Raw genomic sequence first — 115044 nt, 5'->3', positions numbered from 1 at the left:
GGGCGGGCTGGGCGGTCTGGCGGCTGCCCGACGCCGTGGCCCACGCACGCCGTTTCACCGCGCGCACGCTGCGCTCGTGGCGCGTGGCGGAGCAGGACGCGGTCCTGCTGGTGGTCTCCGAACTGGTCACCAACGCCCTGGTGCACACCCAGGGCCAGGTGCACCTCGACCTCACCCTCGCCGGGGACCGCCTGCGGGTCGCGGTGAGCGACGCGTATCCGCGTACGCCCGTCAAGCCGTCGAGCGTCAACTGGGAGGCGACCGGCGGCCGGGGCATCCTGCTGGTCGAGGCGGTGTCGGCGTCCTGGGGTTCGGTGCCGCTCAGCGGCGGCAAGCAGGTGTGGGGCGAGATCGCCCTGCGACCGCGCGAGCCCGGTCGTACGGAGCCCGACCTGCGCCCGGTGGACGGGTGAGGGAGGTTTTCGGAATGAGGACACATCCGCGCAGTGCCGGCGTCGTGGTGGCCGCGTTGTCGCTGGCCGTCGCCCTTGCGGCCTGTGGAGAGGCCGGCCAGTCCGAAGGCCCGGCCCCGGCGGAGGACGGCCTGAAGATCGGCGTGCTGATGCCGGACAGCACCACCGCCCGCTGGGAGACGTTCGACGGGCCCTTGATCCAGAAGAAGATCGAGGAGCTGTGCGGCGACTGCACGGTGGAGCGCGCCAATGCCCAGGGAGAGGTGGGCGCCCAGCAGCAGCAGGTCGACTCCATGATCACCAGGGGGATCAGGGTCCTGGTCCTGAGCCCCGTCGACGCCAAGTCGCTCCGCGCCTCGGTCAAGAAGGCGGACGATGCGAACATTCCGGTCGTCGCTTACGATCGGCTCGTCGAGGGACCGATTTCGGCCTATGTGTCCTTCGACGGCGTGGAGATCGGCAGGCTCCAGGGCGAGGCACTCCTCAAGGCCCTGCGCGACAGGGCGGAGGGCTACCGGATCGTCATGATGAACGGCGATGCGACCGACCCCAATGCGGCCTCCTTCAAGAAGGGTGCGCTGTCCGTCCTCCAGGACCTAGTGACGATCGGCAAGATGTACGACACCGCCGGATGGAAGCCGGACGTCGCCAACACCAACATGTCCGGCGCGATCGCCGCCCTCGGTGCCCTCAACATCGACGGCGTCTACTCCGCCAATGACGGCCTGGCCTCCGGCATCATCTCCGCCCTCAAGGCCAACAACATCAGCCCGCTGCCTCCCGTCACCGGCCAGGATGCCGAACTCGCGGGCGTGCAGCGGATCGTCAGCGGTGACCAGTACATGAGCGTGTACAAGCCCTTCAAGCCCGAGGCGGACGCCGCGGCCGAGATGGCCGTCACCTTGGCCCGTGGCGAGCAGCTCCAGACCGAGGACAGGGTCAGTAGCCCCACCACCAAGGAGGTCCCCGCCGTCCTGCTCACCCCGATCTCCCTGACCGTCGAGAACATCAGGGACACCGTCATCAAGGACGGCATGTACACAATCGACCAGGTCTGTACCCAGAAGTTCAGGTCCGCTTGCGAGAGGGCAGGACTCATTCCGTAAGGCCGGTCTCCACCGGGGCCGGTCCCGAAGAAGGAGATGGTTGCCGTGCCAGCTCCACCTCTGTTGGCCTTGCGCGGCATCTCCAAGCGTTTCGGCGCCGTCCAAGCGCTGACGGACGTCGATCTGGAGATCCACGCCGGTGAGGTCGTCGCCCTGATGGGTGACAACGGTGCAGGCAAGTCCACCCTCGTGAAGGTGATCGCCGGAGTCAGCCCCGCCGACCATGGCGTCATCGAATGGCAGGGCCGGTTTGTCCAGGTCAAGCGCCCCCACGACGCTCAGAGCCTGGGGATCGCAACCGTGTATCAGGATCTCGCGCTGTGCGAGAACCTCGACGTCGTTGGCAATCTCTACCTCGGCCGTGAGATCCGCAAGGTCGGCATCCTCGACGAGGTGGAAATGGAACGCTGCACACGCGACCTGCTGAAGACCCTGTCCATCCGCATCCCGGATGTGCGCGTCCCCGTCGCCTCCCTGTCCGGAGGCCAGCGGCAGACCGTCGCGATCTCCCGCTCGCTCATCGGCGAACCCAAGGTCCTCCTCCTCGACGAGCCCACCGCCTCCCTGGGGGTCCAGCAGACCAGCCGGGTGCTCGACTTCGTCGAGCGGCTCCGCGACCGTGGGCTCGGGGTGCTCCTCATCAGCCACAACATGGGCGACATCAAGGCCGTCGCGGACCGGGTCGCGGTGCTCCGCCTCGGCCGCAACAACGGCTTCTTCGATGTGAACACCACGTCCCAGGAACAGATCATCTCCTCCATCACCGGTGCCACGGACAACGCCGTGACCCGCCGCACCCCGGGTGCGGGGGAGGCGGAGCTGTGAGGAGGAGATGGACATCCGGAAAGCCTGATTCCACCCAGGCGAACGGTGGCCCCAAAGACCACGTGCACGCCGCCAACGCGCGGCAGCTCGTACGGGGCCAGGGCTTCAAGGGCTACCTCGCCGAGTTCCAGCGCAGGCTGAGCAGCGGCGAACTCGGCTCGATCCCGGTCGTGCTCGGCCTCGGCATCATCTGGATCATCTTCCAGATCCTCAACGAGAACTTCCTCTCCCCGCGCAACCTGTCCAACCTCAGCGTGGACATCGTCGGCACGGGCCTCATCGCGGCCGGCATCGTCTTCGTGCTGCTGATCGGCGAGATCGACCTGTCGGTCGGCTCGGTCAGCGGCCTCGCGGCGGTGATGTTCGCCGTTCTGAACGTGCAGCACGGCGTGCCGGAATGGCTCGCCGTGATCGTCGCGGTGCTCGCCGGCGCGGCGGCCGGAGGCATCCACGGGTTCTTCTTCGCCAGGATCGGAGTGCCCGCGTTCGTCGTCACCCTCGCGGGACTGCTCGGCTGGAACGGCCTCATGCTCTACATCCTGGGCACGAGCGGCACCGTCAACCTCGACGACGAGGGCCTGGTCGCCACGCTGACCAGCCACTACTTCAGCGACGTCGCTGCCGCGTACGGTCTGGCGGCACTCGCCGCAGCCGCGTTCTTCCTCGCCTCCTACCACGACAGGCGGCGCCGCATGGCCGCCGGAACGCCGTTCCGGCCGCTCCACGAGATTGCGGTGCGCACCGGCGTGCTCGCGGTGATCGCGTTCGCGATCGCCTATGTGCTCAACCGGTTCCAGGGCCTGCCGCTCGCCCTTCTGATCTTCCTCGTCGTCGTCGCCGGCCTGGACCTCCTCCTTCGCCGCACGCCGTACGGACGGAAGGTCTACGCGCTCGGCGGCGGTGTCGAGGCGGCCCGCCGCGCCGGCATCAGCGTGGTGTGGGTGCGGATCTCGGTCTTCGCGGCGTCCGGAACCATGGCCGCGGTCGGCGGCCTGTTCCTGGCCTCGCGGATCACCTCGGTGAGCCAGACCTCGGGCTCCGGCATCCTGCTGCTGAACGCCATCGCCGCGGCCGTCATCGGCGGCGCGAGCCTGTTCGGCGGCCGCGGCAGGACCTGGTCCGCGTCGCTCGGCATGCTGGTCATCCAGTCGATCGCCTCGGGCATGGCGCTCCTGGGCATCCAGGCAGCCGTCCAGTTCATGATCACCGGAGGGGTGCTGCTCGCCGCCGTGGTCATCGACTCGCTCTCGCGCCGCTCGCAGGAGGCCCACGGCCGGGCCTGACCCGCGTCCCCATGGCCGGTGCCCGACGTGCGCCACCGGAACACCGGGCCATGAGTCGATTGCGGTGAGGCCGGTCCCGCTCTACTCAGGCAGGCCCCACGAAGGAGCGGGCCCGTTGGCCGGGACGTCACGCGGACGCAGGGTCGGGCGGGTTCCCTTTCTGCTGATCACCGCGGTCTGGCCGCGGCGCAGCGGGATGCTGATCGTGCCCTCGCCCTGGTACGGGATCGGCTTGCCGGACTCGTTCCTGACCTCGATCTCGCCCTCGATGCCATGCCGCAGCTTGAGCGGTTCGCCCGCCTCGCTGCTGACCCTGATCCAGTCGGTCCGGCCGGAGCTGCGCGAGGCGTCCACGAGGAACGCACCCTGGGTGCGCAGCCGGAAGACCGAGGCGTCCTCCCAGGTGCGGGAGACGGCGGGGAAGACCTTGACCACCCCGCCGTGGCTCTGAGTCAGCATGTCCAGCAGCGACTGGGCAGCGCTGATGGGGCTCTCCAGGGCGAAGCCCCCGCCCTCGCGGTACATGGTGTTGGGGGTCATGGCGCAGTCGTCGACGACGTTGCCGTCGACGTAGAACCGCAGGTAGTGCAGCGCCTCCTCGGGCTTGCCGAAGAGCGTCTCCATGGACGAGGCGGCGGCGTAGCTGTAGCCGTGCCACCGCACCTGCATGCTCGTCCAGTGGTCGAACGTTCGCCGGTCGAGCTTCTCCTGCAGCGGATACAGCCACAGCAGATGCGAGAAGTGGCGGTGCGACTCGGCGAGCGGCACCCCTGCGCCGATCATGACGCCCTGCTCGTTCTCGTGGTACGGCACCAGCCGGGCGAGGATGTCCCGCCACTGGCGGGCCGACGGGTCGTCGAGCCGTAGCCGCTGCGCGGACTGCAGGAGCGTGGCGCAGCCCCAGCGGAGCAGCGACAGATCGTAGGTGCAGTCGGCGGCGTTGGCGTACTCGGGAGAGCGGGTCACCGGCAGATGCAGTTTGCCGTCGGTCCCTTCGGTGAGGTGGCGGGCGTAGTAGTTGACCGCCTTGGTGAGGACCGGGTGGATCACCTCGCGCAGCGCCTCGTCGTCCATGTGGTGCCGGTAGCTCACCCATGCGTTGTGCAGGGCCCAAGTGAGGTTGCCCGTATGGTCGTTCGGGCTGACGCCGGGGACGCCGACGTATCGGGGGCCTGAGCGCAGCTGCCAGTCGCCCGGGTGGCACAGGGCGTAGGTCTTGCCGTCGCGGAGCTCCGGCCGGATGTTGCTCTCGAGATGGGTGTGGTACTTCCGGAACGTCGGAGTGATGGCGTCCAGCTCCGGGTGGTTGGAGCCGTTGGCCACCGGATAGGTGACCTGGACGTTGGTGTTCCACCAGATGTTGGTCCAGCCGTTGCCCGACTCGGGGAACCAGGGTCCGAAGACCGGGGTCACCGGGGAGTTCCCCCGGGTCGCGCAGGCCAGCTTGTACAGCTGGATCCAGTAGAAGCGCTGGAGCTTCTTGTCAGGTACGGAGACCAGGCTGCGCCGGTAGAAGGCGTGCCACCACGCCCGGTGCAGGGCGATGTCCTGCTCCGGTGATCCGTCGAGTGCCGCGTTGACGGCGCGTATCGCCGCTTCGCGGCCGGTCGAGTCGGGGTAGCCGTAGACGATGGTGGCGGCCAGCAGCCGCTTGGAGCCGGAGTGCACCTCGCGCCACGCGGTCGTGTATCCGCCGCCGGCGTGCAGGGGCTGCTCGACGAAGCCGGGCCCCACGGTCGGATCCGGGTTTCCGGTGTAGTCCGGCGGGCGCCGGATCGTCCTGGTCGTGTACGAGGGGAGCGGCGTGAAGCCCCAGGCTGCCGACCGCTCCCCGGCGGTCGGCTCCAGCGAGACCAGCAGGACGCTGCGGTGGTTCAGGATCAGGGCATGGAAGGCGACACTTCCCTGCGAGGTGGTGACCGTGCCGGACAGCTCCGCGTTGTCGAGGTCGAGCTTCCAGTCGACCCCGGTGATGGAGCCGGCGAAGGTCAGGGTCAGATAGCCGACGCCCAGCCGGGAGTAGCCGATGGCGGCTTCCCACTGCCCGCGCTGGTCCTGCACCAGCGAGTGGTTGATCATGATCCGCAGGACGTTGCCCTCGCCGGACTTGTTGTAGATATGGGCGGCGAGGAAGCCGTTGCCGAAGAAGGGGGCCGTCTGCCAGCTGCTCGGCAGGCGCCGCCACACCATCGCCGCGTCCCGCAGGACGTCGCCGTGCACATCCCGGTGCTGTGCGGGAGCCGCCCAGGCGGCGGGGCAGCCCGCAGTGATCAGGGCGGCGCCCGCGGTGGACGCGACGAAGGCCCGTCGGGATATGGGGTTCATGGCTCGGCCTTTCTGTTCGCTTCTCCGCCCGCGCGGCGCAGAGGTGCGGGCCTCGTGGTTGTCTGCGACCCGGCGGCCGCGCGTGCGTCGCTTACGTCGGCCTCTCCATCGACAGGGCGAACAAGTGAAGTTGGGGCCCGGTGGCGACCGGGAGGGTGAGGGTGTGCAGCTCCTTGGCGGGATCGAGCGCGGCGGCGGTCTCGAACAGCGCGACCTTGGCGGTATTGGGGCCGGACGCCCCGTGCCGGTGGGTGGAGCGCAGCATTTCGGTGACACCGGGGCCCGGCTGGCGGGCCCAGTCGGGAAGCGTGAACGGCACCTCCGCCGTGGAGCCGTCGGCGTACCCGGCGACCAGCTTCGCGCTGAGGTCACCGCCGCTGGCCGCCCCGATGAGCCGGACCTTCGCGTACGTACCGAGGGGCACGCTGATCGTCTGGCCTCGCCCGGTCACGTTGTTCTTCGCCCCGTCGCCGTACGCGGGGAAGGTGAAGAACAGGCCCTCGTAGTTCAGCCGGCCCGCGGGCGGCATCTCCTCGGCCGGGTAGGTGTGGCCGGAGCCGTCGAAGTCGCCGTCGGCCATGGCGGCTTCGGTGGAGATGCCGTCGTTGTCGACGTGTGCCGACAGATCGACAGGGATGGTCTCGCCCGGCGGCGGGAGTGCCTGCAGCCCCCACGGGTCACCGGGAACGCCGATCTCCACCGGGGCGATCACGAGATGCTTGGTGCCGCGCCCGCGGATCAGCGCCTCCTCGTCCTCCTCGAGGTCGAGTTCGATGACGCCGTCGCCCGCATCGCGCCAGTCGGCACCGGAGACCTCGATCGGGCCTGCGATGCCGTGCCGTACTCGGCAGGGCTCGCCCGCCAGGCTCTTGACCCGTACCCACCGGGTCGCGCCCTCCTCCCGTACCGCGCTGACAAGGAAGGCGCCCTCGGTACGGAAGTTGTGGACGACTGTATCGGCCCAGGACCCGGGGACCGCCGGGAAGATCCGGATCAGTCCGCCCCAGCTCTGGACGAGCATGTCGTGCAGCGACTGCGCCGCGGACAGCGGCGTCTCGATGACCGGGCCGCCGCCCTCCTTGTACATGGTGTTGGGCTTGATGAAGCCCTGGTTCATCAGCTCGTTGAGGTAGTGCAGGCTGTCGTCGCCCTTGCCCATCGTGGCCGCGATCGAGGCCGCCCCGGTGAAGCTGTAGCCCTGCAGGGCACCGGTGAAGCCGATCCAGTGCTTGAGTGACGTCGAGATCAGCTCACGCTTGTCCGGCTGCTCCCAGGTGATCTCGTACAACGGGTAGATCTGCAGCAGGTGGGAGTAGTGCCGGTGGGACTTGGCGAACGGAACCCCGGCGCCGATCATGTAGCCGTTTCCGTCGACGGCGTAGTCGGCGAGCTTCTCCAACACCTCCCGCCAGCGCGGCTGAAGCGGGTCCTGGATGCCGAGCCGCTCGGCGGAGGCGAGCAGGGTCGTGCAGCCCCAGCGGATCAGCGCGAGGTCGTACGTGCAGTCGGGCGCCCCGCCGTACTCGGGGGAGAAGGTCCGCGGCAGATGCAGCCTGCCGTCGTCGCCCGCGGTGAGGAAGTGCAGGTAGTAGTTGACCGAGCGGCGCAGCAGCGGAAAGAGCACCTCGCGCAGCACGTCGTCGTCCATGGTGTGGCGGTAGGACAGCCAGACGTTGTGCAGCGCCCAGGTGAGGTTGCCGATCTCGGGCTCCCTCTGGCCGGGGATGCCGAGTTGGGCGCCCCGGGCGAAGATGTCGGTGCTGCGGGAGACGCCGGCCGAGTCGTGTCGGTACTGCTCGGGCACGTGGTCGATGAGGACTTGACGGTTCTCGTCCACGGTGCGGGTGAGGGCGTCGAGCTCCAGGTGGTTGGAGCCGTTGATCATCCAGTACTCGAGCTGGACGTTGAGGTTCCACCAGGCGTTGGGCCAGCCGGTCGGCTGCAGCCAGGGACCGGTGGTCGCCATGACCGGCGCGCTCTCCCGGGTCGCGGAGGCGATCTTGTAGAGCTGGATCCAGTAGAAGCTCTGCAGCCGGTAGTCGGGTACGGAGACGAAGCTCTTGGGGTAGTAGCTGTGCCACCAGCGGCGGTGCGCGGCGCGCAACAGGCTCGGCGGGCGGCTGCGCGCGCTGCTGAGGGTCTGCAGGGCCTGGCCCTCCGCCGTCTCGTCGGGGTGCGAGTGGGCGACGGTGACGTAGAGATGACGGCCGTCGTCACGGGCGACCTCGGTGTGGGCGGTGACGTACTGGCCGCCCACCAGCAGCGGCTGGACGACGAGTTGGGTGTCGCCGTCCGTCTTGACGGTGGGGTCGGGGTTCGGGACGTAGGTGGGGTCGGGGTTGGTGACCTGCCGCGGGCTGACCGACTTCTCGGGCGTGAACGTCCAGGCCGCCTCTCGCTCTCCCTTGCTGGGATCCAGCCGGACCACCATCACCGGGCGCTCGCTGTGCACGTACGCACTGAACTCGATGGTCCCGAGCGTGGTGGTGATCTTCCCGGTGAGCTCGGCGTCCCAGAGGCTCAGCCGCCAGTCGACGCCGGTGATGGTGCCCTTGGGGGTCAGCGTCAGATAGCCGATGGGCAGTCGGCAGAGGCCGTACTTGGCGTCGAGGTTCACCCGGTGGTCCTGCACCTCGCTGTGCTGGACGTCGAAGCGGACCTCGTTGCGGAACTGCGGCATGGAGATCGTGGAGGCGAGGAAGCCGTTGCCGATGAACGGGCCCTCGTACCAACGGCGGGGGAAGCGCTGCCACACCAGGTCGTGGTCCCCTCAGGAACCGTGACCATTGGCGGGGGGTCTTCATAGTGTCGCGGATGGGCGGCACATCCGACTGTTCGGGGGCGAAGACCGCAGTGGGGGCCGAGGCCGCGGCGGGGGCGGCGGGAGCCAAGGCGGCAGCGGTACTGCCGAGGGCCAGACATCCGAGGAATCTGCGCCGGGACGGGGACGGTTCGGACATGCCGACTCCTGTGGGCAGACGACTCATGCGGCCGATTGGTAGGATTGGTGGTGCCGGTTGGCGGCGTCAAGGCGCGGTACGCGATATTCTTCGATGGAGAGCTCCGATCTATTGGTCTGAGCTGTGACTGTTTGGTTGAGCTCCTGGGAAAGCGCCCGTTGGCATCGGCTGCCGATCGTCATCGGGCCTTACGCGCACCCGGATCCGCGCGTACCCGCACGCGGCCGTTCGCCGGAGTCTCGTCGCACGTCGGCAGAGTTTCGCTTTCCCAGCGCACAACGCTCGCCCCGCCCAGGCGGTCTGACGGTGTGTCGGTTGCTCGGGGTGAACGACCGGTTCGCCGTACGGGTATCAGGGAGCGATCACCGTCAGGCGAACCGGTCGAGCGCGTCGAGCACCCTGTCGCGCGTCGCATCGCTGCCCAGATGCCCCGCGTCACCCACGACGACCAGCTGCGCGCCGGGCCAGCCGCGGGCGAGTTCCCAGGCGGTGTCGAGCGGGCTGCTCAGGTCGAGGCGGCCGTGGACCAGGACGCCGGGGATCCCGGCCAGGCGGCCGGCGTCGCGCAGCAGTGCGCCCTCCTCCAGCCATGCGCCGTGCGAGAAGTAGTGCGAGGCGATCCGGACGAGTGCCAGGCGGGCGGCCGGGGGCCGGCCGCCGTAGGGGCTGGGCGTGCCGTTCGGCTCCAGGGAGACCACCGTGTCCTCCCAGGCGCACCAGTCCGCGGCGGCCTTCGCCCGCACCTGCGGGTCGGGGTGTTCCATCAGGCGCGCATAGGCGCCGACGATGTCGCCGTCGCGGCCGACCCCGGGGACTCCGGCGCGGAACCGCTCCCACTGCTCGGGGAAGAACCGACCCACGCCCCGGTAGAGCCAGTCGATCTCCGAGCGCCGGGTCGTGGTGACACCGGAGATGACGATCTCCGACACCCGGTGCGGATGCCGCTCGGCGTAGGCCAGGATCAGCGTGGAGCCCCACGAACCGCCGTACAGCAGCCACCGCTCGACACCGAGGTGCTCGCGCAACTGCTCCATGTCGGCGATCAGCTGCTCTGTGGTGTTGTGCTGCAGGTCGGTCGCGGGGTCGGCGGCGTGTGGAGTGCTCCGGCCGCAGCCGCGCTGGTCGAAGAGGACGACCCGGTACCGCTCCGGGTCGAAGTACCGGCGGACGCGGGCCGTGCAGCCGGACCCCGGCCCGCCGTGGACGACGAGAGCGGGCTTGCCGTCCGGGTTGCCGCAGGTCTCCCAGTACACGTGGTTGCCGTCGCCCACATTGAGTTTCCCCGTGTCGTACGGCGCTATCGGCGGATGGAGCTCAGCCACGCTCCGGCCTCCTCGTCTACGGCGACAACGGCCCTGTGACCTTACGGGACATGACCTCGTGCGACCCGGCGCGCGCGGGCCGGATGCCGCGTCACCGGCGGCGGCGAACGGCCACCCATGACGCGATGAAGTACAGCGGCAGGGCGATGCCCAACAGCTGCGCGCAACCGGTGAATGCGCTCGTCAGAAACCGGCCGCCCAGACGCGCCACACCGTGGTAATAGCCGATCACCACGGCCATCAGCAGGACGTACCCGCCGACCGCGGTGCCGACCACCCGGCGGATCAGGGTGGGCCACCCCCGTCTCGCGGTGGCCGGGGTGAGCCCTCCCACCCGTTGGCCGCGCAGCTGCCGCCTCGCCCGCTCAAGCTCGGCTCTGGTCGGCTGTCGGCGGAGGATGCGCAGCCCGAGGGCGAGATAGCCCATGATCAGCAGATAGCCCGCCGACATGATGGCGATGTTCAGTGAGACGGGGAGCACGGTCGGGGGCCTCCGGCGCGTCGGCGAGCCGTCAGGACGGGTCCCGGAGCAGGAAGTGCCACCCGCGGACGAACGTGTGCCAGCCCCACCACAACCACAGGGCGAAGAGCGCCCACCGCCCCACCGGATAGCGCATGACGGCGTCCACGGCATCGCTGAGGGTGGGGAAGACATCACCGGATCGGACGAGGCCGATGCCCTCCCAGGCGAAGAGGGCGCCGAACAGAACCGCCCAGACGACGTAACCGATCACTGAATGCTCCGCCACCGCGACCTCCCACACTCGTGCACCGTGCACGCCGCCCCGCCGTAGGGCAGCCAGCTCGATCATCCGTCACAAGGGGCGGGAAAGGGTGGATGCGACAATCCGGTCCGGCCGTCTGTACGTATCCGGTGCGGCCATGGCGCCCGTCGTGCGCGCCGCGCCGTGGCGTACGCGCGGGGACGGTGCCGAGTCACGGGTCCAGGCGCTGCAGCAGGCCCCAGGTGAACTCGGCGACATGGCGGTCGCGTTCACCGGTCGCATCCGGGGCGGTGAAGGCCAGCCGCCAGCGCGTGGGAGCCGTGCCCTCCATCGGCGTGGCCGGTGCGAAGGCCCGTGCCACCTCGTCGACCGTGCAGCACCAGGGGCGCAGGTCGTCGAGCGTACGGAGCTCTGGACCCGCCGCGCCCGGAGCGCGCACCAGCCATGCGTTCCAGACCTGACCACCCGCGCCGGTGAGCACTTCGAACAACAGGTCGGGCCAGAGCGGAACCGGCCAGCGCAGGGCCTCGCAGTCCAGGTCGCCGACGCGGCGGCGCACGACGTCCTCGGGCGGGCCCAGTACCGACCGGTAGAGCCCGGGGCCCCCGCGCGCCCGGGGAGACCGGGCCCTTGCCTGCCAACGGCGGTTGGCCTCGCGCATCTCGGCCCGTTCCACGCCCAGTTCACGCAGGGCGTCCTCGACCAGACCGGGCTGGTGGTCGGCCATCCGCCGCAGCAGGACCAGTTGGAACTGGAGCGGGCCGGGCAGTCCGGGCTGGTCGGGCTCGCTGCCTGGCGTAGCGGTCATGGCGGACATCCTCCCGCAGCAGGACGTCCGGACGGCGGTCACCCCGCAGGGTGGCGGCCGAGCCGATCCACTGAGGCGAGATCCACAGCGCCGGAGGGCACGTGTGACGTCCCGGGCCGCTACGCCCGGTCGGCGACCGCGACCAGCCGCTCGTGTTCCTCGTCCGTGACGGGCTCGCCCGAGGAGGGGAGCAGCTGCGGGATGCCGTCGACGATCGGATAACGGCGCCGCATCCGGGGGTTGTAGAGGACGTCCTCCGCCTCGAGCAAGGTCAGCGGACCCTTGTCGAGTGGACACGCGAGGATCTTGAGCAGCGGATCGTCAGACTTCATGGGGGCTGTCCTTCCGGGGGTGCATACGGCCGGGCGGGTTCTCGGGCCGGATGGAGAGGGTCGGGCTGGAGACGAGCTGCGGGAGGCCGGGTGCCGGGACATCCGGTGCCGGGGTGTGCGTGGGACCGGCCTCTGCGGCCGGTGCGTCGGCCGGGGCCTCGGCCGGTGCGTCGTGCCGCGGCAGCACTAGCAGGACGGACACGGCCAGCGCGGTGCCGCCCAGCCGCAACACCAGCCGCAGCGGATCGTCCGGCAGCGGTTCGCCGAACGCGAAACTGCCGCTCGCCACCGTAAAGACGCACGTCACCGTGGTGCAGACGGGCAGGATGAGCGACGCACGACAGCGCTGCAGCGCGGTCTGCGACAGCACCAGGCCGGTGGCCCCGGTGAAGATGAGGAGGTACGGGTACGGGGAGGCGAACAACGCGACCGCCACCCCGCCGATGTCCTCAGTGGTGAGCAGCCCCGAGACCCCCTTGATGGCGAGCGAGCTCACCCCGTACAGCAGGCCGACCGCCACCCCGTACTCGATGCCCGTGGTCGGCAACCGGTGCCGGCGCCGGGACCGGCGCTCGGCCGCCCCGTACAGCCACAGGCCGGCCGCGAGCGACGGCAGGCACAGCACGAGCAGGGTGCCGACGGGCGCGCCACGGCCGATCGCCTCGTCGCTTCCCCTCAGGGAGCCCACCACCATGAGCAGCGCGAGCGTGATGACGGCGACGCCGCGCCGCTCCTTGCCGGTGGGCTGCTCGCCGAGGACGAGCGAGGACAGCAGGAGCAGCAGGACCAGCCCCGAGACGAAGATGCCCTGGGCGGCGGCGATGGGCAGTGTGCGGTAGACCGCCAACTGGGCCGCGAAGCCCAGCGCGAGGGCCAGGGCGCCGCCCATCCACAGCGGGCTGCCGATGAGCAGCCGTACCACCCGGGCGGGCCGGCCGGCCCTGAGCGGCGGGAGTCCCGCCAGAGCGCGCTTCTCCAGCACGAAGCCCGTGGAGTAGAGGACATTGGCCAGCAGTGCCGAGGCCACCCCCCACCACATCACGCGTTACACCCGCCTTGCGTGCAGCAGCAGGATCGAGGCGAGGGAGGGAAGGTGGCAGGCGGCCCGGTCCAGGGGGCGCAGGGCGCGCGGCACGCCGTGGAAGGGGGCGCCCGCGACAGACACGACGTCGAAGCCCGAGGCGGCGACGAACTCCCTGAGCGCCCGGGCCGTGTACAGCCGCAGATGACCGACGACCTCGCTGCCGGGGCGGCCGTGGATCCGGCGGAGGCTCACCTCCGAGAAGACGGGCTGCACTCCGGCGAGGATCAGCCCGCGGTTGTACCAGGCGGCCAGGTTGGGGGTGGAGAGCATGAGATGGCCGCGGGGACGCAGCACGCGGTGCAGCTCATCGAGGGCGGCGTCCGGGTCGACGAGGTGCTCGATCACCTCGCTGAACAGTACGGCGTCGGCGGTCGCGGTGCCGAACGGCAGCCCGCCGTCGGTGAGTTCACCGCGGACGACGTACGGGATGCGCGGCGCCGCCCGGCGCAGCGCGTCCTGCGACCAGTCGACGCCGACGATCCGGTGGCCGGCCAGGACGCGGGCCGCCGCGGCGGCGGCCGATCCGTCGCCGCACCCGATGTCCAGGACGGTGGCCGGTGCCTCGTCCGGCCGTGCGGGCCCGAGGGCGCGGGCGAGCATGTGCGCTTGGCGAATGCTGCGCTCCTCGCCGGAGGCGACGGGGACGGCCGGGTCCTCGTAGAAGTCGCGGAGTCCGGGCACGGGGGCCCTCCCGCCGGGTGGGGCGGACTCCCCTCGCTGGACCCCGCCTTGGCCGACGTCGTCCTGCGCCGAGGCCACCGGCGATCCGGCCGTCGCAGGGCCCCGGCACGGGGCGGGGCCGGGATCGAGCGCCCGAGCCTGCGGGCGGGAGTCGGTTGATCCGGAGGCGGATGCAGCGGTTGAGCCGGGTCGGAGATCGGTCACGACGGGCCTCCGGGTGTTTCGGCCGGCGAGCCGGAACGGTCGCCCGTGATGTCCGAGCCGCGCGGCGCGGTGGTCGAGTCCTCCGGGGCGGCCGGGCCGTTCGCCGTGCCGGACGCGAGCCCGGCGGGGGGCCCTGCCGCGGTGTCGGGCGGCGCGTCCGGCGCAGCCGTCGCCGCGAGCGACTGCTCGAAGAGCCGGGCGAGAGCCGCCGCCGCGGCGTCGTTCAGCAGGGCGCGCGACCAGCGCAGGGCGAGATGCAGGCGGCCGGCGGTACTGGCGGTGGTCACCGTCAGGCCGCGGGGCATCCGGGCGGGAGCGGAGAACCAGACGGCGCGGGCGCGTCCCGCGTCGCCGAAGTCCAGCGGATACGGGACACGTCCGATGTTGCTGAGCAGCGTCGTCGACGTCCACGGCGCGATGGCCCGCCGCAGACCGCGGGCCGTCGCCGCCCGCAGCCCGACCGGCAGCACGGGCGCCGTGAGCAGTGCGGCGCCCCACCCCAGCGGTGGGCCCTGCGTACCCTTCAGGGCGCGAGTGCGCTCGGCGGTCCGGCGCAGCAGCCGCGCGACGGCCTCCGGATCCGGCCGGGCGGCCGTGAGCAACTCCTCGTCGGTGCGGTCCTCCGGTGAGACGAGGACTTCGACCAGCCGCGTGCCGTTGCCGATCGGCATCTCCACGCCGCGCGGCCGGTCGTCCATCGGCATGGTGATCCGCACTGGGCCGGCCGCCCGGTCGTGAAGGCGGTTCCAGCGGGCCACCGTCAGGCAGGTGGCGACCAGGAGTTGGTCGTTGACGGTGTACGGGGCCGCGCCGTCGGGGCCGCGGGGTGGGCGGCGTGGCACCGGAAGGTCGACGATGACCATGCCGTTTCCCGTGGCCCGGGCCTTGGCGTCGGGGGCGATGCGCGCCGGTCTGGTCCACGGGAGGTCGCCGGTGCGCGGCCGCCCCCCGCCGGCCGCGGGCCCGCCCGCCCCGGCGGTTCCCGACGGCCGTATGGGCGGGGCCGCGGGAGAGTTGTCGGCACCTCCGTAGAGTTCGGCGACGGTGGCGAGGACGCGCAGGCACGCCGGGCCGTCAAGGGCGGTGTGGTTGATGGTGAGCATCAGGACGCAGCCGTCGCGGTCGTCGGCGCCCGGCCTGATCACTTCGAGCCTGACGGGCGGTGAGCTCGACAGCGGCGGGCAGTCGGAGAGCGCACGGGCGCGGGCCCGGACGAGGGCGTCGGGTCCGGGCGGAGGGAAGCTCACCGGGTCCACATCGGGCTCGGCGGTGAGCTCCCACTCGTACCGCCGCCGGTACCAGCGGCCCGGCGCCTCACGCATCACGATCCGCGGATGCCGGCGCAGCGCTTCGGCGAACGCCGCCCGAAGCCGCTCGGGTTCGGGCAGGCCGGGCAGGTGCACTTCGATGTGCACGGTCTCCGGCTCCTCGTCCTGCAGGCAGTGCCGCGAGATCTCGTCCACCGTGGCGAACGGAATCCGCTGCACCGGCTGCCCTGCGGGCCGGTCGTGCCGACGGGCGGGATGCAGGGCGGTCATCGGCCGTCCTTCCGGGACCGGGGTGCGTCGGAGGAGGCGTCCCCGGGGCGGGGCTCTCCGGGCTCCCGCCCGGCGGGCCAGGTGGTGCCGGGCAGGCGCCGGGGGAGCGGAGCTCGTTCCTCCGGGCCGACAGAACTCGCAGAGCCGGAACGCAGGTTGCGGGACCGAAGGCCGCCCGCCCCGAGGCGTGGGCGGTACGGCTGGGCTGGCAGCGGAGGGACGCCTGCCGTACGGGCCGTGACGACCGGGCCCACCGGGGGGTGCGGGGGCCCGGCCTCCGGTTGCATTCCGGCCCGTGCCCGGTTCCCGGGCCCTTCGAGACCGGCGGTGGTCGCTCGGGCGATTCCGGGGCCGCGCGACTGAGCCGGCGGCGTGCCCGGCGCGGTCGTCGGCCCGTCCGACAGGCGCGGCGGCGCGGCGCCACCGGGGCCACCGGGACCCAAGCGGAGCGTGTCCGAAGAGCCGGGACGGTACCTGGCGTCCTGCGGGTCACCGGGTACGGACGGCAGCGGGGCCGTCGTGCCGGGGAGGGACCCCCACCCAGCAGCAGCTGGGGGAGAATCTTCGGCGGACCGGGAGCCACTCGGCTGCTCCGGGCCGTCCGGCTCGTGGGAGTCCTCCGCCCGGGCCGGGCGGTCCGCCGTCACCAGTGCCGCGGCCAGGCCCACGATCGCCAGCACCTGCGCAGGAGTGCTGAACGCGCCCTCGTCGACGGCGACCGGTTCACCCGCCCCCGTCGCCGCGGCGACGGCTGCGCCCGCCATGGCCGTCAGGGCGATCGGGACCAGCAGACCGGGCCGCAGCCGGGCGACCACTGCCAATGCGGGGACGACCAGCGCCAGCGGGCCCGCGACGAGCGCGACGACGACGGTCAGGGCGACCGTGCCGAGCACCCACCCAGGGGCAGGCGGGGTCCACGCCGGGGGTTCGACCCGCGCCGAAGTCTGCGGGGGAGCCTGCGGACCGCCGGAGTCTTCGGCGGACGCTCGCCTGTCTCCGCCGGAGGCGGACCTGCGGCGGATGAAGGCCAGAGCGACGAGCACCGCCACGCCGATCGCACCACCGATCAGGCTGCCCTCGTAGAGCGCGGCAGGCTCGTACTCCAGCCGCACCGTGCCGGCCTCGCCCGCCGGGATCAGCCAGGCCTGCTGCCAGCCGTCGAGCCGCAGCGGGGTGAGCTCCCTGCCGTTCAGGGTCGCCTTCCAGCCGTCGTTGGCGTTCTCGTACGTCTGGAGGTACGAGGCCTCGCCCGCGCCGACCGACACCGTGCGGCGGTCGCCGCGCCAGTCCACGGCCTTCGCGAACCGCGTGCCCGACGAGACCGGGGCCGGTTCTCCGCGGGACAGCGTGACGTCCGTGAGGGCGAGCGGGCCCGCGTCCCCGGCCTCCACGACGTGGCGGCCCGGATCCAACCCGAGGGTGCCGTCCTTCGCCTCACCCGCGCACAGCCGCACGTCGACCGGCCGACGCTCCGTCAGGTCGCGGACGAAACCGGAGACCTCCGTGGTGTGCAGCGTGCCGTCGACCGCGAGCGCCGGTCCCGCACCGCACGGCACGGTGAACTTGTCGTCCGGAGCGGGCCTGGGCACCCGCAGGTCGTCGAGCGCGGGCACGTAGACCTCGCTCAGCCCCACCGGCAGCTGCAACTGGCTGTCCGCGACGGGGTTGTGGACCGTCATGGGCGCGGCCCGGCTGATGGCGATGTCGAGCCGGTCGGTCGTGATCGGGTCGAATCGGGCCAGACCGTTCTTGTCCACGCCGACCGTCGCGGCCCCGTCCGGGGAGCTGATCAGCACTTCCTCCGGGCGGGTGGACACCCCGCCCGCCGGTGCGAAGACGATCTCGTCGATCTTCTTCTTGCCCGGCCAGCGCAGATGAACGACGGGCCGGGCACCGGCGATCCACGCCGTCGTCAGATCGCCGTCCACGAGATTGCGCGGGCTCAGCGAGATCCCGGTGCGGCTCGTGGAGTCGGCTGTGGCGGTGATCCGCTTGCGTTTGCCCGGAGCCACCTGGTCCAGCAGCTGGTCCAGTGCGTCCCCGGGGACGGCCAGAGCCCGCGCCGTCACCCGGTAGTCGGCCTCGGCCGGCGTGGTGAACCGCCGGTGCAGCCCCACCTCCGCGGACGCCGGGGACAGACCGCCGGGGTCGCTGCCGCGGTGCAGCGAGTACACGGCGGCCGGGGCATCGGCCCCCTCCGCGTCCCGCGGCAGCGTCAGCAGCCGCGTGACCTGGACATCCGGTATCGACACCTCCGAGAATCCGGCACCGGACAGGCCCGGCCCCGCCTCCTGCGCGTCGAGGATCCGGATCCGCAGCCAACTCGCCCGGCCTTCGGGCGCCTTGACCGACTGCGGCGCGCCGTTGGGCTGGAGCGGGCTCTCGGCCCGCCCCCGGTCGGTCTCCACCCGGACCACGGTGGGCGCGGCCCGCATCCCGTCGGCGGGCAGCGGCGTGACCCGGATCGAGGACGGCACGTCGACCCGCTCGGAGAAGCCGATACGCAGCCACTGGCCGGCCGGCTTCCCCGGGCTGCCCTCGGCCCACGCGGTGTCCGGATTGCCGTCGAAGGCGTTCGCCGGCTCGTACTGCGGAAGGTGGAAGAGCCAGTTGCCGCTGCTGGAGGCGGTCACCGACCTCGCCCCGCGCAGGACGGCCGTCGTCTGGTGGCCGAGGCGCGTGCCCTCCGGAAGGAGCTGTTTCGGCGGCTTGCCCGGGTCCTCGACGCTGTCCGGATGGTTCCGTTCGGACGGCGTGTAGGTGTACGAGGTGTTGGAGTTGACCAGACCGAAGCGGGTGTCGGCACGGCGCAGTCCGTCCGCCACCGCCTGGATCGGCGGGGTGCCGACGCCGGGGTGGTTGTCCCCGGAGAGCACGGCCGGCCGGTCCCGCAGCGACGGATCGGCGGACAGCTGGAGCAGCGCCTCGGGCCCGCCGCTGACGACGGCCGTACCCGCCACGGGCCGCAGCGCCAGCTGCTTCGGCCGCTCGGGGGCACCGGCGCCGTCCGGCTCGTAGATCTCCACCGCCCGCTGGCGCGGGAAGAGACCCTGCACCTGGATCGGGGTGTCGTCGGGGATGCGGCCGCCGGTCAGCAGCGGCCCGAACGCGGCCACCTTCCGGTAACCCGACGCCTGGAGCGTCCGCTTGACCGTCTGCGGCGGCACGTAGCCGATCTGGTCGGGGTCGAGGTCGTTGCGGACGACCACGGTGTGCAGCCCGGCGCGCGCCAGGAACTCGCGCAGGCCCGGGACTTCGCCGCCCGACATCAGCGCCTGCTCGACCGCATCCATGGCGCGGCGCGAACCCGGAGTGCCGAAGGGCACGTAGTCGCGCTGTGCCCAGCGCGACTCGGCGAGCACGTCCAGCGGCTGGTCGATCGGCGAACCCCAGGTGTAGATCCCGTGCGCGGTGGCGGGGACGACGAGCGCGCGGTTGTCCGGGGCGTACTTCTCCAGCCAGTCCGCCGCGCTGCTCCAGTGCCCGGGCAGTTTCTCGAACGCCCCCGGCTGGAGGATGCTGCCGTTGACGTACGGCCAGGCCAGGCCCGGGAGGACGAGCACGGCGGCGATCGCCGGGGCGAACCTCCCCCACCCGGTCCGGATGCGCAGTGCCACCGACGAGGCTGCGGGCCGGCCGGCGACGCCCAGCAGATGGGCCAGGCCGAAGGCGAGCGCGAGGGCGAGCCCGGGCTGGAACTTGTAGATGTTCCGGAACGGCTTCAGCCAGCCGTCCAGCCAGCCCTGCACCGTCCCGTGGAAGGGACCGCCGAGGGAACCGCCATACCCGACCAGGGTGATGAGGGCCACCGCAAGCACCGTCAGCAACAGCCAGCGCCGCTCGGGCAGATCGCGGCGGGCCAGCCCGCCGAGGCCCAGCGCCGCGGCGAAGCCGGAGCAGAGCACGGTGACGACGGCGGTCGCCACGGTCCAGCCGGCCGGCAACCACGCCTCGCCGAAGTTGAGGTACGCGACCCAGTTGCCCGCCCCGCGCAGCAGCTCGGTGGCGGACATCGTGCCGGTCGTGGTCTTCGCCTGCTCGACGTACGGCATGAAGTTCTCGCCGTAGGTGCCGAGCAGCAGCAGCGGCACCACCCACCAGGCGGTGGCGAGGACGACCCCGGGAATCCACCAGGCGAGCAGCGCCCGTTTGCGCCGCCCCTGTGTTCCCCCGCCGGGACGGCTGAGCAGGTAGAGCCCGACGGGCAGCAGCGAGGCGAGCGTCGACGCCGCGTTCACGCCGCCCATGAAGGGGATCAGCAGTGCGGACCGGGTGGCCGCGACGCGCGCGCTGGTCCCGGCGGACGTCAGCGGCAGCACCACCCAGGGCAGCAGCGCACCGGGCAGCACGGCCGCCGAGGTGGAGCCGATGACCACGGTGAACGTCGGCCACAGCGCGTATCCGAGCGCGGCGAGGAGCCGGGTCGCGGGAGTGCCCACCCGTAGCCGCTCGGCCAGCCGCAGCGCGCCCCAGAAGGCGGTGGTGATGATGATCGACAGCCACAGCCGCTCGGCGATCCACACCGGCACATGGGCCAGGTCCATGAGCGCGTAGTACGGCAGGATGGGGAAGGCGTAGCCGATGTACTGGTCGAAGATCCCGCCGAAGCCCGCCCGGTCGTGCCAGAGTTCGCCCAGGTCGCCGAGGAACTTCAGCGGATCCAGCGCCACGCCCAGCTTCGTCTCGAAGGTCATCTTCCCGGGCGACACGGCGAGGAAGGCCACCAGGACGGCCGCCCAGAACCCCAGCAGCCAGCGGCGCCCCCACGGCCGGTCGGGAGCGGGGGGCGGCGCCGGTATGGGGGCGGGCGTGCGCGGAGGCGCCTGGACGACAGTGCTCATGGAGACCTCCGGAGGATGAGGAGGAGATTCCAGGTGGCGATCTCCCGAAGCCCGGGCACCCGGGTGACGGCATGTGCGAGGAACGGCCAGTACCGCGAGCGCGCCGCGACCACGCTCACGTCGTCGCGGCCGCGCACATGCCGGAGGGTGGGGCCGATGTGGATGGGGAAGAGGTTCTCGCCGAGGGTGTGCTTGGCGTCGCGTCCGGTGCGCCGCCGGTAGCGGGCCCGGGCCCGGTCGGCGCCCAGATAGTGCCAGGGCGCGGTCTCGTGGCCGCCCCACGGAGAGAGCCAGTTGGTGAAGGACACGTAGATCAGCCCGCCGGGGCGGGTCACGCGCACCATCTCGCTGAGAAAGGTCTGCGGATCGGCCACGTGTTCCAGCACATTGGAGGAGAAGCAGACGTCCGCCACCCCGTCGGCGAGCGGGAGCAGATAGCCGTCGGCGACCACGGCGCCCTCGGGGAGCTGTCCGCGCGCGGCGAGTTCGGCCGCGTCCGGTTCGAAGAGGTAGCTGTGCGCGCCGCGGCGGCGGAACTCTTCGGTGAAGTGTCCGCTGCCGCCGCCGATGTCGACGACCACCCGGTCGTGCAGGGTCAGGTACCGCTCGAGCTGCTCGGCCGCGTCGCGCGCGAGCAGGCCGTAGCAGTGCTCCGGGTCGGTCTGCTCGCGCAGAAAGGCCCGGAAGAGTGCGACGGACCGCGCGATCGACGGGTCCTTGAGCGGTGCCTGGGCGAGGTTCCGCACGATCGGTCACCTCCCGGACTGCGTTGCTCCCGTACCCGCGGCCGCCACGGCTTCGGTGGCCGCACCGCCCCGGTCCGGGGTCGGGCTGCCGGCGGCGCCGCCGCCCGCCAGATACGCCTCGGTGACAACAGCCCGGAACCGGTGGACCGTACTGCTCCACCGGAAGCGCTCCGCCCGGCCCAGTGCCGCCCGGCCGAGCGTCTCCCGCCGCTCCGCGCTGAGCGCGAGCGTGCACCAGGCGGCGGCGAACGAGCTCTCGCCGCGCGCCAGTACGCCGGTGACGCCGTCCACCACCGAGTCCCGCAGGCCCGGGATGTCGAAGCCGACGGCGGGTGTGGCGCGGGCGGCGGCCTCGGTGACGACCAGGCCCCAGCCCTCGACGAGCGACGGGTGCAGCAGGACCCACGCCTCGCACAGCAGCCGGTGCTTGTCGGCCTCGGAGACCCGGCCGGTGAAGACGACATCGGGTCCGGCCATCGCTTCGAGCCGGTGCCGCTCGGGACCGTCGCCGACGACGATCAGCCGTCCGCCGGTGACCGGGCGGACCCGCTCCCACAGCCGCAGCAGCAGGTCGATCCGCTTGTACTCGACCAGCCGTCCCATGGCCAGGAACAGCGGCTCGGGAGCCTTCGGCAGCAGCGGTCCCGGCTCCTCGACGCCGTTGTGGACGACTCTGATCCGGTCGCCGTCGACGCCGATGGCGCGCAGTGCGGACGCGGTGGAGCCGGACACGGCGACCACCAGGTTGTTGCGGTGGGCGCCGGCCAGGGCCCAGTGCTCCAGCCTGCGGCCCAGGCGGGCCGCCGGGCCCGGGAAGCGCATCCGCCACAAGTCCGTGTGGACGTGGTTGACCAGGCACAGCGTGGGGCCGCGGTGCCACAACGGGGCGAGGTAGGGCATGCCGTTGCAGACCTCGACGAGCAGGTCGCAGTCGCCGATCTGGCGGGCGAACGCCCGCTTGGCGCGCAGGAAGTGGCTCGCGTCGCCGCCGGCGGACACGACGCGGTAGTCGCGGTTCGCGGCGGGTCCGCCGCACACCAGCGTCACCTGGTGGCCATCGGTGGTGAGGCCCCCGGCGAGCCGGTCCACCAGCAGTTCGGATCCTCCGGCGTCGGGATTGCCGACATCACGGCGGGCGAGGAAGACGATCCGCCGGGGGAGCGGGGGCACGGGCGGGGACGAGTCGTACGACGCGGTGGGGGACGGAGCGGGTGCCTGGGCGATGACGGGTGTGGGGGGTGCGGCCAGGGTGGACCGCGTCAGCGGTGGAGGCACGTGCTGGGGCATGCGAGCTCCAACTCGTCTCAGGGTGCGGAACCTACGGGTGGGGGGTGCGCCGTCCGAGAGCAGGGCGTGCTGGGGGGATCACGAACGGCGGCTGGTTGCGCAGCGGATGGACAGTTTTCGCCGATCCGTTCGGTTCGGGCTACTCACAGGTGTGACAATTTCGGCCCTGCCAGGAACTGATGAACCATCACTTTGTGGAGTGTTCCCTGGGAAACGAGGTCCCTTCGGTCACCGGCGCACTCCGCGACCGGCGGCCGATGATGATCCCTGCGGCTCGCCCAGCTGCGTCACGCAGGACGGCGCCGGCCACGCACCAGCAGTACCGTCCCCACCACGGTGAGCACGGCCCCGGCCGCCGCCCCGATCACCGGTGCCGTCCGGCCCACCAGCTCCAGCCGGCCGCTGTCCTCCGACGCCAGTGCCACCTGCGCGCGCTGTGTGGCATCCGTGAACTCCAGCCGGTCGCTGCGGAGCAGAGTCACCGCATCGCGCTTCCCGCCCGGCGCGCGCAGCGTCTTCCGCGGTGCGATGCTCGCGTAGATGATCCGGCCGGTGCGCTGGTCGGCGACCAGTTCGATGCCGGCGTTGGCGTACCACTCCTCGGCGAGCACCTGCCCCCGCTTCGGCAGGCCGACGAGCAGGCCGGGCACCTGCCGGGTGCCGGTCTTCGTGGATTTCACGGTCCCGGTGAAGCGATGGCCCTGGTAGCCCTGGATCTTCTTCGTGCCCGTGAAGCGGAGCTGGACCGTGGCTCCCAACGTGTTGTCCCACCAGCGGTAGCTTCGCTTGCGGACATCGAAGGGGAACTTGAGGTAGGCCTCGCCGTCGAACGTGGGCGTCTCGTCGCAGCAGTGAACGGGACGGTTCGTCCGGCGATCGGTCACCCAGCGCTCCGTGGTCCACTGCAGCGACCTGCGGGGATCCTTCAACCGCAGCGTCTTCGGGGTGTCGACCGTCGTGGACACATCCCACACCGCCGCACCGCTCCGCTTGCTGTCCGCGACGTCGCCCAGCACCCGGCGAGTCACGGTGATCTGGCCGTCCTTGACCTCGAGCGCATCGGTGTCGAAGTAACTGCCCCGCCCGGTGAAGACGGTGGTCACATTCACATCGATGGGCGTGCGCTTGGCCCGCGGCTCGACGTACCAGGCCAGCAACGGGGCGAGGACCAGCAGAAAGACGCCGAGCCCCAGCAGGATCAGCGACAGGGCCGACGGGGGCGCACCCGTCCGCGGCGACGCTCCGGGGTCCCCGGTGCCGACGGGCGTGCCCCCGGGGACGCCAGGGGGAGCCACGGCAGAGTGCTGGTCGGACGACGGGTGGGGAGAACGGCGCATTACGCACTCCTGGTGGGCGCGGGGTGTCGGGGTCGTGCGCGTTCGTTCGACTACCGGCGAGTTATCGCGCTATGGGCCGGGAACCGTAAGCCGCTCTTGACTGGGTGTCAATGATGCTCCCACACTGGGCGACCACCGGTAACCGGGGCCGGTGCGCTTGGGTGCTGCGTCAAATCCGGGGGCCGACCACCCCCGTCCGGAGGCCGACCACCTCCGCAGTCGACCGGCAGAGAGGTACGCCGCCCATGCACAGACTCATCGCCGCCGCATTGACCTGCGTGGCCGCCGCCGCACTTGCCGGCGCGGCCGCCGTCGGGATCGTGGCTGCCCTGAACGTCACTCCGCAGCAGCCCAATGTGCCGCTGGTCTCCTTCCCCGAGGGGACCACGGGCCCGCTTCCCGAGGCGACGGCGGGCTCGCCGCGGCCGGGGCCCTGAGCCGTGGTGGCGCGCTCGGCCTGGCGGGACGTACCGCGGCTGCAGGTGCGGAGGTTCGCCTCGCTCGCCATGGACGAGGTGCCCGAACTGGCCGAGGACATCCTGCGGGAGATCCTCCGCGAGTACCCCGGGCTCCCGCTGGTCCTCGACGAGTCCGGCGAGCCGATGGCCCTCGTCGGCATCCGGCGGGCGCTGAAGCACTTCGTCGAGAATCTGACCAACGACGCCGGGGGCCGTCGGGTCCCCCCGGAGGTCTTCCAGGACTTCGGGCGCGCCGCGGTCCTCCAGGGCCGCAGCCTCGACTCCCTCCAGGCCGTCTACCGGCTCGGCGTCCGGCTGGCCTGGCGCCGGCTCGCGGAGATCGGCCAGAAAGTGCAGATCCCGCCGCCCGCGATGTACGAACTGGTCGAGTCCGGCTTCGAGTATCTCGACGGCCTCGTGGCCCAGTCCGTGCGCGGCCACGCCGAAGCCTTCGCCCGCCAGGCGGGCGAGCGGCTGCGCCTCCAGCGCCGACTGATGGAGCTGCTGTTCACCGAGCACCGGTCGGATCCCGGTGAGGCCCTGGCCGAGCGCGCCGCCAGGATCGGCTGGCAACTGCCCTCGCGGGTCGCGGTGGCGGTGCTGCTGCGCCCTGCCCGTGAGGCGGTCGCCCCCGCCGTCGGCCCGGACGTCCTGCTGGACATGGAGAGTGAGCAGCCGCGCATGGTGGTGCCGGAGCCGGACGCGGCCGGCCGGGCCGAACTGCTGCGGCGCGCGACCGCGGGCTGGTCGGGAGCGATCGGCCCGCCGGTGCCGCTGACCGAGGCGGCGAAGTCCCTGCGCTGGGCGGGAACGGCGGTACGGCTGATGGATCGCGGTCTGCTGCCCTCGGGGCATGTGCTGCAGTGCACCGAGCACACCGAGGCGCTCGTCCTGCTGCCGCCGGAGGAGCTGGTCGATGACCTGACGCGGCGCAGGCTCGCACCGCTCGAGAAGTGCGGCCCGGCGCACGGACGGCGGCTCGCGGAGACGCTGCTGGCCTGGCTGGAGACGCGGGGCGGTGCACCGGAGGTGGCGGCCAGGCTGGCGGTGCATCCGCAGACCGTCCGCTACCGGCTACGGCAGATCAGGGAGTTGTGGGGCGACGACATGGACGATCCGGACCGCCGCTTCGAACTGGAGCTGGTGCTGCGGGCGCGGCGACTGCGCGGCGAGCTGGCGGCCCCGGGGACGTAGCGCTCCCGGTACGGCCGGGGGCCCGCACGGCGGGTGCGGGTGACGGCTGGGCGACTGGGCTGTGGCCTGCGGCGATGTCCGGCCGGTGGCCCTGTGTGCATCTGCCCGCATCTGTCCGTCAGGCGCGCGCTGCCGACACCGAATCCTCACAGGATGCCGCTCCAATCGTTACCCCAGGCCTCGTAGCCTGCGGACGCAATGAACTACTGCTCATTCTGCCGACGGCACCTCAACGGCGCCCTGTCCTGCCCCGGGTGCGGTGCGTTCTTCGAGGAACTCGCGCCGCTCCCTGAGGCTGCCGCGGCCGAGGGGCACCGCGAGCCGGGCGGCATCGGCCCGGTTCCCGTCGCAAGGCGAGGAGCCGGGCATCGCGCCGGCCACGGGCACCATGCCGCGCGCAGGCGTTCGGCCCGCGGCCGGCGGGGCCGGCCCAGACGCCGCGGCCGCGTCATCGGAGTCGCCGCGGTGCTCGGCGTCACGCTGGTCGCGCTGACCCTGGCCGAGGTCGCCACCGACGGGTCCCTCACCACGCCCTTCGCGGAGGACGAGTCCTCGGCCGCCATCACGAACAAGCCGCGCGGCGAAGAGAGCCCGGGCGCTTCGGACGGTCCGGAGGCGTCCGAGACCGGGGAGCCGAGTGACGAGGCGTCCGAGAACCGCAAGAGCAAGAAGGACAAGGCCAGCGGGTCGCCGAGCAGCGAGCCTTCGAAGCGGAGAACCACCGCACCCGCCTCGGGTACGGTCTCCCAGCCACCTCCGCAGCCCACCGGCGAGCCCGAGCCCCGTCCGTCCTCGTCGAAGCCGCCACCGCCACCGCCGCCGCCACCGCCGCCGGACCCGGAACCCACCTGCACCCGCCTCCTGTGGTGGTGCACCTGAGGTCCGCGCCGGTACAGCGCATCCGCATCGCCCGGCCTGGCGCCGCGTGGCCTACTCCTCCGCCGTGCCCTCGCCGAGCATCCGACGCAGCAGATCGCGCAGCGTCGTCCGCTCCTGGTCCGACAGACCGGCGAGCGGCTCCCGGGCGAAGTGCAGGGAGTCGCGCAGCCGGGCGGCGGTCGCCCGGCCCGCGTCGGTCGGTGCGGCGAGCTTGACCCGGCGGTCGGCCGGATCCGGACGCCGCTCGACCAGGCCGCGGGCCTCCAGCCGGTCGATGATGCCGGTGACGTTCGACGGCTCGCACTTGAGCTTCTGGGCGATCCTGCGCATCGGCGTCGGTTCGAGTGCGAGCAGTCCCAGCACCCGGGCCTGCGCACCGGTGAGGCTGTGCTGGGCCGCTGCCCCCTCGTACTCCTCGTGGTAGCGCGCCACGACAGCGCCGATCAGCTCGACGACCTCGAGTGTCAGGGGATCAGAACGGGTGACCATGGCACCCAGGCTACCGATTTGCTTGACAACATGAAACATCCAGGCGCATTATTGTTTCAGATTCTGAAACATTGCCGCGCTGAAACAAGCTGCGGCGGAAGGAGGCGTCCGCTCCATGTCCGAGCTGCCGAAGACCGGCCGTGAATGGCACCTGGTCGCCCGCCCGCACGGTTGGCCGAAGCCGGAGGACTTCGCCCTGCGAGAGGCCGAGATCGCCGAGCCGGGCCCCGGCCGGATCCTGGTCCGCAACACCCACATGTCGGTGGACCCGTACATGCGCGGCCGGATGAACGACGTGAAATCGTACGTACCGCCCTTCCGGCTGGACCGGCCGATGGACGGCGGCGCGGTCGGCCGGGTCATCGCCTCGAACGCCGAGGGCATCGCGGTCGGCGACCACGTCCTGCACGGCCTCGGCTGGCGCGAGTACGCGGTCCTCGACGCCAAGCACGCGACCGCGGTCGACCCGGAGCTGGCCCCGCTCAGCGCATACCTAGGGGTGCTCGGCATGCCCGGTCTCACCGCGTACGCCGGCCTGCTGGAGGTCGCCTCCTTCAAGGAGGGGGACGCGGTCTTCGTCTCTGGTGCCGCGGGAGCGGTCGGCAGCCAGGTCGGCCAGATCGCCAGGCTCAAGGGTGCCTCGCGGGTCATCGGCAGCGCGGGCTCGGACGAGAAGGTCAAGCTCCTGGTCGAGGAGTACGGCTTCGACGCCGCCTTCAACTACAAGGACGGCCCGGTGGCGGAGCAGCTGAAGAAGGCCGCTCCGGACGGCATCGACGTCTACTTCGACAACGTCGGCGGCGAGCATCTCGAGGCGGCGATCAGCTCCCTCAACGTGCACGGCCGCGCCACCCTCTGCGGCATGATCGCGCAGTACAACGAGACCGAGCCGACCCCCGCCCCGCGCAATCTCGTCGCCGTCATCGGCAAGCGGCTGCGCCTGCAGGGCATGCTCGTCGGCGACCATGCGTCCCTCCAGCCGCAGTTCGTCCAGGAGGTCTCCGGCTGGATCCGGTCCGGTGAGCTGAAGTACGGCGAGACCGTCGTCGAGGGCATCGAGAACGCCGCCGAGGCCTTCCTCGGCATGCTGCGCGGCGAGAACACCGGCAAGATGATCGTCGCCTTCGGCGGCTGAGGGATCCCCTGCCACACCCACCCTGCTCGCGCCCACTGACGTCCCCCACCCCGGCAGGCCCGGCCCGGGGGACCGTTAGGCTCACCTCTTGACCGTCGCGATCGTGGGCGCGAGTCGCGACGACGCACCACTGTGTGCACATCAGGAGGATTCCCTATATGTCCATCCAGACCATAGACGTCCTGTACACCGCGGTCGCCACCGCCGAGAACGGCCGCGACGGCCGGGTCGCCTCGGACGACGGCAAGCTCGATGTGGTCGTCAACCCGCCGAAGGAGCTGGGCGGCAACGGCGCGGGAACCAACCCCGAGCAGCTCTTCGCCGCCGGCTACGGCGCCTGCTTCCAGGGCGCCCTCGGCGTGGTCGCCCGCCGCCAGAACGCCGACGTCTCCGGCTCCCGGGTGACCGCGCGGGTCGGCCTCGGCAAGACGGAGGCCGGCGGCTTCGGCATCCAGGTCGCGCTCGAGGTCTCGATTCCGGGCGTGGACCGCGCCACCGCCGAGCAGCTCGTCGAGGCGGCCCACGAGGTGTGCCCGTACTCCAACGCGACCCGCGGCAACATCGACGTCGCCCTGAGCGTCGTCTGAGTCCCGGCGCCGTCGGAGCCGGACGTCGCCGGAGCCCGGCGCCGTCGGAGCCGGACGTCGCCGGAGCCCGGCGCCGTCCGGGCCTCAGCGCGGAGGCGTACGCAGATGGACCGAGGGCCGCACCCGACGCTCACCGGGGTGCGGCCCTCGGCTCGGCCCCAGGACGCTCAGCAGCGCCAGCGTCGTCAGCACCACCGTCCCCGCCGACTCGACACCGATCGTCGTCGTCACCCAGGGGGCGTCGACGGTCTCCCGCCAACCGAAGATGCCGGATGTGAGGGCGAGCAGCAGTGCGCCCAGGGTCCCGGCCGTGAACAGGGCACCGAGTGCGGCGGTGACTCCGAGAGAGCGGCCGGGGGCGATCAGCAGCACGAGGGCCAGCAGCCCGCCCACGACCCCGTTCAGCAGGAACAGCTCGCCGATCGTGTCGAGGTTCCGGTAGCCGTCGTTCCACAGGTGCAGATGAATCGCCGCCATCGCCGCGGTCAGGCCGGAGCCGGCGAGACGCAGGATCAGGATCGTGAGCATGGCCTTCCTCACGCTCAGTAGCCGTCAGGGCCGGTTGGCCCGTCGTTCCCTGAGCTGCCGCCGCCCACGGTGATCTCCGTCTCCATGCCCAGGTCGGCGTGCCCGTCGACCGGGCAGTAGACCTTGTACGTGCCGTCCTTCAGCGTCACGTCGAGGTTCGCGGACTCTCCCGGCTGGAGGTTGCGGGTCTTCTGCTCGCCGCCGGGGCCTTCGATCTCCAGGGCGTGCTCGTGGCTGCCGCTGTTCTTCGCGACGAAGGTGTGGTCGCCCGCCGTGAAGGACTGGGTGGACAGATCGAGGCGGAAGTCCGTCATGTCGACGGTCACCGTGGTCGCCCCGGTGTCCTCTTGCCGGGGCGGGGCGGCCCCGTCCCCGTCTCCGTTCCCGTTCCCGCCGCCTCCGCAGGCCGCGAGTACGCCCGCCAGCACCCCGGCGGCGATCCCCAGCCCTGCGCTTCTCCTGGCGGCCACTGTGCTGCCGGCCATGACTGCCCTCCGTGAGAGATCCGGTCCTGCTGTGGATACGAGCGAGCCGTGCGAGGGGATTGCCGACGCAGAAGAATGGGACGTGTGCACGGTCACCGGGCAATCTCTTCGGTGGGCCCGGCCGTACCCAGGGACATGAGGATGGGCCTTCCCCTGGGACGGGCGGCCGACGAGACCCTGCTGGCCGGCCTCACGACGGGCGACCCCGAGATCGCGGTCGCGTTCGTCCGCCGGTTTCAGCGCACGGTCTACGGTGTCGCCATCGCCGTCGTGGGCGACCCCCAGCTCGCCGAGGACATCGCCCAGCAGACCTTCGAGCGCGCCTGGCGACACGCGCAGATGTACGACCCCCGCCGCGGTTCGGTGAAGACCTGGCTGGCGGCCATCGCGCACCATCTCGCCATCGATGCGGTGCGGGCGCGCAGACCCACCCCCGTCGCTCCGGAGGACCTCGAAGCCCTGCTCGACATCGTGACCGAGACGCCGGAGCAGCGGGCACTCGCCGACGAGTCCGCCGCCCGGATCCGTACGGCCCTGTCGGCGTTGCCCCGTGACCAGGCGCGCGCCCTGGCGATGGCCGGGCTCTACGGCATGACCGCCCAGCAGGTCGCGGATGCCGAACGGATTCCGCTGGGCACGGCCAAGACCCGGATCAGGACGGCCATGGGGAAGCTGCGCACCGCCCTGGAGACGGACCTGCCGGACCTGCCGAATCGAGCCGACCATGACTGAGCAGCCCGACCGCGGATCCGACCGCGACCGCGAGCCCGACCGCCCTCGCGGGAACGGCCCGGCCTGCGCGGAGTTGAGGGACATGGGCGCCGAACTGGCCCTGGGAGTCCTTCCCGCGCGGGAGCGGGCCCGCGCGATCGCCCACCTGGATCGGTGCCCGGCGTGCCGGGAGCACATCGGCGGGCTCGCGCGGGTCGGCGACGGACTGCTCGGCCTCCTGCCCGGCAGCGAACCGCCCGTCGGCTTCGAGAAGCGGGTCATGAACCGGTTGAACCTGTCCGCGCCGCAGGACCGGCAGACGGGGCGCAGGGGCCGAGGACGGCTGAGGCCGCGGCTCGTGGCGGCGGCCGCGGCCCTGGCGATCGCCGGTGGCTTCGGAGGCTGGGCGGTGGGCAACGCCCTGGACGAGCCGGTACCGACCACCACCGCCTCGCGAACCGCCCTGTCCGCGGCTGACTTCGTGGCCGGAGACCACCGGGTCGGGCAGATCTTCGCCCACCCGGGCTCGCCGGGCTGGGTCTATATGTCGGTCGACCTGTACACGGGTGGCGAGAAGATCTCCTGCCTGCTGGAGCGCACGGATGGCAGCACGGTCACCGTCGGCTCTTTCACGTTGCGGGACGGCTACGGCTACTGGGGTGCCCCGGCCGACGTGGACCCGGGAACCCTCTCCGCAGCCCGCCTCGTCGCCGCTGACGGCTCCGTCCTTGCCACCGCCCGCTTCGACGCGGACCGCCGCTGACACCAGCCCCCGTCTGCCCGCGATCGCCCGGACAGGCCTAGGCTGTCCTCCATGCGTGATCTCGGGGCGGGCTTCGGCTACTTGGTCAAGGGTCAGCGCTGGGTGGCCCGGCGCGGTCGCTGGTGGGCCTTCGGCCTGCTGCCCGGGCTCCTCACCCTCGTCCTCTACGGCGCGGCCCTCGTCGGCCTCGGCTTCGGAGCGGACGATCTGGTGGCCTGGGCCACTGCGTTCGCCGACGACTGGTCCTCCCCATGGCTCGGCCTGTTCCGCGGTTTCCTGACCGTCCTGCTGTTCGCCCTCGGCCTGCTGCTCGCCGTGATCACCTTCACCGCGGTCACGCTGCTGGTCGGCCAGCCCTTCTACGAGTCGCTCTCCGAGCAGGTCGACATCGCGGAGGGCGGCAGCGCGCCCGAGTCCGGCCTGCCGCTCTGGCGCGAGCTGCTGATCTCCGCACGCGAGAGCCTGTCCGTACTCGCCCGAGTCGCTCTGTACGGCGTGCTGCTGTTCGCGCTCGGTTTCCTTCCCGTGGTCGGCCAGACCGTGATCCCGGTGATCGGCTGCTGCATCTCCGGGTTCTTCCTGGCCGAGGAGCTCACGGCGGTTGCCCTGCAGCGCCGCCGAGTCTGGCTGAAGCAGCGGCTCGGACTCCTCCGCGGCCGCCGGATGCTCGCCCTCGGCTTCGGTGTGCCGCTGGTGCTGTTCTTCCTGGTGCCGCTCGCGGCGGTCTTCCTGATGCCGGGCGCGGTGGCCGGCGCGACCCTGATGGCGCGGGACCTGGTGGGGGAGGCCGGGGACGGCGGCGGAGCGGACGGCGTTCCGGACGCCCTGACCAAGGCCGGCTGACCGGGCCTGCGCGGTGCCTCCCCCAGCTACCGCTGGGAGGTGCCCCCAGGGGGACCCCACCCCGGCTGCCCGGCGCGTTGCGCGGCGCACCGGCACCGGCTCTCGGCGATGCTGGTACCACGATGCGGATGATCCACCTCATCGCGGCCATCGCGATCCTCGCTGCCGTACAGGTGTGGGGCGACCGGCTCGGGGACACGTGGTACGTGCCGCTCTGTGCCGCGACGGCCGCCGTCCTCCTGCTGATTGCCCGCTGGGACGGCCTGTCCCGGGCCGATCTGGGGCTCGGCGCCGCCTCGGCCCGCCGGGGTCTGCGCTGGGGGCTGGTCCTGGCCGGAGCCGTCCTGGCGGTCTATCTGGTGGGCCTGGCCCTGCCGTTCACCCGGGAGGCGTTCCTGGACGAGCGTGCGGCCGGACTGACCGCGGGGGAGCTGACGTTCCGCGTCCTGGTGCGGGTGCCGCTGGGCACGGTGCTGCTCGAGGAGGTCGCGTTCCGTGGCGTGCTGTGGGCCATGGTCGAGCGACGGCGGGGCTCGACCTGGGCCACCGCCGTCTCCTCGGTTCTCTTCGGGCTCTGGCACGTACAGCCGGCGCGCGGGCTCACGCGGGCGAACGCGGCCGCCGAGGCGATCTTCGGCACCGGCCCTACCGGAGTCGCCGTGTCCGTGGCGGCGGCGGTCGTCGGCACCGCCCTCGTCGGGGTCCTCTTCTGCGAACTGCGCCGCCGCTCCGGCAGCCTGATCCCGCCCGTCGCACTGCACTGCGCCCTCAACAGCGCGGGCTATGCGCTCGCTTGGGCGGTGGCCCACGGGTGAGGACCGGCCGCGCTGCCGGGGCGGCCGTGCGCTGCCGGTGTCAGTCCAGGGTTCCCGCCGTGACCTTCACGACCTCCCGCACCTGCGCCGTGATGGCCAGGCGGTTGCGGACGAACTCCGGATCCGTGATCGTCCCGGTGGCCGGGTTGGTGTTGCCCGCGCCGAACTGGAGGACCGGGGTGTGGAGATGGCCGCCGGGGACGTCGAGCCGCATCGCGTCGCGGAGCAGCGTCGCCCGGTACGCGATCTCGTTGGAGAGGTAGCTTCCGCCGCCGCCCGCGCGGGCCGTGGAGCCGGGGGTCGGACCGTCCGGGCGGGTCACCGGCTCCGAGGAGCCTGCCGGGATCTCGGTCACGGTCGTGTTGTCGTAGACCGGGAAGTCACCGGTCTCGGCCGCCACGATGTCCTTGTACGGCAGGCTGGTCACCGTCCACTGCGGCTGCGGTTCGACGGTCGGCACACCGGGCGGGATCGGCACGGTCTCCTTCCGCGACACGTTCACGTTGTCCGGAGAACCGCCGCGCCAGGCCCCGTTGAAGCGCTCCACGTCGAACCGCCCGACCCGGCCCTGGCTGACGGTGGTGAACATGTCGACCCGCCGAGGTCCGGGCCGGAAGTGCGGCAGCAGAGTCCGCTCGACCGTCCCCTCGGTGAAGTCCCCCCAGCGGACGGGGAAGACGGCCGTCTCGATCCGGGCCGGACCGGAGGACGTACGGATGGTGGTGCCGTCGAGGGCGAGTGCCGCCGCCCCCGAGGGGTTGCTGCGCCGGATGTCCGCGTCCAGCTGGAACGGGTCGAAGCCGGTGACCACGATCCGTGTGATGTGCCGGTCCGCGGGCAGCTCGATGGAGTCCTGACCGCGCGAGCTGCGCTCCAGGCGGGCGATGAGCGCGGCGCGCCGGTCCTCGGACAGCGGGAACGACGGGGTCCACTCCCGCAGCGCCTTGCTCATGCCGAGCCGGGCCCAGTACAGCGGCCGGTCGTCGTCCCGGCTCAGATCGCCGCCCTCCGGGCCCCGCCCCTGCGCGCGGTCGACGGCGCGGTCCCAGAGCCGTTCCCCGGAGCGGGACACCAGCCGCGCGGCCTGTTCGTAGCTCCGCACGCCCTGCAGCGCATGGGCGAACTCAGGTGCCACCGCGTCGAATCCGCTGCGCCGCAGGACTTCCTGCGGGACCGGATGGGCCAGCCGCAGCTCCTCCACGGTGTACTCCGGGACGTGGAGCGCCGCGGCGGCGGGAGATGCGGCCACGACCGGGGGAGTGCACAGGAGCACAGCGGCTCCGAGTACGCCGAACCGGGAGCGTATCCGTCTCATGCGGAATCCTTTCATCGGGTGGCAGGCCGATCCCATCAGACCAACGCGTGCGACGGCTACCGGCCGGCAGGTGGGCTGCTGGTGAAAACCGTGCGAAGGCCGGTCTGTTGCGGACCGACCGTTGCCTTCAGGGCCGATCCGCCGACGGCTGTCCGCGCAACAGGGAGAGGAAGGCGCGGAAGGCGGCGGGCATGTCCACCGCCCCCGGGTCCAGCAGCCACTGGAACTGCAGGCCGTCCATCACCGCGATCAGCAGCGGAGCCACCTGCTCCGGTGTGAGGCCGTTCCCGGAGCCGTCGCCCGGGGTGGTGGGGGTGCCCCCGGGAAGCCGCTCGCCGAACTCGCCGCGCAGGGAGGCGGCGGCGGTCTCGCGCACCAGCTCGTAGCGGTGCCGGAAGAACTCCTGGGCTCGGTGATCCTCGGTCACGCTCTCCCCGAGCAGCGCCGAGAAGGTCTGCACGACGCCCGGCCGCATCGCGTTGTAATCGATCAGCGCCGCATACAGATCCAGCGGCCAGGCGCCCTCCTGGCCACGCCGCGTGGCACCGCCGGTGTCCCACTCGTCGCGTGCCTCGAGCACCGCGACGAGCAGCGCTTCCTTGGTGGGGAAGTAGTGCAACAGCCCCTGCTGGGTGAGCCCGGCGCGCTCGGCGACCGCACTGAGCGACGCACCTCGATAGCCGCGTTCGGCGATGACGGCCAGGGCCGCTCGCAGAATCGCCTCACGCCGCTCCTCGCTCCGGGCCGCACGCCCGCCGCTTCGCCGCCCGGCCCGCCGTTCCTCCGCCACGCGCCGACTCTAGGCCCTACCCGGCCGATCATGCCGGGCTCGCGACGCCTGGCACCGCACGTTGCCGCGTTGTCGTCGGTCGCCGATGGCCCCCAGCTACCGCTGGGAGGTGCCCCCACCGCGTGGACTCCCTCCTCCGCCTTGCGATGCTCCCCCAGCTATCGCTGGGAGGTGCCCCCTGCACCAGACGCCGCTCGCTGATCCGGCCTGACCGACCGGGCAGGACCTAGGCCCTCCCCCCGCGTCGTTTCGCGCATGAGCGTCAACTTGCTTGGAAAGATAACCGAATGATGACAACGCCTACCGGTCGCACGGTCTTCCGTCAGGATGCCGGCATCCGCACCGACCGGCCGCCACCCCCAGGGAGCCGTACATGGACACTCAGGACGCCCAGGACGAGCAGGACGCCGTACGCGAGGCGGCAGTCGAGCGGGCGCTCGACGCGCTCGACCTCGACGCCAAGACCCGCCTCCTCGCCGGACAGGACACCTGGTCGCTGCCCGCCCTGCCGGACATCGGGCTGCGATCACTGGTCATGTCCGACGGCCCGATCGGCGTACGGGGAGTCCGCTGGTCCGCCGCCGACCCATCCGTCGCGCTGCCCAGCTCCACCGCACTCGCCGCGACCTGGGACCCCTCGCTCGTGCGCCGCGCCGGTCGGCTGCTCGCCCAGGAGGCCCGCCGCAAGGGGGTCCACGTCCTCCTCGCCCCCACCGTCAACCTCCACCGCTCGCCGCTCGGCGGGCGCCACTTCGAGTGCTACTCGGAGGACCCGTATCTCACCGGCGAGATCGGCACCGGGTATGTGCGCGGCGTCCAGGAGGGCGGGGTCGGCGCCACGGTCAAGCACTTCGTCGCCAACGACGCCGAGACCGAACGCTTCACCGTGAACAACGTGGTGGGCCCCCGCCCGCTGCGCGAGCTCTACCTCTTCCCCTTCGAGGCCATCGTCCGGACCGCCCGCCCCTGGGCCGTCCTGTCCGCCTACAACGCGGTGAACGGCACGACCATGACCGAGCACCGCCGGCTCCAGAAGGACGTGCTGCGCGGCGAGTGGGGCTTCGACGGGGTCGTCGTCTCCGACTGGATGGCCGCCCGGTCCACCGCCGGAACCATCCTCGCCGGGCTGGACATCGCCATGCCCGGCCCCAGGACCGTTTACGGCCCCGCCCTGGCCGCCGCCGTCCGCGCGGGCGAGGTGCCGGAGTCGGCCATCGACGCCGCCGTACGGAACGTCCTCCGCCTCGCCGCTCGCGTCGGCATCCTCGACGGCGTCCCCGCCCTCGTGGCCCAGGAAGACCTTCCCGCCTCCGTGGACGGTGACGCGCTCGCCCGTGAGATCGCCCGCCGCAGCTTCGTCCTCGTCCGCAACGAGCCCGGGGCCGACGGTGGCCGGGCACTGCCGGTCGACCCGGCCGAGGTCCGCACCATCGCCCTCCTCGGCGCCGCCGCCCGCGACGCCCGGATCCTCGGAGGCGGCTCCGCCGAGGTCTTCCCCGCCCATGTCGTCTCGCCGCTCGACGGTCTGCGAGCGGCGCTCCCCGAGGGCGTGCGGCTCACGTACGCCGTCGGCGCCGACCCGAGCGATGAACTGGCCGTGGCCGGCCGGGGGTTCTCGGTGCACGCCGTCTGCCGGGACGTGGCCGGCCGCGAGCTCGGCGGCGAACCGCTGCCGAACGGCCAGGTGATGTGGCTGGGCGACCTTCCGGAAGGCGTCTCCTACGACGCGCTCCACACCGTCGAGATCAATGGCACCTTCACCCCGAGCGAGAGCGGAGCCCACTCCTTCGGCACCAAGGGAGTCGGCGCCTTCGTCCTCACCGTCGACGGGCAGGTCCTCTTCGACGGCGTGCAGATCCCCGACGCGGACGACCCCTTCGAGGCCTTCTTCGGCTCGCCGGTCCGGCGCGGCGAGGTCGAGCTGACGGCGGGCGAGCCGGTCGAGGTCCGCCTCGTCCACACCGTGACAAAGTTGGCCGACGCCCCGGTGGACGCGGTCAGTTGTGCCCTGGTCCACGGCACGCCGTTGAGGGACCCGGAGGAACTGCTGGAGGAGGCGGTCGCCGTCGCGGCCGCGGCCGACACCGCGGTCGTGGTGGTCGCGACGACCGAGCGCGTGGAGAGCGAGGGCTTCGACCGTACGGACCTGAGGCTCCCCGGGCGCCAGGACGAGCTCGTACGCCGGGTGGCCGCCGTCAATCCGCGCACGGTCGTCGTCGTCAACTCGGGCTCCCCCGTGGAGCTTCCCTGGCGCGAGGACGTGGCGGCGGTGCTGCTCGGCTGGTTCCCCGGTCAGGAGGCCGGCGCGGCTCTGGCGGACGTCCTGCTCGGCACGGAGGAGCCCGGGGGCCGGCTGCCCACCACCTGGCCGGCCCGCCTCGAGGACGCCCCCGTGACCCAGGTCGTCCCGACCGATGGCGAACTCGGCTACGACGAGGGTCTGTTCATCGGCTACTCCGCCTGGGAGAAGGCGGGGGCCGCTCCCGCGTACTCCTTCGGCCACGGCCTCGGCTACACCACCTGGGAGTACAAGAGCATCGCACTCTCCCGCTCGGCGACTACGGCGACAGCTCCGGACACGGCCACGGTCATGGTGCGCGTCCGCAACACCGGTCCCCGTCCCGGCCGTGAGGTCGTCCAGATTTATCTGGCCCCTTCGGCCCCCGACCCCGACCGTCCCGCCCGTCGGCTGGCGGGCTTCGCCTCCGTCGACGCCGGCCAGGGCGAGACGGTGACCGTGGAGATCGCGCTGCCGCGCCGCGCCTTCGAGATCTGGGACGAAGCGGCGGACACCTGGCGCCTCGCCCCCGGCACGTACGCGGTCGAGGCGGGGCGCTCGGTCGGCGACCTCAGGTTGAGGGCCACCCTCGAGGTGAAGGGATGAACCCCGGCCTCCGGCCGGGGGCCTGAGAGGGCGGCTGGACCACTGGCGCCGGGGGCGGCTAGACCACCGGCCCCCGGGCCGTGATCATGCGGTACGCCAGCTCCGCCAGCCGCTCCTGGCCGTTCCTGCTGGGGTGGAACCAGTCCCACTTGCTCAGCTGCTCGCCGGTGAAGCGGTAGCCGAACACCGCCTCGTCGTACCGGCACAGCGGGTCCTTGCCGCAGACCTCCTTCAGCGCGGTGTTGTAGGCCACCACCCGGTCGTAAACCTGCTGCCGCCGGTCCGCCGACGCCTGGTCCCGGGCATCCGGTTCGCTGAGCATCGAGGCACAGATCCCCGTCTCCCACACCTGTTTGACGAGCGGGTTCTGTCGGCCCTGGGACCACAGCCGCTTGAGATCCGGGATGCTCGCCACGTACACCTGAGCCTTGGGCAGGCTGTGCCGCAGGCGCCGCATCGCAGTCTCGAAGTCGGTGCGGAAGGCGTCCACCGGAGTCATCAGGGCGGTGCTGCCGCGGCACGCGTCGTTCGCGCCCACCAGCACGGTCACCAGCTCCGGCCGGTGCCCGACGGCCGCGGCGACCTGGCCGGGGAGGTCGGCCATCCTCGCCCCGGATCGCGCGTGGTTCCAGCTGTTTCCCGCCGGGCTCTTCAGCAGCCGCTGCGCGAGGCTGCGCACCCGGGGGTCGGTGCCGGTGGCCCACGACACCTCGGGACACTCAGCGAGGACCCGGCAGGCGTCGAAGCCACGGGTGATGGAGTCGCCGAGGGCCGCGATCGAGCGCGGGCTGGTGTCCCACTCCGCAACGGGCGAGGGGTGCGGGCGCTGCACGGCCGACCGGCGGGGAGAGGGCTCGTCGCCACCGCCGTGCCCGTCGCCGCAGCCGGTGACACCGACGAGCCCGGTGACGACGGCAGCGGCCGTGAGCGCGGCGACCGCCGCGCCGGCTGAGGGCACTCCCCCAGCTACCGCTGGGGGTACCCGCACCCGGACGAAGTCTGGGGGAGCGTCTCGAGCCGCGGATCGGACCCGGCCGACGCGGCGCCGGTGTCCGGACCGGTGGAGATCCCACATCCTGCCTTCCCTCCCACGGGTGGGCCGTTTTCCTCCCGCTTTCTCCCCAGGGGGACGTATTGGGCCGCTCGGGCGTTCCCCGATCGGAGGTCACACGGCGTCCCCGAGGGTGAAAGGTTCGGTGATATCTGCTCGGGACCGACGGTACGTCACCCTCGCGCCTCTGCCGCACGGTAGTTTTTCCCCGTGGCAGTCGGGCCGTTGGGCCGTGGGGGATCAGCGACCTGACGGCCTGTCGACCCAGAGGAGCAAGTGCGTTCCCGGTAACCGCAAATTACAACACGTCACATACCGTCCCTTTTGCCAAGAATTGCCCCCGATGGTGTTTACTGCAGGTGACCTCGGGAGCTGGTGCTGAAGTGATCAGAGGGGCAGAATGTGCAAGTGCTGTCCCGGACGCGACCGGCACGGGCACGAGGCCGCTGGGGAAGGCGAACCTCGTCCCGAACTGGAGGTCCTGGTGACGACACGTGGAGTTCTGTACGTGCACTCCGCACCGCGTGCGCTGTGCCCGCACGTCGAATGGGCCGTTGCGGGCGTGCTCGGCGTGCGCGTCAACCTCGACTGGATCAGGCAGCCCGCCTCACCGGGGACGTGGCGCGCCGAGTTCTCCTGGCAGGGCGAACCGGGTACCGCCTCCAAGCTGGCGTCCGCTCTGCGCGGTTGGAACCTGATCCGCTTCGAGGTCACCGCCGAGCCCTGCCCCACCGCCGAGGGTGAGCGCTACAGCTCCACCCCCGACCTGGGCATCTTCCATGCCGTCACCGGCATCCACGGCGACATCCTGATTCCCGAGGACCGGCTCCGCGCCGCGCTCGTCCGGGCCGGCGGCGGCGAGACCAACCTCGAGGCGGAGATCGCCAAGCTGCTCGGCAAGCCGTGGGACGACGAGCTGGAGCCGTTCCGGTACGCCGGCGAGGGCGCCCCAGTCCGCTGGCTGCATCAAGTCGTCTGACTGTGCCGACACGAAGGGCCCCACCCGGTGATCGGGTGGGGCCCTTCCTGCGTACGGGCTGCGGTGCTTCAAACGACCAACAGCGCAACCATTAATTGAGCAACCCCCATGGCGAGCAACCAGCTCCGCGAAAGCGGCGCCGGTTTAGGCGCAAGAAACAGTCCTGAAAGCCAGGACGACGTTGTGGCCGCCGAAGCCGAAAGAGTCGTTGAGCGCCGTGATCCTGCCCTCGGGGAGCGCCCGGGCCTCGCCGCGCACAACGTCCGCGTCCGCCTCGGGGTCGAGGTTCTCGACGTTGATCGTCGGCGGCGCGATGCGGTGGTACAGCGCGAGGACACAGGCCACGGTCTCGATCCCGCCCGCGCCACCCAGCAGGTGACCGGTCATCGACTTCGTCGCCGACAGCGCCATGTGGTCCACATCGTCGCCGAAGACCTTGCGCAGCGCCTTGATCTCGGCCACGTCGCCCAGCGGGGTGGAGGTGGCGTGCGCGTTGATGTGCGCGATCTCGGCCGGCTTGAGGTCCGTGCTGGCCAGCAGGTTCTGCAGCGCGTGCGCGATGCCGTTGCCGGACGGCTCGGGCTGCGTGATGTGGTGGCTGTCGGCGGAGATGCCCTGCCCGAGGGCCTCGGCGTAGACCCGTGCGCCGCGCGCCGCGGCATGCTCGGCCGACTCCAGTACGACCACCCCGGCACCCTCGCCGAGCACGAAGCCGTCACGGCTCGCGTCGTACGGCCGCGAGGCGCCCTGCGGGTCGTCGTTGTTCTTCGACATCGCCATCATGTTGCCGAACGCGACGATCGGCAGCGGGTGGACGGCCGCCTCGGTGCCGCCCGCGACGACTACGTCGGCACGGCCGGTGCGGATCATCTCGATCGCGTAGCCGATGGCCTCGGCGCCCGATGCGCAGGCGCTGACCGGGGTGTGCACCCCGGCGCGGGCGCCCACCTCGAGTCCCACGTTGGCCGCGGGGCTGTTCGGCATCAGCATCGGCACCGTGTGCGGGGAGACCCGGCGAACGCCCTTCTCCTTCAGCACGTCGTACTGGTCCAGCAGCGTCGTCACGCCGCCGATGCCGGAGGCGATGACGGCACCGAGCCGGTCCGGGTCGACCGAACCGCCCTCGCCCGCCTTGGCCGTGAAGCCCGCGTCGGCCCACGCCTCGCGGGCCGCGATCAGCGCGAACTGCGCCGAGCGGTCCAGCTTGCGGGCCTGCGGCCGAGGGATGACCTCCCCGGGCTCGACCGCGATCTGCGCGGCGATGCGCACGGGGAGCTCCGCGGCCCACTCCTGTTCGAGCAGGCTGACGCCGGAACGCCCGGCGAGCAGGCCCTCCCAGGTCGATGCGGTGTCGCCACCCAGCGGTGTGGTTGCGCCGATACCGGTGACGACCACGGTGCGATTGGTCGCATTCACAGGAATTCTTTCTCCACGAGTCGAGGGGTCCGAATCGACGGCGCCACCGCGGGGTGGCGACAGACGCTCGGCTGGATCAGCCCTGGTGCTTGAGGATGTAGTCGGTCGCGTCGCCGACGGTCTTGAGGTTCTTGACGTCGTCGTCCGGGATCTTCACGTCGAAGCGCTCCTCGGCGGCGACGACGACCTCGACCATGGACAGCGAGTCGACGTCCAGGTCGTCGGTGAAGGACTTGTCCAGCTGGACGTCCTCGACCGGGATCCCGGCGATCTCGTTCACGATGTCGGCGAGACCGGCGACGATCTCTTCCTGAGTGGCGGCCATCTGTGGCGCTCCTTCTGTGTGTTTCGCGGAAAATGCGTGGTGGGTCTTGGGTCTTGCCTAGGGGAGGGTAACGACCGTGGCGGCGTAGACGAGACCCGCCCCGAAGCCGATGACGAGCGCGGTGTCCCCGCTCTTCGCCTGCCCGGTCGCCAGAAGCCGCTCCAGCGCGAGCGGAATCGAGGCGGCCGAGGTGTTGCCGGTGGTTTCGATGTCACGGGCGACCGTGACGTGCTCCGGCAGCTTGAGGGTCTTCACCATCGAGTCGATGATCCGCAAATTGGCCTGGTGCGGGATGAAGACGTCCAGGTCGTCCGCGGTGATCCCGGCCGCGTCCAGCGCCTGCTGGGCGACCTTCGCCATCTCGAACACCGCCCAGCGGAAGACCGTCTGGCCCTCCTGCGTGATGGCGGGGAAGCGGACGTCCGTCCGGTCGCGGTACGCGTCCCAGGCTACGGTCTGCTTGATGGTCTCGGACTTGTCGCCTTCCGAGCCCCACACGGTCGGGCCCATCGCGGGCTCGGTGCCGGGGCCGACGACGACTGCTCCCGCGCCGTCTCCGAAGAGGAAGGCCGTCGCCCGGTCCTCCAGGTCGGTGAGGTCGGAGAGCCGCTCGACGCCGATGACGAGCACGTACTCCGCGCTCCCATCGGTGATCATGCCCTTGGCCAGGGTCAGCCCGTAGGTGAAGCCCGCGCAGCCGGCGGAGATGTCGAACGCGGCCGGTTTGTTCGCGCCGATCCGGTGCGCGATATCGGTCGCCACGGCCGGTGTCTGCTTGAAGTGCGAGACGGTCGAGACGATCACGCCGCCGATCTGCTCGGCGGTGATCCCGGCGTCCGCGATGGCCTTGCCCGCCGCTTCGAGCGACATCTCGGCGACCGTCTCGTCCGGCCCCGCCCAGTGCCGGGTCGAGATGCCGGAACGGGAGCGGATCCACTCGTCGGACGAGTCGATGTGCTTGAGGATCTCCTCGTTGGGCACCACGCGGGTCGGGCGGTACCCGCCGACGCCCAGGATGCGAGCGTGCGGGGAACCCTTGCTGGGCTTGATCTTCGCGGTCATGCTCTCAGGGCTCCTATTCGGCCGAAGACTCGGCGGCGGGCGTGGAGGGCACAGCGTGCTCGGCGATGAGCGTACGGGCCGCGTCGAGGTCGTCCGGCGTCTTGAGGGCGAGGTTCTGCACGCCGGGGAGGGCCCGCTTGGCCAGACCGGCCAGCGTGCCCGCGGGGGACACCTCGATGATCGCAGTGACGCCGAGCTCCTTGAAGGTGTCCATGCACAGGTCCCAGCGGACCGGGTTGGACACCTGATTGACCAGCCGGCGGACGATCTCCCGGCCGTCGGCGACGACCTGACCGTCATGGTTGGAGACGTAGCGGGTGCTCGGGTTCTCGACCGACAGCCCGGTGACGGCGCTCTCCAGCGTCGCTACCGCCGGGGCCATGTGATGCGTATGGAACGCGCCGGCCACCTTCAGCGGGATGACCCGGGCCTTCTCCGGCTTGTTCCCGGCGAGCGCGGCGAGCTGCTCGGCGGTGCCTGCCGCGACGATTTGGCCGGCCCCGTTGATGTTCGCGGCCGTCAGGCCGAGGCGCTCCAGGTGCGCGACGACGGAGTCGGGGTCGCCGCCGAGGACCGCGGCCATGCCCGTCTCGGTGACGGCTGCGGCCTCGGCCATCGCCAGGCCGCGTCGCCGTACCACGGCCATCGCGGACTCCGGGTCCAGCACTCCGGTGACCGCTGCCGCGGTGATCTCCCCCACGCTGTGGCCGGCGGCGGCGCCGACGAGACCGGCGACATCAGCCGGGGTCGCGAAGAGCTGCTGGGCCGAGACCAGTCCCGCGGCCACCAGCAGCGGCTGGGCCACGGCGGTGTCGCGGATCTCGTCCGCGTCGGCCTTGGTTCCGTAGTGGACCAGGTCGAGGCCCGTGACGTCAGACCACTCCGCGAGGCGTTCGGTGACGCCGGGGAGGTCCAGCCAAGGAGTCAGGAAGCCAGGGGTCTGGGCACCCTGGCCGGGAGCGACGAGTACGAGCACTCTCACACTCTCTCTTGTGGGCGGTCCCCGCCGCCGGTGGGGACAGGGACCAAGAACCGTCAGGGGAATTGTTGGTGTCCGACAAACGATTACAGCTGCTTCTCGGCATCGGCCAGGCGCCCCAGAATCAGAGCGATACGGAGTGTGAACGCCGACCGTACATCTGAAGGCGACCATCCGGTGACATCTGTCACACGTCGGAGCCGGTAGCGCACGGTATTCGGGTGCACGAACAACATCCGGGCCGCCCCTTCCAGGCTGCTCGCCTGCTCCAGATAGACGCTCAAGGTCTCCAGGAGCGCCGAGCCGGCCTCCTCCAGTGGTCTGTAGATCTCCTCCACCAGCTGCTCGCGAGCAGAGGTGTCCGACGCCATCGCGCGCTCCGGCAGCAGATCGTCCGCCAGGACCGGCCGCGGGGCGTCCGGCCAGGCCGAGCAGGCCCGCAGGCCCGCCGCGGCGGCGTGCGCGGAGCGGGTCGCGGAGAGCAGGTCGCCGACCACGGGCCCGGCGACCACCGGTCCGGCGGCGAACGGCCCGATCAGCGCCTTCGCCACCCGGATCGGATCGTCGCTGCCGCCCGCGATCACGACCAGCCGGTCGCCCAGCACCCCGGTGAGGACCTGGAGTTTGGCGTGCCGCGAGGCGCGCCGGATCGCCTCGACCGTCAACTCGCTGTCCCCGTCCGGGGCCGTGCCGAGGACGACGACCACGTGCTCGGGGGAGTTCCAGCCGAGGGCGGCGGCGCGGGACAGGGCGCCCTCGTCCGCCTCGCCCGAGAGCACGGCGTTGACGACCAGGGACTCCAGGCGTGCGTCCCAGGCTCCCCGGGCCTCGGCGGCCTGCGCATAGACCTGGGCCGTGGCGAAGGCGATCTCCCGGGCGTACACCAGCAGGGCCTCGCGGAGCGCGGACTCGTCGCCGGGGGCCGCCACCTCGTCGATGGCGGACTCCATGACCTCGATCGTGGTACGGACCATCTCGACGGTCTGGCGCAGGGTGATGGCCCGGGTCAGCTCGCGCGGTGCGGTGCCGAACACATCCGTACTGATGGCCTGGGGCGTCTCGGGATGCCGGAACCACTCGGTGAACGCCGCGATACCGGCCTGGGCGACGAGGCCGATCCAGGAGCGGTTCTCCGGCGGCATGGCGCGGTACCACGGCAGCGTCTCGTCCATGCGGGCGATCGCGTTGGCGGCGAGGCGGCCGGAGGATTTCTCCAGTCGGCGCAGGGTCGCGGCGTGCGGGTGGGCGTCAGCGGATCCGGAATCAGGCACGCAACAAGACTGCCTCATGCCGTGACCGCTGCGCGTCGCCCCCCGGTCCTGGCGGGATACCGTGACGGAATGATTGAGGTACGGCGGAGCTCCGAGCGCTTCCGGGGAGGGGACGCGGAGGCCGGGATCGAGTCCTGGCACGCCTTCTCCTTCGGACACTTCTACGACCCGGACCAGCTGCGGTTCGGGTCGGTGCTCGCGTGCAACGAGGAGCGGTTGGCGCCCGGCGCGGGGTTCGACGAGCATCCGCACAGCCATACCGAGATCGTGACCTGGGTGATCGAGGGCGAGCTCACTCACCGCGATTCGGCGGGGCGCTCCTCGGTGGTACGCCCCGGCGACGTGCAGCGGATGAGCGCGGGCAGCGGTGTGCGGCACGTGGAGCGCAACGACGGGGACGGGCTGTTGCGCTTCGTGCAGACCTGGCTGGAGCCGCGCCGGCCGGGCGGGGAACCAGAGTACGAACTGGTGCGTGGCATCGCCGACGGCACGCCCTATGCGGTCGAGCGGGCCGGTGCCGTGCTGTACGTGCGGCGGCTCTCGGAGGGGGAGCGCAGCGCCGTGCCCGACGCGACCCGGGTCTACGCCCACCTGGTGCGCGGCGCTGTGACCATCGGAGGCGAGGAACTGGTCGCCGGGGACTCGGCGCGGATCACCGGCGGCGAGGGCCTCGAGGTGGTGGCCGACTCGGCCGCGGAGCTGCTGCTCTGGGATCTGCCGGACTGACCAGGTTCGACCGGGTTTGGCCGGGTTGGCGGGTTTGGCCGTGTTGGCCGGGCTCTCAGGCGGCGCCCAGCTCGGCGAGGACCGCGTCGGTGAAGGGTGGCCAGGCCTCGACCGCCCACGGTCCGAAGGCACGGTCGGTGAGCGCGACGCAGGCCGCTCCCGCGTCCGGGTCGACCCACAGGAACGTGCCCGACTGGCCGAAGTGCCCGTAGGTGCGCGGTGCGGACGAAGGCCCGGTCCAGTGAGGGGACTTGGCGTCCCGGATCTCGAAGCCGAGGCCCCAGTCGTTGGGCTTCTGATGGCCGTAGCCGGGCAGCACGCCCGACAGTCCGGGGTGGACGACGGCCGTCGCCTCGGCGACGGTCCGCGGGTGCAGCAGCCGCGGTGCCTGGAGCTCCGCGGCGAAGCGGGCGAGGTCGGCGGCGGTGGAGACACCGTCCTTGGCGGGCGAGCCGGGCAGGTCGGTGGCGGTCATGCCCAGCGGCTCGAGGACGGCTTGGCGGAGGTACTCGGCGAAGGGGATGTCGGTGGCCTTGGCGATGTGGTCGCCGAGAACCTCGAAGCCCGCGTTCGAGTAGAGCCTGCGGGTGCCGGGCTCGGCCATCGTGCGGTGCTCGTCGAAGGCGAGGCCTGAGGTGTGTGCGAGCAGGTGCCGCACCGTGGATCCCTCCGGCCCGGCGGGCTCGTCGAGCTCCACGGCACCTTCCTCGTACGCGACGAGTACGGCGTAGGCGGCGAGCGGCTTGGTGACCGAGGCGAGCGGGAAGCGGTGGTCCTGCGGGCCGTGCGTCCCGGCGACGGTGCCGTCGGCCCGTATGACGGCGGCCGCCGCGGTCGGGACCGGCCAGTTCTCGATCATGCTCAGGCTGTGCATGCAGCCGAGCCTAAACGTCCTGGAAGGTCAGCCGCATGGCCGGGTCCCGGGTGCGCACGAAGCCGAGGGCGGCGTAGAGGGGCTCGCCCTCGGCGGATGCCCGAAGGTCGATCGTGACGACACCGCGCTCCCGGTACCACCCCAGCAGGGCCTCCATGCAGGCGCGGGAGAAGCCCCGACGACGCATGTCGGGGTCGGTGGCGACGTTGAAGACATAGCCCGTCGCACCGGACGGGTTGCCCGGCCCGCCGAGCCGGTACTCGATCGTCCCGACCACGCAGGACGCCAGCCCGGTGCCGTCCGGCCGGTCCACGACGAAGGCGGTGAGCGTGGAGCGGGAGTCTGCCAGACGCTCGCGCAGTGTCGTCCTCGCGGCGTGCTGCCACTCGGTGGAAGCCGTGCCGTCGCCGCTCATCGAGGCGTGCATGACTTCGCGTAGCCGGACCAGTTCGTGGGCATCGTCGGGGGCGGCACGGCGAACGTCGATCACTCGGCGGAGCGTAGTTGCCCGGCAGGGCGGCCGACCAACCCATTTCCCTTGCAGGCACGTTGGCCCGGCACGGTGCGGTGGGTGGCCAGAAATCGTCGGCGGATCCGCTTGCTTGGAGTGCGCTCCAACTCTTTAGCGTTGAGCCGTCGTGAGGGGGTGGTCGGCCCGTGTCAGGGGGTGGTCGGCCCTCGTCCGACCTGCGAAGGAGGGTGACGACATGACCGTGATGGAGAGCGCGCCCGGTCGGGTGCCTCCCCCGGCTAACGCTGGGGGTGCCCCCAGTGCCGGGGCGACATCCCCGCACCCGCGGCCGACCGGACAGGACCGCTACACGATCAGCGAGGTCGTGGCCGTCACCGGGCTCACTGCGCACACCCTGCGCTGGTACGAGCGGATCGGGCTGATGCCGCATGTCGACCGGTCCCACACCGGCCAGCGTCGGTACAGCAGCCGCGATCTCGACTGGCTCGCCTTCGTCGGCAAGCTCCGGCTGACCGGAATGCCGGTCGCGGACATGGTCCGCTACGCCGAGCTGGTTCGCGAGGGGGAGCACACCTTTGCCGAGCGGCAGGAGCTGCTGCGGACGACACGCGAAGACGTGCGGCGGAGGATCGCGGAGCTGCACGAGACCCTCGCAGTTCTCGACTACAAGATCGACTTCTATGCGGACGCCCGCCGGGCGTCGGAGAGGGCTTGACGCGATGACCAACGTGAAGATCGAGCGAGTGGCTCTGGGAAAGGGAGGACCCGAGGTCGGTGTGCAGGGGCTCGGCTGCATGGGCATGAGCTTCGCGTACGGGCCGACGGACGAGACCGAGGCGCGGGCGACGCTGGAGCGATCACTGGAGCTGGGCGTCACCCTGTACGACACCGCGGACATGTACGGGCTGGGGGAGAACGAGAGGTTCATCGCGCCCTTTGTGCAGGCACACCGCGAAGAGATCGTCCTGGCCACGAAGTTCGCCGTCGTCCTGGATCCGGAGGACCCCACCTACCGGGGCATCCGGAACGACCGGCCGTATCTCCGCCAGTGCGTCGAGGGCAGTCTGCGGCGACTGGGTGTGGACGAGATCGACCTCTACTACCTGCACCGGCGGGACCCGGAGGTGCCGATCGAGGAGACAGTCGGCGCGATGGCCGAGTTGGTGCGGGAGGGCAAGGTCAAGCACCTGGGTCTCAGCGAGGTCACCGGCAACGAGCTGCGGGCCGCGCATGCGGTGCATCCGATTGCCGCACTCCAGTCGGAGTGGTCGATTTTCAGCCGTGACGTAGAGCGGACCGCGGTGCCGGCGGCGGCCGAGTTGGGGGTGGCCTTCGTGCCGTACTCGCCGCTGGGGCGAGGCTTCCTCACCGGCTCGTTCGTGTCCGCCGAGACCGAGCTGTCGGCGGATGACTTCCGCAGGACGATACCCCGCTTCACCGGCGACAACGCGGCGGCCAACGCAGCCCTCCTGGAACCTGTGCGCACCATCGCCGAGGCGCGGGGAGCCACTCTTGGGCACGTCGCTCTGGCCTGGGTGCAGCAGCGGGCCCAGGTGCACGGACTCCCGGTCGTGCCGATCCCGGGCACGCGCAGGCGCACGCGGGTCGAGGAGAACAGCGCGGCGACCAGGCTCGTACTGGACAAGGCGGAGCTGGCACTGCTGGAGCCCATCGCGGACAAGGTCGCCGGAGGACGCTACGCCGACATGACCCACACGTCGGCGGGGCGCGAGTAGCCGATCGGTTCCGACTCCAACAGGGGGAGTCGGCCCGTGGGTACGGGCCCGCGTCGTCGTCGGGTCCGTACCCACGGGCCGACCGCTCGCCGTTCCGGTTGCCGCCGCACGGCGGGCGGTGGCGCCGAGTGGGCCCGGTCGCCAAGCCGCGTGCTCAGCGCGGAGTCGCGGCCTTCATCGCGGAGCGGCCCGTCGGCGAGGCTAGAGCTCGGCCAGTAGCTCGGCCTTCTTCGAGCTGAACTCGTCGTCCGTCAGGAGCCCCGCCTCGTGCAGCGCACCGAGATGCCGGATGCGTTCGGCGATGTCCGCCGGGTGGGCGCGGGTCTTGCCGGTCAGCGCCGCGGGATCACGGGCCGTCGGCGGCCCGCCCTCCCGGGGCTCGGCGGCCCGGACCGCCTCCAGCACCGCCGCTGCGAACGGCAGCGACTCGTGCACCAGGCCGTAGCCGAGCCCGAAGACGACCGCCGCGGGATCCTGCTCCGCGTCGCCCGGCCGATCTGCGCGCCCAGCGTGTGCCGCACCCCCCGACGCGTCTGTCTCGTCGCGCCGAACCAGCCGCAGATGGCCGTTGAAGACCTCCGGCGAGCGCCATTCGACCCCCGCGAGTTCGCCGACCGGGAACTTCTGGTCGCCCGCCTTCCACTTGGCGGACGACGCGCCCGTCCAGAACCACCGGAAGGCGACCAACTCGCCGTCGAAGGAGGCCTTTCCGTCGTACGCCTTGAAGTTCAGTGGAGGTGCGGGCGCCGCCACGAGGTAGCGGTCGGACGGCTGGTTCGCGGATGCGGCGAGCGCCGCCCGCATCTCGTCCGCGTAGTACTCGGCCAGGACATCCCGCTCGGCCGGCAGGACCAGCCGGTACGGATCGCTGACCTCCTTCAGCTGCCCGTCCGCGGCGTCCATCAGCGGATCGGCGCCGGGCCGGGGCACGGCCCGCAGCACGACGGTCCCCCGTCTGCCCGGGGCGAGCTCCACCGCTGTCAGCGCCTCGTACGGGATGCGCCGCTCGCCGAGCACCTGCAGCAACTTCGGCGTGCGAATCCCCCGTTCGAAGCGGATGAGTACGGAGTCCGTGTCGAACTCCCAGACGGTGTGAAAACCGGCCAGCACATCACCCATGCGGCTCATCGTAGGCGGCAGCCGCCCTTCCGTCCTCCATCTGGACGCTACGCGCGTCAAACGTCGGCGCGCCCGCCGGTCACGGGCCGGCAGCCCGCACCGTGCCCCGGTGCGCAGACCACCGAGTCGAGTGCGCCCACTCCGATCTCGGCGAAGCTCTCCAGACTCTCGGTCCCGGGCTCGAAGTACCCGGTGTGGCCGACGGCACCGGCGGCGGAGAGCACGCGGGCACCGAAGCCGTCGGAGACCGGGTCGGCGCCGTGACCCAGCTCCCCGAACTCCAGGTACGGCACGTCCTGGATCCAGTCGTCGGCGTCCCGGGTGGCCCAGACCCGGGCCTTGGTACCGAGTCCGGCCGTGTTCTCCACGCGCATGCCGGGACTGCCGGATACGGCGATGTCGGTGACCCTTGACGACAGCCGGCGCGCGGCGACGCCGCACACCACGGAGCCGTAGCTGTGGCAGAAGAGGGAGACGCGCGGGGCGCCCGGCAGCGCGTCGACGAAGGAGCGCAGCCGTGCGGCCCCGTCCTCGGCGAGTCGTCCGGTGGCGGCGTCCATGCCCAGCCCCGCCGGAGCGGTGTAGTCGGCCCAGGCGACGACCGCCGTACGGGCATCGGGCCGGGCCGCGCGCTCGGCGTCGTACAGGGAGCGCGCCATGCCCGCCGGCGCGCTGTACACGCGGTCGGGGTCGGTGCGCTCGAAGTTCACCAGGTTGGTGTCCACGCCGGGGACGACCACCGACACCCGGCTCGCCCGCGTGAGGTCGCCGACGACCTCGGCGGCACGGCCGGTTCCGGTGGGGTCGAAGGCGAGGATCTGCCGTTTGCCGGTCAGCAGGGACTCGAGGCGTTCCACGAGGCGGCCGGCCTGCTGGCGGCCCAGTTCGGTGAGGCGCTCGTCGTTCATGCGCTGCTGCGCCGCACGGTGGGCGTCCTGGAGGGCGATCCGGTTCGCTCGGTAGCGCAGCTCGAGCGGTGCGCCGCCCAGGTTGCCGACAACCAGCGGATACCGCTCGGCGAGGCGGGTCCGCTGAGCCGGGCTGAGCGAGCGGAAGAAGCCCGCGAGTACGGCGGGGGAGGCGTCCGGGTCGGGAAGGTCGCGTCTGCCGAGAGAGCCGTGCTGCCAGGCCAGAAGCGCCGCCTCGCGCGGACCGGGGGTGAGCGAGTGGTCCCGGATCGCGGTCCAGCCGGTGGTCGCCAGCAGGACGAAGACGACGGCCAGAGCGAGCACCGCGCGCCAGACCGGGGAGTCGCCGAGCCATGATGTGGGGGAAGAGCCGAGCTCAGGGAAGGAAGACACTGCGAGACAGCCTAGGAGAAGCGTAGGGGAGCCTGTGCGGGGCGTGACACAACTCACGTTTCACGCCGGTGCAATTGCCACCAGATCGGACGGGCGTGCGCCGGGGGCGCGCGGAGAGCGCACGCTCCGTCGCCGCGCGGGGCCTCAGGTCCCCCTGCCGTGCCAGTCCTCGGCGAGCGCCGGACCGAGGTGATCGAGATACGTCTCGGTGCTGGTGCGCAGCGCCTCCACGCTGATGTCCTCACCGGCTCCCCAGACCCGTCCCGTCACCCTCATCACGCCGCTGAACGCCGCCACCAGCACGCGCGGCCGGGGGTCGGTATCCACGTCCAGCCCCTCGCGGCGGGCGATCTCGCGGGCGATCCGCTCCTCGAGCTCGGTCGAGCGGCGCAGGTGGACCGCGAGCAGGGCGGGAGTCGACTCGATCACCTGGTACATGCGCATGTGCAGTTCGGGCGGTACGGCCTCCTCGATGGCCTGCCCGATGGTGTCCCACGCGAAGAGCACTGCGTGGCGCAGCGCGGTCATCGGCGCCTCGTCGGCCGGGCGTTCGCAGAAAGCGGCGTAGAAGTGGGACTCCACGGTCTCCTGGACCGCGAAGGCGACCTCCTCCTTGCCCGCGAAATAGCGGAAGAAGGTGCGCTGGGAGACATCGACGGCGTCCGTGATCTCATCCACGGTCGTCTGCTCGTAGCCCTGGGTCGTGAACAGCTCGAGCGCCGCGCGCACCAGGGCATTGCGCGTGCGCTGCTTCTTCAGCTCCCGGAGTCCGATGGGTTCCGCAGCTCGCTGGGTCATTGCCTCTCGGGCCTCTTCTCGCCACATTTTCGCTGGTCAGAATAGCTGTGAGCAATATGACAGTTACCGACTCGTGAATCCGTTTGTCAATTGTCAGCGACTGTCATTACGCTCCGAATCATGACGTCACAGACCACCGTCGCCCCCGTGGCGCCGGACCTTCCCGCCCCGGAGCCCCGCACAGGGCTCCGGGGCCACCCTTGGCTGACCCTCATCGCCGTCGCGATCGGTGTGATGATGGTCGCGCTCGACGGCACGATCGTCGCCATCGCCAATCCCGCCATACAGCAGGACCTCCAGGCCTCCCTGGCCGACGTCCAGTGGATAACCAACGGCTATCTCCTCGCCCTCGCCGTCGCGCTGATCACGGCCGGCAAGCTCGGTGACCGCTTCGGCCACCGCCAGACCTTCCTCGTCGGCATCGCCGGTTTCGCCGCGGCCTCCGGCGCCATCGGACTGTCCGACAGCGTGTCGACCGTCGTCGCCTTCCGCGTGCTCCAGGGCTTGTTCGGCGCGCTACTCATGCCCGCGGCGCTGGGGCTGCTGCGCGCCACGTTCCCGGCCGAGAAGCTCAACATGGCCATCGGCATCTGGGGTTCGGTCATCGGTGCCTCCACCGCTGCCGGTCCGATCGTCGGCGGTCTGCTCGTCGAGCACGTCAACTGGCAGTCTGTCTTCTTCATCAACGTGCCGGTCGGCATCGTCGCCCTCGTGCTGGGTCTGGTCATCCTCAAGGACCATCGGGCCGAGAACGCGGCAAAGTCCTTCGACATCCTCGGCATCGCCCTTCTGTCGGGCGCGATGTTCTCGCTCATCTGGGCGCTCATCAAGGCTCCGACATGGGGCTGGGGAAACGGCAGGACACTGCTCTTCCTCGCCCTCGCGGTGGCCGGCTTCCTCGCCTTCGCCCTGTGGGAGTCCAGGGTCCGTGAGCCGCTGATCCCGCTCGGCCTGTTCCGCTCCGTCCCGCTGTCGGCGGGCACGGTGCTGATGGTGCTGATGGCCTTCGCCTTCCTGGGCGGGCTGTTCTTCGTCACGTTCTATCTGCAGAACGTGCACGGGATGAGCCCGGTCGACAGCGGCCTCCGGCTGCTGCCGCTCACCGGCATGATGATCGTCGCCTCGCCGGTCGCGGGTGCTCTGATCACCAGGTTCGGGCCGCGCATCATTCTGGTCGGTGGCATGGTCGTCACCGCGGTGGCGATGCTCGGCATGTCCGCCCTGGAGGTCGGTACGGGGACGGCCGTGATGTCCGTCTGGTTTGCGCTGCTCGGCATGGGCCTCGCCCCGGTCATGGTCGGCGCCACCGAGGTCATCGTCGGCAACGCACCGCTCGAGCACGCGGGTGTGGCGGGCGGTCTCCAGCAGGCCGCCATGCAGGTCGGCGGGAGCCTCGGCACGGCGGTTCTGGGCGCCGTGATGGCGGCCAGGGTCGACACCGCCCTGCCCGAGAAGTGGGCCGAGGCGAAGCTGCCGCCGCTCGCTCCGGAGCAGCTGGCGCAGGCCTCGGACGCGGTCTCCGTCGGCATCGCGCCGGTCGGGAGGGAGACCCCGCCGCCTCTCGTCGGAAGGATCACGGACGTCGCGCATGAGACCTTCGTGTCCGGCATGGGGCTGTCGTTCACGGTCGCCGGAGTCATCGCGGTGGCCGCCGCCCTGGTCGCGATGTTGACCAAACGCGGTGAGAATGCGGACGCGGGTGCCGGGGCGGGGCACATCTAGTTCTTGCCGTCCCTCGGGCGTGTCCTACGCCCTGGCCGGCGCTGCGGGCATATGTGGCCCGGCGTCAAGGCTCCGGCGTCAAGCGCTCAGTGGTGTCCCAGACCCACGATCAACAGAAGCCGAGTTTCAGGGACGTCAACGCCGAGGGGGCCGAGCGACACGCTCGGCCCCCTCGGCGCATCTGCCCCTATCAGGGTGGGAACGATCAACTCCCCTGGTGGCAACGGGAACCCGTCGTCAGTCTGCGGTGTAACAACAGCAGACCGTCCGACACGGGGGAGTGATCCAGATGCGTCACACCGTCAGCACCACCGCCACCATCACCGTTACCGCCACCGCGGCCGTCCTGGCCGCCGTGGCTGTCATCGTCGCCGCTGCCGTCGCCCTGCCGCTTCCGGCGGCCGCCAAAGGCGCGCCTGCCGCCGCCCTGCGGCTGGGCGGCTGCGCCCCCGGGCAGCTGTGTCTCTGGGAGAAGCCCGAATTCCGCGGGGTGCGGCACACCTACGAACTCTCGGACATCGACATCGAGAGCTGCGTCCCGCTTCCGCACGGCGTCACCGCGGCCTCGCTGGCGAACCGTACCGGTCGCCCGGTGACCACGTACCAGAGCGCGGAATGCGGTGAGACCGGGGAGTTCGAGACCTACCCCGGCTCAGGCACCTGGAGTCCCCAATCCCCCTACCAGGTACGGGCCTTCAAGGTCTGGGAGAGGTGAGACCGGAAGAGCCGACCGAGGGATCCGCCGGTGGTGGTGAACCGGGTGGTGGCGAGCCGGCTGGTCGTGATCCGGCTGGTGGTGATCCGGTGGGGGCAAGCCGCGCGATCTCCGCCCGCAGCTGCCTGACCTCGACCGTCAGCGCCGCGATGGCCTCGGTCTGCCGCCGCTCCTCCGCATCGTCGTGCTCGAACCGGGCGATGAACCAGGCCGCGATGTTCGCCGTCACCACACCGAGGAGGGCGATGCCCGACAGCATCAGACCGACCGCGAGCATCCGTCCCAGTGCCGTTGTCGGAGCGTGATCGCCGTAGCCGACCGTCGTCATGGTCGTGAAGGACCACCACACCGCGTCGCCGAGGTTCTTGATGTTCCCCTTCGGCGACCCCCGTTCGACTTCCAGTACGGCCAGCGAGCCGAACACCAGCAGCCCCACCACAGCCCCCGCGACATACGTCGTGAGCCGCACCTGCGAGGCCATCCGGGCCCGCTGCCCGACCAGCAGCAGGGTGGCCACCAGCCTCAGCAGCCGCAGCGGCTGAACCAGCGGCAGCACCACAGCAAGGAGGGACAGAGGATGACTCCGCACGAAAACGAGGCGCTCCGGAGCCTGCAGCAGCCGTACGGCGTAGTCCGCAACGAACGAGCCCCACACCAGCCACTCCACGACCACGCACAGCTGTCGTATGCGCTGATCGGCGTCCGGCGCCACGATCGGTACGGCGTACGCCACCGCGAAGAGCACCGCCAGCCCCAACAGTGGCCCCTGCGTGCGTCGTTCCCACCGTGTCTGTGCGGGCTGTTCCTTCATGCCGCGCATTCTCTCCTGCTCCGCACCACGCGGCCCCGACCGGATGGTTCCGGTCGGGGCCGCGGGTATGCGCAGATGCGGCTATGCGTCTCCGCCCGCGGGGCCCGGGTCGGCCGCCGCCACATCGAGCAGCTGATAGCGGTCGATCGCCTGCTTCAGCACCGAGCGGTCGATCTTGCCCTCGTTGGCCAGCTCGGTGAGCACCGCGAGGACGATCGACTGGGCGTCGATGTGGAAGAAGCGACGGGCGCCGCCGCGGGTGTCGGCGAAGCCGAAGCCGTCGGCGCCCAGCGACTGGTAGGTGCCCGGCACCCAGCGGGCGATCTGGTCCGGGACGGCCCGCATCCAGTCGGAGACGGCCACCTTCGGACCCTCGGCCTCGGCGAGCTTCCGGGTCACGTACGGGACGCGCTGCTCCTCCTCCGGGTGCAGCAGGTTGTGCTCCTCGACCGCGATTGCCTCGCGCCGCAGCTCGTTCCAGGAGGTCGCCGACCAGACGTCCGCCTGGACGTTCCACTCGTCGGCGAGGATCCGCTGCGCCTCGACGGCCCACGGCACCGCGACACCCGAAGCGAGGATCTGCGCCGGGATCGAACCGCTCTCCGCCGCCTTGTAGCGGTGGAGGCCCTTGAGGATGCCCTCGACGTCCACGTCGTCCGGCTCGGCCGGGTGCTTGATCGGCTCGTTGTAGACGGTGAGGTAGTAGAAGACATCCTCGCCGTGCGGGTGCTCGTCGGAGGAGCCGTACATCCGGCGCAGACCGTCCCTGACGATGTGCCCGATCTCGAAGCCGAACGCCGGGTCGTAGGAGACGACCGCCGGATTGGTCGAGGCCAGCAGCTGCGAGTGGCCGTCCGCGTGCTGCAGACCTTCACCGGTCAGGGTCGTACGGCCCGCGGTCGCACCCAGCACGAATCCGCGCGCGAGCTGGTCGGCCATCTGCCAGAACTGGTCACCGGTGCGCTGGAACCCGAACATCGAGTAGAAGACGTACACGGGGATCAGGTGCTCGCCGTGCGTGGCATAGGCGGAGCCGGCGGCGATCAGCGAGGCTGTACAGCCCGCCTCGGAAATGCCGTCGTGCAGCATCTGGCCGGTCGGCGACTCCTTGTAGGCGAGCAGCAACTCACGGTCCACGGACTCGTAGCTCTGGCCCAGCGGGTTGTAGATCTTGGCCGTCGGGAAGAGCGAGTCCATACCGAAGGTGCGGTACTCGTCGGGCGCGATCGGCACGAACCGCTTACCGATCTCCTTGTCCCGCATCAGGTCCTTCAGCAGCCGCACGAAGGCCATGGTGGTGGCGATCTGCTGGTTGCCGGACCCCTTCTTGAGCGCGGCGTACGCCTTGTCGCCCGGGAGGTTCAGCGGCTTCGAGCGCACCACACGGGTCGGCACATAGCCGCCCAGCTGCTTGCGGCGGTCGTGCATGTACTGAATCTCGTCCGAGTCGCGGCCCGGGTGGTAGTACGGCGGCAGGCCGGACTCCAGCTCCTGGTCCGCGATCGGCAGGTGCAGCCGGTCACGGAACCGCTTGAGGTCCTCGACCGTCAGCTTCTTCATCTGGTGGGTCGCGTTGCGCCCCTCGAAGTTCGGGCCGAGTGTCCAGCCCTTGACGGTCTGCGCCAGGATCACCGTCGGCTGGCCCTTGTGCGCCTTGGCCGCCGCATAGGCCGCGTAGATCTTCTTGTGGTCGTGACCGCCGCGGCCCAGGTGCAGGATCTGGTCGTCGGTCATGCCCTCGACCATCTTGCGCAGCCGGTGGTCGTCACCGAAGAAGTGGTCACGGATGTACGCACCGGTCTCGGTGGCATACGTCTGGAACTGGCCGTCCGGGGTCGTGTTCAGCCTGTTGACCAGCACGCCGTCGCGGTCCTGCGCGAGCAGCGGGTCCCAGCTGCGGTCCCAGACCAGCTTGATCACGTTCCAGCCGGCGCCGCGGAAGACCGACTCCAGCTCCTGGATGATCTTGCCGTTGCCGCGCACCGGACCGTCGAGACGCTGCAGGTTGCAGTTGACCACGAAGGTGAGGTTGTCCAGGCCCTCGCGAGCGGCCAGGGTCAGCTGGCCGAGCGACTCCGGCTCGTCCATCTCGCCATCGCCGAGGTAGGCCCACACATGCGACTTGGAGGTGTCGGCGATACCGCGGGCCTCCATGTAGCGGTTCATCCGGGCCTGGTAGATCGCGCCCAGCGGGCCGAGGCCCATGGAGACGGTCGGGAACTCCCAGAACTCCGGCATGGACCGCGGGTGCGGGTAGCTGGACAGGCCGTAGGGCGCCTTCGACTTCTCCTGGCGGAAGCCGTCGAGCTGCTGCTCGTTCAACCGGTCCAGCAGATACGCGCGGGCGTAGATGCCGGGGGAGGCGTGGCCCTGGAAGAAGATCTGGTCGCCGCCGTCGCCCTGGTCCTTGCCGCGGAAGAAGTGGTTGAAGCCCACGTCGTAGAGCGACGCTGAGGACGCGAAGGTGGCGATGTGGCCGCCGACTCCGATGCCCGGGCGCTGCGCGCGGGAGACCATGACCGCCGCGTTCCAGCGGGTCGCGTTGAGGATCTTGCGCTCGATCTCCTCGTTGCCGGGGAAGAACGGCTCGTCCTTGGTCGCGATGGTGTTGACGTAGTCCGTGCTGCGCATCTCGGGCACGGCCACGCGCTTCTCGCGGGCTCGCTCGATCAGGCGGAGCATGAGGTAGCGGGCACGCTCACGGCCTCGCTCGTCGACGGCGGCGTCGAGCGAGGCGAGCCATTCCTGGGTCTCTTCGGGATCAAAGTCCGGGACCTGGCTTGGAAGGCCGCCAATGATGATCGGGTTGCGATCGGATCCGGAAGCCACGCTGTTCCTTCGCTGTTCGGGTCGTGCTCTGCACGCGGTGAGATGGAGACTCTGCTGGTGTCGCGCCGCCTCCCATCGTGTACCTCGGGGGCGGAAACGTCATCTCTACTGAGTGGTAACCACCACTGTGTGAGACAGCCATGCTGCGGCCACTGTCTGTTAGTCGCCCAAATCGCAACCTTACGCCCACCCGGGCACTGCCAGACGTGCGGTCATTCGTCGTCGGTGCGAGGCCCTCCCGGGCCCGAATGCCACAGAGGCTCGGGCGCACAAACCCGGGCATAGCGCAGTGGTGGGAATCACCCCGGGCATTCCTTCGTGCCTGGAGTTGCGGCGAGACCTCCCCATAACTCCGTATGCTGCGCATATCTCCCTATGGAGATGCCCCCATACGTTTGGGCGGGATCGGCGGCCGGGTACTTGCGCGAACCGCCCGGCACGTGTGGACTACGGCCAAGTACCTCGCGCACGCGCGAGGCGGCAGACATCTTCACGAAACACGACAGGAGGCAATCCGTGAGCGCGACCGCGGACCACGCGGAGGAGCGGACCAACCCCGCCGCACGGCTGGGTTTCGAGCCCGGACAGGTGGTCCAGGAGATCGGCTACGACGACGACGTCGAGCAGGAGCTCCGCGAGAGCATCGAGGCCGTGATCGGCCAGGAGCTCGTCGACGAGGACTACGACGACGTGGCCGACGCCGTTGTCCTGTGGTTCCGCGAGGACGACGGCGACCTGACGGACGCGCTGGTGGACGCCATCGGCATGATCGACGAAGGCGCTCCGGTCTGGTTGATGACGCCCAAGACCGGCCGGGACGGGTACATCGAGCCGAGCGACATCAACGAAGCCGCGCAGACCGCGGGTCTGTCCCAGACCCGGAGCATCAACGCGGGCAAGGACTGGACCGGCAGCCGCCTGGTCACACCCAAGGCCGCCCGCTCGGGCAAGCGCTGATCCTCGTATCCCCCCGTATCTCAAGGCTCAAGGCCCCCCGCGGACTCCGTCGGCGGGGGGCCTGCGCATAGGGTGGTCGCCATCTGTCGAGCTCTCGGAAGGGATACGCACTCATGGCGATCGAGGTCGGTACGAAGGCTCCGGACTTCGCGCTGAAGAACCAGCACGGCGAGACCGTGCGGCTCTCGGACTTCCGCGGCGAGAAGCACGTCGTGCTGCTCTTCTACCCCTTCGCCTTCACCGGCGTCTGCACCGGCGAGCTGTGCGCGCTGCGCGACGAGCTGCCGAGGTTCGTCAACGACGACGTGCAGCTGCTGGCCGTCTCCTGCGACTCCCCGTTCACTCTCCGTGTCTTCGCCGAGAAGGAGGGCCTGGACTATCCCCTGCTGTCGGACTTCTGGCCGCACGGCGAGACCGCCGACGCCTACGGCGTCTTCGACGAGGAGAAGGGCTGCGCGGTGCGCGGCACCTTCATCATCGACAAGGAGGGTGTGGTCCGCTGGACCGTCGTCAACGGGCTGCCCGATGCCCGTGACCTGAACGAGTACGCCACGGCGCTGCAATCCCTGTAGCGGAACGAGCTGTTCTCCCGGGTTACGGGGCCGGCCGGACGTCCGTGCCCCGAACGAATGGGACAGGGCCCCCGAAACCCTGTGGCCCCGGGGAACCGCTCACTAGGATCGATTCGTTGATCCGATGCCACAGCACGATGGGGGCACAGGTTTCTCCGGTCCCCCGAACTCATCAATGGGAGGACTCGTGGGAGTCAGCCTCAGCAAGGGCGGAAACGTCTCGCTGACCAAGGAGGCCCCCGGCCTGACCGCGGTCGTCGTCGGTCTGGGCTGGGACGCCCGCACCACCACCGGTACCGATTTCGACCTCGACGCCAGCGCCCTGCTGGCCAACGCCGAGGGCAAGGTCACCAACGACCAGAACTTCGTCTTCTTCAACAACCTCAAGAGCCCCGAGGGCTCCGTCGAGCACACCGGTGACAACCTCACCGGCGAGGGCGAAGGCGACGACGAGCAGATCAAGGTGAACCTGGCCACCGTGCCGGCCGATGTTCACAAGATCGTGTTCCCGGTCTCCATCTACGAAGCGGAGACCCGCCAGCAGAGCTTCGGTCAGGTGCGCAACGCGTTCATTCGCGTGGTGAACCAGGCGGACAACAACGAGCTGGCGCGCTACGACCTGAGTGAGGACGCCTCGACCGAGACGGCCATGGTCTTCGGCGAGCTGTACCGCAACGGCGCGGAGTGGAAGTTCCGGGCCATCGGCCAGGGGTACGCCTCGGGCCTGCGCGGCATCGCGCAGGACTTCGGCGTCAACGTCTGACGGCTCGTATCGGCCCGGTGCCGCACGCCTCGCCGCACGGCCGGGCGTGCGGCACCGGGCGTCAAGCACTTCGGGGAGGATGCAGAATCATGGGCGTCACGCTCGCCAAGGGAGGCAATGTCTCTCTCTCCAAGGCCGCGCCGAACCTCACTCAGGTGATGATCGGTCTGGGCTGGGACGCACGCTCCACCACGGGCGCGCCGTTCGACCTCGACGCCAGCGCGCTGCTGTGCCGGTCGGGCCGGGTGCTCGGCGACGAGTGGTTCGTCTTCTACAACAACCTCACGAGCCCGGACGGCTCGGTCGAGCACACCGGCGACAACCTCACCGGTGAGGGCGAAGGCGACGACGAGTCGATCCTGGTCGACCTCTCCAAGGTGCCTGCCCAGGTTGACAAGATCATCTTCCCGGTGTCGATCCACGAGGCCGACAGCCGAGGCCAGACCTTCGGCCAGGTCAGCAATGCCTTCATCCGCGTGGTGAACCAGGCGGACGACAACGAGCTGGCGCGCTACGACCTGAGTGAGGACGCCTCGACCGAGACCGCGATGATCTTCGGCGAGGTCTACCGGTACGGCGGCGAGTGGAAGTTCCGGGCGGTGGGCCAGGGGTACGCGTCGGGCCTGCGCGGCATCGCTCTAGACTTCGGGGTCAACGTTTCGTAAAGCCGCGCACTGAGCGCGGGGGACCCCGCTAACAGGATTGGGTAGCCAGTGCTTCTGAGAACCTTTGGCTGGTCGTTCGCCGTCACGGCGCTCGGTCTCGCCGCCGCCGCGTGGGGCTGGGGGTGGGAGGCGTTCGGGATCGTCCTGATCCTCTCCGTCCTCGAGATCTCCCTCTCCTTCGACAACGCCGTCGTCAACGCCGGTGTGCTGAAGAAGCTCAATGCCTTCTGGCAGAAGATCTTCCTCACGATCGGCATTCTCATCGCGGTCTTCGGAATGCGCCTGGTCTTCCCGGTCGTGATCGTGGCGATCAGCGCCAAGGTGGGGCCGATCGAGGCCGTCGATCTCGCGATCGCCGATCCGGAGCGTTACGAGGCCCTGGTCACCGACGCCCACCCGGCGATCGCCGCCTTCGGTGGCATGTTCCTGCTGATGATCTTCCTCGACTTCATCTTCGAGGACCGGGACATCAAGTGGCTCCACTGGATCGAGCGCCCGCTCGCCAAGCTCGGCAAGGTCGACATGCTGTCGGTCTGCATCGCCCTGATCGTCCTGCTGCTCTCGGCGATGACCTTCGCCACCCATGCCCATGTCAGCACCGGCACCGCCGACAAGTCGGCCACGGTTCTGCTTTCCGGCGTCGCGGGCCTGATCACCTACCTCATCGTCGGCGGCCTCTCCGGACACTTCGAGCACAAGCTCGAGGAGGAAGAGGAGCGTGAGCACGAGGCGGAGGAGGAGGCCAAGAAGGCCGGCAAGCAGCCGACTATGGTCGGCCTCGCGGGCAAAGCCGCGTTCTTCATGTTCCTCTACCTCGAGGTGCTGGACGCGTCCTTCTCCTTCGACGGAGTCATCGGCGCCTTCGCCATCACCAACCACATCTTCTGGATGGCGCTCGGCCTCGGGATCGGCGCGATGTACGTCCGGTCCCTCACCGTTTACCTGGTCCGTCAGGGCACCCTGGACGACTACGTCTACCTGGAGCACGGCGCGCACTACGCGATCGGCGCCCTCGCGGTGCTGCTGCTCGTCACCATCCAGTTCCAGGTCAACGAGATCGTCACCGGTCTCATCGGCGTCTCCCTGATCGCCTGGTCCTTCTGGTCCTCGCTGCGCCGCAACCGTGCCCTCGCGGACGAGGGCGGCGACGCCTCCGAGGAGCGGTCGACCACCATGTCCCAGGTATAACGGCCATCGGGACGCATCGCTCACCGTAGGGTCCCCGGTGTGTGACCACGACGCGATGGAGGAACGCTCTCTGATGCGGGGCGGTTACGAGGCTCAGGGTTTCCCGGCCTCGGGCCGCCCCGCATGAGTTGTGCCCGACGAGTGGGGGTGGAACATGTCGTTCTTGAGCAACCTGTGGCGGGGCGGCCAGCAGGGTTTCGACTTTGGCAGCGCTTCGTCGAACGCGATCGAGCTGACGAAGCGTCGTCCGACGGTGTCGCTGACCAAGCAGGGCGCCGTCACCGGAAATCTCCGGGTGAACCTGTCCTGGCGGATGCGGACCTCCGACATCGGCGGCCGCACCGGGCAGAGCAGTAGCCTGCTGCGCCATCCGTTCAAACTCTTCAAGCCCGAGATCGTGCAGGCCCAGGGGCCCGCGGTGGTGCAGATCGACCTGGATCTGGCCTGTCTCTACGAGCTGCAGGACGGCACCAAGGGCGTCGTCCAGCCGCTCGGCAGCTTCTTCGGCGACATCAACTCACCGCCGTATGTGAAGCTCAGCGGCGACGACCGGTTCGGCTCGGGGTCCGGCGAGACCATCTACATCAACATGGACCACCGGGACGAGTTCAAACGGCTGCTCATCTTCGTCTACATCTACGACGGGACTCCGGCCTTCGACCGGACCCACGCCGTGGTCACGCTCTACCCGAGCAACGGCCCGCGGGTGGAGATCGGACTCGACGAGCGTGCCCCCCAGGCCCGTTCCTGTGCCGTGGTGCTGATCGAGAACAACAAGGGCGAGCTGACGGTCCGACGCGAGGTCAAGTACGTCTACGGCTTCCAGGCGGAGCTCGACCGGCTCTACGGGTGGGGGCTGCAGTGGGGACGCGGCTACAAGACGAAGGTGTGAGACATCCGGCTGCGAGGTGAACCGGGCTGGGGCCTGACGCCGAGATGGTGCTCGGGGCCGTCACCCAGCCCGGTCAGCCGTTCCGTCACGCGATCCACGTCACCGGTTCCGCTGGAACTGCGGCCCCTGCGGCGGCAGTGTGAAGGCGGCCGGCTCCGGCTGGTGCGCATGGGTGTGCGAGGGGTGCTGGGGATATCCGTAGGCGGGCTGCGCGGCCCCCGACGGGGAGCTCGTCGGCGGCGAGTCCGGGGGCGGCGGGTAGCCGTAGCCCGGCTGCGTCGGCCGTACCGTGTTCCCGTCCGGCTGCCCTGACCCGGCCGGGTCCTCGGTCTGGGACTGCTGTCGGGGCTGCGGTTGAGTCTGCGGTGGGGACCCGCCGTCGTCCTGCCGCTGCGGCTCCGATCGGGGCTGGGCCTGCTGCGCCGCGTCCTGAGCCGTCGTGGCCGCCGTGGCCTCCGGTTCGGGGCCCGAGTCAGCCGCCCCGTCCTCACCCTCGTCCTCCTCCACGGAAATGCCGAACTCCGTGGCCAGGCCGACGAGCCCGGTCTCGTAACCCTGGCCCAGAGCCCGGAACTTCCAGCCCGCACCGCGCCGGTACAACTCGCCGCAGATCATCGCCGACTCCTCGCCCGTCTCCGGACGAACGTCGAACGTGGCGAAGGGCTCGCCGTCACCGGCCGCCGCACCCGGTCCCGCGTCATACAGCAGCACGCGCAGGTCGGGTACGCGTCCGAACGCCCCGCCGTCCGCCGATGCCGCGAGCACCACGCGCTCGACCGACGGCTCCAGCTTCGCGAGGTCCGCTTCCACCGTGTCCGTCAGACCCTCGGCCAGCTGTTTCTTCGACAGGTGCCGGACCATGCCCGAGGGGTGGCGCGGCTGGTTGTAGAAGACGAAGTCCTCGTCGGAGCGCACCCGGCCGTCGGAGCCCAGCAGCAGGGCCGACGCGTCCACGTCGGGCACGTCCGGGCCGCGAGTCCAGCGCAGCACGGCTCGGACGGCGGCGGCCTCCAGCGGGATGTTCGACCCCTTCAGCATCGCGTGCGTCATGGCGGCAATCCTGCCCTCCCGGCAGCCGAGGCGACAACGCGGGGCCGCGGGATGCGGCGTGGGTATCCGCGTCGGCGGGCCGGGCAACTACACCGACGTCGGCGGGTTACGTGATTTTCACGTGCACGGGGAACTCTCGACCACTGCCCACACGTACGATTACCGGCCAGATCGAGTCATGACTCAGCAGCGTTCCACGGGGAGACTTATGCGACATTTCGGGCATGTCCCGCCCGAGGTCCGAGAGGGCCTGTTCCACCGGCAACCGGTCGCGTTCACCGCGGATTCCCCGGCCCGCACGCTTGCCGTCGCCCTGGGTGCCACGCTCTACAGCCCCGCCACCCGGCCTCGGCTGGCCCACGACGTACGCAAGCAGGCGACGCGCGGCGTGGTGTCCATGGTCCTCTGCTTGGAGGACTCCATCGACGACGCCGATGTCACCGGTGCCGAGGACAACGTGGTCCGGCAGTTCACCGATCTCGACCGGCGTGGCGGCGACCTTCCCCTGCTCTTCGTACGGGTCCGCGAGCCCGAGCAGATCACCGATCTGGTGAGCCGGATCGGCCCGGCCGTGCGGCTGCTGTCCGGTTTCGTGCTGCCGAAGTTCACCGAGGAGAGCGGAGTGCCCTTCCTGGAGGCGCTCGTCGCTGCGGAAGCCGCCTGCGGACGCCGGCTCTACGCGATGCCCGTACTGGAGTCGCCCGAGCTGATGCATCTGGAGAGCCGGTACGAGACGCTCGGCGGCATCAGGCGGACCGTCGACAAGTACCGCGACCGCGTTCTGGCGCTGCGCCTCGGCGTCACCGACTTCTGTTCGTCGTACGGCCTGCGCCGGGCGCCCGACATGACCGCCTACGACGTGCAGATCGTCGCCTCCGTGATCGCCGATGTGGTGAACACACTCGGGCGTGCGGACGGCACCGGGTTCACGGTGACCGGACCGGTGTGGGAGTACTTCCGCGTCCAGGAGCGGATGTTCAAACCGCAGCTGCGGCGCAGCCCCTTCACCGGCCGCGCGGAGCAGCTGCGCACCGCGCTCATCGAGCACGACATCGACGGTCTGCTGCGCGAGATCGAACTCGACCGGGCCAACGGGCTGCTGGGCAAGACCTGCATCCATCCCTCGCATGTCATGCCCGTTCACGCGTTGTCGGTGGTCAGCCATGAGGAGTTCACGGATGCGGTGGACATCCTCAAGCCGGAGCGCTGCGGCGGCGGAGTGTTGCGTTCCGCGTATACCAACAAGATGAACGAGGTGAAGCCGCACCGGGCGTGGGCCGAGCGCACGTTGCTGCGGGCGGAGGTCTTCGGCGTGGCCCGGGAAGACGTGAGCTTCGTCGAGCTGCTCGCGGCCGGGCTCGAGGTGCGTGCGGGCACCCGCGAATGCGGCATGAATGCGGTCACCGAGTGATCGAGACGACAGAGACAAGAGAGAAGTACTGCATGGTGTGGTCGGGGCAATGGGTCGCGGACCGGCTGGACGTCCGGCTCTCCGGTGACGCGAAGCTGGCCGAATTGCTGGGTCTGGCCCTGCGCCGCAACCCCAAACGCGCCCATCTGCTGGTGTCGAACGTGCTGGGCAAGCATGTGCCGCAGCGCCCGGACGTCGTATACGGCGCGGGGCTGCGGCTGGGCGAGCGGGTGCGGGAGCTGCTCGGTGACGAGGAGGCGGCGCGCGCCGTCGTCCTCGGCTACGCGGAGACGGCGACCGGGCTCGGCCACAGCGTCGCCGACGGCCTGGCGCTGGCCCCGTACCTGCACTCGACACGGCGTCCGGTGGCGGGCATCGACCCGGCAGGCGGCTTCGAGGAGTCCCACAGCCACGCGACGTCGCACCTGCTTCTGCCGGAGGACGCGGCGTTGCTCCGCGGGGACGGGCCGCTGGTGCTGGTCGACGACGAGTTCTCGACCGGCAGCACCATCCGTAACACGATCAAGGACCTGCACGCCCGGTATCCGCGGGACCGCTACGTGATCGTGGCGCTCGTCGACATGCGATCCGGGGAGGACCGGGTGGCTCTGGAGGCGTTCGCCGCGGACCTGGGCGCCCGCGTCGACCTCGTCGCCTCGGCGGCGGGCACGGTGCGGCTTCCCGCCGATGTCCTGGCCCGGGGCCAGATCCTTGTCGAGCGGTACGAAGCCGCTGCTCGACTCGCCCCGGTTGGCCCGGCGGCGGATACGGCGCGGCTTTCCGCTGAGGCTCCGGCCCACGACCAGCGGGGCAATGACGGGCAGGAGCCCCCTCGTGCCGGGGCGGGAACGGTCGTCTCCGCCTCCTCCGGCTCCTTCTGCTCCAGCGGTCCCTCCGGTTCGGACGGCGCGCGGCCGGTGGCCGACGGTCCGTCGGCCCAGGTCCTGCGTGTCGAACTCGGCTGGCCCGAAGGACTGCCGGACGGCGGGCGGCACGGCTTCACGCCCACACACCGCGCCGTCCTCGATGCGGCGCTGCCGGGCATGGCACGGCGCGTCGCCGACACTCTGCGGGCAGCCCGCGGCGCCCGCGCTCGAGTTGACGTCGCTGTCGCTGTCGACGGCGAGGACATTCCGGCTCCCGCCGACGGCCCGCGTCCTGCCGCGGCACCGCTCGGCGGGCAGGGTGCGTCGGCGGTGGGAGACACCCGCCACGACCACCTCGAAACGGGCCCGGTAGCCCCACCGCGCGTCCTCGTGCTCGGTTTCGAGGAGCTCATGTACGCACCGCTGAGGCTCGCCCAGGAGCTGGACCGGACGACGGACGCCGAGGTGCGGTTCTCGACCACCACCCGGTCACCCGTACTGGCCGTGGACGACCCCGGCTACGCGATCCGTACCCGACTGTCCTTTCCCGCGCACGACGGCCCGGCGGACGGCCCCGGCGACCGCTACGCCTACAACGTCGCGGGGGCCGGCTTCGACGCCGTCGTCGTGGTGGTGGACTCAGCCGCCGACACCCCCGAACTCCATGCCGTAGACGGCCTGCTGGTACAGCTCGCCGGCCACACCGGCCGGGTCCTGCTCGCCGTCGTCCCCAGCTACGTCCCCGTACGCCGGAACGCCGCGCGGACCAAGAGTCCCCGCTCCGGAGACGGTGTGCGGGAGATCGGCTCTCTGGAGACCGGCGTGCAGGAGACCGCCCCTCTGAAGACCGGCCGCCTGCCGACCGGAGCACGGATGCCCGAACCGCTCCGCGGCCCCGCCTTCTCCTCCTACGCCCCCGATGAAGTCGGCTGGCTGCTCCAGGACTTCTCCCGAGTCGAGCTCGAGGCCCCGACCGAGGAGCGCGAGGAGGCCATCCAGTCCGGCGGCGCCCACTACGCCGAGTCGCTGCCAGTCGAGTACCAGCCGAGCGAGGGCTACCAGGAGCTGTTCCGCACCGCCCTCGACACCTCCGCGGCCCGCATCGCCCGCGCCGTCGGCACCGTCACCGAGACCGTGCTCGCCGAGCGGGCCGCAACGAGGCCGGGCGCCCGCCCCGTCCTCGTCTCGCTCGCCCGCGCCGGTACCCCTGTCGGCATCCTGATGCGCCGCTGGGCGCAGCACGCCCACGGCCTCGATCTGCCGCACTACGCCGTCTCCATCGTCCGTGGCCGCGGCATCGACACGGCCGCGCTGCGCTGGCTCGCCCACCACCACGACCCGGCTGACGTCGTCTTCGTCGACGGCTGGACGGGCAAGGGCGCGATCACCCGCGAACTGGCCGAGGCCCTGAAGGACTTCCCCGGCTTCGACCCGGAGATCGCCGTGCTCGCCGACCCGGGCGGCTGCGTCCGCACGTACGGCACCCGCGAGGACTTTCTCATCCCCTCCGCCTGCCTCAACTCCACCGTCTCAGGCCTGGTCTCGCGCACCGTGCTCCGCGCGGACCTGGTCGGTCCGGACGACTTCCACGGCGCGAAGTTCTACCGCGAACTCGCCGGCGCGGACGTCTCCGGCCACTTCCTCGACACCGTCGCCGCCCGCTTCGACGAGGTCGCGGACGACGTCGCCATCGACGTCAAGGAGCTGCTCGCCGCCGACCGCGCGCCCACATGGGAGGGCTGGGCCGCCGTCGAGCGGATCAGCGAGGAGTACGGCATCCATGACGTCAACCTCGTCAAGCCGGGTGTCGGCGAGACCACCCGCGTGCTGCTGCGCCGCGTCCCCTGGCGGATCCTGGCGCGGCGCGGCGCGGGAGCGGACCTGGACCACGTACGGCTGCTGGCCGGTCAGCGGGGTGTCCCGGTCGAGGAGGTGGACGGCTTGCCGTACAGCTGCGTCGGGCTCATCCACCCGCGCTACACGCGCGGCGCGACCGGCGCCGACGGCAAGGCGGTGACCGGGCCGTGAGCGTTTCGACCGCCGTCAGGGTGGTGGCCAGCGATCTCGACCGCACCCTCATCTACTCCTCCGCCGCCCTCGCCCTGGACATGCCCGACGAGCAGGCGCCCCGCCTGCTGTGCGTCGAGGTGTACGACCGGAAGCCGCTCTCGTACATGACGGAGACGGCGGCCGCCCTCCTCGACCGGCTGGCCCGCGAGACCGTCTTCGTCCCCACGACGACCCGCACGCGCGAGCAGTACCGCCGCATCCGCCTCCCCGGACCCGCCCCCCGCTTCGCCATCTGCGCGAACGGCGGCCACCTCCTCGTCGACGGCGAGTCCGACCCCGACTGGCGGGCGGGCGTCGCGGAGCGGCTGGAGGCGGGCTGCGCCCCGCTCGCCGAGGTCCGCGAGCACCTCGTACGGTCCGCGGACCCGGCGTGGCTGCTCAAGGAGCGGATCGCCGAGGACCTCTTCGCCTATCTCGTCGTCGACCGGGCCCTGCTGCCCGAGACGTGGGTGAAGGACCTGGCCGATTGGGCCGAGGACCGGGGATGGACGGTGTCCCTGCAGGGCCGGAAGATCTACGCGGTGCCGCGGCCGCTCACCAAGAGCGCTGCGCTGGCCGAGGTGGTCCGCCGTACGGGCGCCACCGACGTCCTCGCGGCCGGGGACTCGCTGCTGGACGCCGATCTGCTCCTCGCGGCCCATACCGGCTGGCGGCCGGGCCACGGTGAGCTCGCCGACACGGGTTGGACCGCGCCGCATGTGACGGCCCTCGGCGAGCGCGGTGTCGCTGCCGGCGAGCGCATCCTCGGTGCCATGCTGGCCCATGAACCGGAGCGGTATCCGCGGACGGAGAGGTAGGACGAGGTAGACCATGGTCGAGCCCAAGGGCAGCCCCCTCACACCCGAGCTGTACGAGTACGTCCTTGCGCACAATCCGCCACTGGATCCGGTGCAGCGGGAGCTGATCGACATCACGCACGCCAAACTGCCGGCGGCGGCGGGGATGCAGATCGCGGAGGAGCAGGGACCGCTACTGGCCTTCCTGGCCCGGCTGGTCGGAGCCCGGCTGATCGTCGAGATCGGCACCTTCACCGGACTCTCGACGCTCTCCATGGCGCAGGCCCTGCGCGCCGACGGCAAGCTGATCGCGTGCGACGTCTCGGAGGAGTGGACGGCGTACGGGCGCGAGGCCTGGGCGAAGGCAGGGGTGGCCGACCGGATCGAGCTGCGGATCGGGCCCGCCCTGGAGACGCTGCGGGCGATGCCGTACGAGCCGCACATCGACCTCGTCTTCCTCGACGCGGACAAGCAGAGCTACATCGCGTACTGGGACGAGCTGGTGCCCCGGGTGCGCGCCGGCGGGCTGATCGTCGTGGACAACGTGCTGTTCCACGGCGAGGTCACCAACCCACAGGCGACCGGGAACGCCGCGGCGATCAGGGCGTTCAACCACCATGTGACGGTGGACGACCGGACCGAGACGGTGCTGCTCACGGTCGCCGACGGGCTGACGCTGGCCCGTAAGCGCTGAACCACCGGCGCTCGCGCGCCGCATCAGGCCGGCGCGGGCGCCGTCAGCCGCAGCAGCCGCCTCCGCAGCAACCGCCGCCGCCACCCGGGCCGCCCCGGTCGGCCGGGGCGGCGGCCGTGCCGCCCACGGCGACCGTGGACAGCAGCTTGACGGTGTCCTCATGGCCGTCCGGGCACGACGCGGGCGCGGAGGACTCGGCCATCGGGCGGTTCAGCTCGAAGGTGGTGCCGCAGGACCGGCAGCGGTACTCGTAACGGGGCATGCGCACAGGTTAACGGCCGTGGGTCAACGCCCGCCGCGCGCCTCGGGCGGCTGCGGGGCCCGCTGCTCGGGCCGCCTCCGCAGTCCCCGCTGCGGCCGGTACCGCGCGTGGCCGCCACCCGGCGGCCCCACCCTCGCCCGGTGCGCCGCCTCCTCACGGGCCGCCTGGTCGGGGTGGCGGAGGCGCCAGTACGGGTTGTCGTGCGGCAGCGTGCCGCTGACCCGCCCGTACATCCCGAACGTCATCAGCATCAGGCCGACGACAAAGCTGAACAGGACGTTCTGGAGGCGGAACGCCAGGAAGTTGAAGTCCGTCTCCAGCAGCGCGAGATTGACGAAGCCGCTCAGCAGGAACGCCACGCCGAGCCACATGTTGAGCGTCGAGGCGACATTGCCGCCCACCACCATGCCGGCGAACAGCACACATCCCACGACGATCGACAGGACGCTCAGCGCACCGTTCGTGTTCAGACCGGCCACGGTGTCGCCCTCGGTGTCGAAGAAGCCCACCGTGCCGATCAGCCCGAGGATCCCGAAGACGAGCAGCACCAGGCCCATCAGCCCGGCACCGATCCGGTAGACCCGGCTGAGCCGGTGGTCCACCGGCAGATGCTCGTCGAGCCGCGGGTGCCTGGCGAGCCGCGCCGGGAGGCTGTCGGCCGGTCCCCGGTCCGGGATTCCCCGGACCCATGTCGCCCGGTTCCCGGCCTCCTGCTTCCTGGCTCCGCCGCTCCTGAGGGCACGGACTGTCACACCGGGCCTCCTTCGACCGAGACCCACCTCCTACCTCCAGCATCCGCCCCGCCCAGACGCTCGCCAAAGGAACAGGTGGCAGGCCCGGAGCCGGGATCGAGCAGCCCTCGGGGCCGTACTGAGCGCATACGGGTCGGTACTGGGTCCGTACCGGGTCCGCACGAGGCCTGCCCATACCGCCACGGGCCGGACGCCGCTCAGGCCCTCCCGGTCGCCCCTCGCTGCTCGCGGATCTCGCTCACCACCCGCGCCACGGTGCGCCGTACCGCCTCCGTCTCGGTCAGGAAGTGCCAATAGTCCGGGTGCCGGCCCTCCAGGCCTGCGACCGCCCGCTCCAGCCGTGCAACCGCGTCGTCCAGCGGCCGGGCGTGCCGTGGGTCCGGCGTGGTGCGCCCGGCCATGGCCAGCCGCTGTGCGTCGCGGATCGCGAACCGTGTCCGCTCGACCTCCTTCGACGGATCGAACGACACCTCGTTCAGCCGCTGCAGCCGCGTCCCGGCCGCGGATACGGCCTCGTCCGTCGCGTTGAGGAGCGCCCGGACCGTACTCAGCAGCGAGGTGGCGTCCGGCCAGCGCTGCTCGTCGCGCGCCGCCTGCGCCTCTTTGAGCTTGTTCTCCGCCTGCGCGACGGACCGTGTCGCCTGCTCCGGGACCGACTGGAGGTCCTGCCAGCAGGCGACGGCGTAGCGGCGGCGCAGTTCGCTGAGGATCGGCTTGACACCGGCGGTGCGGGTGGTCAGCGCCTGGGCGCGGGTTCGCAGCGATACGAGCCTGCGGTCGATCTCGGCCGCCCGCTCCGGCAGCCGCTCGGCCTCGACACGGACCGCCTCCGCTTCCCGCAGGACGTCGTCCGCGCGGTGGATCGTCTGCTGTACGCCGTGCTGCCCCGCGCCCTGATTGAGCCTGGTCAGCTCCGGTGAGAGCGCCGCGAGGCGGGCGGCGAGGTCGTCCGCCCGGAGGCCGGAGGCGCGCACGGAGTCGAGGGCGTTGGTCGCCGCGAGCAGGGCCTGCCGGGCGCGCTCGACGGCGGGCGCGAGCCGAGCCAGTTCGGTCTCCGCCTTGTGGAGCAGCGGCCCCAGACTGTCTGCGAAGCGATCGAGCTCCCTCTTGACCCGCTCCAGCTCGTCCTTGGCCCGCGTCAGATCGGCACGAGCCCTGGCGGCCGTGGCGGCCTCGAGATCAGGGCGGTCCAGGTCATAAGCGTCGACAGCGCTGATGTAGTCGTGACTGACCTGGTCGATACGCCCGCCCAGCGCACGGAAGTCCTCGGCCGCTCGTCGCGCGGCGGGGGAGTCGTCCACGGCCGTGATCGTCTCGAGGGAGATGCGGAGGTCCCGCTGGGCGGTGTCGAGCTCGTAGAACGCCGCGGCCGCCGCGTCTTTGGCCGCCTGCGCCTCGGCGCGCTGGCTCTCGCCGCGACCCCACCAGCGTCGGGTGCCGCCGCCTGCGAAGGCGGCGGGGAGGGTGACGGCGAGGAGCGCGAGCGGCAGGACGAACAGGACGGCTGCGTCCCGCAGCGGCCCCGCGACGGCCGCCCTCCCTGCGGTGCGACTGATGCGACGACGACGGCGTCCTCGCTGCGCGTACGGCTGCGCGTCTGTCGCCGTCACATCCCTCTCCCGTGCCGTGCTCCCCCGGAAAACCCGGTGACATTCTCCCACCAGGAAAGGACGAACACACGGGCCGGTTAGTTCGCGGCTGAGAGCGTGACGTGACCGTTGCCGCCGCGTGCGATGCTGCCGTCCGCACAGTTGCGGCGCACCGCAGCCGGCCGCGCCGACCCGACCACAGGGGCCGCACCAAACGGCGAGCCCCTGAAGATCCCGACACCGGGACCATGCGGATCTGGCAAGGAGCAAGAAACGAGGGGCCTGACCGCCATGGCGATCTCCCACCCGCCTTGACTGGTTTGGAACCGTCGGTCGCGGGCCATGTAGTCTGTCACTTCGTCCAAGGGCGCATAGCTCAGCGGTAGAGCGCTGCTCTTACAAAGCAGATGTCGGTGGTTCGAATCCGCCTGTGCCCACCGGCCAAAAGACCCCCAGCCGATCATGGCCGGGGGTCTTTGACATCCAGATCTGACATCAACGTAGACGGGATGCGTCAGGCGTGACCGGGGACGAGGCGCTCAAGCAGCTGAGGACGCTCGTGCAGTCGCGCGCGTGCGGTCGGCACGTCGGCTCCGACCGTCTCATCCAAGCAGCCCTCGACGCGCTCCTGGCTGGCGTCGAGGCTCCGTCGATCCCGCTCCTGGCTGGCCTCGGACGTCGCGAGGAACATGAGGCGCAGGAGCTGTTCGATCACGTGGCGGAAGAGCTGGGGCTCGGCTTCACCGCACCAGCGGATCCAACTGCCGCCAAGTGGGCCTTGGCCTACTGGCTAGCCGCCCAGATCGTTGACGGGTCCCTGGATCCCGCAATCGGCGCCGATCTCATCTGGGTCGAGGCGGCAATGGACCTCGGTTATCCCGACGAACTGCAACCAGTCGTCATGTGTGCCATCCAGCTGGCGGACTGGGACGAGAACTGGAGCATTCCGCTGGAACGTCTCAAGGAAGATGCCCTTCTCGCCGCCCGCGAACTGGTTGAGCGCCGAGAACCCGAACCCAACACCTGACCACCACGAAGCCCCGGAACCGATCACGGCCCGGGGCTCCACTGTCAACCGCAGCGATCAGCCGGTGTCGGGGCGCCGCTTCAGCAGGCGGTCCATGTGGCTCACTGCCTCGCGCTGCGTGTCCTGGACGACATGCGTGTAGACGTTCATGGTCACCGCGATCTGGCTGTGCCCGAGGATCTCCATCACCACGCGAGGAGCGACCCCGGCGGCGGTGAGGAGGGTGGCACAGCCGTGCCGCGGGTCGTGGAGCCGGATCACCCGGAGGTTGGCGTTCTTCGCGACCCGGGTGAAGGAGCGGTACAGGTTGCGCGGCTCGATGGGACGGCCGGTACGAGTCGTGAAGACGTGCCCTGTCCCTCTCAAGCCCCACGCTTCGCGCGGGGAAGGGGAGGTGGGGGAGCACTCCGGAAGCTGTCGCAGGGTGTTGCCGTTCCCCTGCCGGTTCTCCTGGTGCCAGTCGCACGGTGTCCGCCCAGCCAAGGCCCGTGGGTAGCCGATTGAGGCTAGCAACTGCCTTCCACCTCATCGGTCTGGCGTCTCGTGGGTAGGTCCCGCGGAAAGGCGTTCGGCTTGTGGCTCTGGCCTTGTGGGTGCTCTTGCCTTCGGCATCCGGCGCGCAGACCAACGGCTTCGACAGCCGCCGCTACGGATCACACCCCACCGGCCCGCCACGCGGGCCGGCGCGGGCTCGTGGACTGGGGGCGCCGCTCCTGCCTGCGGCCCGCTCCGCCCCCGCCCACGGCCCCGCGCCACCACAGTTGCCACGAGATGATCCGCCGCACGCTTTGTCCCGCCCAAAGCAGCACCGGACCGAGCAGATACCCCACCGCCCGACACCACCACCGACATCTCCCAGGGGTCAGCCGCAGCCACCCACCACGGGCGCAGACTGAGCAGCCACACAGGCACCCCGTATCTCAGGGGCGAGTCCAGGCGGGGTGCCCCGGGGGCGGCGAGGAAGGTGCGGATGAGGGTGGTGAGGAGGTAAGTGGGGGCGGGGGCTGGCGGCGCTCCGAGACTTTAAGGTCTGTCCCTTGGGGCGAGCCTCTAAGATCTTGGGGCCGATCGGGCCATTGCGGGCAGGCAAGGGAGCCAGCCCGATTCGCGGAGCAGCGTAAGGCCCCAAGATCTCTCACCCCAAGGGCCAGACCTCAAACTCTCTCCACACCACCCGCGCGCGTACGTGCCGGATCTGAGCCGTCTCTGGGCTGTGAGGCAGTGCTCAACAGTGACTAACGTTGACGTCCCTAACCTGACCGAGTCAGAGGTTGCCCTCTTGCATCGCGGCGCCGCGGGGTCAGGTCCTCCACAATTCCTGAGATGCCGCCAATAACGGTGCCCGCAGCCTGAACGGTGAGCACCCACCACCACCAAGCATCGAACGGGGCCAGTAGATACAGGAGCACCAGGCCCGTGCCGCCGATCGCGAGCATGAACGCACCGGCCACAGCTCCGCCGAATGTTACGAGACTTATGGTCCTCGCCCTCAACGATCATCCGGATCGCGCTGTCGATGTGATCTTGGAGGATCTCTCTCCCCTTGCTCCCCTCAGGGAGGAGCGCAAGCAATTCCGCGTCAAGCTTGACGGTTTCCCTGAGCCGGGGCCGCCTGCGTCGAGCTTGAGCAAGCACTCCGAGCAGTGCGATCAACGCGACGGCGATCGGAACAATCTCCTGTGTCCGCACCAGAGGACCCACCAATTCAGTGGAGCAAGCAACCGGGCACAAGGGTGCCCTATACGTGCCCGCTGCGGGACCGATTCAGCGTGACGCAACCCCAACAACTACCCCCCGTCCGCTACCGTTCCACCCAGATCTCGTAGCGACCGATACGGCCGTCGCTGACCGACCCAGCTTGGGCTCGGATCACAGTGACCCCGTGCCACAACCGCGCCAGATCGGGCGGGGACTCACGGGGAACTGCGGCGGCTGGCAGTGGGCGCGGCCAACGACCGCCGGAGCAGGCGTGCCGCAGGTCAGGGCTCAACTGACCCCACCTCGCTCCTAAAGCGGATGTCGTAGATTCGAATCTCGATGGGGCTCGCGCGGCGAAAGGCGCGCTGAGAGTCCAAATCCTCCCGCCGGCCCGGCTCGAACGGGCTGGTCCCCTCCACAACGGGTCAGCAACTGGGGAGGCGGCAGCTACTGACCGACGCAGGCCCGCATGGATCGTAAGACCATGGATCAGCTTTGAGCTACTGACTTTCGCGCCGTGCGGTCTGCGGACTATTCGTGGACAGGACGTCGATCAGAGGTTGTCCCGCAACGCCGTGACCAGCCGCCACGGTCGACACCGAGGCGGCCTCCGGATCCGTGTGCGCGTCGCCCTGCGGGTCCCGATCTCTCGCCCATGATCGCTCCCGCCCAAAGCCTCTCCACGCCGCCCTGGGGAGCCAGCGCAGACCGTGGCAATCTTCGGCCTATGAAGGACAAGCACTGGCGGCAATGGGTCAGGGACTGGGGCATAGCCTGGGGCCTGGCAACGGTGGCGTTCTGGCTCTTGGGGAAGATCATCGGGGACCCCAAGAGTTTGCCCACATCCGCAGTCATGGCCACCATCTCCGTCGCCGGTGGGGAGCTGTCGCGCAGTTGGCATCGGCGCCGGCGATCAAAGAAAGCTGCGGCACCGGCCAGGGCTGAGAGGCCGCGCCGTGCAGCGGGTGCGCCTGACATCCACACGTGACATCAACGGCGGCGGACGCGAGCGGACCGTGACAGCTCCCTGTGGAGCAGGTGCAGCACCGTGGGTGGGACGGCCCTGGGACAGGCCGATTAGTCGATCGAACTAACAAAGCAGATGTCGGTGGTTCGAATCCGCCTGTGCCCACCTCTCTGAACAGCCAGAACGCGGGTACGGCAGTCTGGCTGGTTCCGCGTGCCCATCAAGAAACCCATCATTACGGTCCCGGGCATGCCCACAGACCACCGGCAGCGGGGCAGCATCCGGCAACGCGGGGACGCATTCGAGGTCCGCGTCTACGCCGGACTCGACCCCCTCACAAAGAAGCGCATCTACCTCCATGAGCGTGCCCAGGACATCAAGGGCGCCGAGAAGGCCCGCACTCGACTGCTCGCACAGGTCGACGAGCAGAGACACCCCCACCGCCTGGTACGCGACGAACTGGATGTTCGAGCCGAGCTGGGCGCGGAGGCGCCGGGGAACACGCGGCGCTGCTTCGAGGCACTGCGCGCGTGCCGGTGCCGTGGGTCTCCGAGGCCGGGTCGAGGTTCTCGCGGAACGCGGCCCGTTCGGCGCCCAAGCCGACGAAGCCCTGTCGTCTGCGCTGATGGATCAGCGCTGCATCGACGGGCGTACCCGCGTCATTTGCCCCTCCGCCGGTCCGTTGTCAGTCTTTACCCAACTCGCCAAAAAAGCTTGGAGTTGACAGGCCTCTCAGCGACATAGTCCAACCATGACCATTAAGCAGACACCTCAGTCCCAGCAGGGATCCGGCCCCGCACTCCTCCCCCTCGCGTCCACCCTCCTCACCGCCACAGTCGCCCTTTACATCGCCATCGTCGCCTTCAGTAACATCACCGACTTCGGCACCAACCAGCAGTTCGTCCGGCACGTCCTCGCGATGGACACGACGTTCAAGGACGAGGACCTCATGTGGCGGGCCATCGAGTCGCGGGCGTTGCAGGACGCTGTGTACGTCGCCATCATCGTGTGGGAGACGGTCGCCGCCCTTGTCCTCCTCTACGCCACGTACCTGTGGATCCGCCGCGACCACCACCGCGCCCGGCGCGTCTCCACTCTCGGGCTGCTGATGCTCATGCTGCTGTTCGGTGCCGGGTTCATAGGGATCGGCGGCGAGTGGTTCGCCATGTGGCAGTCGGCGGACTGGAACGGGCTGGAAGCGGCGATGCGGGTCTTTACGCTGAGCGGGGTCGTTCTTCTGGTCATCCATCTTCCGGCGGACGGGCGGGCGACCGCCGGGAAGTAACACGCTCAAGTGAAGGGGCGCCCTCGTCAGCCGATGGACTCGCCCACCCCGTACGGGGTGGGCGAGTCGAGGACCGGCAGCAGCTCCGGCAAGTGGCCGTCGGACATGGCGGCCACTCGCTGCCGCTCCTCCGGGACCTCCCCGTACAGCGTCGTCCGCAGCTTCGCCGGACGCCCCGCGGCGTCCGCCACCGCGATCAGGTCCTTGATGGACTTGTACGAGCCGTACGACGAGCCCGCCATCCGCGAGATCGTCTCCTCCATCAGCGTGCCGCCGAGGTTGTTGGCGCCCGAGCGGAGCATCTCGGCGGCGCCCTCGGTGCCGAGCTTCACCCAGCTGGTCTGGATGTTGGGGATGTGCGGGTGGAGGAGGAGGCGGGCCATGGCCGTGAGATGGCTTGGGGCCGGGGGTGACGTGGTAGTGGGTGAGGGCGGCCGTGGTGACGTGCCCGCCGGCGGGTCGAGCCGTATGACGTGGGTTCCGGGCGGTGATGGGTCAGTTGGTGGCCACCGATGCAGCAGTCTGCCGCTCTCTGGCGCCCTGCAGTGCTTTGGGGGTCGATCAACCAGTCCCGGCTTGTCCCGTCGACGGTGCGCACCGCTGCACCGACGATGCGGTCGACGCTGTACCGGTTTCCGGTGGTGGCGATGTCCACGGCCATGAGGCGCCGGCAGTGCCAGCCCATGTGCTGTCCGCGCGGTGGCGGCGCGGGCTCGCGGACATGTTCTGGGTGGTACACCTCCCAGCCGCCGTACTGGGTGGACACCAGCGTCCCGGAGCCTGCTGGCACGAGAGCCCCGCACACTTCGCACTCGCCGTCTCGCCGGTTCGTCCGCATCGCGGCGACGTCCGCAGTGACTCCGTCCGGGCCGGTCTCTGGCGCGTGCTCCAGGTGATAGACGACCCAGTTCCCCGATCGGCTCCGAAGCAGCGCACCGGCCTCGGCAGTCACTGTTCGGCCGCACTGAACGCAGGTCCCCTCGAATCTCTGAGGGCGTGCTGGACTGGTCATCCCCCACCTCGATCACGCTTCGTTTCGGCTACCTGAACCGCGCATGCGATTACGCAAGCTCCCCATGAATCAGTGTCGTTGAGCACTCCCGCATGGCCAGAGACAAGCCCCGGGAGCGCACTCAACTTGCGTGGTCGATAACAGCTTTAGGAGCGAGGTCGGGCGATCACCGGTGTGATCTGCGCGTTCGTCGCCCTGGCCAGAGTCCGGGTGCGCGCCCGTCGCGTCCCCTGATTCCCCGTGAGTCCCCGCCTGTCGTGGCACGAGAGTGGCACGGTCCCGTGTGGTCGGCGGCGTTACAGCGATGCTAAACCGGCTCTACGGACCGGCCATGGTGACGGCCAACCGATGAGTTTCCTGTCGTTGCCCGGTCATAGTCCTCGAAGCGCCACGATCGGACCACATCCAGAGGAGCCCCGCCCATGACGTTCTCCCCTGTCATTGTCAGTCTGCCCACCGCCGATCGCCGAACGTCATTCGCGTTCTACGGTGAAGGTCTCGGCTTCGAGGCCATCGGCGATGTAGCTGATGACGGAGTGCCGGAGCCGCTGCAGTTCGTTCTCAACGACGGCGTGCGCCTCATGCTGATTCCCACCGGCGGTTTCGGTTGGGTCATCGGCGACCGTGAGGTAGCTGGGCGGGGCCAGAGCGAGTGCCTGTTCAGCCTGCCTGCGGAGACCAAGGCCGATGTTGACGAGCTGATCAAGCGTGCGTACCGGGCAGGTGGCGAGATCGTCACGCTACCCGGACAGCAGCCTTGGGGCTATGCCGGTGCGTTTGCCGACCCCGACGGCCATGTCTGGATGGTGACCTCGGAGTCGTCTCCCACGTAACACGGCGGCCGGGACACGGATCCGGAGGCCGCTTCGGTCTTGCGCGTCACCGCAGGTCACGGCTTCGTGGGTGGCTGTCGAAACGGTCCCTGTCCGCAGATAGTCCACGGCTGGGGAGGCCACCCCGGGTATCGAGCGCCCCGGGCTCGCGGGCGGGCTTGAGGAGACGAAATGGGGAGGCTGGGTGATAGCCAGGGGCTATCTGGCGATGCGGCGCCAAGTCCCGTGGGATCTAATGACGTTCCTCCAAGATGCGCATGAGCATCGCGGTGTGCTGCGGCAGGTCGGTGTGGTGTACCAGTTCCGACACCTTGACCTGCAACGCCACCTCGCCCAGCAACCCTGGCCGCCATCACCTGACCTACACCTCGATCATTTCCACCGACTCTGATGGGGGTCTGCTGTGGACTCCCTGCGCTCTGACCGATCGGGCATGCACGGGCACGTGACTACGCGGGCGGTGCGCAGAGACTTTGGGCGGGAGCTGCCATGGGGCGAGAGATCATGACCCCGTACGCTGATCTGCGGATCGTGCTGGCTTCTCTGCCTGCCCGCAACGGCCCGATGTGGGGCCATGATCTTCGAGGCTCGCAGCCCCTCTCCTACCAGGAGTCCTTCACCTTCCGGGCGAACCGCCCACCGATCGAGCGCGCGGGGGCCGTTCGCATCGTCCGGAGGTTCCGCCCGGCACCTAACATCTTTTGCCGACGCCGTCGACGAAGGCGCGTCAGTGGTGGTGGCCCTGCCGACCGAGGGTCTCCACGGGGGTCGCGCCGGGGCGGGTCCACTGCGGCACGGGCCGGCTGGTCGGGCCCCAGGTGGCGACGCCGTCGGCGTCCGAGCGCCAGTACCAGCAGGCCTGGCGGCCTTCGGACGGGTGCCCCTCGCGGACATCGCCGATCACGGGCCAGCCCTCGGGGTTGTCCTCCCACGCCTCGCCGCGGCCGTAGGGCGTCATGTCGAGCAGGCCGAGGGACCCGTTGACCGGCTCGTTGCCACGGCCCGTCGTGGAGTAGGTGAGGAACACGCGGTCGCCGTCGCGCAGGAAACAGACGATGTACCCCATTTCTCCGCCGACCGGCGCCTCCACGCCCCGCACCGAGTACCAGGGCTGGGTGTAACCCATGAACTCGACGTAGGGCGCCACCTCGTCCCACGGGCCCGAGGTCAGGATGGCGAACGAGACGCCGCGGGCGTTGAGGTAGACGGCGTCCTTCACATGCCAGGCCGTGGTGGTGCAGCCCTCGCACTGCCCCTGGTGCGGCGCGCCGTCGTACCACATGTGCTTGTAGACCACGAGCTCGTCGCGGCCCTGGAACAGGTCGAGGAACGGGACCGGGCCGTCGGGTCCGACGACCTCGACCGTCCCGTCGAGCTCGACCATCGGCAGCCGCCGCCGGGCCGCGGCGATCGCGTCGCCCTCACGGGTGTGCGCCTTCTCGCGGACCAGCAGCTCCTCGCGCGCCGCCTGCCAGGTGGCCAGGTCGACGACTGGCGGCTTGCCGGGGAGGTTGCTGCTCGCGTTGCCGGGCGTGGTCGTCATGGTGTCCTCCGTGGTGTCTCGTGCCGGGCAGCGTCGTACCACGTCCTACGACGCTCACCAGAACAGACTCGCGACCCGGCCGGAACTCATCGCGGCAGGGGCGCCCTCGGCCGAGCCTGCACGGACGAAAGGGTTGGGGCCCACGCTGCTGTTCCTGCACGGCAACCCCACCTGGTCGTTTGTGTATCGCGAGGTGATCCGCGCCCTGCGACACGAGTTTCGTTGCATCGCACTCGATTACCCCGGTTTCGCGTCCGAAGCCGTGTCAACGGGTCAGCGGCAACTGGCTGCCGGCCCGACTCTGGTCGGTCACCGGAACGGATGCGCAGGGGATGCTGCTCGCGACCCGGCATGTCAGTGTCACGATTAGGTGACCTCTACTGCCGAACAAGGGAAGACCCGAGGGCGTATGCCGACATTGAAAGTCAAGCACTATTCGGTCTCCTGCACTCAGTTCAGGGCAGTGGGCGGGCAGAATGGATTTATCACGATCGCCCTGGACGACCCTCAGATCTCCGCGGTTGTCTACTTCTTCCGCGACCTGTGGAGCCCGACAGACATCGGCGAGTTCTACGACGGCCGGATCGTGGCGTGTCATGCCACGGATGCCGACTTCGATCGTTACTACGAGATCCTCAAAACGGAGAAGCCGCTGTACTTCGGCTGGGAGGTGGTGGACTCGAGTGCCAAGCTCCAATGGTTCGCACTGGGCTCTTCCGTGGAACCCATCGGCGAAGGCTTGCGGGACCTCTCTCCATGACGTTTAGCCCGGAGTTGGCCGCCGAAGATCGCGCGTCACCACCACGGGCGCCAAGTCCCTCACCCAGGACACCTCCGGCATCCCCGGCAGCGTCGAGAAGGGCGACGGTTCGGCTCCGCGGTGTGGCTGTCGGACACCAACAAGGACGGCAAGGCCGACCTCACCGCGTCCGCCATTGGCGAGGCCGCACCCCACGAGACCGTCCGCTCCGGCGCGGTCTGGCGAATCCGCGGCGCCTCCACCGGACTGACGTCCACAGGTTCGCTCGCCATCAGCCCGGACGACGTCGGCCGGTCCTGGGACGACGAAACGTTCGGCTCCGCGCTCACCGGCTGACCCGGAGGAGAACTCCATGCGCATCCGCACGACTTCGGCCCTCGTCGCCCTCTTCGCCGCGGACCTGGCCCTCTGACCCTCCCTACTGGTTCTGCCTCCGCGGCACCCGCCAAGTACGCGGACGACTTCAACGGCGACGGCTACCGCGACATCGCCATCGCCATCGCATCGCCCTGGGCACAGATCGGCACGCGCCAAGCAAGCCGGTCACGTCAGCGTCCTGTACGGGTCGGCGTCCGGCAACTCCACCAACGTCCCGCCCGTACGTGCCCACCGGCTTGAAACAGCCCAGTCCAGCCCAGCCAGCCTGCGCTGCTCGCGCGGCCGAGGTCACTCCCGCCGAGCAGCGATATCCGCAAGGAGTGCCGAGATCACGCGGTCGGTTGCCGCCGCCATGTCCACGGCCTCGGGCGCGAGCAGCCACTGCACCTGAAGGCCGTCCATGACGGCGATGATGGCGTTGGCGGTGTTCTCGATGTCCAAGTCGCCCACGTCGTCTCGGACTTCGCCCAGTTCGCAGGCTTCGGACAGTGCCTCGATGACGAACGCGCGCAGCCCCGCATACCGGTCGCGGAAGTAGTCCTGCGCGGGATGGTCCGCGGTGACGCTCTCCGCCGACAGCACGGCGTACAGCCGTACGATCCCCTCGCGCTCGGCGTTGCGGCGTGCGGTGCCCACGAGGTGGTGCAGGAAGGCCAGGCCACGCGGGCGTTCGGTGCCGAGCTGTTCGATGTCGCTCTCGTCGCGCAGCTCCAGGACGCTGGTGAGCAGGTTCGCCTTGGAGGAGAAATAGTGCAGGACACCGGCCTGGGTGAGGCCGGCCTGGTCGGCGATCTCGGCCAGGGACGCCTTGTTGTAGCCGCGGGCGGCGAAGGTCTCCATGGCGATCCGCAGGATCTCCTGGTGCCGCTCCCTGGCCTCCGCGCTGCGCGGAGTGCGCTGCGACCGTCTGGGTCCCTTCGGGTTTCCCGGCGTCTGGTTCGCTGACTTCTTCGCGCTCACCGGCCGCAGTCTACGGCCCTCGAGATCATTGTTCACCGCCCGATTAAAGGCCAGAAAGAAGCTCCGCACAATCACTTACTAAGTACTTAGTAAGCATGCTTTCATGCTGCCGTTCCTGCCGCTTCACGCCGCCGCGGCGGCCCGGAAGGACGTCTATGACCGCCCTTTCTCCTCCTGTCCTGGACACCTCGCCCGAGCCGTCGGCCGGTTCCGCCACACCCGTGGTCGAGGCCGAACTCCTGCGCCGCGTCCGTGGACTGGACCTGCAGTCCCACGCGCGGCTCCTCCCGCAGCGTCCACAGGCTCGCCCCGGTGCACTCCCTGCTCAAGCCGTACGAACACATCCCCACAGGTACGTACAGAAGGAGCCGCACACATGACACGCACCGCACTACCACGCGCCCACCGCTCCACCGCAGCGGGCTGGATCACCGTGGGTCTCGCCGCCCTGGTCCTGGGCAGCATCGGCATGACCTTCGGACCCGCCGGTGCCGATGAGGCTGCCGACCCCGCCGCCCAGGTGTGGATCACCACCCGTGACGGCACAAACAAGCTCCACCACGACGGCGAGGCGCCCTTCACCGCGAAGCCGCAGCCCATCGACATCAGAATCGACCCGGCAAGCACCGGGCAGAAGTTCACCGGCGCCGGCGCATCGGTCACCGAGGCATCGGCCCACCTGATCCAGCAACTCCCGCAGGACAAGCGGGGCGCGCTCATCAAGGCCATGTTCTCCAGGGAAGGCGACGGCATCGGCCTGAACTACCTGCGCCAGCCGCTCGGCAGCAGCGACTTCAACGCCAACAACACCTTCTCCACGTACGAGGACACCCGCGGCACCTTCACCATCGACCGCGACAAGAAGGAGGTCCTCCCGGTCCTGAAGCAGGCCACCGCGGTCAACCCGAAGATCCGCTTCATGGGCTCCCCTTGGTCTCCGCCGGCCTGGATGAAGTCCGGCGGCTCACTCAACGGGGGCAGTCTCAAGCGCGAGCACTACCAGGATTACGCCCACTACCTCGTCAAGACCATCAAGGCATACGGCGAGCAGGGCATCGACCTCACCGACCTCACCGTGCAGAACGAGCCCGAGTTCGCCACCAGCTACCCGTCCATGAGCATGACCGCCACCGAGCAGGCCGACTTCCTCAAGGTCCTGGACCGCACCCTGACCGCAGCCGGTCTGCCCACCAACGTCCTGGCCTACGACCACAACTGGGACCACCCCAACTACCCGCTCGACGTCTTCGCCGCCACCGGCGGCATCGACCGGATCATCGGCGCCGCCTTCCACTGCTACGGCGGCACCCCCGAGGCCCAGGAAAAGATCTACAAGGCGGGCAAGCGGGTCTTCTTCACCGAGTGCTCCGGCACCGACTCCGCCAATACCTTCGCCGACACCCTCCAGTGGCACGCCGAGAACCTCGTCGTACGCAACATGCGAAGCGGTGGCGAGACCGTCGTCACCTGGAACCTCGCCCTCAACGAGAACGGCGGCCCGCACCAGGGCCACTGCTCCAACCGCTGCAACGGAGTGGTGGAGATCGCGGGCGACAAGACGACCCTCGGCGCCGAGTACTACGTCCTCGGCCATCTCACCAAGTTCATCGACACCGGCGCCACCCGCATCGGCTCCACCAGTGAGGGCCCCGGCTCGGTCCAGAACGTCGCCTTCCAGAACCCCGACGGATCCCGGGCCGCCTACGTGGTGAACACCGCGTCCTCGGCCCAGACCTTCTCCCTCACCGACGGCGGCCGCTCCCTCACGTACACCCTCCCCGCCGGCGCGGTAGCGACCTTCACCTGGAAGGCGCCCTCGAACTGACCACCTCTGACGCTCTGGTGGGCCCTGGGCGCAGCGATGCCCAGGACCCACACGGAGGCTGACAGGTGAGCCCACCGCCACATCAGCCAGACCCCTGCCCCACTGTGACTGTGGTGGTGCCGGACATCGGGGCGGGTCATGAGGCAGCCTCGGCTCGTCCGCACCCTCGCGGCGGATGGCCGGGGCCGTTGGTGCAGCTCGCCCTCACAGCCCCGTCTGCGATGGCGGGCCGAGCTGAAGGCGCTGTCCGCCGACCACGAACCCGCCGAACCTGCTGACGGTCGGCTCTGCCCGATGCGGGCGGCGGGATGATCGGGGGTGGACCTGGCGGGCGCCTCCCGAGTATCCGGCATAGGGTGGCAGAAGATGGTGAAGCGACACCTGGGAGGCCGTTATGGGGGCTCTCCGCTTCGTAATCGAACCCGGCGAGGGCAAGTCGATCTGGCTCGCAGGCATAGGGGTCGACTTCAAGATCTGGGGTGAGGAGACCGACAGCCAGTTCTCGATCGTCGAGCACCCGATCGAGCCGGGCCGTCTCATACCGCCGCACGTGCACAGCCGCGAGGACGAGTTCTCATACGTCCTGCAGGGCCGGGTCGGTGCACGGGTGGGCGACCAGGAGGCCACGGCAGGCCCGGGTTCGTACATCCTCAAGCCGCGAGGGATCCTGCACACCTTCTGGAACGCCGGACCGGAACCGGCGAGGATCCTGGAGATCATCTCCCCCGCCGGCTTCGAGCGGTTCTTCGAAGAGATGGGCGCGGTCGCCGAGACGGCGGCCGATCCTGCCGAGTTCGTCCAGCGGCGGGCCGAGCTGGGTGAGCAGTACGGTCTCGGGTTCTCGGACGAGTGGGTCGCCGAACTGACCGACAGATACCGTCTCAAGCTCCTCGGCGAGTAGCTGCCCCCACCCGCACGGTGACACGGCAGGGCACGGGTGGCCTGCTGGGCGGGCGCCACGGAGCCGTGCAGGCGGTGGCCGACAGCAGGCAGAGCAGCACGGCGAGTAACACATGTTCCTCTCCCAGCACCGGCCCCGGCCTCCCCATGCACGCCCTCAAGACGTCGAGGACGAAGCCGCCAGCTTTCAACGGCTGATCGCACTCGGGACAGGCGGGCGGGGCATCGGGCATGGCCCTTGCGTGCGCCGAGTGAGGGCCGGGCAGATCGAGACATGCCAAGGGCCGCGATCTTGGATCTCGTAGGCAGGGTGGGCATGCGCCCTTGGTGCCTGAGGACTCCTCGTGCACTCACGCACGCGGGCGGTGTGTAGGCGTACGTAAGCCCCTGTTCCCGCTCGTGAGGGACGGGACGGGAGCAGGGGCCTCCTGCTTGCCTGTGAAGGACTACGTCGGCAGTTCGACCACGCCGAGCTGGCTCAGCATGCCGAGGAAGTCCCAGTGCCACCAGCCCTCCTTGACCTTGCCGTCCTCGAACCGGAAGGTCGTGGTGCCGACCATCTCGACCTTCTTGCCAGTGGGCGGCATGCCCCGCAGCTCTCCGGTATTGGTACCCGTCCAGCTCCAACGCGTCACTACACGGTCACCCTCCGCCACCTGATCCTCGACCGTGAACGCGAAGTCCGGAAAGGCCTTGCGGTAACCGAGCGCCTCCTCACGGATGCCGTCGGCACCACGGGTGTCCGCCTCCTTATTGGCGATGTCGTGGTCGTGGTAGTCGGCCGTGAACACCTCGTTGAAGCCTCGGGGCTCGTCCCTGCCGGCGAGCTCCAGGAAGAAGCGGCGGGCCGTCGCTTTGTTGAGCTGTTCGTCCCGCACTACGTCCAGGTCCGTGAAGGTGGGCGCCTCGTCGCAGAGCGCGACTATCTCGTCGAAGATCCGGTTGGTCTCCGGGAGGTTTGAGTTCTTCATTGCCTCCTCGTACGAGGGGAACTCGACGATCTCTATGAAGTGACGCGGCTCGGACCGGTCCTTGCCGATGAGGTCATGGGTGGCGGTCCTCTTGCCCTTCGTCTGCTCGACCCATGTGTCCATGAGCCGGTTCATCTCGTCGATCCGGTCGGTCTTGCAGTCGATGATCTGCACGAATGTCATGCCGCCTCCCGTAGCGAGTGCCGTTTTCTCCATTTTAGTAGTGAATGTCGACCTAATGTCGGGTTGGTTAGGGCCGTAGCGTCCCGTAGGGGGATCCCGCCGAGGCTGTTTCGTTTGGAACTACGCTGCACCCAGGCCATGACCTGGTCGCGGAGGGAGGCAGGCCGCCCACCCCCATGCCCATCAGCTCGGGCTACCGTTCCCTGGCCCTGCCAGGCCTCCTGCTCGGCGAAGGCTGTGGTCGGGTCGTCCTGCGGGATCACCCGGACCGTGGGCTAGGCGGAGACCCTGTCCTCGTAACCGCTCACCCACTGAACGGCCCGAGGTGACTGGGAGGTCCCACACGCCGACCGTCGCGATCCTTCGGTCGAAGGGGCGTACTCGTTTGCGCCGCGGATGGCGTCCCGCGTGATCCCGCCGTCGACTTCTGCGCCTTCTTGAACACGTTGCTCGCCCGATGGTGGAGACGTGGCGCGACGGCCTGGTCACGGTCGTGCTCCCGGGCCGCCGGGAGCTCACCGGCCGCCGGTACGGACGCTGGCCAGTCCCGCGACGGAAGGTGGCGGTACGACGCTGACGGACGAGCAGACGTACTACCCAGATGGCCGCCTTGCGCCAGGCCTTCAGCGGGAAAGGTCGGGAGGTCCAGCGAGGAAAGGAGCGACCGGATGGCTACCAAGACCGTCGTGCGCCATAGCGGCGATGGGAAAGCATTCTGGATCTTGAACGGCCTCTACGAGGTCAAGGCGTCGAGCGACGAGACCAATGGCGCGATGACCATCATGGAGCTGACCATCCCGGAGGGGATGGGCCCGCCTCCGCACACCCACTCTGGCAGCGAGACGGTGTACGTCGTGGAGGGGAAGCTGCGCTACCACATCGGCGACGAGGCGGTCGACGGCGGCCCCGGGTCCTTCTTCCACATCCCCGAGGGGACGTGGGAGCGCTTCGAGCCGCTGAGCACGGTGCGTCTCCTGATCACGTACGCACCGGGCGGCATCGACAAGTTCTTCGCCGAAGTGGGTGAGCCAGCCCAGCGTCGCGAACTTCCGCCCCAGTCCGAAATCCAGGCGGATTTCATCGAGCGCATGCAGGAGACCGGCAAGAGGTACGGCATCCAGATGAAGTCGATGCCCGGCGCCTAGCGTTCCGGTCTCTGCAGACGCTTTAAGGGTTGACTTCACCTGACGCTTGACACCGTTTTCCTCGGCCAGCAGCAGCCCGCCGGAAGTTTCGTTGGTGTCGACGGCCCGGAGGCGCTCTAGCGCTGCACGTCGGACTGCCGTCAGTAGCGTCGCTGATGGTCAAAGCGCCACAAGACGCTGGTCAACCGCCACAGCAGAACGACAATGGCGAAGGCGAGGGCGACCCCACCAACGATTTTCATGGCGGGACCACGGAGGTCGAGAAAGAAGACGGGACTCGCCACAACGAGTCCCGTCGCGCATGCGAGGAACACCGCAGAGACGATGGCGTAGCCGATCTCCACCGTGGTCGCATCTCGGTCGGCTTGACTGCGCGTCACCATGGTTTCCCCCTGTCTTCTGGCCTGCCGCTTGAGTGTAGGACGGCACCGAACCCGTGGTCCGTGCGAGGCTCCATGTCCGAGTCAACCTGGTGCGCCGGCGTCGGCCTGTCTTCTTGCTGCGAGACTTCGCCTGTCCCGCCCGTCAGGCGGTTCGAGTCGTGGCGGGGCTGGCGGAGTGCCAGCCGGCGATCCAGCAGGCGGTCAGCAGTGTCGCCCCTCCGGCCGCAGCCATCGCGGTTCCAGTGCCTGCGGCCGTCGCGATCGCGCCGAAGCAGGCGGGGCCGACGCCTTGCAGCGTCATATTGCCGGAGGCCAGCAGGCCGAACGCCTGGCCCTGGGTCTCGGCCGGCAGGGCGTCCAGGAAGGCCTGCTGCAACCCCACGGCGTAAGCGAAGCCGGTGCCCGCAAGCAGCAGCAGAACCGCGCTCGTCCCAGCCCCGGGGCCGACTGCGAATGCCAGCAGCGGCAGCCCCATCACAGCGGTCAGCGGCGTCACCAGCAGCTCCCGGACATGCGGCCGCAACAGTCGGCCGACGATCAGGTCGCCGACCAACATGCCGACGGGCAAACAGGCCATCAACAGGGCGTAGGTGCCGGATGCGAAGCGGTGCTGCCCGGCGTAGGGGATGATCAATCCCTCGGCGCCCGCCGCGAACGCGCTCGGCAACCATTGCGCCAGCAGCAGCCGCCTCGGGTCACGGGCGCGCAACAGCGTGCCTGTTCCTTGGAGGCTGGCCTGCACCAGGGAACCGGACGGTTGCCCGTCGGGCCGCAGGTCCGGCAGGCCCAGGCGGACCGCGACCGCGACCGCGAGATAGAGCATCGCGGCGACCGTCAGCGCCTGCCGGGTTCCGAGGGCTGCGACGGCCGCTCCGCCGAGGGCCAGACCCAGCAACTGTGCTCCCGAGGACGCCATGCTGTTCAGCGATCGCCCCAGCACGTACGCATCCCCGGTCAGCCACCGCGCCACCAGCCGCGCCGAGGCGCCGTTGAACACGGGGGTGACCAAGGCCACGAGCGCCACCAGCGCCAGGCTCACCGCAAGGGGCAGCGGTAGCAATGCCAGGGCCAGCGCTGCTGTGCACTCCAGGAGATAGCCGCCTGCGATCAGTGCCCTTGGTCGCATCCGGTCGGCGAGCGAGCCGAGCAGCATGGTGCCGAACATCTGCGGCAGGAACCCGGCCCCGAAGGAGACCGCACTCAACAGGGGCGAGCCGGTGGCCGCGAAGACCAGCACGGAGAAGGTCGTGATGCGCAGCGAGTCGGCGGTGATCGCCACCGAGCGGGTGAGGAAGAGCAGCCGGAACCGGGGTTCGGCCAGCACCTCTTGATAGGTGGTACGGCGCGGCGGCGCCGTGGGGTGCGTGGTCATGCGCAGCAGCCTCGTGGGGCGGTGCGCGCACCCGCGAATGATTCGCCCCAGCGCGTAAGGTCCTAGGCTCGCTCCCATGCTGCGCTTCGAAGTTGCCGCAGCGGATCTGCTGTGCAGCCGCTTCGCGCTGTCTCCTGCCTTCGAACTGGCCAACCTGTTGCGGACCTTGGCGAGCGGTGGCGGGCGGCTGCCCGACGCATGGGCGGCCCGGCTGCGGCCCGGCTTCGACCGGCTGCGGCGCGAGACCGATCTGGAGGCGGCACTCAACCTGCACACGCCGCGGTTCGGCGCCGACTTCGTCGCCGCACCACCGAGGAGCCTGGCCCAGACCTGGGCCGACGACCTCGCTGCGATCCGCGCCACGTCGCTGGCACCGGCTCGCACCGAGATCGCACAGGTCATGGCCGTGCAGCCGGCCCGCGACCCCCGAGTACGCGAGGTGCTGGCCGCACCGGACGTCGTCGAGCGGGTCGCCGCCGCACTGGACCAGGCTTGGAACGAGCTGCTGGCCCCCGATTGGCCGCAACTGCGTGCACTCTGCGAGCGGGACGTGGTGCACCGTGTCGGCCTGATCGGCGAGCACGGCTGGCAGGCGGCGATCGAAGATCTGCACAGCGGGGTGTACTGCCGCGACGGCGGAATCGAGCTCAACTCCGTCAGTGGCGGCACCGTGCGGCTGGACGGAGAGGGATTGCTGCTGATCCCCTCAGTCTTCGTCTGGCCGACCATGGCGGCGCACCTGGAGGCCCCCTGGCCGAAGACTCTGATCTACCCCGCCAGGGGCATCGCCGCACTGTGGGAGACCCCGGAGGCCGCCGCCCCCGACGCCCTCGGCGCGCTGCTCGGACGCTCCCGCGCCCGGGTACTCGCCGCGCTGGACGCTCCCGCCAGCACCAGTCAACTGGCCCGTCGGCTAGGCTTGGCGACAGGTGCGGTCGGCGACCACCTGGCAGTACTGCGGAACGCGGGTCTGCTCAGCCGAGCCCGGTCAGGGCGGTCGGTGCTGTACCGGCGTACGTCACTGGGAGACGCCCTCGCGTCCAGCGCGGACACCCGCGACGACCAACCACCGACTGACACTCAGCCCCGGCTGTCGCCCTCGGCGCTGTGAACTGCCTGGTCACAGGCGGTTTCCCAGCTACTCGCCCGACGGGCAACGGGAAACCCGTCGACGCTGGTGCGTAGCCGGCGACAGGCTGAAGTCGTCCGAACGAAGCAAGACCTGCAAGGGGGAATCGTGCGCAAGATCAAGATGATGAGGACCGCCGCGGCGCTCGCGCTCGCCGCCGGCGCGATCACGACGGTCACCGCGCCCCAGGCCCAGGCCGCGGCGACGGCCGCCAGCCACGGGTGCCCGTCCGGGTACGTGTGTATGTACCCGGGTGCGGGCTGGAACAACGACCGTCCGACCCACAAGTGGTACACCTACGGGGCCCACAATCTCAGCAACGTGTACGGGGTGCACCGCCTCTTCAACAACCAGACCGGCGGGGCGACCGCGCGGACCTGCACCGGGTACAACGGCACGGGCTGCCAGGGTTACCTGGGGGCCGGCTGGTACATCGACAAGAACATGACGCCGATCAACTCGATCACCCTCCAGCCGTAATCTCCCGGTCATGCGGGGCAGCTTCCGGAGCCGCGATTCCGCGGCTCCGGAAGTCCTGTTCCCGCCACACCGGAGCAAAGGCTTGGTCGACCGTCCGGCCCCCGCTGTAGCCTGGGCATCTGCGCCCCAAGACCAGGGCGCGCTGTGCCTTGGGGGGCGCTTTGGGGGATCCGCACCGCGGACGGAAGACCGATCGTCAGCAGACCGATCGACAGCAGACCAACCATCAGCAGACCGATCAGCAGCACGAGTTGCCCGACGGCGCCGCGGTGTCCTTCTCCGCGCAGTTGCGGCGTCTCCGTGTGCAACGCGGCCTGTCGCTGGCCGACCTGGCGCGTCAGACGCACTACAGCAAGGGCTATCTGAGCAAGATCGAAACCGGCTCGAAGCGCGTGACCGTTGACGTCGCGCGCCGCTGTGACCAGGTCCTTGGGGCACAGGGCGAGCTGCTGCGGCTGGTCCGGGAGGCGGCAGTGCCTGACGGCGGGGCCGGATCCGGTCGCGATGCGCCCGGACGGCAGTCGGACGGCGAATGTCCCTACCGTGGCCTGCCGGCGTTCACCCCGCAGGACGCGGGATGGTTCTTCGGCCGGGAGCGCGCGACGGCCGCGCTGGTCGAGCGGGTCTTCGAGCGGATCGGGAACGGACCCCTGATGCTGGTCGCCCCCTCGGGTGCCGGCAAGTCGTCCCTCCTCAACGCCGGCCTCGTACCGGCTCTCCGGCGCAGCGGCGGCTTCCCGATGCCGGGCGCCGACGGGTGGCCGGTGGTGACGTTCACGCCCACCGCGCATCCGCTGGATGAGCTGCTGGACTGCACCGCGAAAGTCCTGGGAAGCGATCTCGGCATCACCGCACAGGAGTTGCGTGACCGGCCGGAGACGCTCCTCGAAGCCGCCCACAGACTGTCGGACGCCACCCCGGCAGGGCCCGGCGACCGGCAACCTCCGCCCGTCCGGCCGGTGTTGCTCATCGATCAGTTCGAGGAGCTGTTCACCCTCTGCTCCGACGAGGACGAGCGACGCGCCTTCGTACGTGTCCTCTCCGCGGTGGCCACGGCCCAACCGGAAACGGTGACCGGGCACGACCCCACCGGGCACGACCCCGCCGTCGTGGTGCTCGGCGTGCGGGCCGACTTCTCCGGGAGCTGTCTGGAACTTCCCGAGCTGGCCAGGGTCTTCACCGACGGGCTGTTCGTGCTGCCCCCGATGTCCGTGGCGGAGCTGCGGGAGTCGATCACGCGCCCGGCGGAGCTCGCCGGTGTCACACTCGAACCGGGTCTGGTCCAACTGCTCCTTCGGGACGCCGGATTGCGCGACGAACCGGGGACGGTGGACCTGGGAACCGTGCCCGACCACACGCCGTCCGGTGCGCTGCCGCTGGTGTCCCACGCGCTGATGGCCACCTGGCAGCAGCGCGAGGGTGCCACGCTGACCGTCGCCGGGTACGAGCGCACCGGTGGCATCCAGGGGGCGATCGCGCGTACGGCCGAGAACGTTTTCGCCCGCCTGTACCCGGCCGAGCAGAAGACCATCCGTCGCATCCTGGTGCGGCTGGTCCACGTCGCCGAGGGCACCGGGGCGACGCGGCGCCGGATGAGCCGGACCACCCTGATGGAGCAGCTGGTCCACGCGGACGGCGCCGCGGCCGCGCTCGACGCCTTCGTACAGGCCCGGCTGATCACCATGGACAGCGACACGGTCGAGATCACCCACGAGGCCCTGCTCCACGCCTGGCCACGGCTGCACGGCTGGATCCACGCCGACCGGGCCGGACTGCTGATCCACCAGCAACTGGCCCACGCCGCCGACGAATGGGAGCGCGAGGGTCGCGATCCGTCCGTCCTCTACCGCGGGACCCGGCTGGACACCGCCCGCTCATGGGCCGATGAGCTCGACGGCAGGAGCCGCCTCAGCTCTCAGGAAGCGGCCTTCCTCCAGGCGAGCCAGGCCGAGGAGGAGCGCCGGGAGAAGCAGGCCAGGCGCCAAGTCCGGCTGCAGCAGCGGATGCTGGCCACGCTCCTCGTCCTGCTGGTCCTCGCCCTGACCGCCGGAGGTCTGGCGTACCAGCAGCGCGCGGGCGCGCTCGACCAGGAACGCATCGCCCGTTCGCAGGCTCTCGCCGTGCAGTCCGCGTCCCTGGCCGCCGGTCAGCCGGAGGCGTCGATGCTGCTCGCCGAGGAGGCCTACCGCGCCGCGGCGACGACCGAGGCGCGCGGTGCTCTCCTCAGTACCCAGTCCCAGCCCTTCTCCGCCCGGCTCGGCGGGCACGACGGGCCGGTCAACGCGGTGGCCTTCGCGCCGGGGAACCGTTCGCTGGCGACGGCCAGTTCGGACGGGACGGTGACGTTGCGGCGGGTAGCCGATCGCCGGACGACAGCGACGTTCACCGTCCCCGGGCGCGTACGCTCGGTCGCCTTCAGCCCTGACGGCCGGACGCTCGCGGCGACTTCCACGGACGGGCCCGTACGGCTCTGGGACACCGCCGACCACCGTACGACGGCGGTACTTCCCGCGAAGACGACGGGCGCCCGGGCCGTGGCGTTCGCCCCCCGCGGACGGACGCTCGCCACCGCGGCCGCCGACGGGACGATCCACCTGTGGAACACCGCCCGGGGCCACCGGGCCGTCGCGTCCCTCACCGGCCACGCCGGGGAGGTCAACGCCCTGGCGTACGCCCCGGACGGCCGGACGCTGGTCTCGGCCGGTTCTGACCGGACCGTACGGCTGTGGGACGTCTCAGCACGCCGTCCGCTCGCTGTTCTCACCGGGCATACCGACGCGGTGCTGGGGGCGGCGTTCGCCCCGGATGGGCGGACGGTCGCCACCGGAGGCGTCGACCGGACCGTGCGGCTGTGGGACGTGGCCAAACGCCGGACGACCAAGACGCTGACCGGGCACAGCGACGACATCAACGCGGTCGCCTACACGCCCGACGGCACGACGGTCGTCAGTGCGGGCGGCGACGGCACGACCCGGCTGTGGGACGTGCGCAGCGGCCGGCCGACCGCGACGCTCGCCGGACACACCGACTACGTGCTCGGGGTGGCCCTGGACTCCGCCGGCACGGTGCTGGCCACCGCCGGGTTCGACCAGTCCGTGGTGCTCTGGGACCTCCGCGGTCCGGTTCTGACGTCCCGTCCGTTCACCGAGGTCTGGCAGGCCGCGTACAGCGCGGACGGGAAACTGCTGGCCACCGCTGACGCCGATCACACGGTGCAGTTGTGGGACGTGGCGAGGCGCCGGGTCCTGGCGACGCTCAGGGGTCACCGCGAGACCGTGTTCTCGGTGGCCTTCGCCCCGGACGGGCGGACGCTGGCGTCGGCCGGCTCCGACGGCACGATCCGCCTGTGGGACGTCTCCGCGCGCCGCCCGCTCGCCACACTCACCGGCCATAGCGGGGACGTGTTCTCGGTGGCCTTCGCCCCGGACGGGCGGACGCTGGCGTCGGCCGGCGCCGACCGTACGATCCGCCTGTGGGACGTCTCCGCGCGCCGCCGACTCGCCACACTCACCGGCCACACGGACTTCGCCAACGCCGTCGTGTTCAGCCCCGACGGGCGCACCCTGGCGAGCGCCGGTGACGATCTGACCGTACGGCTGTGGGACGTGTCCCGGCGCCGCCCGCTGGCCACGCTCAACGGCCATACGGGCGCGGTACGGGGTGTGGCCTTCAGCCCGGACGGACGGACTCTCGCGAGCAGTGGCAACGAGGGGACCGTACGCCTGTGGGACGCCCGACGGCACCGTTTCGTGGCGGCGCTGACCGGCCACACCGGCTCAGCGCGCGGCATCGCCTTCTCGCCCGACGGCCGCACCCTGGCGAGCAGCGGCAACGACCGTACGGTGCGGCTGTGGGACGTGGCCGGGCGCCGGCTGTGGGCCGCTCTGACGGGTCATACGAACGCGGTGTGGGGCATCGCCTTCTCGCCCGGCGGGCGGACGGTGGCCAGTAGCAGCAACGACGGCACCGTGCGGCTGTGGAACCTGGACATCGGCGCCCGGCTGGCGGACATCTGCCGACTGCGGGAGGGCATCGGCCCGAAGGGGCGGGAGACGCTCATGCCCGGCCTCCCGGTCTCCCTCGGCCGCGTCTGTGCCCGGCCTTGACACCGGCGGCGAAGTGCCCTGTTCGGAGGGGGTTTCCCGGGTGTTTCCCGTTGCCCGTCCGGATGGGGTGACGCCGGACGCTCGACGAGCGGGGCCACGGTCCGCAGGCTGCTGTCTGCGTCCGGAACTGCTTCGGGCGGCCGGTGCGTCGTCGGCAGGAAGGCAGGTCGGCGTGCGGCTCATCGAGCTGTCGACCGCACATCGGAGCTTCACCTACAGGAAACGGGGATCCCCGCATGCTTCGCCGATCCGGTCTCATCGGCACGCTACTTGGTCTACTGGCCTTCCTCCTCTGGGCGCCCACGGCTGCGTCCGCCGGGGCCGCGCCTGCAGCTACCACCGTTCGTACGGCCGCTGCCGACGGCGAGTGTGCCGTCCTGGCGCCGGGAGCCTCTGAAGCGGCGGAGCGTGCCATCGCCGCCGCCTGCGCACAGGTGGCAGCGGACGTCTGGTACACGTGGGGCGGCGGGCACGGCCCGCAGCCCGGTCCCACGTATGGGCAGGTGGACCCCACCGACCCGGCCAGCGAGCACGATCCCGAGCGGCTCGGCTTCGACTGCTCGGGGCTGATCCGCTACGCCTACGCCCAGGCCACCGGGTCGGACATCCTCAACGGCGTTGCCAGCGCCCAGTACTACACGCATCGCGCCGCCGAACGCTTCACCGCCGGCCAGGAACTCGCCCCGCTGCTCCCCGGCGACCTGCTGGTGTGGGGCACCTCCCAGAAGCTGCACCACATCGCCATCTACCTCGGCGCGGGGAAGATGGTGGAGGCCAAGCAGTCCGGCACCAAACTCATGGTCAGCGATGTCCGGCTGACCGGCAGCTACTACGGCGCGGTCCGCGTCAACACCGGTCCGGTGACCGGGCACGTCTTCCAGACCTGGGGCACCGGCGTCTGGACCAAGGCCCAGCCGTCCACCAAGGCGGCGCGCGTCTACGCGTTTCCCCAGTCGACGACGATCCGCGTTGAGTGCCAGAAGCACGCGGAGCTGGTCACCTCCGACGGCTACACCAACGACGCCTGGTCCTATCTGCCCGACTACAAGGCATGGGTCACCAACATCTACATCAAGGGGCCCGCGTGGCTGGAAGGTGTGCCCACCTGCACCTTCTGACACCGCGCGCCGTTCGACAGCAGTGACCGCCACGGGGGTCGGCCACTGCTGCGAACGGTGTTGATCGGGCGGGGCGGGAGGCCCACTCGGAGGTCCTGGCTTACACGAGGGGCGGCAGGTTCATGTCAGGCACTAAAGGACTAGACCTGTTTCGGCCATTGACGCAACGGCTGCTTCCCTTCGCAAGATCTCTGTCTTACCTTGAATTGTCATGTACGCCCCAGGTGGGGGGTCAGTGCGGGGGCATCCGTGGTCTTCATCCCTGAAGGCGGGTTACGTGTCCAAGCGAAGACTCCTCCCACTCGGCGTCGCCGCAGCCCCGTCGATACCGCCCGGCCCGACGGCAGCCACTCAGCCGCCCGTCGGAACCGGCGATCACATCGTGGTGCTGCGCCAAGGCGCGGAGGCCGACGCGAAGTTCGCCCACAGCTTCGCCGGCGGCCTCGGCACCTGCCCCCATGAACGCACCGACGCCAACCATCAGGTGCAGTCCGGCTCGACGACGACCACCCCCACCCCGTGCTTCATCGCCACGGCGATCAGCCCCCTGCCTCGTCCGTCCGGAAGGTGAACGTCATGCGCAACCCCCACACATCCTCCGCCGCGCTCGCCGCAGGCGCCGCAGCGCTCACCCTGCTGCTCACCCCCACCCCGGCGCACGCCGCGGTCGTGTCTGTCACGTTCGACTGTGAGGCCCGTCCGCCCATCGGCGGACCCCGCCAGTCGACGCAGAAGAGCGACGTGGACGCCACCGCCCCGGCCAGCGCCGCACCCGGCAGTGCCCTCGACATCCGCCTGGCCACCGGCGACATGGCCGTGCCCGCCGATGTGGACGGCTACAAGGTCAAGGAGATCAAGGACATCAAGCAGCACGCCGCGATCACAGGCGCGAGCATCAACGCAGCCAAACTCGATGGCGGTTCGCATCCTTCCAGTGCCAGCGTCTCGGACGGCAAGATCACCGTGAGTATCCCGGGTCCTGTGCCCGGCGGGTCCACGCTCACTCCGCCCGTACTCACCGCAGGCGTCACCGCCGGCCAGAGCGGCTCGGTGGTGTCCAAAGTCGCCGGGACCAGCTACAACGACCCAGGTCTGACATTCACCGCGGTGGTCTCGGCCGGGGGCCTCAATCACAACGTCCCGGTGTCCTGTTTCCCGAACCCCAGCCCTGAGCTGACCAACACGGCGATCGGCTAGCACCGTCAACGGCTGCGGCGGGCCGCATCCGTACGCACCCTCCCGCCGCAGCCTGTCGCTTCCTGACGCAGCCATATGGCGATCCCAACCCCGAGCGGCCCTCGGCTCCTGCCGAGGGCCGCACACAACCCCACCTGCCCAGCCGAACAGAGTCCGAGGTTTCAGGCTGCTTCTTGCGCTGCACGTCCTGGCACCGCGGCCGGCGGGTTGTGCGGGCCGCCGATGGCGTTCAGGACGGCTTGGCCCTGGTTGTCGACGAACTTGGTGAAGATCTGCTGGGCGTAGCCGAAGATGATGGCCCAGGCGATGATCTGTGCCGACGAGTTCAGGGCAGTGAGGCCGGGGACGAACTCCCCGCGCATCAGCAGCAATCCCAGCACGGCGGTCAGCGCACCGGTCGGCAGCTTCAACATCGCCAGGACCACAGGCACGTTGTACGGCGTCGACGTGCCCCTGATACGGCGCAACGTCGCAGCAGAGGCGAGGGCCGCGGCCACGACCCCGACGATCTCGACGATCAGGTAGTCCCATGCCGATGCGACCTTCGCGAACTCCTCCGCGACATTGGCAGTCTTGGGATCCGGTTCCATGCCGGTGGGGCAGACGATGCCGATGCTCGGCGGCCTGAAGCACAGCGGTACCAAGTCCGGCGACAGACTCGTCAGGACTGCGACTGCGGCCGCCAACAGCCAGAGACCGATGGTCACGTACAACACGATGCCAACGAAGCTGTGCACGCGGAGCTTCTCGCGTTGCAACGCCTGCTGGGCGGTCACGACGGCACCGACCACAGCTTCCCGTTGCGCAGCGGTCAGCCGCTCCTTCCGGATCGCCAGTCCGATCTCCTCGACCCGTTTCCTCCGCTCATCAGTGACGGGCAGATGCTCCCGTACGAGGGCCACCAAGCCGGGCATCAGCGCCTCGACATCGGCCAACGGCGCCATCCGCAGCATCAGGCTGTACGCCACGTCGAGGTGGACATTCGCGGCGGCCAGGTGCTTGTTCACCCGGCGGCCCGGGTGATCCTCATGGGCCAGTGTCTGCTCCGCTTCGCCCAGCTCCACGAGTGCTTGCTCCGCCAGTGCCGGGGCCGCCGACCGGATGCCGGGATCGTCATCCTTGGTCGCTCGATCCCTCGTGGCCTCGATGCGCGCGCGCATCTCGCTGATGCGCGAGCGGGTCCCCTCACGGAGCTCCCACGCGCCCTTCTCGTACCGGCGCTGCCCGACCGATCGACGCTGAGTCATGTTCGCGACTATCGCTAACCTCGGCCACACATCACGCACCGGCGGCGCCGCACTACTCCATTCGGCCCCGCGGCGTTACGCCATGCAACCAGCGCCCAGGCCTCGCCCCTCGCTCAACTCCGTCTTCGCCAGTTCCGTCGGCTCGTCAAGCGTTGTGTGGGCCTGCGGGCGTCAGCACACGCAGCCACGTCACCGTCGTGCCACGCCCGACCGGAAGCCGTCAGCCGCGCGCCCTCTGTGTATCCAAGGGCATATGCCTCCGACCTTTCGCCTGTTCAGCGGTACCGGGTGATCGACTGCCCTGACACCGTGGCTGTCGTTGCCCGCGCACCATGTGGCGGGAACAGCCGGATGCGACGTGAGCCGCGCGTAGCAGCAGGACCGTCGGCCTCCTGCCCGAGAAGCGGCCCATGATGATCACCGGCGCACCCTCACACCACACCGTGCAGACAGCCATCCAGCCATGGGCCTGCCGGCGGCCGACCGAGTGATGCTGGCTGCTCTACCGTCCAGGAGAAACCATGCGTGTCATCATCCAGATGCGGCCAGCGCCCGATGTCGTGGCGGCCGTGATCGACCCGAATGTCTCGACTACCGCTGACGACGTCGCCGGGCCGATCCCCGGCGTCGCATTGGACCCGGGGTACACGCCCGTGGCGGTGCCCCAGCCTCAGCCGGCGACGACGGGCGTCGACCCGTTGTCGCTGGAGCAGCCGCTCAACTTCTCCATGGCCCCCGAAGACGCCAGCGTCCTCGTCCGCGGGGAAATCCAGGACTACGACGTCGCGAGCCGGCTGTCCATGCTCAACATCTCCCGGCCCGACATCATCAGAGTCTCCTCGGACCCCGTCATCGAGACCATGCCGACCTGCGGCGGAGACACCCCGGTGGGTGACTGGCACGAGGTCCAACGGCACGTCGGCGAGCTGAAAGCGGAAGGGCTGGACGGGGCCGGCGTTGCGGTCGCCATTCTCGACACGGGCATCAACACCACTCATTTGTCCAGTGAACTCGGCGTCGACGTTGCCGTGGACGCCGATCGGAGCTGGAAACCCGCGAGCGTCGCCGGACAGTTCGGCCAGTTCCCGGTCCATCACGGCACTATGTGCGCCTTCGACGCGCTGATCGCCGCCCCCAAGGCGAGCCTCCTCGACCTGCCCGTGCTGCTCTCACAGCGGCCGGGCGCCACCGTGATGGAAGGGCTGCTCTCCGACGCGATCGCGGCCTACGCACACCTGCGAACACTTCTTGAAGCCATGCCTCCGGAGCGCCGGGCCCTGGTCGTCAGCAACAGCTGGGGCTCGTTCAGGCCCAGCTGGGACTTCCCGCCCGGCCACCCCGGAAACTACTCGGACAACCCGGCCCACCCCTTCAACCTGGCCGTCACCGCCCTTGAGCAAGCCGGCGCGGACGTCCTGTTCGCCGCGGGCAACTGCGGCCGCGACTGCCCTGACGGTCGCTGCGGGTTCACCGACCGGCCGATCAACGGCGCCAACTCACACCCCCGCGTGCTGTCCATCGCAGGCGTGGACACTCGAGGAGCACGGGTCGGCTACTCCTCCCAGGGCCCAGGACGGCTTCATCACCGCAAGCCAGACGTCTCCGCCTACACGCACTTCGAAGGCTCACACGCCTTCGGCGCCCAAAGCCCGGACTCCGGCACATCGGCAGCGTGCCCGGTCGCAGCTGGGCTCGTTGCGGCCGTACGCTCCGAGATGGCGGTCAAGGAACTCTCCCCGGCCCAAATGCGCACCCTGATCCGCCGGACCGCCGACGATCTTGGGGCCGCAGGCTACGAGTATGATTACGGGTACGGCGTCGTCGACGCGCCGGGAATCATGGAGGCGCTGCGTCGGCGCAAGAAGAACGGCGGCCGCCCCTAGGAACCCGATGGCCCCCGAAAGCCCTACCGTCCTCATGACCGTGGCGCTCCCACCGGGAGCGACACTCGAAGCTGCTATGCAACAGCTGGGGCTTTCGTCCCACGAGGTCGACACGGAGTACGGACTCGTGTCGGTAGATCCCACTCAAGGCATCTACGCCCTCTTGGTCACGGAGGAAGCCGCATCACGGTCCAAGGACAAGCCCGGTGCCGAGGGGCCATACGTCAATCCGAAGATCGAGCCCTTCGGTCCGCCGGAACCGAAACCGGGACCTGACGAAAGCGGCGGCGGGGAAAGGTAACCACATCCGCCACTGCAGAGCCGCCGGCCCCGGAACACCCAGAAGTCCCCTGGGTAACGAGCTGCGATGCCGATGCCGCGCAGCGTGCTGGCCGACGGCGGCCGTCACAGAGGTGCTCCGACGGCGTTCACCGGCGCCCGCCTGCTGTCGGCACTCGCGCCGGTGAACCCCATCGACGGGCAGCGGGGATCTCGCCTACTCCATGCACTGCCGGATCGCATCCAGGCAGCGGCCCAGCGCCGCCTCGGCCTCCGGTCCGAAGGCCGCGTGCGCGAGGATCTGGGCGAGGAGGCCGAGTCCGGCAATGAGGTCTTCGTCGCTGCTCGACTCAATGATCACTTTGGCCCCATCGTCATCATCGGTGAGCAGGGCGCGAGTGAGCGCGGTCGCCGCGGCGAGCTGGTCGTACGTTGTGACGTCCATCGCGGTCATCTTCTTCGGGACTATGCGTCCAGTGTCACGCCGTCCCGTACTCCGCGGCTTCGACCCGCTACCAGGGCACGCGAGCCCGGCATGATCGGCCGGACAGGGCCTGACCTCCGGTCCGGTCACGAACGTCAGGTCGTCGGGACACGCGCTGCCAGACCGCGATGTCGCACAGCCCGGCGAGCCGCCGAAACGCCGAGTCAGGCAGTTCACGCAGCGGGGACCGCTCAAGCCAGCGGAACGGACACCGGGCCGGGAGCCGGCGATGAGCGTGCCATCGCGGTCAGGCTGGAGAGGGGACCCAGGCGACGCACAGGACGATCACCAAGACGCTGTAGGCCGCGCGGCGATAGCGCGCAAGGACCTCCCGCACAGCCACCTCCAGCGGCGCAGCCATCGCACGAAAGCTCCACGCCACGACCGCTGTTGGCCGCCCGGCGAGGTACGCGTCCCACCCTCGGTCTTCCGACGGGACGTGCTTCCCCCGACGGCCCGTCAGCCATTGGGGTGATCTACGTCGCCCTGCGACGGGGGTTGCGTTCTTCTGAGCATAAATAACCGGGCAACCCACGCGACAGACGGAGACAGTAGATGCAACGCGCGATCAAACTCGTGTCCCTCGCGGCCTTCGCGGCTGCGGCCATTGGGCTGCTTGCCCCCCATGCCCAAGCTTCGGACACCGCGGATAACGCGGATAGCGCGGACAACAGTGTCTGCGTCGTCGGCCTGTGCCTCCCCGTTGGGGAACTGAAGTCCCCCATCTGACCGGCAGGGCCGCTTCGACTGCTGCTGTCGGCACCACCACTCCACGACGCCGTGTCGGCGCCTGCCCCCGGGGCGCGACGCCCAGACCATGGCGTACGTCTGACGCCAGGCGCCCAAGATGACGCTCGCGTCAGTCCGCTGTCGCCGTGAGCCCTGTTCCTGAGTCGGCGGTGAGGGACAGCTCGCGGTGGTCCTGGTCGTACGAGACCGTGCCGGACAGGATCGAGCGGAGCTTGTTCTCGGTCTTCATCACCGGGCCGGGGCACATCTGGCGGGTGCTCGCGAGCTTGCCGAACTCGATCCGGCCGTCCTCGACGGTGGCTTCGGCACTGAAGGTGTTGCAGCCGAGGCTGCCGCTCACGCGGCCGTCCTTGCCCAGGGTGAAGTTCGCCTTGCCTTTGGCGCCTGCAGGCAGGTCGTTCGTGGACTCGTTCTCGACGAGCCCGGTCACCGTCCACTTGGTGCCCTCGAGTGGTTTCGGCGGTTTCGGCGGCGCCGAGTTGAGGGTGATGCTGTCGCCATTGTCCTTGGTCAGGGTGAGGGTCTTGCCCGCGTCGGAGACCTTGGCCCTGAGGTCGCCGCGCAACACCTCCATGAACCGCTCCTCGAACGCGTGGCAGCCCATCAACGTGTTCACCATGTCGCGGACCTTGATCGTGTCGCCCTCGATCTCGACGTCGGCGCTGAAGCCGTTGCAGCCTCCCGAGCCTCCGGACTTTCCTCCGACCACGTCCTCGTCCAGCTTGCCGGGATCGAACTCCACATAGGCGTCCGTCCCCGGCGGCAGGGTGTATTCATTGCCGTCGGCCGTGACGCTCTTCGGTACCCAGCGGACACCGGTCACGGGTGCGTCGCCCCCTACGCGGGCGCTGCCGGTCTGCGTGCCACAGGCGGCCAGGGCGGCGATGCCGACTGAGGCCACGGCGGCGTACGTGACGTTCATCCCTCGTTTCATGCCGATGTGACGTATGCGAATGACGCCGGGTTCCGTCCCTGCGATGACGACGGACAGCCGGGTCCGGCATGCCCAGCTGGTCAGTCCGTTCCTTCGGAACGGGGCAGTTGGCCGTCCGCACGGGTGGAGTGTCGCCGCGACTGCTGTGCGCGGACCACAGCGATGAGGAGGACTGCGGCGTGGTAGTAGACGAGACCGTTGACCAGAGGGGACCACCATCGGACGGCTTGCGGGTGAGCCGCGCTCGGGTGATCGCGTACATACGCCGAGGCCTGCTCGAAGGTCAGATACCTGTCCAGCGTGAACCCGACCCCGGTGATCCCGAAGGGAAATCCGCGGAAGATCCGGTAGCCGAATGCGCCGCCGGTGTGTCCGCCGTAGCGGATCAGCCACCAGCTCAGCCCGACGGCGACGGCTGCGCCGGCTCCGGTGAGTACGGTTTCCCTGGCGCTCAGACGCGAAGCACGCCAGCCCCTGAAGGTGAGGACCGCGCCGAGGGCGACGACCGTGCCACAGGCGAGGTCCACGACAGCCGGTTGATAGACCAGCGAGGAGGCGAAGGGCCCCCCACCGGCCGTCGACGTCAGACCGGTCAGCAGGCAGATGGCGGCGGTCGCGGCGCTCAGCGCCAGGAACGGCCAGGTCAGCAGAATCGATGAGGCCCAGCGCAGCCGGGCTGAACGAGTGCCCAGCGGGCGGGTCACTGCCACCTCCACTCTCGAAGAGCGCCGCATGGCGCACCGCGCAGCAGTCAAGTACAGCGATCACCACGCCCGCAACTGATGGCGAACTCCCTTGGCACCGACGCCAGTTGCGATGGCCGGAATGCGACGGCGTGCCGGCGGGGGAGGACCGTGTTCGCGGCATGGCCCGGCGGCGCGGACTTCGCGGGCAGTGACCTTCCCGTGGCGACCGGGGGATGCAGAACGCCGGGGCCGGTGGATTCGGTCAGCGGCCGTGGGCGTAGCCGTTGCGGGCGGCCATGTGCAGGCGTACGCGGTGATGGTGCTCCCGCTTCTGGGCATGGGCGGCGACCTGGTCGTACACGGCGCCGGAGGCGAGGGTGCGGACGGCATCCATGGCCCAGGGCGAGGCCGAGCCTTCCTTCAGCAGCACGTCCATCGCGACGGCCATCTCGTGCCGCAGGGGGTTGTCGATCTTCGTGGTCATGGCGGGTCCTTAAGGTCTCTGCTTCCAGTGTCACGCTGTGCGGAAACAGCGGAAACAGCTGTCCGGAAGTGCGGAAACAACCGTCCGGAAAGCACCGGACCCGCCGCGCCGCCCCCTCCCACCAGGCCCCACCAGACGGTCACCCGGCTGAAGAGGGCCGCAGACGGCCGCGGCGGGGGTGTGCCCGGACGAGGGGCCCGGGGGTGCTCCTGGCCAGGGGGCCTGGGCACAGCTCAGCGGCCGCGCAGACGCTCCAGGTCGCGCCGGTCGCGCTTCGTCGGCCGCCCGGCACCGCGGTCCCGATGGGCGACCGCCGCGAGGTCCTCGCGCGGCGGTGGCGGCGGGCTGTTGTCGATGAAGCACTCGGCGGCCACGGCCGCCCCGACGCGCTTGCGCACCAGGCGTGAGACGACGACGATCCGCTCCCGGCCGGCGTGGCGCAGCCGCACCTCGTCTCCCGTCCGCACCGCATGGGCCGGCTTGATGCGTTCTCCGTTGACGCGTACATGGCCCGCGCGGCAGGCGGTGGCGGCCAGCGAGCGGGTCTTGGTGAGCCGTACGGACCAGATCCAGCTGTCGATCCGTACGCTCTCCTCGTCTGCAGCCATGCCACGACTGTAAGGCCCAGGCCCTCCCCGTCGGCCCCGAAGCCCGCCGAAGCCCTGCGAGCCCGCCGGGGGACGGCCGGCGGGCTCGCAGGTGTGTGCGGGGGGACGACCAGGTGACCGACGAGGGCGGCGGACCGCCGGCATGGGGGTCCCGGCGGTCCGCCGTCCTGTCTTCTACGCGAGGGTCATCGCGTAGATCTCGACGCGCGAGTCGTCCGGCAGCGAGACCGAACGGACCGTCTTCTCCCCGTCGAGCTTCAGGGCCGTGCCGAAGAGCCGTACGGACGGCCCGTCGACACCGCTGCCACTCTTGATGCGGTGCGGCATGTCGAGGACGACCGTGCTGCCGTCCGGCGCGGACCCCGCCCAGTCGCCGAACGTCACCGGTGTCTCCGTGCTGCTGCCGTCCGCGTAGTACACGGTCAGTGAGGTCGTCACCGGACCGTTGTGCGACGCCCCGACCAGCCGCAGTGCACTGTGCTGTCCAGCGGGCAGCAGTAGGGCCTGCCCGCGTGCCTCGAGGAAGTTGTTCGCCGTGCCGGTGGGGTCCGGCGCGTCGTACGTCACCCCGTCCCACGTGACCGGCCCGGCCTTGGGCAGCAGGTCGCCGTCGTAGCTCCAGCCGTGCCCGTCGAAGTTGCCCTCGTCGGGCTGCGCCACCGTGGCCGTGCCGTCGTGGCCGAGGTCCCCGCGCAGGTTCACGGCACACTGCCCGTCCGCCTCCGTCGCGCAGGTCGTGGCAGCACGCACCGCCACCGTCGCCTGGCGGGTGACGGAGTTGGCCCCTGGGGCCGCGACCTTCACCTCCACGGGGTAGGACCCGGCGGAGGTGCCCGGCGGCACGGTCACGTCCACGGACACCGTCTTCTGCACCGGCCGGTGGTTGGACTCGATCTCCAGCGGAGAGCGCGGGGTCACCGTCGCCTTCCAGCCGCTTGGCACCTTCGGCGTGACCGAGACGTCCAGCTCATCGGGGTCCTGTGCGAGGACGTCCAGCGTGAACTTCGCGGTCTGTGCGGTGTCGCCGGTGGGGACGACCGCCGAGGCGGGGCGCAGCGACGCGTCGACGTGCCGACGGCTGTCGGGGGACGCCCGGTTGACGGACGGCGGCTCGGCGTCCTTGCCCGTGCCCCAGGAGGAGGGGGAGGTCCCGAGCCGGTGAGCCAAGTTGCCGCCGTGCGCGAGCCGGTTCCAGCTCAGCCAGCTCTGCGACACGTTCTGGCCGTTCAGCGCCACGCTCTGGATGTACCGGTTCGTGTCGCTCGCTCCCGGCGCTTTGATCGTCAGCGTGCCGCCCTGGCCCCGGGTGCCCGAGGCCTTGGGGTAGCTGCCGATCTGGACGGTCGCCGACTCGAACTGCGGGCTGGACAGCGCCAGGAAGCCGCCGCCGCTCATCGTCGGGTACAGGCCGAGCGAGGAGAACACGTACCAGGCGGACATGGTCCCCAGGTCGTCGTTACCCGTCATCCCGTCCGGCCCGTTGGTGAACAGCGTCATCGCCGCTCGCACCACCGTCGCGGTCTTCGCCGGATCGCCGACCCAGTGGTACATGTACGGCGCGTGCAGATCCGGCTCGTTGTTCGGGTTGTACGTCGGCTTCCCGTAGTAGTCGTACGGCGCGGAGATCCAGTCGTTCCGAGCGGTGCCCGCCGGGTCGGTGAGCAGCTTGTCGTAGACGAAGAAGGAGTCCAGGCGCTTCTCGGTGGCGCTCCGGCCGCCCATCAGGGCGACGAGACCCTTCGGGTCCTGCGGGACGAGCCACTGGTACTGGTACGCGCCGCCCTCGTGGAACTGGTGGCCCGCCTCGACCGGGTCGTACGGCGTGCGCCAGGTGCCCTCGACCGTCCGTGGCCGGAACTGGCTGATCGAGGAGTCCCACAGGTTCCGGTACCACTGCCCGCGTGCGGCGAACGTCCGGGCGTCGGAGGAGTGCCCCAGCCGGTCGGCCATCAGCGCGAGTGACGCATCGGCGGCCGCGTACTCCAGCGTCGCCGACGCCGGGTGCTTGCAGTCGTTGTCGCCGCCCTTGTCCGCGCAGTCCTTGCCGATGTCGAGGCCTGAGGGGAGATAGCCGCGCTTGCTGTAGTAGTCGACGCCGGAGCGTCCGTTGTACGGCGAGTCGGCGGGCGGGGTACTGGTCGCGTTCTTCTTCAGCAGGGCGTACGCCTCGTCCTCGTGCCCGGCGAGCAGGCCCTTCGACCACGCCTCGACGAGGAAGGGGGTGACCGGGTCACCGGTCATGATGTTGGTCTCGCTGTTGGCGAGCGCCCAGCGGGGCAGCCAGCCGCCGTCCCGGCCGGCCGCGACGACCGACAGCGACACGTCCCGGGCGACCTTCGGCTGCAGGATCTGCAGGAGCTGGTTCTGCGGCCGGTAGGTGTCCCAGAGCGAGAAGTTCTGATACGGCGTGAAGTCCTTCGCCGTATGCGCGTTGTTGTCGAATCCCTGGTAGCGGCCGTCCACGTCACCGGCGAGGTTCGGGTGTAGCTGGGAGTGGTAGAGCGCCGTGTAGAAGGCCTTCTGCCGGTCCGGTGAGCCGCCGTCGATCCGGATGGAATCGAGCTGCTTCTTCCAGGTCTCCTGAAGCGCGGCGCGGGTGGCGTCGAAGTCGAAGGAGTCCTTGGTCTCCGCCGCCAGGTTCTTCCGGGCGCCCTCCACGCCGGTGTAGGACAGTCCGACCTTGAGGACGACGTCCCGGTCGGTGGTCGCGTCGAAGGTCACCCAGGCGCCGTTGCGGCCGCCGCCCTCCGCGTCGCGGGTGTCGGGCCTGGGGTCGCCGCTGTCCCATGTGCCGTGGGCGGTGAAGGGCCGGTCGAAGGTGGCGGTGAAGTACACCGTGTGCTCGTCGTGTCCGGCGCAGAAGCCCCCGGCGCGCACCCGGCCCTCGATGGTCCGGTCGCCGACGACATGCACCTCGGAGTCCATCACGGACTGGTTGGCCTTGCCCGTGTTGAACAGCACGTTCGCCGCGCCGGTGGACGGGAAGGTGTAGCGCTGCCACCCCGTGCGCTCGGTGGCGGTGAGCTCGGCGTTGACGCCGTACTTCTTCAAGCCCACCCGGTAGTAGCCGGGGGTGGCCTTCTCGTCGTCGTGGCTGTACTGGGAGCGGTACGCGTTCGGGTCCACGGTGTCGACCGCGCCCGTGGTCGGCATGATGGGCAGCTCGCCCATGACGCCGCAGCCGACACCGGACAGGTGGGTCTGGCTGAACCCGTAGATCGAGTCCTGCTGGTAGTCGTAACCGCCCTGGCCGCCAGTGTCCGGGCTGACCTGGACCATGCCGAAGGGCGCGCTCGCACCGGGGAAGGTGTTCCCGAAGTTCTGGGTTCCGACGAACGGATTCACCAGATCGATCGGTTCGGCGGCCGCGGCGGCGGAGGGCTCGGCGAGTCCGAGCATTCCGCCGCCCACGAGCACGGCGGCCATCAGACCCGCTGTCACACCGGACGCGCGGGAGCGGATCGGTCTGAAAGCCAACCCCATGGGACATTTCCCTTCACTAACCGACAACGTTGTCACCGTTGTTGGGCGGAACCGTAACTGCTACCTGCCCAGATGTCACCGGGCGGAGCCGTAGAGCTCGAACTCGTAGATCGAATATCCGAATTGCGTAGCTCGTGTCAGGCCGCGCATCCGGACAAAACGGGTTCCGGGGGCGTCCAGCCTCAGGGACTCGGTGCCGCCCTTGCTCTCCGACACGGTGGCCGACGTCGTCCAGTGGACGCCGTCCGGGGAGGTGAGGATCTCGTAGGCGGCGGCGTGCGCGGCCTCCCAGCGCAGCACCGCCTTGCTCACGTGCTCCGAGCGGGGCAGCTCGACCTGCAGCCACTGGTCGTCCGACCAGGGAGAGGACCACCGGGTCGAGGTGTCGCCGTCGATGGCCTTGTCGGCGCCGAACCGGGGGAGGTCGTCCTCCACCTGCGAAGCGGTGGCCACCGCCCCGTTCGACGCCAGCGCCACATTGGTGGTCGAGGCCTTCGGCCAGACGGTCACCACCATGGGGACGGTGACCTTCCCGGTCTTGCCCTGCACCGTCACCGGGACCTCGTGGCGGCCGGTCGGGGCGTCGGCGGTGACCGCGACCTGCAGTCCCAGCTCGGCCTGGGCACCCCGAGGCAGGGTGATCGTGCTGCTGCTCGGGGTGACCGCAATGCCCTCCGGGGCGTCCACCGACACCGTCACCCGCTCGTCGCTCGCCCGGGCGGCGGTGACCACCGCGGTGGCTGCGCCCTTCTCGCCGGTCTCGAGGTCCAGCGCCGGCGGTACGAGCGAGAGTTCGGCGGGCGGGGCGTCCGCGTACACCGGGACGACCTCGGTCACCACCGGCGGCGGGGAGCCGGCCGACCAGACCAGCCTGATCGCGGAGGCCTTCGCGCCGCGGGCGGAAACCGCCGAGTACCGCCCGCCGGAGAGCTGGCCGACGTCGATCCAGCGCGCATCCGATCCGCTTCCGGTGCGCACCTGCACCTTCCCGCGGGCGGGATCGCTGCCGCGCTGCAGGACCCGTACCTGGTCCAGCGGGCGGTCCTCCGCCAGGGTCACGGTCAGTGCCTCGCCGGCCTTGGGGGCCCGGGAAGCCTCGTACGAGGTGGTGAGGTTCTCGTCGGCCGCCCGCGCGAGGGCTCCGCCCGTGGCCCCTGCGGGCTCTCCGGAGACGGTGGCCTCGTCGCCGCGGTGGACGGTGATCTCGCGTACCACCACCCAGTTGTTCTGCGACGCGGTCGCCCGCAACCGGATGTAGCGAGCGGTCGTGCCCGAGGGGAGCTCGGCCTTCACGGTCGGCGTTTCGCTGAACTCCGGACCGCGCTTCCAGCTGGTGCCGTCGGTGGAGTACTCGACGACCCCCTCGTGGATGTAGTCGTCCGGGCTGTCGCTCTTGGACATCTGCACCTCGATGCCGCTGACCTGCCGGACCTTGCCCAGGTCGACGCCGACGTGGTGACCCGGCCGGGCGGAAGCGGCGCCCCAGAAGTATGTGTCCGGGTCTCCGTCGACCATGTTCGAGGTGGGGAACCGGTCGTCCAGAAGCGGCAGGTTGGTAACCGGGGCCACGTTGCTGAGCCCGAGCCACCGGGTGTTCTCGGCGATGGCGTCCCGGATGAACTCCTCCATGACCGGGTCGATCTCGACCTTGAACTTGCGGTTCGGATCGAGGCCGGTCCAGGTGTACGACCGGGCCTTGTCCATCAGCCCGGGCAGGGCCAGGCGGTCCGCCCAGGCGTCCTCCCCGCGGCCGGCGCGCTGTGCCTGCAGCATGTCCAGGGCGGTCAGCGCGGCCTTCCCCCAGGCCCGCGTGGCGTCGAGCCAGGGCTTCGTCTCCTCCAGGAACCCGGGGTTGTCGAAGCGCTCACGGAGCACCTGGGGCGCGCTGTACACCCGGTCCAGGGCGCGGCGCAGCGGCGCGGCAGCTTCGGTCTGCCCCGTCGACCACGCCGGCCAGAACTTCTGGACGTCCCGGGTCAGTTCGGGCGCGGGCCGGGGATCGAGCCGGGAGGAGTGGTTGACGTCGCCGAAGGCCTGCAGGGCGATACTGGTGCGCTCGTCGCCGCCGGCCATCTCGGTGAGACCAGCGACCCAGGAGCGGTCGGGGTCGTAGGCGCTGTCGTTCCAGGTGTAGTCGGCGACGGTGAACAGGGAGGTGTGCGACGCCTGCGCCTGAGGCATCGGGTTGGCGGTCAGGCCCAGGGTGGATGCGGAGAGCCCGGGCTCCCGCCCGACCAGCGGGCCGAGCAGCAGCCGCCCCTGCACATAGTCGTTGACCGGGTAGTTGTCCCAGAGCAGGATCGGGTGGGCCCACACGTCGTGGGCCGCGGCGGCGTCCTTCCGGGTGATGGTGGGCGCGATCACGTCGAGGCCGGTCCACTGCACGACCACGTCCTGGTCCATCGACTCGGCTATGCCCTTGGTGTAGTCGGTCTTCGAGGCGCCCCAGTACTCGGTCGGCACCATCTGCAACGGCTCGGTGCCGGTCCGGGCCTCGATGAAGTCCCGCTGCACCCGGTTGACCACGCGGGTCTGGGCGGCGGCCGAGGCCGCGGGTCCGCTGCCGAACTCGGCGGCGTCCTCCGCGCAGTTCCACTTCTGGTAGTCGATATCGTCGAAGGCGACGACGAACGTGCGCACGCCGATCGACCACAGCGACTCGAACTTGTTGATCATCGCGTCGGTCTCGGACGCCTTGGAGTAGCAGATCGACAGGCCCGGGGAGATCACGTAGACGAAGTTGACATGGTTGGCGCGGGCGCGGTCCACCAGCTCGCGGATCCGGGCCAGTTCGTCATCCGGGTAGGACTTGCGCCACTCGGCACGCAGATAGGGGTCGTCCTTGGGCGTGTAGACGTAGGTGTTCAGCTTGTGCCGGCCCGCCCAGTCGAGATGGCCGAGTCGCGTCTTGTGGGTCCACGGCGGGCCGTAGAAGCCCTCGACCACACCCCGCCATTGCAGCGACGGCCAGTCGCGGATGACGGTGCCGCGCAGTGACACCGTGTCGTCATCGTCGTCGGAGGCGGCGGGCAGGAGCCGGCGCAGCGTCTGGGCGGCGTAGTACGTGCCGTCGGTGTCGACCCCGTCGAGGGCGATACGGGACCGGCCGTCGCCGCCCTTGCCGACCGCCAGCACATACCCCTCGGCCGCCATGTCCTTGGTGCCTTCGACCCCGAGAGCACTCAGCGCCCCCGCGGTCGCGGAGTTCTCGTCGCGTCCCCCGACGTACACGGTGAGCTGGTCGCTGCCAGTGCTGTCGGCGCTGTCGCCCGCGTCGACCTGCCGGAGTGTCTGCACCCCGGCGCGCTCGAGCGCCTTGCGAACCACCGTGAGCGCGGCGGCGTCGGTCTTCTCCCCGGTGACCACGGTGGCCTTGGTCGGTATGCGGACGGTTTCCGAGCGGTTCTTCACCGACTGCGGGGTGGGATACACCCCGGACCCGCCGCCGTCCGTCTCGCTCGTCGAGCCGGAGGCCGGAGCGGCCGAGGCCCACTCCTCCACCGGACTCAGTACGCCGCCCATGAGGAGAACGGCGAGCAGGCACGAGGCCACCCCAGCGGTGCGGGCGGACAGTGCCCCGGAACGCCGTCGGTGGTGATGCGTCCTCGCCATGTCCCCTCCTTAAGAATCTTCCGACTCTCGCTTTGACAACGTTGTCGGCGCGCGAATGTGGGCGAACAGTACCGCCTGGCGCAACACCGGTCCAGACCTCTTGACTATTGGTCCAGACCTTTTTAGGCTCCGAAGTCTGCGGTGAGTGTGACATGGCAATATCCATTGATCTATCGCCTCGTCGCGCTCCCCGGGCGGTGCAGGATCCCCAACCACCATGGCTCTCCCCACACCAGAGCCATTTCGACTCGAGGAGCACCCTTGAGACGTGCACTGAACGCAGGGAATTCAGCACGGCGCAGATTAGCGGCGCTGCTCACAGCGTTGCTGCTACCCCTCGCGGCCATGATCGGCCTGGCCGCCCCGGCTCAAGCGGCCAGCGCCACGGCCACATTCACCAAGACCTCCACCTGGGACGGCGGATTCCAGGCCGAGTTCAAAGTCAAGAACACTGGAACCACGGCAATCAGCGGCTGGACCGTCGAGTGGGACTTCCCATCCGGCACCACCGTCGGCACGTACTGGGATGCGCTGGTCAGCAGTTCCGGAAACCACTACACGGCCAGGAATCGGGAGTACAACGGCAGCATCGCCCCCGGCGCCACGGCGAGCTTCGGCTTCGTCGGCCACGGCGACGGCAGTCCGTCGGCCTGCAAGCTCGACGGCGGCCCGTGTGATGGCTCCGGCGCCGATACCGCGCCCAGCGCGCCCAGTGCACCCATGTCCACCGGCGTGACCTCCACCTCGGTCTCGCTGAGCTGGGACGCCGCCACGGACGACAAGGGCGTCAAGAACTACGACGTGCTGCGCGACGGCACGGTGGTCGGCACCGTCACCGAGACCTCGTTCACCGACACCGGTCTGAAGCCCGACACCGAATACCGCTACACGGTCAAGGCCCGGGACACCGCCGACCAGCTCGGCCCCGCGAGCCCCGCGACCACCGTACGTACCTCCGCCGCCGGTCCGGACGAGCCGCCGGCCGCGCCCGGGGCCCCGCAGGCCAGCGAGATCACGGACACCAGCGTCAAGCTGACCTGGACCGCGGCCACGGACGACAAGGGCGTCAAGAACTACGACGTCTACCGCGGCGCGGTTCTCGCGACCACCGTCACCGACACCAGCACGACCGTCACCGGCCTGACCGCCGGCACGGACTACAGCTTCACCGTGCGCGCCCGCGACACCGCCGACCAGGTCGGTCCCGCGAGCGCCCCGACGACCGTGCGCACTACCGGTGGCGGCCAGCCGAACGCCGACTACTTCAAGGTCGGCTACTTCACCCAGTGGGGCATCTACGGGCGCGCGTACCCGGTGAAGAAGCTCGACACCACCGGCGCAGCCGCCAAGCTGACCCACATCAACTACGCCTTCAGCAACGTCCACCCGACCGAGCACACCTGCATGAACGGCGTCACCAAGGCCACCACGCCCAACCCGCAGGACCCGAACCAGGGTGACGGCGCCGGTGACTCCTGGGCCGACTACGAGCGGAGCGTCGGGGCCGGAGACTCGGTCGACGGCGTCGGCGACACCTTCGACCAACCGCTCGCGGGCAACTTCAACCAGCTCAAGAAGCTCAAGGCCAAGCACCCGCACCTGAAGACCACGATCTCCCTCGGCGGCTGGACGTACTCCAAGTACTTCGCCGATGCGGCCGCCACGGACGCCTCGCGGCAGAAGTTCGTGAAGTCCTGCATCGACATGTACATCAAGGGTGATCTGCCGGTGGTCAACGGGCGCGGTGGCAAGGGCGTCGCGGCCGGGGTCTTCGACGGCATCGACCTCGACTGGGAGTGGCCGGGCGCCGAGGGCCACCCCGGCAACCACTGGTCGGCCGCGGACAAGAACAACAACACCAAGCTGTTCGCCGAGTTCCGCAAGCAGCTTGATGCACTGTCCGCCACGACCGGGAAGAAGTACCTGCTGACCGCCTTCACCCCGGCGGACCCGGCGAAGATCGAGGCCGGCTGGGACATCACCACGAAGGACGGCACACCCAGCGTGTTCGACTACATGGACTTCGCGAACGTCCAGGGCTACGACTTCCACGGAGCGGGCAGTGACAACTCCTGGGAGCCGAACCGCACCGGTCACGCGGGCAACCTCTACACCGACGAACAGGACCCGTACCCCTTCCACTTCAGCGTCGACAACGCCCTCAAGGCCTACCTCGACGCCGGGGTCAATCCGCGGCAGCTCACGATCGGCCTCGCCTTCTACGGGCGCGGCTGGCAGCAGGTCGAGGACGGCGGAGTGAAGGGCGAGTGGCAGAAGGCGAACGGGGCCGCCCCGGGACAGTTCCCGGAGGAGGCCGGCACCCGCGGCTACGACAACCTCATCGCGTCCGTACCGGGCCTGACGGTGCATCACGACGAACAGTCGGTGTCCACCTTCGGCTATACCGGTGCGAACGGGCAGTGGTGGTCGTTCGACGACGCCTGGTCCATCGGCAAGAAGACCGCGTGGATCAAGAGCAAGGGCCTGCTCGGCGGCATGGTCTGGGAGATGTCCGGTGACAGCGGCACTCTCATGACCGCGCTCGACAACGGTCTGAAGTAGTACCGAAGCACGTCCGAAGAACTGCCGGGGAGGCGGCTACCGCCCGCCGCCTCCTCGGCTCCTCCGCGCCCTGGGGATCCCCGGTTTGTACGCCGCAGGCGAGCCCCGGATCCGCGCCGGCGGCGGCCCGGTGGCCCGGTCATGGCCGCATGTCATCGCCCGGAGCCAGCCGGGTCACCACCTCGGTGAGGGAGGCGCAGAGGTTCTCCAGCCGTTGACGCGTGTTCTCCCGCTCGGTGACCAGCGCCGACAGGAGCAGCGCGGTCAGCGCCACACAGCCGTTGAAGGCCTGCAGGATGACCATCTGCTCCAGCAGGCTGTGGACCTCGAAGGGGCCTCTGCCCAGCGCCGCCGCGGTGATCGTCAGCACGGAG

At 70.2% G+C, this 115044-nt stretch carries 96 protein-coding genes, 1 tRNA gene and 3 pseudogenes (2 of these 100 cut by a window edge); 48 read left to right on the top strand and 52 right to left on the bottom strand.

The features are described 5' to 3' along the window. The 4 genes in view from ACTWQI_RS01785 to ACTWQI_RS01770 are tightly spaced (at most 36 nt apart) and all read left to right on the top strand, a layout consistent with a single transcriptional unit that may run on beyond the window. On the top strand, positions 1-413 hold the end of the coding sequence (locus ACTWQI_RS01785; RefSeq protein ID WP_443266697.1) for a SpoIIE family protein phosphatase. Its footprint begins 2095 nt before the window's first position; 413 of the gene's 2508 nt are visible here — the last part of the coding sequence; the start codon falls outside the window, past its left edge; its stop codon occupies positions 411-413. Between the two features lie 14 nt (positions 414-427). Next, positions 428-1519: a sugar ABC transporter substrate-binding protein gene (locus ACTWQI_RS01780; protein ID WP_443266695.1), complete on the top strand. Its 1092-nt coding sequence runs from the start codon at positions 428-430 to the stop codon at positions 1517-1519. A gap of 36 nt (positions 1520-1555) precedes the next feature. Then, positions 1556-2344 (top strand): ATP-binding cassette domain-containing protein, encoded by a 789-nt coding sequence (locus tag ACTWQI_RS01775; RefSeq protein ID WP_443266693.1) that lies wholly within the window; start codon positions 1556-1558, stop codon positions 2342-2344. Next, the gene (locus ACTWQI_RS01770; protein ID WP_443266691.1) at positions 2341-3627 is read left to right on the top strand and encodes a sugar ABC transporter permease; all 1287 of its coding nucleotides are present in this window, start codon (positions 2341-2343) and stop codon (positions 3625-3627) included. The genes ACTWQI_RS01775 and ACTWQI_RS01770 overlap by 4 nt, the downstream gene beginning before the upstream one ends. A gap of 81 nt (positions 3628-3708) precedes the next feature. On the opposite strand, the gene ACTWQI_RS01765 is transcribed toward ACTWQI_RS01770, so the two are convergent. The 14 genes from ACTWQI_RS01765 to ACTWQI_RS01700 form a co-directional block, all read right to left on the bottom strand. Beyond that, positions 3709-5952, bottom strand: coding sequence for a glycosyl hydrolase family 95 catalytic domain-containing protein (locus ACTWQI_RS01765; protein ID WP_443266689.1), 2244 nt, complete (start codon positions 5950-5952; stop codon positions 3709-3711). A 91-nt stretch (positions 5953-6043) separates the two neighbouring features. Continuing rightward, a complete protein-coding gene (locus tag ACTWQI_RS01760; RefSeq protein ID WP_443266687.1) occupies positions 6044-8707 on the bottom strand; it encodes a glycosyl hydrolase family 95 catalytic domain-containing protein in 2664 nt (887 codons plus the stop codon). A 573-nt stretch (positions 8708-9280) separates the two neighbouring features. Further along, the gene (gene pip, locus ACTWQI_RS01755; RefSeq protein ID WP_443266686.1) at positions 9281-10234 is read right to left on the bottom strand and encodes a prolyl aminopeptidase; all 954 of its coding nucleotides are present in this window, start codon (positions 10232-10234) and stop codon (positions 9281-9283) included. Between the two features lie 91 nt (positions 10235-10325). After that, a complete protein-coding gene (locus ACTWQI_RS01750; RefSeq protein WP_443266684.1) occupies positions 10326-10715 on the bottom strand; it encodes a DUF6256 family protein in 390 nt (129 codons plus the stop codon). 31 nt (positions 10716-10746) lie between these two features. After that, positions 10747-10983 carry a DUF6186 family protein gene (locus ACTWQI_RS01745; RefSeq protein ID WP_443266682.1) on the bottom strand — a complete coding sequence of 79 codons (237 nt, stop codon included), beginning with the start codon at positions 10981-10983 and terminating at the stop codon, positions 10747-10749. A 187-nt stretch (positions 10984-11170) separates the two neighbouring features. Continuing rightward, positions 11171-11767 carry a hypothetical protein gene (locus tag ACTWQI_RS01740; RefSeq protein WP_443266680.1) on the bottom strand — a complete coding sequence of 199 codons (597 nt, stop codon included), beginning with the start codon at positions 11765-11767 and terminating at the stop codon, positions 11171-11173. A 119-nt stretch (positions 11768-11886) separates the two neighbouring features. Next, positions 11887-12099, bottom strand: a complete 213-nt coding sequence (locus ACTWQI_RS01735; RefSeq protein ID WP_443266678.1) for a Trm112 family protein — start codon at positions 12097-12099, stop codon at positions 11887-11889. Next, positions 12089-13138: a hypothetical protein gene (locus ACTWQI_RS01730; protein ID WP_443267163.1), complete on the bottom strand. Its 1050-nt coding sequence runs from the start codon at positions 13136-13138 to the stop codon at positions 12089-12091. Before ACTWQI_RS01730 ends, ACTWQI_RS01735 begins: the two co-directional genes overlap by 11 nt. A 6-nt stretch (positions 13139-13144) precedes the next feature. Next, positions 13145-13864 carry a class I SAM-dependent methyltransferase gene (locus tag ACTWQI_RS01725; RefSeq protein WP_443266676.1) on the bottom strand — a complete coding sequence of 240 codons (720 nt, stop codon included), beginning with the start codon at positions 13862-13864 and terminating at the stop codon, positions 13145-13147. 200 nt (positions 13865-14064) lie between these two features. Next, complete coding sequence (locus ACTWQI_RS01720) at positions 14065-15606, bottom strand: condensation protein (protein WP_443266674.1); 1542 nt, start codon at positions 15604-15606, stop codon at positions 14065-14067. After that, positions 15603-20447 (bottom strand): alpha-(1->3)-arabinofuranosyltransferase domain-containing protein, encoded by a 4845-nt coding sequence (locus ACTWQI_RS01715; RefSeq protein WP_443266672.1) that lies wholly within the window; start codon positions 20445-20447, stop codon positions 15603-15605. The genes ACTWQI_RS01720 and ACTWQI_RS01715 overlap by 4 nt, the downstream gene beginning before the upstream one ends. After that, positions 20444-21193 carry a class I SAM-dependent methyltransferase gene (locus tag ACTWQI_RS01710; protein WP_443266670.1) on the bottom strand — a complete coding sequence of 250 codons (750 nt, stop codon included), beginning with the start codon at positions 21191-21193 and terminating at the stop codon, positions 20444-20446. Before ACTWQI_RS01710 ends, ACTWQI_RS01715 begins: the two co-directional genes overlap by 4 nt. Positions 21194-21199: 6 nt before the next feature. Beyond that, positions 21200-22480, bottom strand: coding sequence for a glycosyltransferase family 4 protein (locus tag ACTWQI_RS01705; protein WP_443266669.1), 1281 nt, complete (start codon positions 22478-22480; stop codon positions 21200-21202). A 287-nt stretch (positions 22481-22767) separates the two neighbouring features. Beyond that, on the bottom strand, positions 22768-23817 hold the full coding sequence (locus ACTWQI_RS01700) for a DUF3068 domain-containing protein (protein ID WP_443266666.1): 1050 nt from the start codon (positions 23815-23817) through the stop codon (positions 22768-22770). Positions 23818-24062: 245 nt separating this feature from the next. On the opposite strand from ACTWQI_RS01700, the gene ACTWQI_RS01695 reads away from it, so the two are divergent. From ACTWQI_RS01695 to ACTWQI_RS01685, 3 genes are all read left to right on the top strand, one after another. Continuing rightward, complete coding sequence (locus ACTWQI_RS01695; RefSeq protein ID WP_443266664.1) at positions 24063-24254, top strand: hypothetical protein; 192 nt, start codon at positions 24063-24065, stop codon at positions 24252-24254. A 3-nt stretch (positions 24255-24257) separates the two neighbouring features. Next, positions 24258-25469 (top strand): PucR family transcriptional regulator, encoded by a 1212-nt coding sequence (locus ACTWQI_RS01690; RefSeq protein ID WP_443266662.1) that lies wholly within the window; start codon positions 24258-24260, stop codon positions 25467-25469. A gap of 198 nt (positions 25470-25667) precedes the next feature. After that, entirely contained in the window at positions 25668-26348 is a 681-nt protein-coding gene (locus ACTWQI_RS01685) for an SCO2400 family protein (RefSeq protein WP_443266660.1), read from the top strand. 51 nt (positions 26349-26399) lie between these two features. Here ACTWQI_RS01685 and ACTWQI_RS01680 read toward each other — a convergent pair whose 3' ends face one another. Next, entirely contained in the window at positions 26400-26837 is a 438-nt protein-coding gene (locus ACTWQI_RS01680) for a MarR family winged helix-turn-helix transcriptional regulator (protein ID WP_443266658.1), read from the bottom strand. Between the two features lie 115 nt (positions 26838-26952). On the opposite strand from ACTWQI_RS01680, the gene ACTWQI_RS01675 reads away from it, so the two are divergent. Together ACTWQI_RS01675 and ACTWQI_RS01670 are read left to right on the top strand one after the other, a co-directional pair. Then, positions 26953-27972 (top strand): NADP-dependent oxidoreductase, encoded by a 1020-nt coding sequence (locus ACTWQI_RS01675; RefSeq protein WP_443266656.1) that lies wholly within the window; start codon positions 26953-26955, stop codon positions 27970-27972. A gap of 158 nt (positions 27973-28130) precedes the next feature. After that, positions 28131-28559: an organic hydroperoxide resistance protein gene (locus ACTWQI_RS01670; protein ID WP_443266655.1), complete on the top strand. Its 429-nt coding sequence runs from the start codon at positions 28131-28133 to the stop codon at positions 28557-28559. Positions 28560-28643: 84 nt separating this feature from the next. On the opposite strand, the gene ACTWQI_RS01665 is transcribed toward ACTWQI_RS01670, so the two are convergent. After that, complete coding sequence (locus ACTWQI_RS01665) at positions 28644-29087, bottom strand: hypothetical protein (protein ID WP_443266653.1); 444 nt, start codon at positions 29085-29087, stop codon at positions 28644-28646. A gap of 14 nt (positions 29088-29101) precedes the next feature. Beyond that, positions 29102-29572, bottom strand: coding sequence for a cupredoxin domain-containing protein (locus tag ACTWQI_RS01660; RefSeq protein ID WP_443266652.1), 471 nt, complete (start codon positions 29570-29572; stop codon positions 29102-29104). 141 nt (positions 29573-29713) lie between these two features. Here ACTWQI_RS01660 and ACTWQI_RS01655 point away from each other — a divergent pair, with 141 nt between their 5' ends. The 4 genes from ACTWQI_RS01655 (at position 29714) to ACTWQI_RS01640 (ending at position 32704) form a co-directional block, all read left to right on the top strand. After that, positions 29714-30304 carry an RNA polymerase sigma factor gene (locus tag ACTWQI_RS01655; RefSeq protein ID WP_443266650.1) on the top strand — a complete coding sequence of 197 codons (591 nt, stop codon included), beginning with the start codon at positions 29714-29716 and terminating at the stop codon, positions 30302-30304. After that, entirely contained in the window at positions 30297-31046 is a 750-nt protein-coding gene (locus tag ACTWQI_RS01650; RefSeq protein ID WP_443266649.1) for an anti-sigma factor, read from the top strand. The genes ACTWQI_RS01655 and ACTWQI_RS01650 overlap by 8 nt, the downstream gene beginning before the upstream one ends. A gap of 51 nt (positions 31047-31097) precedes the next feature. Further along, positions 31098-31889, top strand: coding sequence for an EI24 domain-containing protein (locus ACTWQI_RS01645; protein ID WP_443266647.1), 792 nt, complete (start codon positions 31098-31100; stop codon positions 31887-31889). A 128-nt stretch (positions 31890-32017) separates the two neighbouring features. Continuing rightward, positions 32018-32704, top strand: a complete 687-nt coding sequence (locus tag ACTWQI_RS01640) for a lysostaphin resistance A-like protein (protein ID WP_443266645.1) — start codon at positions 32018-32020, stop codon at positions 32702-32704. 40 nt (positions 32705-32744) lie between these two features. On the opposite strand, the gene ACTWQI_RS01635 is transcribed toward ACTWQI_RS01640, so the two are convergent. Both ACTWQI_RS01635 and ACTWQI_RS01630 read right to left on the bottom strand, forming a co-directional pair. After that, positions 32745-34019: a pyroglutamyl peptidase gene (locus ACTWQI_RS01635; RefSeq protein WP_443266644.1), complete on the bottom strand. Its 1275-nt coding sequence runs from the start codon at positions 34017-34019 to the stop codon at positions 32745-32747. A gap of 127 nt (positions 34020-34146) precedes the next feature. Next, positions 34147-34809 carry a TetR/AcrR family transcriptional regulator gene (locus tag ACTWQI_RS01630; protein ID WP_443266642.1) on the bottom strand — a complete coding sequence of 221 codons (663 nt, stop codon included), beginning with the start codon at positions 34807-34809 and terminating at the stop codon, positions 34147-34149. A gap of 373 nt (positions 34810-35182) precedes the next feature. On the opposite strand from ACTWQI_RS01630, the gene ACTWQI_RS01625 reads away from it, so the two are divergent. Continuing rightward, positions 35183-37693, top strand: a complete 2511-nt coding sequence (locus ACTWQI_RS01625) for a glycoside hydrolase family 3 protein (RefSeq protein WP_443266640.1) — start codon at positions 35183-35185, stop codon at positions 37691-37693. A gap of 58 nt (positions 37694-37751) precedes the next feature. Here ACTWQI_RS01625 and ACTWQI_RS01620 read toward each other — a convergent pair whose 3' ends face one another. Next, positions 37752-38681, bottom strand: coding sequence for an SGNH/GDSL hydrolase family protein (locus tag ACTWQI_RS01620; RefSeq protein WP_443266638.1), 930 nt, complete (start codon positions 38679-38681; stop codon positions 37752-37754). 547 nt (positions 38682-39228) lie between these two features. Here ACTWQI_RS01620 and ACTWQI_RS01615 point away from each other — a divergent pair. Continuing rightward, positions 39229-39723: a DUF3145 domain-containing protein gene (locus ACTWQI_RS01615; protein WP_443266637.1), complete on the top strand. Its 495-nt coding sequence runs from the start codon at positions 39229-39231 to the stop codon at positions 39721-39723. Between the two features lie 144 nt (positions 39724-39867). Here the strand turns inward: ACTWQI_RS01615 and fabF are convergent, their stop codons facing one another. The 5 genes from fabF to ACTWQI_RS01590 form a co-directional block, all read right to left on the bottom strand. Then, positions 39868-41139, bottom strand: a complete 1272-nt coding sequence (gene fabF, locus ACTWQI_RS01610) for a beta-ketoacyl-ACP synthase II (RefSeq protein ID WP_443266635.1) — start codon at positions 41137-41139, stop codon at positions 39868-39870. A gap of 76 nt (positions 41140-41215) precedes the next feature. Next, positions 41216-41464 carry an acyl carrier protein gene (locus tag ACTWQI_RS01605; RefSeq protein ID WP_045557916.1) on the bottom strand — a complete coding sequence of 83 codons (249 nt, stop codon included), beginning with the start codon at positions 41462-41464 and terminating at the stop codon, positions 41216-41218. A gap of 57 nt (positions 41465-41521) precedes the next feature. Then, positions 41522-42526, bottom strand: coding sequence for a ketoacyl-ACP synthase III (locus tag ACTWQI_RS01600; RefSeq protein WP_443266633.1), 1005 nt, complete (start codon positions 42524-42526; stop codon positions 41522-41524). Positions 42527-42539: 13 nt separating this feature from the next. Beyond that, a complete protein-coding gene (locus ACTWQI_RS01595; protein WP_443267161.1) occupies positions 42540-43502 on the bottom strand; it encodes an ACP S-malonyltransferase in 963 nt (320 codons plus the stop codon). 89 nt (positions 43503-43591) lie between these two features. Beyond that, positions 43592-44776 (bottom strand): PucR family transcriptional regulator, encoded by a 1185-nt coding sequence (locus tag ACTWQI_RS01590; protein WP_443266631.1) that lies wholly within the window; start codon positions 44774-44776, stop codon positions 43592-43594. 69 nt (positions 44777-44845) lie between these two features. Here ACTWQI_RS01590 and ACTWQI_RS01585 point away from each other — a divergent pair, with 69 nt between their 5' ends. Continuing rightward, positions 44846-45502 carry a pirin family protein gene (locus tag ACTWQI_RS01585; protein ID WP_443266628.1) on the top strand — a complete coding sequence of 219 codons (657 nt, stop codon included), beginning with the start codon at positions 44846-44848 and terminating at the stop codon, positions 45500-45502. A 55-nt stretch (positions 45503-45557) separates the two neighbouring features. Here the strand turns inward: ACTWQI_RS01585 and ACTWQI_RS01580 are convergent, their stop codons facing one another. Next, on the bottom strand, positions 45558-46376 hold the full coding sequence (locus tag ACTWQI_RS01580) for a serine hydrolase domain-containing protein (protein WP_443266626.1): 819 nt from the start codon (positions 46374-46376) through the stop codon (positions 45558-45560). A gap of 10 nt (positions 46377-46386) precedes the next feature. Next, positions 46387-46866 (bottom strand): GNAT family N-acetyltransferase, encoded by a 480-nt coding sequence (locus ACTWQI_RS01575; RefSeq protein WP_443266624.1) that lies wholly within the window; start codon positions 46864-46866, stop codon positions 46387-46389. Between the two features lie 217 nt (positions 46867-47083). Here ACTWQI_RS01575 and ACTWQI_RS01570 point away from each other — a divergent pair, with 217 nt between their 5' ends. Both ACTWQI_RS01570 and ACTWQI_RS01565 read left to right on the top strand, forming a co-directional pair. Next, positions 47084-47563 carry a MerR family transcriptional regulator gene (locus ACTWQI_RS01570; protein ID WP_443266622.1) on the top strand — a complete coding sequence of 160 codons (480 nt, stop codon included), beginning with the start codon at positions 47084-47086 and terminating at the stop codon, positions 47561-47563. A 4-nt stretch (positions 47564-47567) separates the two neighbouring features. Beyond that, positions 47568-48584, top strand: a complete 1017-nt coding sequence (locus ACTWQI_RS01565) for an aldo/keto reductase (protein ID WP_443266620.1) — start codon at positions 47568-47570, stop codon at positions 48582-48584. A 201-nt stretch (positions 48585-48785) separates the two neighbouring features. Here ACTWQI_RS01565 and ACTWQI_RS01560 read toward each other — a convergent pair whose 3' ends face one another. The 3 genes from ACTWQI_RS01560 to ACTWQI_RS01550 all read right to left on the bottom strand — a co-directional run bounded on the left by ACTWQI_RS01560 (position 48786) and on the right by ACTWQI_RS01550 (position 51802). Continuing rightward, positions 48786-49703 (bottom strand): DUF4429 domain-containing protein, encoded by a 918-nt coding sequence (locus tag ACTWQI_RS01560; RefSeq protein WP_443266618.1) that lies wholly within the window; start codon positions 49701-49703, stop codon positions 48786-48788. 56 nt (positions 49704-49759) lie between these two features. Then, positions 49760-51004, bottom strand: coding sequence for an alpha/beta hydrolase (locus ACTWQI_RS01555; RefSeq protein WP_443266617.1), 1245 nt, complete (start codon positions 51002-51004; stop codon positions 49760-49762). 144 nt (positions 51005-51148) lie between these two features. Then, positions 51149-51802, bottom strand: a complete 654-nt coding sequence (locus ACTWQI_RS01550) for a TetR family transcriptional regulator (protein ID WP_443266616.1) — start codon at positions 51800-51802, stop codon at positions 51149-51151. Between the two features lie 120 nt (positions 51803-51922). Here ACTWQI_RS01550 and ACTWQI_RS01545 point away from each other — a divergent pair, with 120 nt between their 5' ends. Then, entirely contained in the window at positions 51923-53524 is a 1602-nt protein-coding gene (locus ACTWQI_RS01545; RefSeq protein ID WP_443266614.1) for an MFS transporter, read from the top strand. Between the two features lie 289 nt (positions 53525-53813). Beyond that, positions 53814-54239, top strand: coding sequence for a peptidase inhibitor family I36 protein (locus ACTWQI_RS01540; RefSeq protein ID WP_443266612.1), 426 nt, complete (start codon positions 53814-53816; stop codon positions 54237-54239). On the opposite strand, the gene ACTWQI_RS01535 is transcribed toward ACTWQI_RS01540, so the two are convergent. Together ACTWQI_RS01535 and aceE are read right to left on the bottom strand one after the other, a co-directional pair. Then, positions 54220-55050 (bottom strand): potassium channel family protein, encoded by an 831-nt coding sequence (locus ACTWQI_RS01535; RefSeq protein WP_443266611.1) that lies wholly within the window; start codon positions 55048-55050, stop codon positions 54220-54222. The two genes, ACTWQI_RS01540 and ACTWQI_RS01535, sit on opposite strands and share 20 nt — an antisense overlap. Positions 55051-55131: 81 nt before the next feature. Beyond that, a complete protein-coding gene (gene aceE / locus ACTWQI_RS01530) occupies positions 55132-57879 on the bottom strand; it encodes a pyruvate dehydrogenase (acetyl-transferring), homodimeric type (protein WP_443266610.1) in 2748 nt (915 codons plus the stop codon). 516 nt (positions 57880-58395) lie between these two features. Here aceE and ACTWQI_RS01525 point away from each other — a divergent pair. The 6 genes from ACTWQI_RS01525 to ACTWQI_RS01500 all read left to right on the top strand — a co-directional run bounded on the left by ACTWQI_RS01525 (position 58396) and on the right by ACTWQI_RS01500 (position 62916). Continuing rightward, complete coding sequence (locus tag ACTWQI_RS01525) at positions 58396-58836, top strand: DUF3052 domain-containing protein (protein ID WP_443266608.1); 441 nt, start codon at positions 58396-58398, stop codon at positions 58834-58836. A 113-nt stretch (positions 58837-58949) separates the two neighbouring features. Continuing rightward, complete coding sequence (locus tag ACTWQI_RS01520) at positions 58950-59408, top strand: peroxiredoxin (RefSeq protein WP_443266606.1); 459 nt, start codon at positions 58950-58952, stop codon at positions 59406-59408. A gap of 187 nt (positions 59409-59595) precedes the next feature. Beyond that, positions 59596-60171: a TerD family protein gene (locus ACTWQI_RS01515; RefSeq protein WP_443266604.1), complete on the top strand. Its 576-nt coding sequence runs from the start codon at positions 59596-59598 to the stop codon at positions 60169-60171. 89 nt (positions 60172-60260) lie between these two features. Further along, complete coding sequence (locus ACTWQI_RS01510) at positions 60261-60836, top strand: TerD family protein (protein ID WP_443266602.1); 576 nt, start codon at positions 60261-60263, stop codon at positions 60834-60836. A 48-nt stretch (positions 60837-60884) separates the two neighbouring features. Further along, a complete protein-coding gene (locus tag ACTWQI_RS01505; RefSeq protein WP_443266600.1) occupies positions 60885-62024 on the top strand; it encodes a DUF475 domain-containing protein in 1140 nt (379 codons plus the stop codon). Between the two features lie 154 nt (positions 62025-62178). Further along, complete coding sequence (locus tag ACTWQI_RS01500) at positions 62179-62916, top strand: TerD family protein (RefSeq protein WP_443266598.1); 738 nt, start codon at positions 62179-62181, stop codon at positions 62914-62916. A gap of 99 nt (positions 62917-63015) precedes the next feature. Here the strand turns inward: ACTWQI_RS01500 and ACTWQI_RS01495 are convergent, their stop codons facing one another. Next, positions 63016-63966 carry a TerD family protein gene (locus ACTWQI_RS01495; RefSeq protein WP_443266597.1) on the bottom strand — a complete coding sequence of 317 codons (951 nt, stop codon included), beginning with the start codon at positions 63964-63966 and terminating at the stop codon, positions 63016-63018. A 208-nt stretch (positions 63967-64174) separates the two neighbouring features. Between ACTWQI_RS01495 and ACTWQI_RS01490 the strand changes: the two genes are divergently transcribed. The 4 genes from ACTWQI_RS01490 to ACTWQI_RS01475 all read left to right on the top strand — a co-directional run bounded on the left by ACTWQI_RS01490 (position 64175) and on the right by ACTWQI_RS01475 (position 69783). Next, positions 64175-65377: an HpcH/HpaI aldolase/citrate lyase family protein gene (locus ACTWQI_RS01490; protein ID WP_443266595.1), complete on the top strand. Its 1203-nt coding sequence runs from the start codon at positions 64175-64177 to the stop codon at positions 65375-65377. A gap of 32 nt (positions 65378-65409) precedes the next feature. After that, positions 65410-68271 (top strand): phosphoribosyltransferase, encoded by a 2862-nt coding sequence (locus ACTWQI_RS01485; protein ID WP_443267159.1) that lies wholly within the window; start codon positions 65410-65412, stop codon positions 68269-68271. A gap of 80 nt (positions 68272-68351) precedes the next feature. Next, positions 68352-69110, top strand: a complete 759-nt coding sequence (locus ACTWQI_RS01480; protein WP_443267157.1) for an HAD family hydrolase — start codon at positions 68352-68354, stop codon at positions 69108-69110. Positions 69111-69123: 13 nt separating this feature from the next. Next, positions 69124-69783: an O-methyltransferase gene (locus ACTWQI_RS01475; RefSeq protein WP_443266593.1), complete on the top strand. Its 660-nt coding sequence runs from the start codon at positions 69124-69126 to the stop codon at positions 69781-69783. Positions 69784-69826: 43 nt separating this feature from the next. Here ACTWQI_RS01475 and ACTWQI_RS01470 read toward each other — a convergent pair whose 3' ends face one another. The 3 genes from ACTWQI_RS01470 to ACTWQI_RS01460 all read right to left on the bottom strand — a co-directional run bounded on the left by ACTWQI_RS01470 (position 69827) and on the right by ACTWQI_RS01460 (position 72353). Beyond that, positions 69827-70045 carry an FmdB family zinc ribbon protein gene (locus ACTWQI_RS01470; protein WP_443266591.1) on the bottom strand — a complete coding sequence of 73 codons (219 nt, stop codon included), beginning with the start codon at positions 70043-70045 and terminating at the stop codon, positions 69827-69829. 23 nt (positions 70046-70068) lie between these two features. After that, entirely contained in the window at positions 70069-70722 is a 654-nt protein-coding gene (locus ACTWQI_RS01465; protein WP_443267155.1) for a DUF4383 domain-containing protein, read from the bottom strand. A 272-nt stretch (positions 70723-70994) separates the two neighbouring features. Further along, positions 70995-72353 (bottom strand): hypothetical protein, encoded by a 1359-nt coding sequence (locus tag ACTWQI_RS01460; protein WP_443267153.1) that lies wholly within the window; start codon positions 72351-72353, stop codon positions 70995-70997. 398 nt (positions 72354-72751) lie between these two features. On the opposite strand from ACTWQI_RS01460, the gene ACTWQI_RS01455 reads away from it, so the two are divergent. Beyond that, positions 72752-72823: transfer RNA gene (locus tag ACTWQI_RS01455), tRNA-Val, on the top strand. Between the two features lie 83 nt (positions 72824-72906). Beyond that, a complete protein-coding gene (locus ACTWQI_RS01450; RefSeq protein WP_443266589.1) occupies positions 72907-73413 on the top strand; it encodes a hypothetical protein in 507 nt (168 codons plus the stop codon). 57 nt (positions 73414-73470) lie between these two features. Here ACTWQI_RS01450 and ACTWQI_RS01445 read toward each other — a convergent pair. Next, positions 73471-73767: pseudogene (locus ACTWQI_RS01445) on the bottom strand (tyrosine-type recombinase/integrase); the annotation flags it as partial. Between the two features lie 3062 nt (positions 73768-76829). Between ACTWQI_RS01445 and ACTWQI_RS01440 the strand changes: the two are divergent. Further along, positions 76830-77363 carry a DUF2165 domain-containing protein gene (locus tag ACTWQI_RS01440; protein ID WP_443266588.1) on the top strand — a complete coding sequence of 178 codons (534 nt, stop codon included), beginning with the start codon at positions 76830-76832 and terminating at the stop codon, positions 77361-77363. A gap of 26 nt (positions 77364-77389) precedes the next feature. Here ACTWQI_RS01440 and fbiC read toward each other — a convergent pair. After that, positions 77390-77755, bottom strand: a pseudogene (gene fbiC, locus ACTWQI_RS01435) (7,8-didemethyl-8-hydroxy-5-deazariboflavin synthase); the annotation flags it as partial. A gap of 1042 nt (positions 77756-78797) precedes the next feature. On the opposite strand from fbiC, the gene ACTWQI_RS01430 reads away from it, so the two are divergent. After that, the gene (locus tag ACTWQI_RS01430; RefSeq protein WP_443266586.1) at positions 78798-79208 is read left to right on the top strand and encodes a VOC family protein; all 411 of its coding nucleotides are present in this window, start codon (positions 78798-78800) and stop codon (positions 79206-79208) included. A gap of 727 nt (positions 79209-79935) precedes the next feature. Here the strand turns inward: ACTWQI_RS01430 and ACTWQI_RS01425 are convergent. Then, positions 79936-80751: a DUF899 domain-containing protein gene (locus ACTWQI_RS01425; RefSeq protein ID WP_443266584.1), complete on the bottom strand. Its 816-nt coding sequence runs from the start codon at positions 80749-80751 to the stop codon at positions 79936-79938. On the opposite strand from ACTWQI_RS01425, the gene ACTWQI_RS01420 reads away from it, so the two are divergent. From ACTWQI_RS01420 to ACTWQI_RS01410, 3 genes are all read left to right on the top strand, one after another. Then, on the top strand, positions 80750-81121 hold the full coding sequence (locus tag ACTWQI_RS01420) for an alpha/beta fold hydrolase (protein ID WP_443267151.1): 372 nt from the start codon (positions 80750-80752) through the stop codon (positions 81119-81121). The two genes, ACTWQI_RS01425 and ACTWQI_RS01420, sit on opposite strands and share 2 nt — an antisense overlap. After that, the gene (locus tag ACTWQI_RS01415; RefSeq protein WP_443266582.1) at positions 81122-81511 is read left to right on the top strand and encodes a hypothetical protein; all 390 of its coding nucleotides are present in this window, start codon (positions 81122-81124) and stop codon (positions 81509-81511) included. A gap of 120 nt (positions 81512-81631) precedes the next feature. Then, positions 81632-81847, top strand: a complete 216-nt coding sequence (locus tag ACTWQI_RS01410; RefSeq protein WP_443266579.1) for a hypothetical protein — start codon at positions 81632-81634, stop codon at positions 81845-81847. A gap of 330 nt (positions 81848-82177) precedes the next feature. Here ACTWQI_RS01410 and ACTWQI_RS01405 read toward each other — a convergent pair whose 3' ends face one another. After that, positions 82178-82729, bottom strand: coding sequence for a TetR family transcriptional regulator (locus tag ACTWQI_RS01405; protein ID WP_443267148.1), 552 nt, complete (start codon positions 82727-82729; stop codon positions 82178-82180). Between the two features lie 496 nt (positions 82730-83225). On the opposite strand from ACTWQI_RS01405, the pseudogene ACTWQI_RS01400 reads away from it, so the two are divergent. After that, a pseudogene (locus tag ACTWQI_RS01400) lies at positions 83226-84656 on the top strand (glycoside hydrolase family 30 protein); the annotation flags it as partial. Between the two features lie 412 nt (positions 84657-85068). After that, positions 85069-85575, top strand: coding sequence for a cupin domain-containing protein (locus tag ACTWQI_RS01395; protein WP_443266577.1), 507 nt, complete (start codon positions 85069-85071; stop codon positions 85573-85575). Between the two features lie 445 nt (positions 85576-86020). Here the strand turns inward: ACTWQI_RS01395 and ACTWQI_RS01390 are convergent, their stop codons facing one another. Continuing rightward, positions 86021-86728 carry an ester cyclase gene (locus tag ACTWQI_RS01390; RefSeq protein ID WP_443266575.1) on the bottom strand — a complete coding sequence of 236 codons (708 nt, stop codon included), beginning with the start codon at positions 86726-86728 and terminating at the stop codon, positions 86021-86023. 668 nt (positions 86729-87396) lie between these two features. Here ACTWQI_RS01390 and ACTWQI_RS01385 point away from each other — a divergent pair. Further along, on the top strand, positions 87397-87873 hold the full coding sequence (locus ACTWQI_RS01385) for a cupin domain-containing protein (protein ID WP_443266574.1): 477 nt from the start codon (positions 87397-87399) through the stop codon (positions 87871-87873). Between the two features lie 140 nt (positions 87874-88013). Here ACTWQI_RS01385 and ACTWQI_RS01380 read toward each other — a convergent pair whose 3' ends face one another. Both ACTWQI_RS01380 and ACTWQI_RS01375 read right to left on the bottom strand, forming a co-directional pair. After that, complete coding sequence (locus tag ACTWQI_RS01380; RefSeq protein WP_443266572.1) at positions 88014-88256, bottom strand: DUF6332 family protein; 243 nt, start codon at positions 88254-88256, stop codon at positions 88014-88016. 142 nt (positions 88257-88398) lie between these two features. After that, a complete protein-coding gene (locus ACTWQI_RS01375; protein WP_443267146.1) occupies positions 88399-89634 on the bottom strand; it encodes an MFS transporter in 1236 nt (411 codons plus the stop codon). Between the two features lie 70 nt (positions 89635-89704). Here ACTWQI_RS01375 and ACTWQI_RS01370 point away from each other — a divergent pair, with 70 nt between their 5' ends. The 6 genes from ACTWQI_RS01370 (at position 89705) to ACTWQI_RS01345 (ending at position 97658) form a co-directional block, all read left to right on the top strand. Continuing rightward, complete coding sequence (locus ACTWQI_RS01370; RefSeq protein ID WP_443266570.1) at positions 89705-90739, top strand: DUF5937 family protein; 1035 nt, start codon at positions 89705-89707, stop codon at positions 90737-90739. A 126-nt stretch (positions 90740-90865) separates the two neighbouring features. Beyond that, entirely contained in the window at positions 90866-91237 is a 372-nt protein-coding gene (locus ACTWQI_RS01365) for a hypothetical protein (protein WP_443266569.1), read from the top strand. 161 nt (positions 91238-91398) lie between these two features. Continuing rightward, positions 91399-95343 (top strand): nSTAND1 domain-containing NTPase, encoded by a 3945-nt coding sequence (locus ACTWQI_RS01360; protein ID WP_443266567.1) that lies wholly within the window; start codon positions 91399-91401, stop codon positions 95341-95343. Positions 95344-95579: 236 nt separating this feature from the next. Further along, positions 95580-96461, top strand: a complete 882-nt coding sequence (locus ACTWQI_RS01355) for an NlpC/P60 family protein (RefSeq protein WP_443266565.1) — start codon at positions 95580-95582, stop codon at positions 96459-96461. A gap of 277 nt (positions 96462-96738) precedes the next feature. Next, positions 96739-97032 carry a hypothetical protein gene (locus ACTWQI_RS01350; RefSeq protein ID WP_443266563.1) on the top strand — a complete coding sequence of 98 codons (294 nt, stop codon included), beginning with the start codon at positions 96739-96741 and terminating at the stop codon, positions 97030-97032. A 5-nt stretch (positions 97033-97037) separates the two neighbouring features. Further along, entirely contained in the window at positions 97038-97658 is a 621-nt protein-coding gene (locus tag ACTWQI_RS01345; RefSeq protein WP_443266562.1) for a cyclase, read from the top strand. Between the two features lie 161 nt (positions 97659-97819). Here ACTWQI_RS01345 and ACTWQI_RS01340 read toward each other — a convergent pair whose 3' ends face one another. After that, positions 97820-98905, bottom strand: a complete 1086-nt coding sequence (locus ACTWQI_RS01340; RefSeq protein ID WP_443266560.1) for a hypothetical protein — start codon at positions 98903-98905, stop codon at positions 97820-97822. A 521-nt stretch (positions 98906-99426) separates the two neighbouring features. Between ACTWQI_RS01340 and ACTWQI_RS01335 the strand changes: the two genes are divergently transcribed. Next, positions 99427-100788, top strand: a complete 1362-nt coding sequence (locus tag ACTWQI_RS01335; RefSeq protein WP_443266557.1) for a S8 family peptidase — start codon at positions 99427-99429, stop codon at positions 100786-100788. A gap of 496 nt (positions 100789-101284) precedes the next feature. On the opposite strand, the gene ACTWQI_RS01330 is transcribed toward ACTWQI_RS01335, so the two are convergent. The 7 genes from ACTWQI_RS01330 to ACTWQI_RS01300 form a co-directional block, all read right to left on the bottom strand. Continuing rightward, positions 101285-101512, bottom strand: a complete 228-nt coding sequence (locus ACTWQI_RS01330; RefSeq protein WP_443266555.1) for a hypothetical protein — start codon at positions 101510-101512, stop codon at positions 101285-101287. Between the two features lie 898 nt (positions 101513-102410). Continuing rightward, positions 102411-103235: an META domain-containing protein gene (locus ACTWQI_RS01325; RefSeq protein WP_443266554.1), complete on the bottom strand. Its 825-nt coding sequence runs from the start codon at positions 103233-103235 to the stop codon at positions 102411-102413. Between the two features lie 80 nt (positions 103236-103315). Next, entirely contained in the window at positions 103316-103939 is a 624-nt protein-coding gene (locus ACTWQI_RS01320) for a hypothetical protein (protein WP_443266553.1), read from the bottom strand. Positions 103940-104183: 244 nt separating this feature from the next. Then, entirely contained in the window at positions 104184-104405 is a 222-nt protein-coding gene (locus tag ACTWQI_RS01315; protein WP_443266552.1) for a hypothetical protein, read from the bottom strand. A gap of 233 nt (positions 104406-104638) precedes the next feature. Beyond that, entirely contained in the window at positions 104639-105013 is a 375-nt protein-coding gene (locus tag ACTWQI_RS01310; RefSeq protein WP_443266551.1) for an RNA-binding S4 domain-containing protein, read from the bottom strand. Between the two features lie 174 nt (positions 105014-105187). Further along, complete coding sequence (locus tag ACTWQI_RS01305) at positions 105188-108496, bottom strand: GH92 family glycosyl hydrolase (RefSeq protein ID WP_443266550.1); 3309 nt, start codon at positions 108494-108496, stop codon at positions 105188-105190. A gap of 75 nt (positions 108497-108571) precedes the next feature. Continuing rightward, the gene (locus ACTWQI_RS01300; RefSeq protein WP_443266548.1) at positions 108572-112108 is read right to left on the bottom strand and encodes a beta-N-acetylglucosaminidase domain-containing protein; all 3537 of its coding nucleotides are present in this window, start codon (positions 112106-112108) and stop codon (positions 108572-108574) included. A gap of 345 nt (positions 112109-112453) precedes the next feature. On the opposite strand from ACTWQI_RS01300, the gene ACTWQI_RS01295 reads away from it, so the two are divergent. Next, a complete protein-coding gene (locus ACTWQI_RS01295) occupies positions 112454-114670 on the top strand; it encodes a glycosyl hydrolase family 18 protein (protein ID WP_443267144.1) in 2217 nt (738 codons plus the stop codon). Between the two features lie 139 nt (positions 114671-114809). Here ACTWQI_RS01295 and ACTWQI_RS01290 read toward each other — a convergent pair whose 3' ends face one another. Then, positions 114810-115044 carry the final stretch of an MASE1 domain-containing protein gene (locus tag ACTWQI_RS01290; protein ID WP_443266546.1) on the bottom strand. It continues 728 nt past the right edge of the window, so only the last 235 of its 963 coding nucleotides appear in the window; its start codon lies beyond the right edge, outside the window; its stop codon occupies positions 114810-114812.

The sequence above is a fragment of the Streptomyces sp. KR80 genome, assembly GCF_052245555.1.
In the GTDB taxonomy this organism is placed as follows: Bacteria; Actinomycetota; Actinomycetes; order Streptomycetales; family Streptomycetaceae; genus Streptomyces.
Note: the sequence above shows the minus strand (reverse complement) of the source record. Positions and strands in the feature narration are given on the sequence as shown.

What these genes read in the sequence shown, in the direction of transcription:
- ACTWQI_RS01640 (WP_443266645.1), top strand. Translation starts at nt 32,018, where the DNA reads ATGATCCACCTCATCGCGGCCATCGCGATCCTCGCTGCCGTACAGGTG.
- ACTWQI_RS01470 (WP_443266591.1), bottom strand. Translation starts at nt 70,045, where the DNA reads ATGCCCCGTTACGAGTACCGCTGCCGGTCCTGCGGCACCACCTTCGAG.
- ACTWQI_RS01295 (WP_443267144.1), top strand. Translation starts at nt 112,454, where the DNA reads ATGATCGGCCTGGCCGCCCCGGCTCAAGCGGCCAGCGCCACGGCCACA.
- ACTWQI_RS01605 (WP_045557916.1), bottom strand. Translation starts at nt 41,464, where the DNA reads ATGGCCGCCACTCAGGAAGAGATCGTCGCCGGTCTCGCCGACATCGTG.
- ACTWQI_RS01765 (WP_443266689.1), bottom strand. Translation starts at nt 5,952, where the DNA reads ATGAACCCCATATCCCGACGGGCCTTCGTCGCGTCCACCGCGGGCGCC.
- ACTWQI_RS01730 (WP_443267163.1), bottom strand. Translation starts at nt 13,138, where the DNA reads ATGTGGTGGGGGGTGGCCTCGGCACTGCTGGCCAATGTCCTCTACTCC.
- ACTWQI_RS01430 (WP_443266586.1), top strand. Translation starts at nt 78,798, where the DNA reads ATGACGTTCTCCCCTGTCATTGTCAGTCTGCCCACCGCCGATCGCCGA.
- ACTWQI_RS01560 (WP_443266618.1), bottom strand. Translation starts at nt 49,703, where the DNA reads ATGGGTGATGTGCTGGCCGGTTTTCACACCGTCTGGGAGTTCGACACG.
- ACTWQI_RS01330 (WP_443266555.1), bottom strand. Translation starts at nt 101,512, where the DNA reads ATGGACGTCACAACGTACGACCAGCTCGCCGCGGCGACCGCGCTCACT.
- ACTWQI_RS01695 (WP_443266664.1), top strand. Translation starts at nt 24,063, where the DNA reads ATGCACAGACTCATCGCCGCCGCATTGACCTGCGTGGCCGCCGCCGCA.
- ACTWQI_RS01385 (WP_443266574.1), top strand. Translation starts at nt 87,397, where the DNA reads ATGGCTACCAAGACCGTCGTGCGCCATAGCGGCGATGGGAAAGCATTC.
- ACTWQI_RS01565 (WP_443266620.1), top strand. Translation starts at nt 47,568, where the DNA reads ATGACCAACGTGAAGATCGAGCGAGTGGCTCTGGGAAAGGGAGGACCC.
- ACTWQI_RS01395 (WP_443266577.1), top strand. Translation starts at nt 85,069, where the DNA reads ATGGGGGCTCTCCGCTTCGTAATCGAACCCGGCGAGGGCAAGTCGATC.
- ACTWQI_RS01545 (WP_443266614.1), top strand. Translation starts at nt 51,923, where the DNA reads ATGACGTCACAGACCACCGTCGCCCCCGTGGCGCCGGACCTTCCCGCC.
- ACTWQI_RS01480 (WP_443267157.1), top strand. Translation starts at nt 68,352, where the DNA reads ATGCCCGACGAGCAGGCGCCCCGCCTGCTGTGCGTCGAGGTGTACGAC.
- ACTWQI_RS01425 (WP_443266584.1), bottom strand. Translation starts at nt 80,751, where the DNA reads ATGACGACCACGCCCGGCAACGCGAGCAGCAACCTCCCCGGCAAGCCG.
- ACTWQI_RS01340 (WP_443266560.1), bottom strand. Translation starts at nt 98,905, where the DNA reads ATGACTCAGCGTCGATCGGTCGGGCAGCGCCGGTACGAGAAGGGCGCG.
- ACTWQI_RS01310 (WP_443266551.1), bottom strand. Translation starts at nt 105,013, where the DNA reads ATGGCTGCAGACGAGGAGAGCGTACGGATCGACAGCTGGATCTGGTCC.
- ACTWQI_RS01535 (WP_443266611.1), bottom strand. Translation starts at nt 55,050, where the DNA reads ATGAAGGAACAGCCCGCACAGACACGGTGGGAACGACGCACGCAGGGG.
- ACTWQI_RS01680 (WP_443266658.1), bottom strand. Translation starts at nt 26,837, where the DNA reads ATGGTCACCCGTTCTGATCCCCTGACACTCGAGGTCGTCGAGCTGATC.
- ACTWQI_RS01580 (WP_443266626.1), bottom strand. Translation starts at nt 46,376, where the DNA reads ATGCACAGCCTGAGCATGATCGAGAACTGGCCGGTCCCGACCGCGGCG.
- ACTWQI_RS01370 (WP_443266570.1), top strand. Translation starts at nt 89,705, where the DNA reads ATGCTGCGCTTCGAAGTTGCCGCAGCGGATCTGCTGTGCAGCCGCTTC.
- ACTWQI_RS01585 (WP_443266628.1), top strand. Translation starts at nt 44,846, where the DNA reads ATGATTGAGGTACGGCGGAGCTCCGAGCGCTTCCGGGGAGGGGACGCG.
- ACTWQI_RS01540 (WP_443266612.1), top strand. Translation starts at nt 53,814, where the DNA reads ATGCGTCACACCGTCAGCACCACCGCCACCATCACCGTTACCGCCACC.
- ACTWQI_RS01520 (WP_443266606.1), top strand. Translation starts at nt 58,950, where the DNA reads ATGGCGATCGAGGTCGGTACGAAGGCTCCGGACTTCGCGCTGAAGAAC.
- ACTWQI_RS01490 (WP_443266595.1), top strand. Translation starts at nt 64,175, where the DNA reads ATGCGACATTTCGGGCATGTCCCGCCCGAGGTCCGAGAGGGCCTGTTC.
- ACTWQI_RS01390 (WP_443266575.1), bottom strand. Translation starts at nt 86,728, where the DNA reads ATGACATTCGTGCAGATCATCGACTGCAAGACCGACCGGATCGACGAG.
- ACTWQI_RS01600 (WP_443266633.1), bottom strand. Translation starts at nt 42,526, where the DNA reads ATGACCGCGAAGATCAAGCCCAGCAAGGGTTCCCCGCACGCTCGCATC.
- ACTWQI_RS01700 (WP_443266666.1), bottom strand. Translation starts at nt 23,817, where the DNA reads ATGCGCCGTTCTCCCCACCCGTCGTCCGACCAGCACTCTGCCGTGGCT.
- ACTWQI_RS01655 (WP_443266650.1), top strand. Translation starts at nt 29,714, where the DNA reads ATGGGCCTTCCCCTGGGACGGGCGGCCGACGAGACCCTGCTGGCCGGC.
- ACTWQI_RS01740 (WP_443266680.1), bottom strand. Translation starts at nt 11,767, where the DNA reads ATGACCGCTACGCCAGGCAGCGAGCCCGACCAGCCCGGACTGCCCGGC.
- ACTWQI_RS01485 (WP_443267159.1), top strand. Translation starts at nt 65,410, where the DNA reads ATGGTGTGGTCGGGGCAATGGGTCGCGGACCGGCTGGACGTCCGGCTC.
- ACTWQI_RS01345 (WP_443266562.1), top strand. Translation starts at nt 97,038, where the DNA reads ATGCGCAACCCCCACACATCCTCCGCCGCGCTCGCCGCAGGCGCCGCA.
- ACTWQI_RS01475 (WP_443266593.1), top strand. Translation starts at nt 69,124, where the DNA reads ATGGTCGAGCCCAAGGGCAGCCCCCTCACACCCGAGCTGTACGAGTAC.
- ACTWQI_RS01315 (WP_443266552.1), bottom strand. Translation starts at nt 104,405, where the DNA reads ATGACCACGAAGATCGACAACCCCCTGCGGCACGAGATGGCCGTCGCG.
- ACTWQI_RS01720 (WP_443266674.1), bottom strand. Translation starts at nt 15,606, where the DNA reads ATGACCGCCCTGCATCCCGCCCGTCGGCACGACCGGCCCGCAGGGCAG.
- ACTWQI_RS01665 (WP_443266653.1), bottom strand. Translation starts at nt 29,087, where the DNA reads ATGCTCACGATCCTGATCCTGCGTCTCGCCGGCTCCGGCCTGACCGCG.
- ACTWQI_RS01715 (WP_443266672.1), bottom strand. Translation starts at nt 20,447, where the DNA reads ATGAGCACTGTCGTCCAGGCGCCTCCGCGCACGCCCGCCCCCATACCG.
- ACTWQI_RS01775 (WP_443266693.1), top strand. Translation starts at nt 1,556, where the DNA reads ATGGTTGCCGTGCCAGCTCCACCTCTGTTGGCCTTGCGCGGCATCTCC.
- ACTWQI_RS01380 (WP_443266572.1), bottom strand. Translation starts at nt 88,256, where the DNA reads ATGGTGACGCGCAGTCAAGCCGACCGAGATGCGACCACGGTGGAGATC.
- ACTWQI_RS01510 (WP_443266602.1), top strand. Translation starts at nt 60,261, where the DNA reads ATGGGCGTCACGCTCGCCAAGGGAGGCAATGTCTCTCTCTCCAAGGCC.
- ACTWQI_RS01685 (WP_443266660.1), top strand. Translation starts at nt 25,668, where the DNA reads ATGAACTACTGCTCATTCTGCCGACGGCACCTCAACGGCGCCCTGTCC.
- ACTWQI_RS01675 (WP_443266656.1), top strand. Translation starts at nt 26,953, where the DNA reads ATGTCCGAGCTGCCGAAGACCGGCCGTGAATGGCACCTGGTCGCCCGC.
- ACTWQI_RS01420 (WP_443267151.1), top strand. Translation starts at nt 80,750, where the DNA reads ATGGTGTCCTCCGTGGTGTCTCGTGCCGGGCAGCGTCGTACCACGTCC.
- ACTWQI_RS01645 (WP_443266647.1), top strand. Translation starts at nt 31,098, where the DNA reads ATGCGTGATCTCGGGGCGGGCTTCGGCTACTTGGTCAAGGGTCAGCGC.
- ACTWQI_RS01735 (WP_443266678.1), bottom strand. Translation starts at nt 12,099, where the DNA reads ATGAAGTCTGACGATCCGCTGCTCAAGATCCTCGCGTGTCCACTCGAC.
- ACTWQI_RS01495 (WP_443266597.1), bottom strand. Translation starts at nt 63,966, where the DNA reads ATGACGCACGCGATGCTGAAGGGGTCGAACATCCCGCTGGAGGCCGCC.
- ACTWQI_RS01635 (WP_443266644.1), bottom strand. Translation starts at nt 34,019, where the DNA reads ATGAGACGGATACGCTCCCGGTTCGGCGTACTCGGAGCCGCTGTGCTC.
- ACTWQI_RS01300 (WP_443266548.1), bottom strand. Translation starts at nt 112,108, where the DNA reads ATGGCGAGGACGCATCACCACCGACGGCGTTCCGGGGCACTGTCCGCC.
- ACTWQI_RS01660 (WP_443266652.1), bottom strand. Translation starts at nt 29,572, where the DNA reads ATGGCCGGCAGCACAGTGGCCGCCAGGAGAAGCGCAGGGCTGGGGATC.
- ACTWQI_RS01780 (WP_443266695.1), top strand. Translation starts at nt 428, where the DNA reads ATGAGGACACATCCGCGCAGTGCCGGCGTCGTGGTGGCCGCGTTGTCG.
- ACTWQI_RS01570 (WP_443266622.1), top strand. Translation starts at nt 47,084, where the DNA reads ATGACCGTGATGGAGAGCGCGCCCGGTCGGGTGCCTCCCCCGGCTAAC.
- ACTWQI_RS01705 (WP_443266669.1), bottom strand. Translation starts at nt 22,480, where the DNA reads ATGCCCCAGCACGTGCCTCCACCGCTGACGCGGTCCACCCTGGCCGCA.
- ACTWQI_RS01355 (WP_443266565.1), top strand. Translation starts at nt 95,580, where the DNA reads ATGCTTCGCCGATCCGGTCTCATCGGCACGCTACTTGGTCTACTGGCC.
- ACTWQI_RS01440 (WP_443266588.1), top strand. Translation starts at nt 76,830, where the DNA reads ATGACCATTAAGCAGACACCTCAGTCCCAGCAGGGATCCGGCCCCGCA.
- ACTWQI_RS01550 (WP_443266616.1), bottom strand. Translation starts at nt 51,802, where the DNA reads ATGACCCAGCGAGCTGCGGAACCCATCGGACTCCGGGAGCTGAAGAAG.
- ACTWQI_RS01650 (WP_443266649.1), top strand. Translation starts at nt 30,297, where the DNA reads ATGACTGAGCAGCCCGACCGCGGATCCGACCGCGACCGCGAGCCCGAC.
- ACTWQI_RS01335 (WP_443266557.1), top strand. Translation starts at nt 99,427, where the DNA reads ATGCGTGTCATCATCCAGATGCGGCCAGCGCCCGATGTCGTGGCGGCC.
- ACTWQI_RS01405 (WP_443267148.1), bottom strand. Translation starts at nt 82,729, where the DNA reads ATGGAGACCTTCGCCGCCCGCGGCTACAACAAGGCGTCCCTGGCCGAG.
- ACTWQI_RS01625 (WP_443266640.1), top strand. Translation starts at nt 35,183, where the DNA reads ATGGACACTCAGGACGCCCAGGACGAGCAGGACGCCGTACGCGAGGCG.
- ACTWQI_RS01670 (WP_443266655.1), top strand. Translation starts at nt 28,131, where the DNA reads ATGTCCATCCAGACCATAGACGTCCTGTACACCGCGGTCGCCACCGCC.
- ACTWQI_RS01325 (WP_443266554.1), bottom strand. Translation starts at nt 103,235, where the DNA reads ATGAAACGAGGGATGAACGTCACGTACGCCGCCGTGGCCTCAGTCGGC.
- ACTWQI_RS01500 (WP_443266598.1), top strand. Translation starts at nt 62,179, where the DNA reads ATGTCGTTCTTGAGCAACCTGTGGCGGGGCGGCCAGCAGGGTTTCGAC.
- ACTWQI_RS01305 (WP_443266550.1), bottom strand. Translation starts at nt 108,496, where the DNA reads ATGGGGTTGGCTTTCAGACCGATCCGCTCCCGCGCGTCCGGTGTGACA.